78 protein-coding genes, 1 tRNA gene and 4 pseudogenes are annotated in these 94,759 nt (G+C 71.7%); 25 read left to right on the top strand and 58 right to left on the bottom strand.

All coding sequences use genetic code 11. From position 1 onward, the window contains the following. The 4 genes and pseudogenes from ACEPPI_RS09975 to ACEPPI_RS09960 form a co-directional block, all read right to left on the bottom strand. A pseudogene (locus ACEPPI_RS09975) lies at positions 1-668 on the bottom strand (hypothetical protein); the annotation flags it as partial. Between the two features lie 98 nt (positions 669-766). Next, positions 767-1,750: an ABC transporter substrate-binding protein gene (locus ACEPPI_RS09970; RefSeq protein WP_373914865.1), complete on the bottom strand. Its 984-nt coding sequence runs from the start codon at positions 1,748-1,750 to the stop codon at positions 767-769. A gap of 40 nt (positions 1,751-1,790) precedes the next feature. Further along, positions 1,791-2,456, bottom strand: coding sequence for an ABC transporter permease (locus ACEPPI_RS09965; RefSeq protein WP_373914864.1), 666 nt, complete (start codon positions 2,454-2,456; stop codon positions 1,791-1,793). Between the two features lie 4 nt (positions 2,457-2,460). Further along, positions 2,461-3,150: an ABC transporter permease gene (locus ACEPPI_RS09960; RefSeq protein ID WP_373914863.1), complete on the bottom strand. Its 690-nt coding sequence runs from the start codon at positions 3,148-3,150 to the stop codon at positions 2,461-2,463. 150 nt (positions 3,151-3,300) lie between these two features. Between ACEPPI_RS09960 and ACEPPI_RS09955 the strand changes: the two genes are divergently transcribed. Further along, positions 3,301-4,272 (top strand): ABC transporter ATP-binding protein, encoded by a 972-nt coding sequence (locus ACEPPI_RS09955; protein WP_373914862.1) that lies wholly within the window; start codon positions 3,301-3,303, stop codon positions 4,270-4,272. Between the two features lie 70 nt (positions 4,273-4,342). Here ACEPPI_RS09955 and ACEPPI_RS09950 read toward each other — a convergent pair whose 3' ends face one another. Continuing rightward, positions 4,343-5,452, bottom strand: coding sequence for an alpha/beta hydrolase (locus ACEPPI_RS09950; protein WP_373914861.1), 1,110 nt, complete (start codon positions 5,450-5,452; stop codon positions 4,343-4,345). A gap of 152 nt (positions 5,453-5,604) precedes the next feature. Here ACEPPI_RS09950 and ACEPPI_RS09945 point away from each other — a divergent pair, with 152 nt between their 5' ends. The 6 genes from ACEPPI_RS09945 (at position 5,605) to ACEPPI_RS09920 (ending at position 10,752) form a co-directional block, all read left to right on the top strand. Next, entirely contained in the window at positions 5,605-7,452 is a 1,848-nt protein-coding gene (locus tag ACEPPI_RS09945; RefSeq protein ID WP_373914860.1) for a phosphatidylglycerol lysyltransferase domain-containing protein, read from the top strand. A 315-nt stretch (positions 7,453-7,767) separates the two neighbouring features. Then, positions 7,768-8,640, top strand: coding sequence for a dihydropteroate synthase (folP, locus tag ACEPPI_RS09940; protein WP_373914859.1), 873 nt, complete (start codon positions 7,768-7,770; stop codon positions 8,638-8,640). Positions 8,641-8,668: 28 nt separating this feature from the next. Further along, complete coding sequence (locus ACEPPI_RS09935) at positions 8,669-9,112, top strand: nuclear transport factor 2 family protein (protein ID WP_373914858.1); 444 nt, start codon at positions 8,669-8,671, stop codon at positions 9,110-9,112. A 131-nt stretch (positions 9,113-9,243) separates the two neighbouring features. Then, entirely contained in the window at positions 9,244-9,603 is a 360-nt protein-coding gene (gene folB, locus ACEPPI_RS09930) for a dihydroneopterin aldolase (RefSeq protein WP_373914857.1), read from the top strand. Then, positions 9,600-10,208, top strand: a complete 609-nt coding sequence (gene folK / locus ACEPPI_RS09925) for a 2-amino-4-hydroxy-6-hydroxymethyldihydropteridine diphosphokinase (protein WP_373914856.1) — start codon at positions 9,600-9,602, stop codon at positions 10,206-10,208. Before folB ends, folK begins: the two co-directional genes overlap by 4 nt. Positions 10,209-10,266: 58 nt before the next feature. Further along, a complete protein-coding gene (locus ACEPPI_RS09920; protein ID WP_356218856.1) occupies positions 10,267-10,752 on the top strand; it encodes a DUF3180 domain-containing protein in 486 nt (161 codons plus the stop codon). A 40-nt stretch (positions 10,753-10,792) separates the two neighbouring features. On the opposite strand, the gene folE is transcribed toward ACEPPI_RS09920, so the two are convergent. From folE to dacB, 6 genes are all read right to left on the bottom strand, one after another. Beyond that, positions 10,793-11,401, bottom strand: a complete 609-nt coding sequence (gene folE, locus ACEPPI_RS09915; RefSeq protein WP_362461943.1) for a GTP cyclohydrolase I FolE — start codon at positions 11,399-11,401, stop codon at positions 10,793-10,795. Positions 11,402-11,497: 96 nt separating this feature from the next. Next, on the bottom strand, positions 11,498-13,531 hold the full coding sequence (gene ftsH / locus ACEPPI_RS09910; protein WP_373914855.1) for an ATP-dependent zinc metalloprotease FtsH: 2,034 nt from the start codon (positions 13,529-13,531) through the stop codon (positions 11,498-11,500). Positions 13,532-13,746: 215 nt separating this feature from the next. Further along, positions 13,747-14,307: a hypoxanthine phosphoribosyltransferase gene (gene hpt / locus ACEPPI_RS09905; protein ID WP_030228417.1), complete on the bottom strand. Its 561-nt coding sequence runs from the start codon at positions 14,305-14,307 to the stop codon at positions 13,747-13,749. 67 nt (positions 14,308-14,374) lie between these two features. Further along, entirely contained in the window at positions 14,375-15,433 is a 1,059-nt protein-coding gene (tilS, locus tag ACEPPI_RS09900) for a tRNA lysidine(34) synthetase TilS (RefSeq protein WP_373914854.1), read from the bottom strand. A 194-nt stretch (positions 15,434-15,627) separates the two neighbouring features. Continuing rightward, positions 15,628-16,776 (bottom strand): zinc-dependent metalloprotease, encoded by a 1,149-nt coding sequence (locus ACEPPI_RS09895; protein WP_373914853.1) that lies wholly within the window; start codon positions 16,774-16,776, stop codon positions 15,628-15,630. Between the two features lie 39 nt (positions 16,777-16,815). Continuing rightward, the gene (gene dacB, locus ACEPPI_RS09890; RefSeq protein ID WP_373914852.1) at positions 16,816-18,267 is read right to left on the bottom strand and encodes a D-alanyl-D-alanine carboxypeptidase/D-alanyl-D-alanine-endopeptidase; all 1,452 of its coding nucleotides are present in this window, start codon (positions 18,265-18,267) and stop codon (positions 16,816-16,818) included. A gap of 136 nt (positions 18,268-18,403) precedes the next feature. On the opposite strand from dacB, the gene ACEPPI_RS09885 reads away from it, so the two are divergent. Both ACEPPI_RS09885 and ACEPPI_RS09880 read left to right on the top strand, forming a co-directional pair. After that, positions 18,404-18,898, top strand: a complete 495-nt coding sequence (locus ACEPPI_RS09885) for an inorganic diphosphatase (protein WP_007264878.1) — start codon at positions 18,404-18,406, stop codon at positions 18,896-18,898. A 246-nt stretch (positions 18,899-19,144) separates the two neighbouring features. After that, a complete protein-coding gene (locus ACEPPI_RS09880) occupies positions 19,145-20,791 on the top strand; it encodes a threonine/serine exporter family protein (protein ID WP_373914851.1) in 1,647 nt (548 codons plus the stop codon). A 129-nt stretch (positions 20,792-20,920) separates the two neighbouring features. On the opposite strand, the gene ACEPPI_RS09875 is transcribed toward ACEPPI_RS09880, so the two are convergent. From ACEPPI_RS09875 to ACEPPI_RS09855, 5 genes are all read right to left on the bottom strand, one after another. After that, positions 20,921-21,625, bottom strand: coding sequence for a DedA family protein (locus tag ACEPPI_RS09875; RefSeq protein ID WP_373914850.1), 705 nt, complete (start codon positions 21,623-21,625; stop codon positions 20,921-20,923). A gap of 151 nt (positions 21,626-21,776) precedes the next feature. Continuing rightward, on the bottom strand, positions 21,777-22,535 hold the full coding sequence (locus ACEPPI_RS09870; RefSeq protein ID WP_373914848.1) for a MerR family transcriptional regulator: 759 nt from the start codon (positions 22,533-22,535) through the stop codon (positions 21,777-21,779). 83 nt (positions 22,536-22,618) lie between these two features. Continuing rightward, positions 22,619-23,128 (bottom strand): DinB family protein, encoded by a 510-nt coding sequence (locus tag ACEPPI_RS09865; protein ID WP_371677954.1) that lies wholly within the window; start codon positions 23,126-23,128, stop codon positions 22,619-22,621. A 108-nt stretch (positions 23,129-23,236) separates the two neighbouring features. Continuing rightward, positions 23,237-24,694, bottom strand: coding sequence for an aldehyde dehydrogenase family protein (locus ACEPPI_RS09860; protein WP_373914847.1), 1,458 nt, complete (start codon positions 24,692-24,694; stop codon positions 23,237-23,239). A 90-nt stretch (positions 24,695-24,784) separates the two neighbouring features. Next, the gene (locus ACEPPI_RS09855; RefSeq protein ID WP_373914845.1) at positions 24,785-25,663 is read right to left on the bottom strand and encodes a helix-turn-helix domain-containing protein; all 879 of its coding nucleotides are present in this window, start codon (positions 25,661-25,663) and stop codon (positions 24,785-24,787) included. Between the two features lie 327 nt (positions 25,664-25,990). Here ACEPPI_RS09855 and ACEPPI_RS09850 point away from each other — a divergent pair, with 327 nt between their 5' ends. Then, complete coding sequence (locus tag ACEPPI_RS09850; protein WP_373914844.1) at positions 25,991-26,500, top strand: ATP-binding protein; 510 nt, start codon at positions 25,991-25,993, stop codon at positions 26,498-26,500. 124 nt (positions 26,501-26,624) lie between these two features. Here the strand turns inward: ACEPPI_RS09850 and ACEPPI_RS09845 are convergent, their stop codons facing one another. After that, positions 26,625-26,870: a DUF397 domain-containing protein gene (locus ACEPPI_RS09845; RefSeq protein WP_030228447.1), complete on the bottom strand. Its 246-nt coding sequence runs from the start codon at positions 26,868-26,870 to the stop codon at positions 26,625-26,627. Between the two features lie 118 nt (positions 26,871-26,988). Further along, on the bottom strand, positions 26,989-29,046 hold the full coding sequence (locus ACEPPI_RS09840) for an FUSC family protein (protein WP_373914843.1): 2,058 nt from the start codon (positions 29,044-29,046) through the stop codon (positions 26,989-26,991). Between the two features lie 140 nt (positions 29,047-29,186). Here ACEPPI_RS09840 and tatA point away from each other — a divergent pair, with 140 nt between their 5' ends. Continuing rightward, a complete protein-coding gene (tatA, locus tag ACEPPI_RS09835) occupies positions 29,187-29,429 on the top strand; it encodes a Sec-independent protein translocase subunit TatA (RefSeq protein WP_373914842.1) in 243 nt (80 codons plus the stop codon). On the opposite strand, the gene ACEPPI_RS09830 is transcribed toward tatA, so the two are convergent. Beyond that, positions 29,426-30,607: a DUF2786 domain-containing protein gene (locus tag ACEPPI_RS09830; protein WP_373914841.1), complete on the bottom strand. Its 1,182-nt coding sequence runs from the start codon at positions 30,605-30,607 to the stop codon at positions 29,426-29,428. The two genes, tatA and ACEPPI_RS09830, sit on opposite strands and share 4 nt — an antisense overlap. A 121-nt stretch (positions 30,608-30,728) precedes the next feature. Here ACEPPI_RS09830 and ACEPPI_RS09825 point away from each other — a divergent pair, with 121 nt between their 5' ends. Continuing rightward, the gene (locus tag ACEPPI_RS09825) at positions 30,729-32,456 is read left to right on the top strand and encodes a bifunctional 3'-5' exonuclease/DNA polymerase (protein ID WP_373914840.1); all 1,728 of its coding nucleotides are present in this window, start codon (positions 30,729-30,731) and stop codon (positions 32,454-32,456) included. A 33-nt stretch (positions 32,457-32,489) separates the two neighbouring features. Here ACEPPI_RS09825 and ACEPPI_RS09820 read toward each other — a convergent pair whose 3' ends face one another. The 9 genes from ACEPPI_RS09820 to ACEPPI_RS09780 all read right to left on the bottom strand — a co-directional run bounded on the left by ACEPPI_RS09820 (position 32,490) and on the right by ACEPPI_RS09780 (position 42,036). Continuing rightward, positions 32,490-32,963, bottom strand: a complete 474-nt coding sequence (locus tag ACEPPI_RS09820; protein WP_373914839.1) for an N-acetyltransferase family protein — start codon at positions 32,961-32,963, stop codon at positions 32,490-32,492. Between the two features lie 82 nt (positions 32,964-33,045). Further along, entirely contained in the window at positions 33,046-34,287 is a 1,242-nt protein-coding gene (locus ACEPPI_RS09815) for a serine hydrolase domain-containing protein (RefSeq protein ID WP_373914838.1), read from the bottom strand. Positions 34,288-34,419: 132 nt separating this feature from the next. Then, on the bottom strand, positions 34,420-35,682 hold the full coding sequence (locus tag ACEPPI_RS09810; RefSeq protein ID WP_373914837.1) for an acetyl-CoA carboxylase biotin carboxylase subunit family protein: 1,263 nt from the start codon (positions 35,680-35,682) through the stop codon (positions 34,420-34,422). Then, the gene (locus ACEPPI_RS09805) at positions 35,679-37,007 is read right to left on the bottom strand and encodes an ATP-grasp domain-containing protein (protein ID WP_373914836.1); all 1,329 of its coding nucleotides are present in this window, start codon (positions 37,005-37,007) and stop codon (positions 35,679-35,681) included. The genes ACEPPI_RS09810 and ACEPPI_RS09805 overlap by 4 nt, the downstream gene beginning before the upstream one ends. Continuing rightward, complete coding sequence (locus ACEPPI_RS09800) at positions 37,007-38,242, bottom strand: ATP-grasp domain-containing protein (protein ID WP_373914835.1); 1,236 nt, start codon at positions 38,240-38,242, stop codon at positions 37,007-37,009. The genes ACEPPI_RS09805 and ACEPPI_RS09800 overlap by 1 nt, the downstream gene beginning before the upstream one ends. Continuing rightward, positions 38,239-39,552 carry an MFS transporter gene (locus ACEPPI_RS09795; RefSeq protein ID WP_373914834.1) on the bottom strand — a complete coding sequence of 438 codons (1,314 nt, stop codon included), beginning with the start codon at positions 39,550-39,552 and terminating at the stop codon, positions 38,239-38,241. The genes ACEPPI_RS09800 and ACEPPI_RS09795 overlap by 4 nt, the downstream gene beginning before the upstream one ends. Positions 39,553-39,696: 144 nt before the next feature. Continuing rightward, complete coding sequence (locus ACEPPI_RS09790) at positions 39,697-40,767, bottom strand: PLP-dependent cysteine synthase family protein (RefSeq protein ID WP_373914833.1); 1,071 nt, start codon at positions 40,765-40,767, stop codon at positions 39,697-39,699. A gap of 91 nt (positions 40,768-40,858) precedes the next feature. Further along, positions 40,859-41,470 (bottom strand): serine O-acetyltransferase EpsC, encoded by a 612-nt coding sequence (gene epsC / locus ACEPPI_RS09785; protein ID WP_373914832.1) that lies wholly within the window; start codon positions 41,468-41,470, stop codon positions 40,859-40,861. After that, positions 41,470-42,036, bottom strand: a complete 567-nt coding sequence (locus ACEPPI_RS09780) for an NADPH-dependent FMN reductase (RefSeq protein WP_373914831.1) — start codon at positions 42,034-42,036, stop codon at positions 41,470-41,472. The genes epsC and ACEPPI_RS09780 overlap by 1 nt, the downstream gene beginning before the upstream one ends. A gap of 387 nt (positions 42,037-42,423) precedes the next feature. Between ACEPPI_RS09780 and ACEPPI_RS09775 the strand changes: the two are divergent. The 4 genes and pseudogenes from ACEPPI_RS09775 to ACEPPI_RS09760 all read left to right on the top strand — a co-directional run. Then, positions 42,424-42,567 (top strand): annotated as a pseudogene (locus ACEPPI_RS09775) (NUDIX hydrolase); the annotation flags it as partial. Then, on the top strand, positions 42,564-42,977 hold the full coding sequence (locus tag ACEPPI_RS09770; RefSeq protein ID WP_373914830.1) for an NUDIX hydrolase: 414 nt from the start codon (positions 42,564-42,566) through the stop codon (positions 42,975-42,977). The pseudogene ACEPPI_RS09775 and the gene ACEPPI_RS09770, both read left to right, overlap by 4 nt. 219 nt (positions 42,978-43,196) lie before the next feature. Further along, entirely contained in the window at positions 43,197-44,489 is a 1,293-nt protein-coding gene (gene serS, locus ACEPPI_RS09765; RefSeq protein WP_373914829.1) for a serine--tRNA ligase, read from the top strand. 363 nt (positions 44,490-44,852) lie between these two features. Continuing rightward, positions 44,853-45,047: pseudogene (locus ACEPPI_RS09760) on the top strand (integrase); the annotation flags it as partial. 124 nt (positions 45,048-45,171) lie between these two features. On the opposite strand, the gene ACEPPI_RS09755 reads toward ACEPPI_RS09760, so the two are convergent. The 11 genes from ACEPPI_RS09755 to bldG all read right to left on the bottom strand — a co-directional run bounded on the left by ACEPPI_RS09755 (position 45,172) and on the right by bldG (position 61,169). After that, positions 45,172-45,245: transfer RNA gene (locus ACEPPI_RS09755), tRNA-Thr, on the bottom strand. A 105-nt stretch (positions 45,246-45,350) separates the two neighbouring features. After that, positions 45,351-46,886: an alpha/beta hydrolase gene (locus tag ACEPPI_RS09750; RefSeq protein WP_373914828.1), complete on the bottom strand. Its 1,536-nt coding sequence runs from the start codon at positions 46,884-46,886 to the stop codon at positions 45,351-45,353. A gap of 182 nt (positions 46,887-47,068) precedes the next feature. After that, positions 47,069-48,280, bottom strand: a complete 1,212-nt coding sequence (locus tag ACEPPI_RS09745) for a DNA polymerase III subunit delta' (RefSeq protein WP_373914866.1) — start codon at positions 48,278-48,280, stop codon at positions 47,069-47,071. Between the two features lie 128 nt (positions 48,281-48,408). Further along, entirely contained in the window at positions 48,409-51,645 is a 3,237-nt protein-coding gene (gene tmk / locus ACEPPI_RS09740) for a dTMP kinase (RefSeq protein WP_373914827.1), read from the bottom strand. Positions 51,646-51,827: 182 nt separating this feature from the next. After that, entirely contained in the window at positions 51,828-54,653 is a 2,826-nt protein-coding gene (gene topA / locus ACEPPI_RS09735; RefSeq protein ID WP_373914826.1) for a type I DNA topoisomerase, read from the bottom strand. A 267-nt stretch (positions 54,654-54,920) separates the two neighbouring features. Next, the gene (locus ACEPPI_RS09730) at positions 54,921-55,118 is read right to left on the bottom strand and encodes a hypothetical protein (protein WP_373914825.1); all 198 of its coding nucleotides are present in this window, start codon (positions 55,116-55,118) and stop codon (positions 54,921-54,923) included. 132 nt (positions 55,119-55,250) lie between these two features. Then, positions 55,251-56,780 (bottom strand): methyltransferase, encoded by a 1,530-nt coding sequence (locus ACEPPI_RS09725; protein WP_373914824.1) that lies wholly within the window; start codon positions 56,778-56,780, stop codon positions 55,251-55,253. Between the two features lie 90 nt (positions 56,781-56,870). Beyond that, on the bottom strand, positions 56,871-57,425 hold the full coding sequence (locus ACEPPI_RS09720) for a small secreted protein (RefSeq protein ID WP_266839953.1): 555 nt from the start codon (positions 57,423-57,425) through the stop codon (positions 56,871-56,873). A 173-nt stretch (positions 57,426-57,598) separates the two neighbouring features. Continuing rightward, positions 57,599-60,001 (bottom strand): sodium-translocating pyrophosphatase, encoded by a 2,403-nt coding sequence (locus tag ACEPPI_RS09715; protein WP_373914823.1) that lies wholly within the window; start codon positions 59,999-60,001, stop codon positions 57,599-57,601. Between the two features lie 277 nt (positions 60,002-60,278). Continuing rightward, positions 60,279-60,713: an ATP-binding protein gene (locus ACEPPI_RS09710; RefSeq protein WP_373914822.1), complete on the bottom strand. Its 435-nt coding sequence runs from the start codon at positions 60,711-60,713 to the stop codon at positions 60,279-60,281. Positions 60,714-60,827: 114 nt separating this feature from the next. Next, positions 60,828-61,169: an anti-sigma factor antagonist BldG gene (gene bldG, locus ACEPPI_RS09705; protein WP_008743037.1), complete on the bottom strand. Its 342-nt coding sequence runs from the start codon at positions 61,167-61,169 to the stop codon at positions 60,828-60,830. An 82-nt stretch (positions 61,170-61,251) separates the two neighbouring features. On the opposite strand from bldG, the gene ACEPPI_RS09700 reads away from it, so the two are divergent. Then, complete coding sequence (locus ACEPPI_RS09700) at positions 61,252-63,729, top strand: DEAD/DEAH box helicase (RefSeq protein ID WP_373914821.1); 2,478 nt, start codon at positions 61,252-61,254, stop codon at positions 63,727-63,729. A gap of 746 nt (positions 63,730-64,475) precedes the next feature. Here ACEPPI_RS09700 and ACEPPI_RS09695 read toward each other — a convergent pair. The 7 genes from ACEPPI_RS09695 to ssd form a co-directional block, all read right to left on the bottom strand. Then, complete coding sequence (locus ACEPPI_RS09695; RefSeq protein WP_373914820.1) at positions 64,476-64,814, bottom strand: Rv3654c family TadE-like protein; 339 nt, start codon at positions 64,812-64,814, stop codon at positions 64,476-64,478. Beyond that, the gene (locus ACEPPI_RS09690) at positions 64,811-65,188 is read right to left on the bottom strand and encodes a TadE family type IV pilus minor pilin (RefSeq protein WP_373914819.1); all 378 of its coding nucleotides are present in this window, start codon (positions 65,186-65,188) and stop codon (positions 64,811-64,813) included. The genes ACEPPI_RS09695 and ACEPPI_RS09690 overlap by 4 nt, the downstream gene beginning before the upstream one ends. After that, a complete protein-coding gene (locus ACEPPI_RS09685) occupies positions 65,175-65,372 on the bottom strand; it encodes a DUF4244 domain-containing protein (RefSeq protein WP_030228542.1) in 198 nt (65 codons plus the stop codon). The genes ACEPPI_RS09690 and ACEPPI_RS09685 overlap by 14 nt, the downstream gene beginning before the upstream one ends. Positions 65,373-65,433: 61 nt before the next feature. After that, the gene (locus ACEPPI_RS09680; protein ID WP_373914818.1) at positions 65,434-66,252 is read right to left on the bottom strand and encodes a type II secretion system F family protein; all 819 of its coding nucleotides are present in this window, start codon (positions 66,250-66,252) and stop codon (positions 65,434-65,436) included. Continuing rightward, on the bottom strand, positions 66,252-67,130 hold the full coding sequence (locus ACEPPI_RS09675) for a type II secretion system F family protein (RefSeq protein WP_373914817.1): 879 nt from the start codon (positions 67,128-67,130) through the stop codon (positions 66,252-66,254). The genes ACEPPI_RS09680 and ACEPPI_RS09675 overlap by 1 nt, the downstream gene beginning before the upstream one ends. Next, positions 67,127-68,275, bottom strand: coding sequence for a TadA family conjugal transfer-associated ATPase (locus ACEPPI_RS09670; RefSeq protein ID WP_371677881.1), 1,149 nt, complete (start codon positions 68,273-68,275; stop codon positions 67,127-67,129). The genes ACEPPI_RS09675 and ACEPPI_RS09670 overlap by 4 nt, the downstream gene beginning before the upstream one ends. After that, positions 68,272-69,096: a septum site-determining protein Ssd gene (ssd, locus tag ACEPPI_RS09665; protein ID WP_373914816.1), complete on the bottom strand. Its 825-nt coding sequence runs from the start codon at positions 69,094-69,096 to the stop codon at positions 68,272-68,274. Before ssd ends, ACEPPI_RS09670 begins: the two co-directional genes overlap by 4 nt. A gap of 369 nt (positions 69,097-69,465) precedes the next feature. Here ssd and ACEPPI_RS09660 point away from each other — a divergent pair, with 369 nt between their 5' ends. The 3 genes from ACEPPI_RS09660 (at position 69,466) to ACEPPI_RS09650 (ending at position 71,964) form a co-directional block, all read left to right on the top strand. Further along, complete coding sequence (locus tag ACEPPI_RS09660; RefSeq protein WP_373914815.1) at positions 69,466-70,125, top strand: hypothetical protein; 660 nt, start codon at positions 69,466-69,468, stop codon at positions 70,123-70,125. Between the two features lie 36 nt (positions 70,126-70,161). Beyond that, on the top strand, positions 70,162-71,325 hold the full coding sequence (locus tag ACEPPI_RS09655) for an ImmA/IrrE family metallo-endopeptidase (protein ID WP_373914814.1): 1,164 nt from the start codon (positions 70,162-70,164) through the stop codon (positions 71,323-71,325). A gap of 168 nt (positions 71,326-71,493) precedes the next feature. Then, positions 71,494-71,964 (top strand): hypothetical protein, encoded by a 471-nt coding sequence (locus tag ACEPPI_RS09650; RefSeq protein ID WP_373914813.1) that lies wholly within the window; start codon positions 71,494-71,496, stop codon positions 71,962-71,964. Positions 71,965-72,211: 247 nt separating this feature from the next. Here ACEPPI_RS09650 and ACEPPI_RS09645 read toward each other — a convergent pair whose 3' ends face one another. The 5 genes from ACEPPI_RS09645 to istA all read right to left on the bottom strand — a co-directional run bounded on the left by ACEPPI_RS09645 (position 72,212) and on the right by istA (position 77,642). Then, positions 72,212-73,654: a hypothetical protein gene (locus ACEPPI_RS09645; RefSeq protein WP_373914812.1), complete on the bottom strand. Its 1,443-nt coding sequence runs from the start codon at positions 73,652-73,654 to the stop codon at positions 72,212-72,214. 90 nt (positions 73,655-73,744) lie between these two features. Further along, positions 73,745-74,779, bottom strand: a complete 1,035-nt coding sequence (locus ACEPPI_RS09640; protein WP_373914811.1) for a hypothetical protein — start codon at positions 74,777-74,779, stop codon at positions 73,745-73,747. A 48-nt stretch (positions 74,780-74,827) separates the two neighbouring features. Next, complete coding sequence (locus tag ACEPPI_RS09635; protein ID WP_373914810.1) at positions 74,828-75,424, bottom strand: hypothetical protein; 597 nt, start codon at positions 75,422-75,424, stop codon at positions 74,828-74,830. A gap of 26 nt (positions 75,425-75,450) precedes the next feature. Further along, positions 75,451-76,224, bottom strand: coding sequence for an IS21-like element helper ATPase IstB (gene istB, locus ACEPPI_RS09630; protein ID WP_373914809.1), 774 nt, complete (start codon positions 76,222-76,224; stop codon positions 75,451-75,453). After that, a complete protein-coding gene (istA, locus tag ACEPPI_RS09625) occupies positions 76,221-77,642 on the bottom strand; it encodes an IS21 family transposase (RefSeq protein WP_373914808.1) in 1,422 nt (473 codons plus the stop codon). The genes istB and istA overlap by 4 nt, the downstream gene beginning before the upstream one ends. Positions 77,643-78,079: 437 nt before the next feature. On the opposite strand from istA, the gene ACEPPI_RS09620 reads away from it, so the two are divergent. Beyond that, complete coding sequence (locus tag ACEPPI_RS09620; RefSeq protein WP_373914807.1) at positions 78,080-78,349, top strand: hypothetical protein; 270 nt, start codon at positions 78,080-78,082, stop codon at positions 78,347-78,349. Positions 78,350-78,410: 61 nt separating this feature from the next. On the opposite strand, the gene ACEPPI_RS09615 is transcribed toward ACEPPI_RS09620, so the two are convergent. From ACEPPI_RS09615 to ACEPPI_RS09595, 5 genes and pseudogenes are all read right to left on the bottom strand, one after another. Further along, positions 78,411-78,839, bottom strand: a complete 429-nt coding sequence (locus ACEPPI_RS09615; protein ID WP_373914806.1) for a hypothetical protein — start codon at positions 78,837-78,839, stop codon at positions 78,411-78,413. Further along, entirely contained in the window at positions 78,836-80,932 is a 2,097-nt protein-coding gene (locus ACEPPI_RS09610) for a hypothetical protein (protein ID WP_373914805.1), read from the bottom strand. The genes ACEPPI_RS09615 and ACEPPI_RS09610 overlap by 4 nt, the downstream gene beginning before the upstream one ends. Then, positions 80,929-82,788: a hypothetical protein gene (locus tag ACEPPI_RS09605; RefSeq protein WP_373914804.1), complete on the bottom strand. Its 1,860-nt coding sequence runs from the start codon at positions 82,786-82,788 to the stop codon at positions 80,929-80,931. Before ACEPPI_RS09605 ends, ACEPPI_RS09610 begins: the two co-directional genes overlap by 4 nt. Next, positions 82,785-84,137, bottom strand: coding sequence for a tyrosine-type recombinase/integrase (locus ACEPPI_RS09600; protein ID WP_373914803.1), 1,353 nt, complete (start codon positions 84,135-84,137; stop codon positions 82,785-82,787). Before ACEPPI_RS09600 ends, ACEPPI_RS09605 begins: the two co-directional genes overlap by 4 nt. 161 nt (positions 84,138-84,298) lie before the next feature. Continuing rightward, positions 84,299-84,658, bottom strand: a pseudogene (locus ACEPPI_RS09595) (hypothetical protein); the annotation flags it as partial. A 489-nt stretch (positions 84,659-85,147) separates the two neighbouring features. Between ACEPPI_RS09595 and ACEPPI_RS09590 the strand changes: the two are divergent. Then, a complete protein-coding gene (locus ACEPPI_RS09590; RefSeq protein ID WP_373914802.1) occupies positions 85,148-86,011 on the top strand; it encodes an HAD family hydrolase in 864 nt (287 codons plus the stop codon). Between the two features lie 447 nt (positions 86,012-86,458). Here the strand turns inward: ACEPPI_RS09590 and ACEPPI_RS09585 are convergent, their stop codons facing one another. Further along, on the bottom strand, positions 86,459-87,280 hold the full coding sequence (locus tag ACEPPI_RS09585; protein WP_373914801.1) for an oxidoreductase: 822 nt from the start codon (positions 87,278-87,280) through the stop codon (positions 86,459-86,461). 109 nt (positions 87,281-87,389) lie between these two features. On the opposite strand from ACEPPI_RS09585, the gene ACEPPI_RS09580 reads away from it, so the two are divergent. Further along, positions 87,390-88,388, top strand: coding sequence for an ATP-binding protein (locus ACEPPI_RS09580; RefSeq protein ID WP_373914800.1), 999 nt, complete (start codon positions 87,390-87,392; stop codon positions 88,386-88,388). Here the strand turns inward: ACEPPI_RS09580 and ACEPPI_RS09575 are convergent. Continuing rightward, complete coding sequence (locus tag ACEPPI_RS09575; protein ID WP_373914799.1) at positions 88,357-89,664, bottom strand: hypothetical protein; 1,308 nt, start codon at positions 89,662-89,664, stop codon at positions 88,357-88,359. The two genes, ACEPPI_RS09580 and ACEPPI_RS09575, sit on opposite strands and share 32 nt — an antisense overlap. Before the next feature lie 235 nt (positions 89,665-89,899). Between ACEPPI_RS09575 and ACEPPI_RS09570 the strand changes: the two genes are divergently transcribed. Together ACEPPI_RS09570 and acs are read left to right on the top strand one after the other, a co-directional pair. Next, positions 89,900-92,407: a SulP family inorganic anion transporter gene (locus tag ACEPPI_RS09570; protein WP_373914798.1), complete on the top strand. Its 2,508-nt coding sequence runs from the start codon at positions 89,900-89,902 to the stop codon at positions 92,405-92,407. A 200-nt stretch (positions 92,408-92,607) separates the two neighbouring features. Then, positions 92,608-94,605 (top strand): acetate--CoA ligase, encoded by a 1,998-nt coding sequence (acs, locus tag ACEPPI_RS09565; RefSeq protein WP_373914797.1) that lies wholly within the window; start codon positions 92,608-92,610, stop codon positions 94,603-94,605. Positions 94,606-94,759 lie beyond the last annotated feature (154 nt).

Below are 94,759 nucleotides of genomic sequence, written 5' to 3'. Positions count from 1 at the left end.
GCCGTGCCCGCGGCGGGGCGCGCGCCGGTGCCCGCGGCCGGAGCCGGTACCAGGGCCTTGGCCGCGGTGCCGGCGGCGTTCGCCTCCGCCTTGCGCAGCAGGGCGACCAGCGCCGCGTTGGCCCGCGCGTAGCCGACGGGAGTGGGGGCGCCGCTTCCGGTGCGCTCCTGCGAGACCGCGGGCAGTTCCTTCGCCCCGGCCGCCGGGGCCCCGGCGGCCTCGATGGCGAGCAGCCGGCGCTTCTCCAGGGCACTGGCGCGCTCGGTCTCGGCGGTCGCGTAGCGGCGCAGCAGCGCGGCGTGCTCGCCCCGCAGGCCCGCCAGTTCGACCCGCTTGGCCCGCAGCTTGGTGTCGAGCTTGGCGCGCAGGACGCGCGCCTCCTCCAGATCGGATTCGAGCTCGGCTATGCGCTCGTCCGTCTTCCATTCGTCCTTGACCCGCTCGCGTGCCAGCTCCGCGATCCGGCGGCCGGCCGCCCGGTCCCAGGAGCGCATGAGCGCGGCGCCACCGACGCCCGCGGCCGCCGCGAGCGCCACGAGCAGCCTCAGCGGCAGCGGTTCCGCGAGCAGCCAGGCCGCACCGGCACTGGCCACGCCGACCCCGGCGACGGCGCACGGCGCGAGAAGACGGTGGAGGGGTTCGGGATTGCGGTGGCGTCCACGGGGCATGGCCTGAAATTTACAGGGCTTGGACCTCGCGCGGGATACCCGCCCGGCAGTCTCTTGCCAGGCGGTTACCCCACGAATTCCCCTCAATCCCGTAACTGCTACCTCGTCAGAAGGCCCTTGGACTCCAGATAGGCCTTCGCGACGTCCGCCGGCTTGGCCCGCTCCGCGTCCACCTTCCGGTTCAGCTCGACGAGGTCGGCCGTGGTGAGCACCTTGGTGAGGTCGCCGAGGGCGTTGGCGACGTCCGGGGAGCCCGCGTCCTTGGCGTTGACGACCGGCAGGAGGTTGTCGGCGTTCTGGAGCTTCTTGTCGTCCTCCAGCAGGACCAGGCCGTAGCCGTCGAGCGTGGCGTCGGTGGTGGTGGTCAGCACCAGCTGGTCCGCCCCGTCCTTGACGGCCTGCTTGGCCTGCGGGGTGCCGACGCCCTTGGGGTCGATCCCGGAAACCTGGATTCCGTACGTCTTCTCCAACCCCGGTGCGCAGAAGGGACGTACGGAGCATTCGTCACCGGCCGCGATCTTCACCTTCAGCCCGGACTTTCCGAGGTCGGAAAGGGTCTTGAGATTGTTCTTCTGGGCAAATTCCTTCGTCACGGCGAAGGCGTTCTGGTCGACGGCCTCGCCCGTCGGCAGGGCCTTGAGGCCCAGCGGGGCGGCGAGCTTGTCCAGCGCCGCCGCCGTGGCGCTCACGTCGCTGGAGGCGACGGGCTTGTCCTTGGGCGCGTCCTTGCCGTTGACCTTGGCGTTGAGGAACTCGGCGAGGGTGGCCGCGTACTCCGGGACCACGTCGATCTCGCCCTTCTCCAGGGAGGGTTCGTACAGCTCGCGATTGGCGACCGTGGTGATGGAGGTGCCGTACCCCTCCTGCCGGAGCAGCTGCGCGTAGAGCTCGGCCAGGACGTTGGACTCGGTGAAACCGGCCGCGCCGATCACCAGCTTGCCCTTGCCGCCCCCGGCGGGAGCGGCCGCGGAGGAGCCGCCGTCCTTGGTCTTCTCCAGGCTGTCGCCGCCACAGGCGGCCAGCGACACGGTCAGGGCCAGGACGCCCAGGGACGCGCCGAGGACACGCGTGGACTTGCTCATGGAGGTACTCCGTTTCGGGGTGGGGAAGGGGGTCACGGGATCAGCGGGACGGCGTGCGCAGAAGCAGCCGGTCCACTGCCACCAGTACGCCCTCCACCAGCAGCGCCAGCAGGGCCACCAGCAGGGCCCCCGCCACGACCTGCGCGGTGTTGTACGTGTTGAAGCCGGCGGTGATGATCCGGCCGAGGCCGCCCTGGCCGACCATCGCGGCGATCGTGGCGGTGGCGATGACCTGCACGGCGCCGGAGCGCAGTCCGGTCATCACCAGGCCGCGGGCGAGCGGCAGCTCCACCCGCAGGAACAGCTGGCCGCCCGACATGCCCATGCCCCGGGCGGCCTCGACCACCGAGCGGTCCACCCCGCGCATGCCCACGTAGGCGTTGGTCAGCAGCGGCGGCACGGCGAACAGCACGAGCGCGGCGACGGTCGGCAGGTAGCCGGCGTTGCGCAGCGGCGAGACCATGAACAGGGCCAGCACCGCGAAGACGGGGACGGCCCGCCCGACGTTGGAGACGTTGACGGCGAGGGCGCCGCCCTTGCCGAGGTGGCCGAGCCACAGCCCGACGGGCAGGGCCACCGCGCAGGCGATGGCCAGGGCGATCCCGCTGACGTACACGTGCTCCGCGAGCCGGTGCCAGACACCGCTCTCACCCGCCCAGTTGGCACCGTCCGCCAGCCAGTCCCAGGCCCCGCCCAGCGCGCCCACGGCCTCAGGCCCCCTTCGCGGAACGGCCGGCGGCCCGGGTCCACGGCGTCAGGAGTCGCTGCACCCCGAGCAGCAGCAGGTCGGCGACCAGCGCGAGGAGGACGCACAGCACGGAGGCGGTGAGCACCTGGGCCTTGAAGGAGCTGTTGACGGCGGGGGCGATCAGGTTGCCCAGCCCGCCCTTGCCGACGATGGAGCCGACGGTGGTCAGGGCCACGGTCGAGACGGTGGCGATCCGCACCCCGGCGAGCAGCGCGGGCAGCGCCAGCGGCAGTTCGACCTGCCACAGCAGCCGGGCGGGGCCGTAGCCCATCCCGCGCGCGGCCTCCCGTACGTCCTCGGGGACGGCTTCCAGGCCGGCCAGCACGTTGCGCACCAGGATGGTCAGCGAGTACAGCACCAGGCCGGTCACCACCAGGGCCGCCGAGAGGCCGAAGAGCGGCAGCAGCAGCGAGAACATGGCCAGCGAGGGGACCGTGTACAGGAGGGTGGTCAGCCCGAGCACGGGGGCCGCCCAGCGGCGGCCGCGGCGGGCGAGCAGCGCGAGCGGAACGGACACGACGATGCCGATGAGCACCGAGACGCCCGTGATCCAGACGTGTTCGACGGTGGCGTCGGTGAGTTCCTGGGCGCGGGAGCCGACGTAGTCCCAGCAGATCCAGTCGTTGGCCACCAGGCAGCTCTGCCCGGTCATGCTCCTCACCCCCCGTCACCGCACGAACATCGTTTCGGATGTGCCACCACGAGCGACCATAACCCCCGGCGCGGACGATGGCCGGATTCCTTCGCACACAGGCAACATGCCCTTCACACATCCCGGCTCCGGGTACGGGAGGATGGCCGGGTGATCCGATTCGAGCACGTGACCAAGCGCTACCCCGACGGGACGACGGCCGTAGAGGACCTGTCCTTCGAGGTGGCGGAGGGCGAACTGGTCACGCTGGTGGGCCCGTCCGGATGCGGCAAGACGACCACGATGAAGATGGTCAACCGGCTGATCGAGCCCACCTCGGGCCGGATCCTCCTCGACGGCGAGGACATCGCCGCCGCGGACCCCGTCGCCCTGCGCCGCCGGATCGGCTACGTCATCCAGCAGGTCGGACTGTTTCCCCACAAGACGGTGCTGGAGAACACGGCGACCGTGCCCCGGCTGATCGGCACCCCGAAGGCGCGGGCCCGCGCGCGGGCGGCCGAGCTGCTCGAACTGGTGGGGCTGGATCCGGCCGTCTACGGGGGCCGCTACCCGGAGCAGCTGTCGGGCGGCCAGCGCCAGCGCGTCGGCGTGGCCCGCGCGCTGGCCGCGGATCCGCCGGTGCTGCTGATGGACGAGCCCTTCGGGGCGGTGGACCCGGTGGTCCGCGAGCGGCTCCAGAACGAGTTCCTGACCCTGCAGAAGACGGTCCGCAAGACGATCCTGCTGGTCACCCACGACCTGGAGGAGGCCGTCCGGCTCGGCGACCGGATCGCCGTCTACGGCCACGGGACCATCGAGCAGTTCGCCCGGCCCGCCGAGGTGCTCGCCGCGCCGGCCAACGGGTACGTCGCCTCCTTCGTCGGCGCGGACCGCGGCCTCAAGCGCCTGGCCGTCACCCACCTGGAACCGGCCGACCTGACCCCGGCGGACGGCCCGGCACCGGCCGCGGCGGTGGCCCTGGGGGCCTCGCTGCGCGAGGCCTTGGCGGCCCTGCTCCAGGAAGACTCGGGACGGATCGGGGTAACCGATCCGGACACGGGCGCGCTGGCCGGCGTACTGACCCCGGAGGGCGTCCACCGGGCGCTGCGCCGGGCCGACCTGCAAGGGGCGCGGCAGGCGTAGGAGCCTCGGGCGCGGCCGGAAAACGAAAAGGGCCCGACCGGAGCCGGGCCCTGCACCTGTCCCCCGGGGGTCAGGCCTGCATACGACCGCTCATCCACACCAGCATCGGCGGAATCTCGCGGCGCCACGTGTTGAAGTTGTGGCCACCGCTGTCGAGGATGATCGAGGAGACCCGGTCCGGACCCTTGACCAGCTTGATGAACTTCTTGGTGTCGTTCAGGTTGTCCTCGCCCTTCTCGCTGGTGGTGACGAGGAAGGACGTACCGGTCGGCTTCTTCTTTTCCAGGCTGTACAGCACGTCCGCGCGCTTCTTCAGCTTGTCGTCCCCGTGGAACAGGTCACCGGTCGTCGCGTCGTCGGCGGCCTTGTAGTACGCGGACAGGCCCACGGCGGCGCCGAAGGTCTGCGGGTGCTGCGCGGCGATCTTCAGTGCGCAGTAGCCGCCCGTGGAGTTCCCGATGAAGCCCATGTTCTGCGGCTTCTTGCCGACCCGGAAGGTCCCCTGGATGGCCTGCGGCAGGTCCTGCGCGAAGAAGGTCTCGGTCTGCGGACCGCCCGGGATGTCCACGCACTCGGTGTCGCGCGGCGGCGCGATGGTCGGCCGGAGCATGACAAGGATCATCGGCTTCATCTTGCCCTGCTTGGCCTGCTTGAAGGCCGTCATGGGGTAGTTCAGCCCTTTGATCAGGTTCTCGGCGGTACCCGGGTAACCCGTCAGGACGATCGACGCGGGGAAGTTCTGCTCCTTGTAGTGCGGCTGGAAGTACTCCGGCGGCAGCCACACGTAGCCGGGGCTCGTTATCTTCGACTTCTGCCCGGTTATGGCAACCTTCAGGATCTGACCACCGACCTGCGGCTTGCCCCCGCCGGGCACGTCGAGCTTCTGCTTGTCGACGACCTTGATGTCCTTGCTGCTCATCGAGTGGTCGACGACTTTGCCGATGGACGTCTCCTGACCGAACAGGTCGGCCCAGGAACCGTAGAAGAGGAACGACTTGTTGGCCGCGAGACCGACTGCGGAGAACAGTGCGAGCTGGGTCGCGAGCAGGAGGCCGATCCGGCCGGAGACCGAGCGCCAGGAGCGGCCGGAGAGCTTCGGCCAGAACCAGACCGTCACCCCGAACAGCAGCACACCGGCGATGATGGCCAGGACCAGAACCGTATTACTGGTGAGACCCATGAGCAGTCAGTCGACTTTCTGATGGCAGGACTAGATTTTTCCGACGGAAGAGTGAACCCGCTCCTCCTCGATGTCGTCCTAGTGGACGCACCACACACCGGAGGCTGTCGCGGCCTTCGGCCACATGATCTCTCGCGGAGCAACGGGAAGCGATGTCTAGCAGGATAGATGGCGATAAGTCCGGACAGGTTCCGAAGCGGGTCAGCCGAATCCTCCGAGGCCCACGACCGGAGGCCGTCCCCGGCCTCGTAGGCACATCCGTCATGATCGTCGGTCTGCTGGACATCGCCGCGGGTGTCTTCCCGCGGTTCCGTCACAGCCGGATCCACGCGGTCACCGAAGTACTGCCCGGTTCCGTGGGCCCCTTCGCCGCCGCGCTGGCCATCAGCGCCGGTGTCCTCATCCTGCTGCTCGCGCACGGCCTCAAGCGCCGCAAGCGCCGGGCCTGGCGGGCCGCCGTCATCCTGCTGCCCGCCGGCGCCGTGGCGCAGTTCGCGTACCGCCACTCCGTCATCGGCGTGGTCATCTCGGCGGTGCTCCTCGCGCTGCTGGTACGCCACCAGGGTGAATTCAAGGCCCTGCCGGACCCGCGCAGCCGCTGGAAGGCGCTCGCGAACTTCGTGCTGATGAGCGCCGGCTCCATCGGGCTCGGCCTGGTGATCGTCAACGTCCACCCGGGCAAGGTCGTCGGCCACCCGAGCCTGTACGAGCAGATCACCCACGTCGTCTACGGCCTCTTCGGCTTCGAGGGCCCCGTCGACTACGCCGGCCGGGTCTCCTGGACCGTCGGTTACTCCCTCGGCGCCCTCGGCATGCTGACCGCCGTCACCACGATCTACCTGGCCTTCCGCCCCGAGCACCCGGCCGCCCGGCTCACCGTCGACGACGAGGCGAAGCTGCGCGAGCTGCTCGCCAAGCACGGCGGCCGCGACTCCCTCGGCCACTTCGCGCTCCGCCGCGACAAGGCCGTCGTCTTCTCCCCCAGCGGCAAGGCGGCCGTCACCTACCGCGTCGTCTCCGGCGTGATGCTCGCCTCCGGCGACCCCATCGGCGACGTCGAGGCCTGGCCCGGCGCCATCGAGCGCTTCATGGAGGAGGCCAAGGCCCACTCCTGGACCCCCGCCGTCGTGGGCTGCAGCGAGACCGGCGGCGAGGTCTGGACCCGCGAGACCGGGCTGGACGCCCTGGAACTCGGTGACGAGGCGATCGTCGACGTCAAAGACTTCTCCCTCTCCGGACGCCCCATGCGCAACGTCCGCCAGATGGTGAAGCGCATCGAGCGCAACGGCTACACCACCCAGGTCCGCCGCGTCAGCGAGCTGACCGAGGAGGAGCTGGTGCGGGTACGGGGCGCCGCCGCCGCCTGGCGCGGCACCGACACCGAGCGCGGTTTCTCCATGGCGCTGGGCCGGGTCGGCGAGGAGGGCGACGGGGACTGCTTCATCGCCACCGCCCACCGCGTCGAGGAGGGCGACACCAGCCCGTTCGGCGACCTCAAGGCCGTCCTGCACTTCGTCCCGTGGGGCAAGGACGGCATGTCGCTGGAGCTGATGCGCCGCGACCGCGCCGCCGACCCCGGCATGAACGAGCTGCTCATCGTGGCCTCCCTGGAGGCGTGCCCGTCGCTCGGCATCGAGCAGGTCTCGCTGAACTTCGCGATGTTCCGCTCGGCGCTGGCCCGTGGCGAGAAGATCGGCGCCGGCCCGGTGCTGCGGATGTGGCGCGGCCTGCTGGTCTTCCTGTCGCGCTGGTTCCAGATCGAGTCGCTGTACAAGTTCAACGCGAAGTTCCGCCCCCGCTGGGAGCCGCGCTTCATGGTCTACCGCCAGACCCGTGACCTGCCCCGCATCGGCTTCGCCGTGATGCAGGCCGAGGGCTTCGTGACGCTGGCCCTGCCGCGCCTGTTCGCCGGCCGCCGCGGCCCCAAGCCGGTCCGCACCTGCGCCCACGACCACGCGACGGTCCCGGCCCAGAAGGAACGCGAGATCCAGGCGGCCTGACCGCCACCGATGGGGCCGGCCCTGCCATAGCGCAGCGTCGGCCCCATTGCCATGTCCCCCCGTTTCCGGCCGCGCCGACACCCGAGGCGCTGAGGTCCGCAGCCCGGAACCCCCACCCCCAGCCCCGCCAGGGGGCACCTCCCAGCGGTAGCTGGGGGAGTTTGAGGCGCGGGGGTCCGGGGGCGGAGCCCCCGAAGGGGGTCCGGGGCGCAGCCCCGGGGAACGGCGGAAGGGCGGGGCGGGGAGCGGCCCGCGCAGCACCACCCCCACCGCACCGCCCGGCCGGGGCAAGGGCGGGGGCCCTACCCTGGGACCATGAACACCAACCGCGGGCCCGCCTCCAGGGGCCTGGTGACAGGGCTGCCCGACTGGGACCGCTGCGGGGTCATGGGCGTCGTCAACGTCACCCCCGACTCCTTCTCCGACGGGGGCCGCTGGTTCGACACCACCGCCGCCGTCAAGCGCGGCCTCGACCTCGTCGCCCAGGGCGCCGACCTCGTCGACGTCGGCGGCGAGTCCACCCGCCCCGGCGCCTCCCGCGTCGACGCCGACGAGGAACTGCGCCGCGTCGTCCCCGTCGTCCGCGGCCTGGCCTCCGAGGGCGTGACCGTCTCCGTCGACACCATGCGCGCGGCCGTCGCCGCCCGGGCCGTCGAGGCCGGCGCCGCCCTCGTCAACGACGTCAGCGGCGGCCTCGCCGACCCCGGCATGATCCCGGCGGTCGCCGCCGCCGAGGTGCCGTTCGTCGTCATGCACTGGCGCGGGTTCAGCGACGGCATGAACAGCCTCGCCGTCTACGAGGACGTCCTCGGCGAGGTCACCGCCGAGCTCCGGGCCCGCATCGACGCCGTCGTCGCCGGCGGCATCGCCCCCGAGCGGCTGGTCGTCGACCCCGGCCTCGGCTTCGCGAAGAACGCCGAGCACGACCTGGCCCTCGTCGCCCACCTCCGCGAGCTGCGCGGGCTCGGCTTCCCGCTGCTGGTCGCCGCCTCGCGGAAGCGTTTCCTCGGCCGGGTCCTGGCGGGCGGGGCCGACGCCGCCCCGCCGCCCGCCCGCGAGCGGGACGCCGCCACCGCCGCCGTCTCGGCCATCGCCGCCCACCAGGGCGCCTGGGCCGTCCGGGTGCACGAGGTACGGGCGACCGCCGACGCGGTTCGGGTGGCCCGAGCCGTGGAAGGGGCACTGTGACCCGCCGGAGGAACTGGGAAGGGGCACGGTGAGCCGTACCGACATCGAAGCCGTCGAAGAGGTCAACGCGGCCTTCTACGAGGCCATGGAGCGGGGGGACTTCGACGCGCTGTCGGCGCTCTGGCTCGAAGACGAGATCTCCTGCGTGCACCCGGGATGGCCGGTGCTCTCCGGGCGGGGCGAGGTACTGCGCTCGTACGCGCTGATCATGTCCCACACCGAGTACATCCAGTTCTTCCTCACCGACACCAAGGTGGCCCTCATAGGCGACACCGCCCTGGTCACGTGCACCGAGAACATCCTCAGCGGCGGCCCGTCCGGGGAGGCCGGGGAACTGGGTCCGCTGGTCGGCCAGCTGGTCGTCGCCACGAATGTGTTCCGACGCACACCGGAGGGCTGGCGGCTCTGGTCCCACCACGGTTCTCCGGTCCTCACGGACTCCGATGACGAGGAGGAAGAGGGCACCGACTGACCCCAACGGCGGGGACGGAGGTTCGTCGCAGGTAAATTCGAAGGCGGACGACGCCGACCGCACTCGGCGTAGGCCCATGGACCCGGGGAGCCCCGGGACCGGAAGCACCTACGAAAGCAGGAGTGATTCGCGTGGATCGTGTCGCACTGCGCGGCCTCAAGGCTCGCGGGCACCACGGCGTCTTCCCCCGGGAGCGCGAAGAGGGCCAGACCTTCATCGTCGACCTCGTGCTGCACATCGACTCCCGCCCCGCGGCGGCCGACGACGACCTGGCCAAGACCGTGCACTACGGGGTCGTGGCCGAGGAGGTCGTCGACGTGGTCCGGGGAGAGCCGGTCGACCTGATCGAGACCCTCGCCGAGCGGATCGCCCAGCAGTGCCTGAAGCACGAAGCGGTGGCACAGGTGGAGGTCGTCGTCCACAAGCCGGACGCACCCATCACCGTCCCCTTCGACGACGTGACCATCACGATCACCCGGAGCCGCGCATGAACAACGGCCTGAACGCCCAGAGCGACCCCACCGTCCAGCCGGTACCCGCCTCCGTCGTCCAGGCGGTCGACGCGGCGGACACGACCCTGTCCAACCCCAAATGGGCGGTCGTCGCGCTCGGCTCGAACCTCGGCAACCGCCTGGACACCCTCCAGGGCGCCGTCGACGCCCTCGGCGACACCCCGGGCCTGCGGGTCAAGGCGGTCTCCCCCGTCTACGAGACCGAGCCGTGGGGCGTCGAGCCCGGCTCGCAGCCCTCGTACCTCAACGCCGTCATCGCGGTGAAGACCACCCTGCCGCCCTCCTCGCTCCTGGAGCGGGCCCACGCCATCGAGGAGGCCTACGACCGCGTCCGCGAGGAGCGCTGGGGGCCCCGCACGATCGACGTGGACATCGTGGCCTACGCCGACGTGGTCTCCGACGACCCCGTCCTCACCCTGCCGCACCCCCGCGCCCACCTGCGCGCCTTCGTCCTGGCCCCCTGGCACGACATCGACCCCGAGGCCCAGCTCCCCGGCCACGGCCCCGTGGCCGCCCTGCTGGCCGAAATCAGCCCGGCCGGCCTCACGCCGCGCCCCGACCTGGAACTCCGCCTCCCGGAGTAGTCGTTAGTAGCCTGTTCAGGGCCATGGGGGCCAGTCGCCGAGAGTGGGGAACGGGCAAGTGAAGCAACTGAGGCCGGCGGTCCTGGCGGGGATCTTCGTGATCGCCGGGGTGCTGTCCTGGGCGGGCGCACGGCTGTGGAACGCCTACGGGACCCTGCCGGGCGTCCCGCTGGCCGCGCCGATCGTCCTGGCGGTGATCGCCGTCGTCCTGTTCGCGACGGCCCTGTCGATGCGGGCCCGGCTGAAGGCCCAGCGCGAGCGACGGCCGGGGGCCAAGGGCGTGGAGCCGCTGATGGCGGCCCGCGCGGTGGTCTTCGGCCAGGCCAGCGCCCTGGTCGCGGCCCTCGTGGCCGGCATGTACGGCGGGGTCGGCGTCTTCCTGCTGACCGACTCCCTCGACGTGCCCGCCCGCCGCGACCAGGCCTGGTACGCGGGTGGCTGCGTCCTCGCGGGCGCGGCCGTGATCGCGGCCGCCCTCTTCCTGGAACACGTCCTGAAGCTCCCCGAGGACGACGACCCGGGCAAGGCCCCCGCCACCGCCTGAACGGCCGCTCAGTACGGTGCGGGCCCGGCCGGAGCCGGACTCAGCGCGCCATGATGAGGCTCATGGCCTCGTTGCGCGTCGCGGGATCACGGAGCTGGCCGCGGACCGCCGAGGTGATGGTCTTGGCGCCCGGCTTGCGCACACCGCGCATGGTCATGCACATGTGCTCGCACTCGATGACCACGATGCAGCCGCGCGGGTCCAGGATCTCCATCAGGGAGTCGGCGATCTGCGTGGTCAGCCGCTCCTGGACCTGGGGCCGGCGGGCGTAGACGTCCACCAGGCGGGCCAGCTTGGACAGGCCGGTGATCTTGCCGTCCGTGGACGGGATGTACCCCACGTGCGCCACGCCGTGGAACGGGACCAGATGGTGTTCACACGAGCTCATGACCTCGATGTCCTTCACCAGGACCATCTCGTCGTGGCCGAGGTCGAACGTCGTCGTCAGGACCTCTTCGGGCTTCTGGTACAGGCCAGCGAATATCTCCTTGTACGCCCGCGCCACCCGCGCCGGGGTCTCCAGGAGCCCTTCGCGGTCCGGGTCCTCGCCGACCGCGATCAGGAGCTCTCGGACGGCCGCCTCGGCGCGCTTCTCGTCGAACTCGCCGATCGTGCCCTCGCCACCGGTCAGGGTCACTGGGTCGGTCATCTCATCCTCGTTCCTGTCCGCACACGCGGGGGTCGTACAAATGTGCCGCGCCCCCCAGGCTAGAACCTGGGGGGCGCGGCTTCCATTCCGGGTGGGTCAGGCCTCGGGGCGGTCCTCCGGGGCCACCTCGATGCCCTTCTCCGTCGACACCGGCGACGCGGCGGACGCCGAGGTGCCGTTGGCGGAGTTCGTCAGCTGGAGCTCCTTGGGAGAGAGCACCGGCGGACGGGTGGAAGGAGTGCGGCGGGAGGAGCCGGTCCACGCGGGACGGGCCGGACGCTTCACGATCGTGGAGAAGACCTCGGCGATCTGCTCCTTGTTCAGCGTCTCCTTCTCCAGCAGCGCGAGAACCAGGTTGTCCAGGACGTCCCGGTTCTCGACCAGGATCTCCCAGGCCTCGTTGTGCGCGGTCTCGATGAGCTTCTTGACCTCTTCGTCGACCAGCGCCGCGACCTCTTCCGAGTAGTCCCGCGGGTGCGACATCTCGCGGCCCAGGAACGGCTCGGTGTTGTCGCCGCCGAACTTGATCGCACCGAGACGCTCGGTCATGCCGTACTGCGTGACCATGGCCCGCGCCGTGGCGGTGGCCTTCTCGATGTCGTTCGCCGCGCCCGTGGTGGGGTCGTGGAAGACCAGCTCCTCGGCCGCGCGCCCGCCCAGCATGTACGCCAGCTGGTCGAGCATCTCGTTGCGCGTGGTCGAGTACTTGTCCTCGTCGGGCAGGACCATGGTGTAACCCAGGGCCCGGCCGCGGGACAGGATCGTGATCTTGTGGACCGGGTCGGAGTTCGGGGAGGCCGCCGCGACCAGGGCGTGTCCGCCCTCGTGGTACGCGGTGATCTTCTTTTCCTTGTCCGACATGATCCGGGTCCGCTTCTGCGGGCCCGCCACGACGCGGTCGATCGCCTCGTCCAGCATGTGGTTGTCGATCAGCTTCATGTCCGAGCGGGCGGTCAGCAGGGCCGCCTCGTTCAGGACGTTGGAGAGATCGGCACCGGTGAAGCCGGGGGTGCGGCGGGCGACGGCCGAGAGGTCGACGTCCGGAGCGACCGGCTTGCCCTTCTGGTGGACCTTGAGGATCTCCAGACGGCCCTGCATGTCGGGCCGGTCGACCGCGATCTGCCGGTCGAAGCGGCCCGGACGCAGCAGCGCCGGGTCGAGGATGTCGGGCCGGTTCGTGGCGGCGATCAGGATGACGCCGCCCTTCACGTCGAAGCCGTCCATCTCGACGAGCAGCTGGTTGAGGGTCTGCTCGCGCTCGTCGTGACCGCCGCCGAGACCCGCACCGCGGTGCCGGCCGACGGCGTCGATCTCGTCGACGAAGACGATCGCCGGGGCGTTGGCCTTGGCCTGTTCGAACAGGTCGCGGACACGCGAGGCACCGACACCGACGAACATCTCGACGAAGTCGGAACCGGAGATCGAGTAGAACGGGACGCCCGCCTCGCCCGCGACGGCACGCGCGAGCAGGGTCTTGCCGGTGCCGGGCGGGCCGTAGAGCAGCACGCCCTTGGGGATCTTGGCGCCGACCGCCTGGAACTTCGCCGGCTCCTGGAGGAACTCCTTGATCTCGTGGAGTTCCTCGACGGCCTCGTCCGCGCCCGCGACGTCCGCGAACGTCGTCTTCGGGGTGTCCTTGGTGATGAGCTTGGCCTTGGACTTCCCGAAGTTCATGACCCGGGAGCCGCCGCCCTGCATCTGATTCATCAGGAACAGGAAGACGACGACGATGAGGACGAAGGGCAGGAGCGAGAGCAGCACGCTCAGGAACGGGCTGGTCTTGTCCGGGGTGACGGAGTATCCGTCAGGGATCTGACCGGCTTCGTACTTGGTCTGGAGGTTCTGGGCGAGCTGGACGCCCTGATCCCCGATGTAGTTGGCCTGGAACTTGGTGCCGTCGTTGTTGCCGAGCTTCTGGCCCTTTTTCAGCTCGATCTTGATCATCTGGCTGTCACCGGTGGTCAGCTTGGCGCTTTCCACCTGGCCACTGTTGATCGCCTTGATGACCTCGCTGGTCTCCACCGACTTGTAGCCGCCGCCGGAGCCGACGACGTTCATCAACACGACCACGGCGAGGACGGCCAGCACGATCCACATGACCGGCCCACGGAAGTATCGCTTCACGTCCATCCATACGGGGCGCCAGGCACCCCGTCCCTCCTGCCCGTAGGTAAATGCAGCTGTGAGTAAAGACTGTTCTTCGGAATGTACCCCTGTATTGTCACCCGCGGCCTCGTGGGACGGCTGACAGACCCGCTCTCCCCGCTCAACGCAGGGAACCGCCCCCAGGTTCCCCCGGGGGGCGCAAGCGGCGGGACGGCCGACGTTACCGCCGGCCGGGGGGTTCAGCCGCCGTAGACGTGCGGGGCGAGCGTGCCGACGAACGGCAGGTTGCGGTACTTCTCCGCGTAGTCGAGGCCGTAGCCCACGACGAACTCGTTCGGGATGTCGAAGCCGACCCACTTCACGTCGATCGCGACCTTCGCGGCCTCGGGCTTGCGCAGCAGCGTGACGACCTCCAGGGAGGCCGGCTGGCGGGAGCCCAGGTTCGACAGCAGCCAGGACAGGGTCAGGCCCGAGTCGATGATGTCCTCGACGATCAGGACGTGCTTGTCCTTGATGTCGGTGTCCAGGTCCTTGAGGATCCGGACGACGCCCGAGGACTGGGTCCCGGCGCCGTAGGAGGACACCGCCATCCAGTCCATGGTGAGCGGGGTGGACAAGGCGCGCGCCAGGTCCGCCATCACCATCACGGCGCCCTTGAGCACACCGACGATGAGCAGGTCCTTGCCCGCGTACTCCGCGTCGATCTTCGCGGCCAGCTCGGCCAGCTTCGCGTCGATCTCTTCCTTGGTGATGAGCACCGACTGGAGGTCGCTGCCCATGTCCTTCTCGTCCACCCGCATCACTTTCGTTGTCGGCCGGGGCTCCGGGGGGGTGCCCCCGGAGGACTCAGCCGTGTTTCAGCACCAATCAGCCCTGCCGGATGACAAGTCTGCCACCCTGCCGCTGGGCCTCGACGCGGCCGGGCAGATTGATGGCGCCCTGGCCCCGCCATCCGGTGATGAGGCGGTCGACTTCCTCGATGTGGCGGGCGAAGAGGGAACCCGCGGGGGATCCGGCCGCGACCACGGCCCTGCGCAGCACCCGGCGGCGGACGGCCGGGGGCAGGGCGTACAGCTTGGCGCACTCCAGGCGACCGTCCTCGTCGCGCACTCCGGCCTCCGCGTCGGCGGCCCAGGCGTCGAGGGCGTCGGCGTCGTCCCGGGAGAGCTGGGCGGTGCGCGCGAGCGCTTCGACGACCCCCTTGCCGAGCGCCTTCTCCAGGGCGGGCAGGCCCTCGTGGCGCAGCCGGGAGCGGGTGTAGGCCGGGTCGATGTTGTGCGGGTCGTCCCAGACGGGGAGGGACTGGACCATGCACGCCTTGCGGGCGGTCTGCCGGTCGATCTGCAGGAAGGGGCGGCGGTAGCGGTGGGTGCGGCCGGGGCCTCCGGACACTTCGGCCATGCCGGAGAGCGAGCGGATGCCGGAGCCGCGGGCGAGGCCCAGCAGGACGGTTTCCGCCTGGTCGTCCCGCGTGTGGCCGAGCAGCACGGCGGCGGCGCCCAGCCGGTCGGCGGCCTCGTCGAGTGCGCCGTAGCGAGCATCGCGGGCGGCGGCCTCCGGTCCGCCGTCGCGGCCGACGCGCACGGCGACGGACTCCACCGGGTCGAGGCGGAGCGCGGTCATGCGGGTGAGGACCTCCGCGGCGCGCAGGTCGGAGCCGGCCTGGAGGCCGTGGTCGACGGTGATGCCGCCGGCCCGGATGCCGAGCTTGGGCGCCTCGAAGGCGAGGGCGGAGGCGAGTGCCATGGAGTCGGCGCCGCCGGAGCAGGCGACGAGGACCAGCGGCGGGGTGCCGGCGGCGGGGCGGGGGCTCCCGTCGGCCGGGGTGCCGGGGAGGCGGGTGAGGTCGGTGAGGTCGGTGAGGACGTCGTGGAGTACGCGGCGGACCGCCAGGCGTATCGCCGCGACCGCAGGATGGGGACCCATGTCCGGTGCCCTTCGTGGAGTTCGGATGCTCGGAGGGTGAGGGTGTCGCACGGGGGGAGCCGTTCGTCACTCAGAGTGCGTTGATGGTGACAGAACCGGGGCGTTCCCCGAGCATCGCACGCCCTTCCACGGCCCACGGTCCCTCGGAAGGGTGACGCTGCTTCCCCCAGTGAGACATGTTTACGCCCCCCGCGTCACCTTTCTTCGCTCCCCACGGTCCCCCTGCCGTGGACGCGCGCCACCCAGTCCGCGGGCCGGGCGATCTCGGCCTTGGTGGGCAGGGTGTTCGGCGAGGTCCAGACGCGGTTGAAGCCGTCCATGCCGACCTGGCCGACGACGGCGCGTACGAACCGCTCGCCGTCGCGGTACTGGCGGAGCTTGGCGTCGAGGCCCAGCAGCTTGCGCAGGGCGGCGTCGAGGCGGCCCGCGCCGGCGGCGCGGCGCTGCTGGAACTTCTCCCGGATCTCGGCGACGGAGGGGACGACGTCGGGGCCGACCCCGTCCATCACGAAGTCGGCGTGTCCCTCCAGCAGGGACATCACGGCGGTGAGGCGGCTGAGGACCTCACGCTGCTCGGGGGTCTGGACGAGCTCGACGAGCGAGCGGCCCTCGTCCCCGCGTTCCCCCTCGGGGCGGGCGCCGGAGAAGGACTGGACGGCCTCGCGCAGCCGTTCCAGGATGGTCGACGGGTCCATCTCGGTGGCACCGAGGAACGTCTGGATTTCGCCCTCCAGGTGGGCGCGCAGCCACGGCACGGCGGTGAACTGGGTACGGTGCGTCTCCTCGTGCAGGCAGACCCAGAGCCGGAAGTCGTGCGGGGCCACCTCCAGCTCGCGCTCCACGTGCACGATGTTGGGCGCCACCAGGAGCAGCCGGCCGCCCGTGGGGCCGGCGCCGGGCAGTAGTTCGGGCGCGCCGGGGGCGAAGGTCTCGTACTGGCCGAGGACGCGGGAGGCCAGGAAGCTCAGCAGCACCCCCAGCTCGACGCCGGTGACCTTGCCGCCGACCGCTCCCAGGACGGCGCCGCCGGGGGCGCCGGCGCGGCGGTCCTGCATCTTGCCGAGCAGCGGGCCCAGCAGTTCGCGGAAGCCGGCGACGTTGGCCTTGACCCAGCCGGCCCGGTCGACGACGAGGACGGGGGTGTCGGGGAAGGTGACGCCTTCGGGCATCATCCGGGTGAACGCGCGCACGTGCTCCTCGGAGGTCCGGGCGTGCCGACGGAGTTCCGCCACCACGGCCCGCGCCTCGTCGCGGGTGACTTCGGGACCCGGCCGCACGAGCCGGGTCGCGGTCGCCACCGCGAGGTTCCAGTCGACCATCTCGGCACCACCGATGCTCGTCATGCGTCAACCGTACGTGGACCGGCGCCCGTAGGGATCCCCCTACGAGGTGGTGGCGACGGCGGCCGCGAGCTTGTCCAGGCCCTTCTCGGCGGCGGAGCCGTCCGCGGCGCCCGCCGTCAGGAACGCGAAGGCGAGCAGCCGCCCGGAGGGGTCGACGACGGTCCCGGCGAGGGAGTTGACCCCGGTGAGGGTGCCGGTCTTGGCACGGAGCAGGCCGGCGGCCGGTGACGTGCCGGCGTTGCGGGCGCGCAGGGTGCCGGTGAAGCCGGCGACGGGCAGCCCGGTGAGGACCGGCCGCAGCTCGGGGTGGCGGGGGTCGGCGGCGGCGGCGAGGAGGCCCGTCAGGAGGCGGGTGGTGACCTTGTCGGCCCGGTTCAGGCCGCTGCCGTCGGCGAAGCGGGAGCCCGTGAGGTCGACGCCGAGGGAGGCGAGCTTGTCGGAGACGGCCTTCTCGGCACCCTCGAAGCCGGGGTTCTGACCGGTGGCGAGGGCGGTCTGGCGGGCGAGGGCCTCGGCGATGTCGTTGTCGCTGTTGGTCAGCATCCGCTCGACCAGCCCGGCGAGCGGGGTGGAGAGGGTGGTGGCCATCGGCTGGGCCCCGGTGGGGGGCTTGCCGCGGGCGGGGTCGCCGTTCACCGTGATGCCGCGGTCGCGCAGCAGGGCGGCGAAGGCGCGGGCGGTGTCCTTGGAGGGGTCCTCGGAGCGGGTGACGGGTCCGGAGGTGGAGTCGTCGGGGCGGCCCTCGTCGGCCATCAGGGCGGTGACGGGGGCGATGTTGTCGTTGGGGCCGATCGGGTGGCGGGCGGGGCCGGTGTAGAGCGAGTCGTCGTAGGCGAGGGTGACGGCGGCGGTGCCGCCGGCCTTGAGGGCCTGGGCGGTGTCGGCGGCGAGGGCGACGAGGCTGCCGCCGGATCCGGCGGGGCTCTTCTTCTTGGCGGTGAGGGAGGGGTCGCCGCCGCCGACCAGGACGATCTGGCCGGGGCCCGCTCCGGGCGTCACTGTGGTCCGGATCCGGTGTTCGGGGCCGAGGGCGGCCAGCGCCGCGCTCGCGGTGGCGATCTTGACGGTGGAGGCGGGGGTCATGGCCTCGCCGGAGCCGGACTCGAAGAGCACCCGTCCGGTGGCCGTGTCGACGACGCTGGCGCCCCGGACGGTCCCGAGGGCGGGGTCGGCGAGCAGGGGCGTGAGCACCCCGGCGAGCGCGTCGGGCGCCGCGCCCACGGCGTTCGCGGGGCGCGGTCCGATGCCCGCGAGCACCCCGGGGGCGCTCGGGGCGGCCTGCGGCAGGCCTCCGGCCGCGTGATCTACGCCACCCAAGTGGATCCAGGAGGCGGCCCTGTCCCGCTCGGCCTTACGCTGGCCGGAGTCCCAGGGACCGGTGGTGGCCACCGCCGCCGCCGCGAGGGCGAGGCCGGCCACGGCCGACCCCGCGATGAGCTGCCACGTCTTGACCAATGGCACCTCGGACCAGCCCCTTTCGCGATCACACATATGCGTGAGGGACACTTAACCACTGCGTCTTGCCGCGAGCATGGCACCCCACCCGGCAGGGCTGGGCCGGACGCGCTATCACTCGAAGCAATCGGGCTTCGGCACAGGGCCGGAGCTGATCATGGAGGAGCAGGACGTGGAGTTCGACGTCACCATCGAGATCCCCAAGGGTTCGCGGAACAAGTACGAGGTGGACCACGAGACCGGCCGGATCCGTCTGGACCGTCGCCTCTTCACCTCGACCAGCTACCCGGCGGACTACGGCTTCGTCGAGAACACCCTCGGCGAGGACGGCGACCCGCTGGACGCGCTGGTCATCCTCGACGAGCCGACCTTCCCGGGCTGCCTGATCAAGTGCCGCGCGATCGGCATGTTCAACATGACCGACGAGGCGGGCGGCGACGCCAAGCTGCTGTGCGTGCCGGCCTCCGACCCGCGTGTCGAGCACCTGCGCGACATCCACCACGTGTCGGAGTTCGACCGCCTGGAGATCCAGCACTTCTTCGAGGTCTACAAGGACCTGGAGCCCGGCAAGTCCGTCGAGGGCGCCAACTGGGTCGGCCGCGCCGAGGCCGAGGCCGAGATCGAGGCCTCGTTCAAGCGCCTGGAGGCGCAGGGCGGCCACCACTGAGCTCCGCTCGGTGACCCGGGCCGGGGGGCTTCCCCCTGAGCCCGCAGACGCTCGCGGCGGGGGGGGGGGGGGCCCCCCCCCCCCGCCCCCCCCCCCCCGCCCCCCCCCCCCCCCCCCCCCCCCCCCCCCCCCCCCCCCCCCCCCGGCGTTCCCGGGCCCTGCGCGGCGCACGCACCGGCTGGTTTCGCGACGGATGAAACGATTCCGCATACTGATACCGCCGTGTGATCAAGGGTGGGAGGATGCGTGGCGGAGGCCGAAGGGCCCGGTCCCGAGGACCGGAAGCCGAAGTCCGACGAGGCGCACAGCGCCTTCACCCCGCCCCCCGGGACCACGCCGGATGTGCCGGCCGAGGACCAGCCGACCTCCGAGTTCGCCGTCCCCGACGGCATGGCGGCGCCGCCCCCCGAAGCGGAGGAGGGCTCCGCCTTCGCCGCTCCGGCCACCTACAGCGCCCAGCACTCCCCGCCCGCCTACACCCCCGGTCCGGGCTTCCCGGTCGCGCGGATGAAGGAGTCCCCCTGGCAGGACCGGATGCGCACGATGCTGCGCATGCCGGTGGACGTGCGCCCGGTGCCCGAGCCGGTGCAGAAGCAGCCCGAGTCGGGCCCCGCCGTGGGCCGCGTGCTCGACCTCACGCTGCGCATCGGCGAGCTGCTGCTCGCGGGCGGCGAGGGCGCCGAGGACGTGGAGGCCGCGATGCTCGCCGTGGCCCGGTCCTACGGGCTGGACCGCTGCGAGCCCACCGTCACGTTCACGATGCTGTCGATCACCTACCACCCCTCCCTGGTGGGCAACCCGGTCTCGGCGAACCGCACCGTCCGCCGGCGCGGCACGGACTACACCCGGCTGGCCGCCGTCTTCCGGCTGGTGGACGACATCAGCGCGCACGAGGTGGACATCTCCCTGGAGGAGGCCTACCGCCGCCTCGCCGAGATCCGCCGCAACCGCCACCCGTACCCCACCTGGGTGCTCACGGCCGCCGCCGGACTGCTGGCGGGAGCCGCGTCCGTCCTGGTCGGCGGTGGGGTCACCGTGTTCTTCTGCGCGGCCCTCGGCGCCGTCCTCGGCGACCGGATGGCCTGGTACTGCGCCGGGCGCGGGCTGCCGGAGTTCTACCAGTTCGTGGTGGCGGCGATGCCCCCCGCGGCCATCGGCGTGGCCCTGAAGATCGCCGAGATCGACGTCCGCGCCTCCGCCGTGATCACCGGTGGGCTCTTCGCCCTGCTGCCCGGACGGGCCCTGGTCGCGGGCGTGCAGGACGGCCTGACCGGCTTCTACATCACGGCCTCGGCCCGGCTGCTGGAGGTCATGTACCTCTTCATCGGGATCATCGTCGGCGTGCTCGTGGTGCTCTACGTGGGCCTCCAGTTCGGCGCCCAGCCGAACCCGGACGAGATCCTGCAGATCCCCAGCCGGCCGGTGCTCCAGATCCTGGCCTCGATGGTCCTGGTGTTCACCTTCGCGATCCTGCTCCAGCAGGAGCGCTCGACGGTGTGGATCGTGACCCTCAACGGCGGGGTCGCCTGGGTCACCTTCGGCGCGCTGCGGGCCGCCGAGCTGCCCCCCGTACCGTCCACGGCCATCGCGGCCGGGCTGGTGGGCCTGTTCGGGCAGCTCTTCTCCCGCTACCGCTTCGCCTCCGCCCTGCCCTACGTCACGGCGGCCATCGGACCGCTGCTGCCGGGCTCGGCGACGTACTACGGGCTGCTGTCGATCGCCGAGAACCGGCTGGACGCGGGGCTGGCCTCGCTCGTCAACGCCGCCGCCATCGCCCTCGCCATCGCGATCGGGGTGAACCTGGGGTCGGAGGTCTCCCGGCTCTTCATGCGGATCCCGGGCGCGCAGAGCGCCGCCAAACGCCGGGCGGCCAAGCGGACCCGCGGCTTCTGAGCCCCGCGGCCCGTTCCCCGCGCACCGGCCCCCGCCGCGGGTCCCGTTCCCGCGCCGCCCGTCCCCGGGTACGCGAACGCCCCGGGGACACCTGGTCTCCGGGGCGTACGAGGGGCCGTGGCGGGCCGTCTAGCGCTTGGCGTGCCGCCCGCGCTGACCGGGGGCCTGCGGCTCCTCCGGGGCGCCGTACGGGGCCGCGGGAGCCTGCGCGGCGGCCTTCGCCTTCTCCTTGCGGGACTTCATCACCTCGAAGACCACCGGGATGACGGAGATCAGCACGATGCCGATGAAGATCGGCTCGACGTTGTTCTTGATGACCTCGAACTGGCCGAGCTGGTAGCCGAGGCAGGTGACGCCCGCGCCCCAGGCGATGCCGCCGATGACGTTGAAGGTCAGGAAGGTCCGGTACTTCATGGCGCCGGCGCCCGCGACCATCGGCGCGAAGGTGCGGATGATCGGCACGAAGCGGGCCAGCACGATCGCCTTGGGGCCGTGCTTCTCCATGAACTCGTGCGCGGCGTCCAGGTTCTCGCGCTTGAAGACCTTGCTGTTCGGCCGGTTGAAGAGCTTCGGGCCGAAGAACTTGCCGATCAGGTAGCCCACCTGGTCGCCGATGACCGCGGCGGCCACGATCAGGGTGCACACCAGCCACAGCGGCTGGCTGATGCTGCCGCTCGCGACGAACAGGCCCGCCGTGAAGAGCAGGGAGTCGCCGGGCAGGAACGCGAAGAGGCCGGACTCCGCGAAGACGATGACCAGGATGCCGATCAGGCCGAAATGCCCGATCAGGTACTCCGGGGACAGCCACTCAGGGCCGAGCGCAAGCGTGTACACGAGTTCCGGGCTCTCCTGGATCAGGGGGTGTCGGCGGTGGGGGGCGACAAGAAGCTGGTCTCAATTATCAACGCACACGACCCCCGCCGGGTTCCAGGCCCGGAGGGGGTCGTGTGAGCGAGATCGCGGCCACCGCACGGCGACGGGGCGGTTACACCTTGCGCACGGCGTTGGCCGTGATCGCGTCCCTCAGGTGCTCCGCGAGGCCCGGCCGCATGGCGTCGTAGAAGGCCTTGAAGCGCTCGTCCGAGACGTACATGTCACCGAGGCAGGTGTGCATCTCGTACGGGCAGTCGTAGAACCACCGCGTGATGTGCAGGCGGTGCTCCTCGGCCATGTCCATCGCGGCCACGCCCTCGGACGGCTCCCCCGACTCCATCAGCGCGGCGTACCGGGCGCTCCAGTCGGCGACCTCGTCCTGCATCCGCTGCCAGTCGGCCTTGGTGTACGAGGCGGCCCGGCGCTGCGACTCGGCGTAGGAGTCGGTGTGGCCCCACCTCTGCTCCGCCTCCTCCCGGTACTGCTCGGGGTCCTTGTCCCCGAAGACCTCGAACCTCTCCTCGGGCGTGAGGTTGATGCCCATCTTCTTCGCCTCCATGGCGTGCTCAACGGCCTTGGCCATCTGCTGGAGCCGGGCGATCCGTTCGGTCAGGAGGGCGTGCTGCCGGCGCAGGTGCTCCCTCGGGTCCGATTCCGGATCGTCCAGCAGGACCGCGACCTCTTCGAGCGGGAAGCCGAGCTCCCGGTAGAACAGGATCCGCTGCAGCCGGTCGAGGTCGGCGTCGTCGTACCGCCGGTGCCCCGCCCCGCTGCGCCCGCTCGGGGAGAGCAGGCCGATCTCGTCGTAGTGGTGCAGGGTGCGCACCGTCACCCCGGCGAAACCGGCGACCTGGCCCACGGAGTAGCCCATCTTCCCGCTCCTCTGGTTGGGTACGCCCTTCACTGTGGGTCCTCACGCCGCGTGAGGTGCAAGTCCCTTCCGGGGCGGACCGGCTAGCCCATGGCCTTCGTGCCGTCCAGGGACTCCCGGATGATGTCCGCGTGGCCCGCGTGCCGGGCGAACTCGCGCACCAGGTGCAGCAGCATCCAGCGGATGGACACCTCGGCGTCGGGGAACCAGGGCGCCGGCGGGAGCGGGAACGAGTCGTCCAGGCTGGGCACTGACGCGACGAAGGCGTCCGTCTCCTCCTTGACCCCGTCCCAGAAGGCGAGCGCCGAGGCGGTGGTCTCGTCCTCGGTCAGCCGGAAGCCCTCGTGCCAGTCCTGCGGGGCCCGACCGTGCTCGTTCGGCTTGCCCTGGGCCATCCGCAGCCAGTTCAGCTCCACCTCGGCCGCGTGCTTGACCAGACCGGACAGCGACAGCTCGCTCGCGGTGGGACGGCTCGCGGCCTGCTCCTCCGTCAGCCCGCGGGCCGCCTGCCGCAGCGCCTCGCGCTGGTTCTCGACGAAGAGCAGGAGCGTGCCGCGCTCGTCGCCGGGGATCTCTTCGGTGGGGTGAGCCATGACCGACCGCCTTTTTCCGTGTGGGGCGCTTCCCGCGTCCCCCGTCTTTCCTGCTGACGGGAACCACGCTACGGAGCAATGCGGTCAGGGCGTGTCCTCTATGAGGCCCTAGAACGGAAAGTTCGTCCGGCCGTGCTGCACCGAGATCCACTTCTGGGTGGTGAAGGCCTCCACCGTGGCCTCGCCCCCCAGGCGGCCCAGGCCCGAGGCCTTCTCCCCGCCGAAGGCGGTCAGCGGCTCGTCGCCGATGGTGGAGTCGTTGACATGGATCATCCCGGTCTCGATGCGCTGCGCGAAGCGGACACCGCGCTCGACGTCCCGCGTGTGCACGGCCCCGCTCAGCCCGTAGGGGGTGGCGTTGGTCAGGCGCACGGCCTCCTCCTCGCCGTCGAAGACCACCAGCAGGGCCACGGGGCCGAAGATCTCCTGGCCCAGCAGGGGGGAGTCCTCGGGGAGTCCGGCCAGGACGGTCGGTTCGACGAGGTTGCCGCGCGTAGACCCGCGGACGAGCGCCCGGGCGCCCGACTCGACGGCGCGGTCCACGAGCGCGGTCAGGGCGTCGGCCTGGAAGGAGTTGATCAGCGGGCCGATGTGGGTGTCGGCCTCGCGGGGGTCGCCGGTCTTCAGGGCGCGGACCCGGGCGGTGAACTTCTCCGTGAACTCCTCGGCCACGGAGGCGTCGACGAGGATCCGGTTGGCGGCCATGCAGACCTGGCCCTGGAAGACGAAGCGGCTGAAGACGGCCGCGTCCACCGCGTAGTCGACGTCGGCGTCGTCGAGGACGACGAGGGCGCTGTTGCCGCTCAGTTCCAGGACGGTCCGCTTGAAGTGGCGGGCGGCGACGGCTCCGACGTGCCGGCCGGTGCGGTCGGAGCCGGCGAAGGAGATGACCTTCGGGACGGGGTGGGTGAGGATCGCGTCGCCTATCTCGGCGATGTCGGTGACCAGGACGTTGAGGAGTCCGGCGGGCAGCCCCGCGTCCTCGAAGATCTTGGCGATGATCCCGCCGCCCGCGACCGGGGCGTTCTGGTTCGGCTTGATCAGGACGGCATTGCCCAGCGCCAGGGCCGGGGCGACCGACTTCAGAGTGACCAGGAAGGGGAAGTTGAAGGGGCTGATCACGGCGACGACCCCGACGGGGAGGCGCTGGACCCGGTTCTCCTTGCCCGCGACCGGCGAGGGCAGGATGCGGCCCTCGGGGCGGACGGCCAGCTGGATCGCCTCGCGGAGGAACTCCATCGCGAGGTGGACCTCGTACTCGGCCTTGGGACGGGTCCCGCCGAGCTCGTCGATCATCGCCTCGACGATCTCCTTGTGGCGTTCCTCGGTGATGCGCAGGGCGCGTTCGAGGACGGCACGTCTCGCGTAGGGGGTGGTCGCCGCCCAGTCGCGCTGGGCCCGCTCGGCCGCGCGGTAGGCCCGGTCCACCTGCTCGACGGTGGCCACCGTGATGGCCGCGAGCTTCTCCCCGTTGTACGGGTTGACGTCGATGATGTCCCACGAACCGGTGCCGGCCAGCCATTCGCCGTCGATGTACTGGTGAGCCAGGTCGGTGAATATCGACATGCCATCCCTTACTGCGAGCGCGCACCCGTGCGCTGCACCGGAGACCGATCGGTCAGTCATGCACTGATCAGACGTCATAGTACGTGCGGATCAAGACAGTTGGAGCAGTCCACGCAGGAGATCGCGTGTCTTGTCAGGGTCTGGACAATCGGCCTGAAGCCGCTCCATCGCCCGCGAGTACTGCCCCACTTCCTCTTCTTTGTCCAGGTAGAGGGCACTGGTGAGCTGTTCCAGATAGACGATGTCCTGCAGGTCGGACTCGGGGAAGCGCAGCAGGGTGAAGGCTCCGCTCTCGCCCGCGTGCCCGCCGAAGGAGAAGGGCATCACCTGGAGGTGCACGTTGGGCCGCTGGCTGATCTCGATCAGGTGTTCCAACTGCCCGCGCATCACGTCGCGGTCGCCGTAGGGGCGGCGCAGCGCGGCCTCGTCGAGGACGGCGTGGAAGACCGGAGCGTTCTCGGAGACCAGGACCTTCTGGCGCTCCAGGCGCAGCGCCACGCGGCGGTCGATCTCGGCGGCGCCCGCGCCGCGCATGCCGCGCTGGACGACGGCGTGCGCGTACGCCTCCGTCTGGAGCAGGCCGTGGATGAACTGCACCTCGTAGATGCGGATGAGGGAGGCCGCGCCCTCCAGTCCGACGTAGGTCTGGAACCACCCGGGCAGCACGTCGCCATAACTGTGCCACCAGCCCGCCGCGTTGGCCTCCCGGACCAGCCCCAGCAGGGACTCGCGCTCCGCGCCGTCCGTGACCCCGTAGAGCGTCAGGAGGTCTTCGACGTCCCTGGCCTTGAAGCTCACCCTTCCCAACTCCAAGCGGCTGATCTTCGATTCGGATGCGCGGATCGAGTAGCCGGCCGCCTCACGGGTGATGCCGCGGGATTCTCGGAGTCGCCTGAGCTGTGAGCCCAGGAGGATGCGGCGCACCACGGAACCGCTGGCTTCTGCGGTCACTAGTCCTGCCCTCCCCATCGCAATGTCTGCGCGTGTGCGTCATGGGCCCCCGTACCCCGGTGCGAGAGTCTGCCACCAAAACGCATCGGACCGTACTCGTTCTGTAACGGAATCCGGCGTCCCGGAAAAGAAGTCCGTAAGTATGCGTAGGAAGAAATGAGCAAGAACCATCACGGGAGTGGACAGGTCCGGCGCGTGCACGTGCATCTGCCCTTGCATCCGGCTTCGGCATTCGGAACGATGGTGCCGCGCACCTGCGTGCTCTTCGCGCCGGCGCCGGACCCACCCCGCAGTTCTCTTCGGACAAAGCCGCCGCGCCGTCCGCGAATCCCGGGAGTGCCTCGCATGGGGACGAATGGATCGACCGTGCTAGAGCCGTTACGGCAGGGGCTGCCCCCGGTCGACCCCACGGCTGTCTCCGGGTCCGCCTCCTGCGCCCTGCCCGCCCGCTTCGAGGCGGTGCGCGGCGCCCGTTCGTTCACCCGGTCCACCCTGTCCCAGTGGGGCCTGGACGAACGCTTCGACGACGTCTCCCTGGTCGTGTCCGAACTCGTCACCAACGCGCTGCGGCACGCCCTGCCGGACGACGCGCGCGGCTGCGGCGGGGAGCCCGAGGGCTCCGTGCGGCTGCACCTGATGCGGTGGAGCACCCGGCTGGTGTGCGCGGTGCGCGACCCCAGCGAGGAGCGGCCGGGCGGCGCGTTCACACCGGAGCGGACGGACGAGAACTGTGACCTGGAGTCCGGGCGCGGACTGTTCCTCGTGGACGCCTACAGCGACAACTGGGGCTGGCACCCGCTCGCGGGCAGGCTGACCGGCAAGGTCGTCTGGGCGCTCTTCATGCTCCAGGACTGACCCTCCCGAGGGGGCCGCGCCGACGGGGAGCACGACGCCGCGAACAGGACAACTGGCCGGGGTTGATCGTTTCGATCAGTCCCGGCCAGTGCACGTGCACGGCTCGAATTGATGCGCTGTTCCGTCAGCCGATCAGATGATCGAACTCCCCGTCCTTGACGCCCAGCAGCAGCGCCTCGATCTCGGCCGGCGTATACACGAGCGCCGGTCCGTCGGGAAAGCGCGAATTGCGCATGGCGACGTCACCGCCGGGCAGTTTGGCGAACTCCACGCAGGATCCCTGCGAGTTGCTGTGTCTGCTCTTCTGCCAGGTCAGCTCATACAAGGAAGCGAGTTCTGCAGCTGCCATCCCGTTGTACGCGTGGTCCACAGGAAGCCCCCGATAGTGCAGATGTCAACTCCACCGGATCATAGCTGTGTTCATCAGTGCATGCATGGGCAGATGCACGTGCACGCGCGGTGCAGAACCGGTCACTGTTGATCACTTTCTACGGGCGGAGCGCCTCGGACACCTCGTCCAGCGCCTCCAGAAGCTGCTCCCCGGCCCCCCGCAGAACGGCTGTTTCCGGGGCGTTCCCGTCGGGCAGCAGTCCCCGGACCCCTTCCCACTCCGGGACCCGCCGCTCCCGCACCGCCTTCGCCCCCGCCTCGGTCGCCTCGCGCAGGGCCCGTGCCAGCTCCGCCGCCCCCGGCACCGGGGCGTGGGTCCGGTCCGGCAGGTGGGCCTCCCACAGCATCGCGTGGCGGCCCAGCGCCGCAAGGGCGTCCCCCGCCCCGTCGGCGGCCGCACGGGACAGCCCCCGGTGCCGCACCGGCTCCCCCGCCGCCCGCGCGAGCGCCTCCTGCCAGGCGATCCGGGCGTCCCGGGACGCCAGCAGCGCCTCCCGCACGTCGGCCCGCCGGGCCCCGGCCGGGTCGGCGTACTGCCCGAGCACGGCGGCCGCGTACCGCCCTACGGCAGCCAGCCAGTCGGCGAGGCGGGTCCGCAGCCGCGGGGTCTCCCAGGCGGGGTAGACGGCGTACGCCACCATCGCCAGGACCCCGCCGACCAGGGTCAGGGCGATCCGGTCGGGGACGGTCTGGTCCCAGCGGACGCCGCCCATGCCGAGCAGGAAGACAACGTAGGCCGAGACGAAGGCCTGTGCGACGGCGTACCCGGTGCGCATCAGGGTGTACATCAGGCCCGCGCTGACCACGGCGAGCGCGCCCGACAGGTACATCCCGGGCTGCGCCAGCTGCACGATCGCGGTCGCGGCGAAGACCCCGACCAGGGTGCCGCCGAACCGGGCCACGGCCCGGGACCAGGTCTGGGTGAAGTCGGGCCGCATCACCATCACCGAGGTCATCGGCGCCCAGTAGGCGTGCCCGAACGGCAGCGCCTGCCCGATCAGATATCCCGCGCAGGCCACCGCCGTGACCCGTACGGCGTGCCGCAGGATCGGCGACCCCGGCCGCAGTTCGGCCCGTACGGCCCGCGCCACCAGCGGCACCAGCTCCGGCAGCGTGGGCCGCAGCATCGACTCGGCCGGGTCGGCGATCCGCCCGGACCCCGGACCGGACCCCGGACCGGCCGTCTCCAGGACGTCGTCCAGCAGCGCGGCCAGCCGCCGCGCGGCCCGCAGCGGCGGGCCCGCGAGCAGGTCGGGCAGGTCCGGGGCCTTGAGCACGGACAGGGCCGGCGCGGGCAGCCGTACGGGGTCCCCGTGGCGGATCGCGTGCGCGGCGGCGTCCAGCACCGTCCCGGCGGCGGCGAGCAGCTCCCGCACGCGCTCCCGGGCCGGACCCTCCGCGGGAGCCCCGACGGCCGGGTCGGCGAGCGAGGCCAGCACGGGCCGGATCCGCTCGGCCAGACCCCGCGCCCCGTGCAGTTCGGCCGGCCGCCGCCGGGCCTGGCGGACGGTGACGGCGGCGGCGTCCCGCGCCTTCATCAGCGGTACGGGGTCGAAGGAGGCGGCGGGGTCCTGCCGCAGCCGGCGGGCGTAGTCGGCCTCGGCGGCGAGCGCGTCGGCCAGGGCGTCGCGCCGGTCGCCCCAGCGGCGGATCGGGAACATCACGATCAGCAGCGCCTGGACCATCCCTCCGGCCGCGATCACCACGGCGTGCCCGGCGGCCTGCGCGACGGAGGTCGGCAGGGTGACGGTGACCAGCATGATCGCGACGTTGCCCGAGGCGATGATCCCGGCGGTGGGCCCGGCCGCCCACAGCATCCCCGTCACGAACGTCCAGACGGCTAGCAGGAGCAGGAAGAGCACGGTGGTGGAGGAGCCCACCAGGTAGCCGACGAAGGTGGAGACGGCCAGGGTCAGCCCCGAGGCGAGGGCGAGCACCGGGCGCGGGCGCCAGCTCTGCTGGAAGGAGGCGATGGCGGCCATGAAGGCGCCGAAGGCGGAACTGGCCGCTGCCCCGGGCCCGAGGAAGGCCAGCCCGAAGCCGATGACGAGCGCGAGCCCGGCGGCGGCGCGGACCGCGGCGAGCGGCTCCAGCCGGGTCCGTTCCACCGTCATGCCCGAGCGGGCGGTGTCCTTCAGCGCCCGGAGCCAGCTCATGGCGTCGAGCGTAGCCGTTTTCAGGGTTTCTTCAGGGTTTCTTCAGGTTTGTGCGCAGCCCTTGCCCCGCTGTTCCATGGGACGGATCATCAACCGGCCGAAGTCACGGTCCGGCCGTCGTCCGAAAGGTGGGTACGCACATGCTCCGCAATGGCCTAGAGCCCTGGCACCTGATCATCGTCCTGGTGGTGTGCCTGCTGGTGTTCGGCTCGAAGAAGCTGCCCGACATGGCCCGTTCCCTGGGGAAGTCGGCGCGCATCCTGAAGTCGGAGGCCCGGGCCATGCGCACGGAGGACGGCGCCCGCCCGGAGACCCGCCCGGAGACCCCGGCCGCCCAGACCCCGGCCGCCCAGACCCCGGCCGCCCAGCCTCCGGCCGTCTAGCCCCTGCCGGGAAGCGAGGGCCGCCGCCCCGCGCCCACGTGCGCGGCGTCGGCGGCCGCCGTGCCGTCCTCCCAGCCCGCGTGGTCGGTGGCGCCGCGCAGCCGGGTCGTCGTGGTCCGGGGGAACATCTCGTCCGCCCGCGAGGTGACGGCGACGTCCCGGGCCACCAGGGCGGGCAGGTTGTCCGCCGCCTCGGTGGCCGTGTGCTCGGCGGTCTCCGCCAGCCGGCGGCCGAGCCGACTGGCGTAGGCGAGCAGGAAGGACTGCCGGAAGGTCTTGGTCCGCTTGCGCCCGCCGGCCCGCTGCGCCGCTTCGGCCCGGGTCATCGCCGCCGTGCCCTGCACGAGCAGGGAGGTGTGCAGCAGCTCCACCGCCTCCAGGTCGCTCTCGAAGCCGACCACCGTGGAGAACTCGAAGCCGCTGTTCCACACCGCCCGGCAGCGGTTGGCGGTGGCCACCGCGTCCAGCAGCACCGCCTTGGCCTCCTCGTACGGGGGCTCCACCCCGATCCGGCAGGCCCCCGGGACCTGCGCCGGGCCGCCGCCGCGCGCCGCCAGCAACGCCTCGTCCACCGTGTGGCGGGCCATCAGCTCCTGCGCCTTCGCGCTGAGCGCCTCGGCCTCCTCCGGGTACGTCGTCGCCTCGGCCTTCGCGAGCAGCGCCCGGATCCGCCCCAGCATCCGCGGCTCGATGTGCGCGTGCGCCTGCTCGGTGAGGTCACCGGGGAGCGGGCCGACCGGTTCGATCGACGGCAGCCGCACCAGCAGCCGCAGCACCTCCAGGACGGCAGTGGCCAGGGTGAACCGGTCCGCCTTGACGCGCCGCGCGAGCTGTTCGGCGTACGCCCCGTCCTCGTCCCACCAGAGCTCGGCGTCGGTCCACCGCTCCGGGAGGCGTGCGTAGCGGCGCGCCTCGGCGGCCACCAGGTCGGCGGTGATCCGCAGGTGGAGCTCGTCCAGGTCGCGGCGGACCAGCCGCAGCACGTCGGCGGGCTGCCAGCCCCGCTCCCAGGCCTGCCGTACGTACGCCTCCCCGCGCGCGAGCAGCTCCCGCCCGACCCCGCCCCACCTCGCGGGCTCGGCGGCGAGCACGGAGGCGCCCGTGTCCAGCCCGGCGTCGTCCTGGGCGTAGAGGGCGGCGGCGAAGGCCCGGTCAACGGTTGCGGCGAACTCACTCACCCCTTCAGCTTGACATGCCCCCCGCGCCCGGCCGGTCCGCTCCCGGCGCGCGCGGCCCCGCCCCCGCGGCCCGGCCGCGCCGGGAAGGCCCTTGTCAGACCCCGGTGGGACACTCGCACCCGTGAGCGACGCACCCGGCCCCTGGGCCCTCGCCGAAGACGGCGACGGCTGGTGGCACGCCGCGCCCGTGCCGCCCGCCACCGGCTCCCGCCTGCGCGTCCGCGACCCCGCCGAGGCCGTCCGGGCCGCCCCCGCCGCGACCCGCTGGATCTGGCGGTCCACCGCCGCCGTCTACCCCCGCCTGCTCGCCGCCGGCGTCCGTGTCGAGCGCTGCCACGACGTCGAGGACGCCGAGCTGCTGCTCCTCGGCCACGAGGGCCGCTTCGGCGAACCCCGCTCCGCGGCCGCCGCCTGGGCGCGCCTCAACGACGCGCCCGTCCCGGCGGACCCCCCGCAGCGCGCCGCCGAACCCGGCACCCAGGACTCCCTCTTCGACCCGCGGCCCGCCGTCCCGGTCTCCCTCGACGCCCTGCTCGCCGTCCACGCCGACCAGACGCGCCGCCTCGCCGCGACCGACCGTCCCGACCGGATGCGGCTGCTCACCGCCTCCGAGTCGGCCGCGTTCCTGATCGCGGCCGAGATGCACCGGGCCGGGCTGCCCTGGCGAGCCGACGTCCACCGCGCCCTGCTGACCGAGCTGCTGGGCGAGCGCTACGCGGGCCGTGGCGAGCCCCGCCGGCTCGCCGCGCTCGCCGACGAGGTCTCCGCCGCGTTCGGCCGCCGCGTGCGCCCCGATCTGCCGGCCGACGTGATCAAGGCGTTCGCGGAGGCCGGGATCAAGCTGCGCTCCACCCGGCGCTGGGAGATCCAGGAGCTCGCGCATCCGGCCGTGGAACCGCTGATCGCCTACAAGAAGCTGTACCGGATCTACACCGCCCACGGCTGGTCCTGGCTGGCCGACTGGGTCCACGACGGCCGTTTCCGCCCCGAGTTCCTCCCCGGCGGCACCCTCACCGGCCGCTGGGTCACCAACGGCGGCGGGGCGCTGCAGATCCCGAAGGTGATCCGGCGGGCGGTCGTCGCCGATCCCGGCTGGCGGCTGGTCGTCGCCGACGCCGACCAGATGGAGCCGCGCGTCCTCGCCGCGATCTCCCGCGACCCGGCCTTCATGGAGGTGGCGGGCCGCGCCGAGGACCTCTACGCGGCCGTCTCCCGCCAGGGCTTCTCCGGCGACCGGGAACAGGCCAAGCTCGCCGTCCTCGGCGCGGTCTACGGGCAGACCTCCGGCGACGGCCTGAAGAACCTGGCCGCGCTGCGCCGCCGGTTCCCGCGGGCGGTGGCCTGCGTGGACGAGGCCGCGCGGGCGGGCGAGGAGGGCCGGCTCGTGCGGACCTGGCTCGGCCGGACCTGCCCGCCGCCCGTGACCGCCGCCGAGGACGACGGGGGCGAAGCGGGGCTCCCCCAGGACTCCGGGGACCTCCCGGACGGCACCGGCCGCCCGGACCGCGGGAGCCGCCCGGACGGCTGGACACCGAGCTACGCCTCCGCCGACACCCGCGCCCGGGGCCGCTTCACCCGCAACTTCGTCGTGCAGGGCAGCGCCGCCGACTGGGCCCTGCTGATGCTCGCCGCGCTGCGCCAGTCCCTCGCCTCGGCGGGGATGCGCGCGGAGCTGGTGTTCTTCCAGCACGACGAGGTGATCGTGCACTGCCCCGCCGAGGAGGCGCCTGCCGTCGCCGAGGCGATCCGGGCCGCCGCCGACCGGGCGGGCCGCCTCACCTTCGGCAACACTCCGGTCCGCTTCCCCTTCACCACCGCGGTCGTGGAGTGCTACGCCGACGCGAAATGACCCGCGTCGGCCGCAGGGCACCCGGGCCGTTCCTCAGGCCCGGCCGAAGTCGTGGAAGTACACGTGGAACTCCTCGCGCACGAAGCCCTCCGACTCGTACAGCCCCTGCGCGACCCGGTTGTCGTAGGCGGTCTCCAGCTGCACCCCCGCCACCCCTTCCTCCCGTGCCCGGCGCAGCACCTCGCGCAGCAGCGCCCGGCCCGCGCCGGTGCGGCGGCCGGACGGGGCGACGTAGAGGTCGTTGAGGATCCACGCCGTGCCCAGGGTGAGGGAGGAGAAGGCCCGGTAGACCTGTGCGAAGCCGACCGTTCCGGCTCCGGGCACGTCCGCGAGCAGCACCAGCGACTCGCCCTTCGCGATGCGCCGGGCGAGGAACTCCCGGGCGCCCTGCCGGTCCCGGGCCGCGGGCACCCCGTAGAAGTCGAGGTAGCCGAGGAACAGCCCGGTGGCCGTCTCCACGTCCGCCCCGCCCGCTTCGCGGATCTCCACCGTCAGGTCGTCACCCATGTACGTCTCCCTCGTTCCGCCGTCGTGCCCGCCCCATTGTGCGCGGGGCGGGCGGGCGGGAGCGGCGGATCCTGGAGGTCCCTCAGTGGCCCGTGACGGGCTGCGGGGGCAGCCTGAAGAGGTGCTGGGGGGTGACGACCCGGGTAATGGCCTCACCGAACAGGGCACTGGGCTCGGCGCCGTCGGAGGCGGTGTCCGTGTTGAGCAGGACGACCATGGTGGCCCGCTCCTGCGGCAGGTACACGGTCAGCGACTGGTAGCCGGGCAGGGATCCGTTGTGGCCGATCCAGCCCTCGACGTTGAAGATGCCCAGGCCGTAGCCGGTGTCCGGGAGGTCACCGGCCGGGCTCACCTTCAGCCGCTCCGCCTGGGTGGCGGGGGTCAGCAGGGTGCCGGTGGCCAGGGTCTTGGCCCAGCTCCGCAGGTCGGGGAGGTCGGAGATCATCGCTCCGGCCGCCCAGCCCCAGGAGGGGTTCCAGTCGGTGGCGTCCTCGGTCTTCCCGCTGGCGGTCTGGTCCGTGTAGCCGTGCGCGTGCGGACTCGGGAACTCCGCGCCGGTCGGGAAGAGGGTGTGCTTCAGCCGGGCGGGCTTGACCACCTGCTGGTCGATGTAGTCGGCGAGCTTCTTCCCGCTCACCTTCTCCACCACCAGCCCCAGCAGGATCAGGTTGGTGTTGGAGTACTCGAACCTGGCGTCCGGCGCGAAGTTCACGGGGTGCCCGAAGGAGTACGCGAGGAGCTCCCGCGGCGTGAAGTTCCGCCGGGGGTTGCTCGTCAGGGCCTTGAAGAACCCTTCGTCCTCCGAGTAGTTGAACAGTCCGCTGCGCATGCCGGCCAGCTCGCGCAGGGTGATCCTGTCGCCGTTCGGGACGCCCGCGACGTACCGGCCGACGGTGTCGTCCAGGCCCACCTTGCCCTGGTCGACCAGTCTCAGCAGGGCCGTCACGGTGAAGGTCTTCGTCTCGCTGCCGATCCGCATGTTCAGGCCGGGTGTCATGGGCGTTCCGGTCGCCTTGTCGGCCACGCCGAAGGCCCGTACGTACTCGCCCTTGCCGGGGGCGGAGAGGGCCACGATGACCCCGGGGACCCTGGCCTCGCGCAGCACCTTCAGCACGGCCGCGTCCAGCCGCGCCGTCACCTCGGGGGTGAGCTTCGGGAACCCCTGGGCCGCGGGGGTCGGGGAGGGCGTGGCCGCGGGGGTCGCCGCTGCCGCCGCCGGGGGCGCTTGCGCGTACCGGGCGTAGCCCGCTCCGACGCCGACCGGCACCACCACCAGACCCGCCGCGGCGGCCGCGACCGCCGCGCTGCGCCACCGTGTCGTCATGCCCGGCCTCCTGCCCGTGCGCCGCCGCCCCCTCCCCACGCTAGCCCCGCCCTCCTCGCCCCTGCGACCGCAGGGGCGAGGGGGCCGGGAAGGGGAAGGGGCGGGGCCGGGGCGGGCGGGCTGCGGGCCGGATCAGTCGATCACGATCTCCGTCTCGAAACGGCCGCCCAGGTCCCTCAGGCGCCGCTCGCACTCCTGCCGGGTCGGCGCCGAGAGCACCGCCGCGGCCAGGAAGTCCGAGGAGAGGGCGGCCTCGGCGAGGACCTCCCCCGGCTCGGCGAAGACCCCGTAGAACCGCACCCAGGGCTCCTCCGGGATCACCGGGATGGCGCGGACCGTTCCGGGCCGCTTCATCATCAGGACCTGCCCCGCCATGCGGACCGGCCGCAGCCGCCCGCCCTCCGGCCCGGCCCGGAGCCCCGCCAGGGCCGGCAGGGGCAGTCCCGTGTGGGCCCGCACCGCCAGTTCCACGGGGTGCACCTCGAACACCGCGTCCAGCACGTCCCGGATGCGCGCCCCCGCCGGCCGGGCGGCGACCTCGCAGACCACGAGGCGGTCGTCGGGCGTGTGGAAGACCTCCGCGTGGAAGGCGTGGTCCGCCGGCCCGCCCAGTGCCCCGAGGGCCTCCTCGGCCAGCGCCAGCAGGCGCGGGGTCAGCGGGTCCCCGGGGTCCAGGGTGAGGTCCACCCGGGCACCGGGATCGGCCTGGAAGGAGGCGAGGTCGTACTGGTACTGCGAGGGCCAGGCCATGACGGTGCGTCCGTCCACGACCACCCCGTCCACGTGGCACATCCGGCCCGGTACGTACGCCTCCACCAGGAGGTCCTCACGGAGACCGGCGGCGGGCGCGTAGGCCCCGGCCAGGTACTCCTCCAGTTCCCCGGCGGTCCCCACGATCCGCAGCCCGACGGAGCCGAAGCCGTCGCGGGCCTTGAAGACCACCGGCAGGCCGTGCTCCGCCGCGAAGGCCCGCGCCCCGTCCGCCGTGGCGGGCAGCGCGTACGGGGCGACCTCGACGCCGGCCGCCCGCAGACGTTCCTTCATCAGGACCTTGTCCCGGAAGGGCAGGACCCCGTCCGGCAGCTGCCCGGGCAGGCCGAACTTCTCCCGCAGCCGGGACGCCCGGAGCAGGTCCGCCTCGTGGAACGCGATGACGTGGGTGACCTCGTACGCGTGGGCCAGGTCCTCGGCCAGCCGGTCGAGCCGCTCCTCGTCGTCGAAGCTGTCGAGGACCTCCAGCCGGCGGTAGCCACCGGGGCCGTCCGGGACCCGCTCGCCTCCCCCTTCGATCCGGTCGCGGGCCGCGATCAGCACGACGCCGCCGTCGAGTCCGTCCAGCCACCGGTCGTACGGGAACGGGTCCAGCGGGAAGCGGTGCAGGACGAGCGCGGTCACGCCGCCGCCCCGAGGGCGGCGGCCGGGTCCTGCGCGGCCCCGGCGGCCGGGGCGACGTCGATGCGGATCTGCGCGGTGAGCCGCTCGCAGAGGGCGATCGCCGCGTCGGTGTCGGCCGCCGTCACGGCGGCGAAGCCGAGGCGGTCCCAGTTGTCGCGCAGCGGGCGCACCGGGTCGCCGGGACGTACGGAGACCTCCACGGCCAGCACGTCGGCGCGGGCGGCGACCTCCTCCACGCCCGACACGGCGGTGACCGTTCCGGGGTCGCGGAGCACGAAGCGGGTGCAGGCCCCGGCGCGGGCCGCCGGGGGCCCGGCCAGCGGCTCGACGAGGCCCAGGGGCCAGGCCATCCCGTAGCCCATGAGGTCGATCCCGTAGGCCGCCTCGACGAGTTCGTTGATGTGGCCGCCGCCCACCCGGTTGTGGGACTCGATGACGACCGGGCCGCGGGATCCGAGGCGCAGTTCGGTGTGGCTCGGCCCGTCGGTCACGCCCATCGTGTCGAGGAAGTCCGCGACCGCGGCCGTGATCCGGGCGTGGTCCCCCGGTGCGAGCCGGGCGGGCAGGGCGTGGCCCAGCTCCGCGAAGTGCGTGTCGTCGACGAGCTTCTCCGTCACGGCGACCACCACGTGGCGGCCGGCGAAGCTGAGGGCCTCCACGCTGAACTCGGGGCCGTCGAGGTAGGACTCCATCAGGAACTCGTTCACCGTGTACAGGGTCGAGCCGCGGTCGGTGCGCCGGCCGCGCAGCTCCTCGATCCGCTCCCACACCGCGTCGAGCTCCGCGGCGCCGTTCACCCTGATCAGGCCGAAGCTCGCGGTGGCGTCGGTGGGCTTGACGATGAACGGGAAGCCGGCCCGCCCGGCGAAGGCGTCCAGGGACTCCCGGTCGGTGACCCGGTCCCAGTGGATCGACAGCCGCCCGTGGTCGGTCAGGTGCTGCCGCATCAGGTATTTGTTGCGCATGCGGCGGCTGACCTCGGGGCGGGTGCCGGGGAAGCCGAAGTGGTCGTTCAGCCGGGCCGCCGTGTCCAGGCCGCCCTCGGTGAGCGAGACGACCGTGTCGAAGTCCCAGACCTCGCGGGCGGCCTCGGCGAGCGGCCGTACGGTCGCCCAGTCGGTGTAGTCGATCATCAGGAGGACGTCGGCCAGCCCGGTCTGGAAGGCGTTGACCTTGTCGGGGTGCTGGAGCAGGACCACGCGTACGCCCAGGTCCTTGGCCCGTTCGAGGTGCTGGTCGGTACCGCCGACGAGCAGCACGGTCCGGTCGCCGGGGGCGGCGCTCGGGGCGGGGGCGGGCGCGGTCTGCGCGGTCGGCGCGGTCATCACAGGGCTTCCTTCGGGGTGGGGGCGGTCCGGGCGCGCAGTGCCGCGTGGGCCGCTGAGATCCGCTCGGCGGCCTCGGCGGGGCTCGCGGCGTCGACGACGGCGTAGCCGTGGCGGGTGCCGGAATCGGTGGTGAGCGGGAGGACGTCACCGGGTCCGTACGGGAAGTGCACGGCGTGCACGTGGTCCAGGGCCTTGAGCTCGTCCAGGCCCTCGACGGACTCCAGCCGTCCCGCGGGCAGCCGGAAGAAGCCGACGCAGGCGTACCGGTGGGCGGCGGGCGCCCGCACGTCCTCCCCGGCCAGCCCGCGGAAGATCGCGGCCTCCAGGTCGAAGCCGGTGGCCACCTCCACGAGGAGCGGGATCCTGTCGCCTCCGAGCCGGGCCTGGGACTCCACGACGCGCGGCCCGGCCGGAGTGAGGATCACCTCGGTGTGGGCGGGGCCGAAGGCGAAGCCCGAGAGGTCGAGCAGGGCGGTGACGGTGGAGCGGATGTCCTGCGCCTGCGCCGGGTCGAGCGGGGCCGGATGGACGTGCCCGGTCTCGATGAATCCGGGCGGCCCGCTGGTCTGCTTGGCGGTGATCCCGACGACCTGGTGCGCGCCGCCGACGCTCAGGGTCTCCACGCTGAACTCGGGGCCCTCCAGGAACTCCTCGACGATGAAAGGGCCTTCGATGCCGGCCGCCTTGACCCGCTCGGTCCATTCGGCCAGGTCCGCGACGGTGCGCACCAGCGCGACCCCACGGCTGCCGGCGGAGTTGGTGGGCTTGACCACGGCCGGCAGCCCGAACTCCGCCAGCAGCGGCTCGACTTCCGCGAGGCCGGCGGCCTCCCGGGCGCGGACCACGGAGACGCCGGCCGCGTTGAGGAGGCCGCGCATGGCGTTCTTGTCGTTGAGCAGCCGCACCGAGGCGGCGCTGTTCGGGGACAGGCCCAGCGCCTCCGCCTCGGCGACCACCGGGGCCATGCTCCGCTCGCTGCCCAGGTGCAGTACGTGATCGACCCGGTGTTCCCGGGCCGTGCGGGCCACCAGGGCGCGCAGCGCGGCCTCGTCCTCGAAGTCGGTGAGGAGCAGTTCCTCCGAGTGCGCCGCGACCTGGTCGAGGTAGGCGGCGGTGCGCAGCTTCGGGTCCCAGACCGACCAGACCCGGAAGCCGGCCTCGACGGCCTTGCGGACGAGCTGCTCGTACGGCATCACCATCAGGAGCCGGCCGGCGGTGCGGGGGTGGGTCATGACGTGGCTCCGTTCCGGACAGGCGCGGCGGCCTGCGGGTTCTGGTCCGCGGCGGCGGGGTCCTGCTCGGCGGCGGCCCGGCGGGCCTCGCGCAGCGGCAGCAGGGAGCGGTAGACGAGGATGGCGCCGAGGCCGGCGGCTCCGTAGAGCAGGCTCATGCCGACCGGGGAGAGGAACGCCCCCACGGTCACGCACAGCGAGCCGACGAGCAGTCCGATGCGCGGCACCAGGCCGTAGGCGGCCAGGTACTTGGTGCGGGCGACCGGGTCGACGAGGTCGGCCAGGATGGCCTGCTTGACCGGCACGTTCATGATCTCCCCGAGGGTGAACACGACCGCGCCGGCGATCAGGATCCAGCCGCTGTTGCTGACGGCGAGGACCATGTATCCGGCGGTGAAGACGGCGATGCCCGCGTAGAGCCGCACCCGGTCCGGGAGCCGGCGGAACATGCTGCCCGTGAACAGGGCGAAGACGACGACCAGCGCGGTGTTGACCGCCCTCAGGATGCCGAGCATCGCGACCCCGTCCACCGCCGGGAACCAGCGCTCCAGGCCTGCCAGCGCCTGCTCGGGGAACTCGTCCGCGAGCCGGACGGCGACGTAGTAGCCGATCTGGACCTCGACGGCCCGGGTGAGGATCGCGGCGCCCACCAGCCGCAGGAACACCCGGTCCCGGGAGACGGCGAGGTAGCCGCGGAGCATCGCCGGAACGCCGGCGGCCTGCTCCTTGGCCGACTCCGGGGCGCTCTCGGCGATCCACCACCGCACGACCAGCGCGGTCGCCGCGGACAGTACGGCCGCGGCGGTCAGCAGCAGGGTGAAGTGGTCGCCGTAGAAGAAGCCGCCGATCAGGGCTCCGGCGGTGAACGCCATGTTGATCGACCAGTAGTTGATCGTGTAGACGAGCGTCCGGGTCTCGGGGGTCGAGACGTCGATCATCATCGCGTCGGCGGCCGGGGTGGCCGCGCTCGCCAGGCAGGTGTTGAGCAGGAAGAGGACGAAGGTCACCGCCCCGGACTGCCACCAGGGCGAGTTGGCCAGGGCGAGCAGCCCGAAGGTGAGGGCCGCGCCGACCTCGCCGGCGACCATCAGCGGCTTGCGGCCGTGGACGTCGGCCAGGTGGCCGCCGAGGAAGTTGCTGGCGATGCCCGCGGCGGCCACCACCATGGTCAGCACGCCGGCCGCGGCCGCCCCGTAGAGCGTGGCGAGGTGGATGACCATCAGCGGCATCAGCATGATGCCGAGCAGCCGCTGGACGAATCCGACGCCGAGCCTCAGCTTGATGTTCGGATGCAGGTCGCGGACGTTCATGCCGCGGCCCCCTCGCGCCCGCCGCCGGCGGGGCCGGCGCTCTCGGCGGGTACGGGGACGGGCTCGGTGTGCTGGGCGGTCACCGGCATGTCTGGGTTCCTTTGCGAAGGGGGAGGGCGCAGGCCGGCCCCGCGGCGGAGGGGGTCAGGACCGCACGGTCAGCGCGGCGGGCTGTCCGGCGGCGGCCTTCCCGGCGGCCGGCTTCCCGGCGACGGGCTGCTCGGCGACGGGCTTGACCACGGCGTCCCGGGAGGCGGTGGCGCCGGCCTCCGCCTCGTCCTCCTCCCAGAGGCTGAGGTAGCGCTCGCCGGTGTCGGGCAGCACCGTGACGATCGAGGCCCCGATGTAGTCCGGATGCGCGGCCAGCCGGGCGCAGGCGTGCGCGACGGCGCCGGAGGAGACCCCCACGAAGACGCCCTGACGGCGGGCGAGCCCCCGGGCGGCGGTCATCGCGTCCTCGTCGGAGACGGTCACCACGCTGTCGATCAGGGCGACGTCGGTGGTCGGGGCCACGAAGCCGCCGTTGAGGCCGGGGATCCGGTGCTGGCCGCCGGTGCCCTGGGAGAGCACGGGCGAGTTCTCCGGCTCGACCGCGACGACCCGGATGGTCGGGTCCTGCTCCTTCAGGTACTTCGCGATGCCCGTCAGGGTCCCGCCCGTGCCCACGCCGCAGACCAGCACGTCGACGCGGCCGGCCGTGTCGGCCCAGATCTCCGGGCCGGTGGTCTCGTAGTGCGCCCGCACGTTGTCGGCGTTCTCGTGCTGGCAGGGGAACCAGGACCCGGGGATCGACGCGTGCAGCTCCTCGGCCTTGGCGATCGCGCCGGAGTACCCCGCGTCGCGCGGGGTCTGCACGACCTCAGCCCCGAGCGCCTTGAGCAGGGAGACCCGCTCGCGGGTGGCACTGTCGGGCAGCACGATCACGCAGCGGTAGCCGCGGGCGGCGCAGAGCGCGGCCAGCGAGATGCCCGTGTTGCCGGAGGTCGCCTCGATGACGGTGCCGCTGCCGGGCGTGATGTCGCCGCGCTCCTCGGCGGCGCGCAGCATGAACAGGGCGGCCCGGTCCTTGCTGGTGGACATCGGGTTGGCGGACTCCAGCTTGGCCAGCACCTCGGTGCCCGGGGCGGTGTCCTCGAAGCGCAGGCGGATCAGCGGGGTCGACCCGATCAGGTCCTCGATGCTGTCGGCGATGCGGCGGTTCTCACTGCTGTCCACGTCTGGGTCCTCACAAGTCGGTTCGTACGGCTGCTGGTTCGGGTGGTCGTACGGACGGCCGTACGCCGGCGGGGCCGGAACGCGGACGGGGCTACCAGGAGCCGGCCGAGGCGGTCACGGCGTACAGGTCCTCCATGGGCTCCGGCTCCTTGCCGACCGCCTTGATCACGGCGGTGGCCGCCAGCACCCGTGCTCCCGGAGGCACGTCCTTGTTGACCAGCGCCTGTGCCCCGATGACGGCGTGCTCGCCGATGGTGACGGGACCCAGCACGGTCGCGTTCGTGCCGAGCACGACGTTGCGGCCCACCACCGGATGGCGGCGCTCGCCCTCGGGGCGGGCGTTGTCGCTCCACCACCCGACGGCGCCCAGCGTCACCTGGTGGTAGATGGTCACGTCGTCCCCGACCACCGCGGTCTCGCCGATCACGACGGCCGCGCCGTGGTCGATGAACACGCGCCGGCCGAGCACGGCACCGGGGTGGATCTCCACGGCGGTGCCGCGGCGTGCGTACCAGGCGATGATCCGCGCGGTCATCCGCATCCCGCGCCCGTGCAGCCGGTGCGCGACCCGGTGCGACCACAGCGCGGGCAGCGCCGCGTGCAGCAGCGCCTCGCGGCGGTTGCGCATGGACGGGTCCCGCGCCACCACCACCTCCAGGTCCTCCTTCATGATCCGGAAGAGCCCTATCCGGTCACCGGCCATCAGACGAGCACCTCGGCCGTGTCGACCGCCGCCAGCACCGCTCCGGTCAGGCTCTCCAGCCGCGCCACGAGCTCCGGGTCGGTGTACCGGCCGTCCTCGGTGGCCTGCCCGCCCGCCCCGGCGACGGCGACCGGCTCGTGCTCCACGACCCGCGCACCGCACCGGGCGAGTACGCCGACCAGCCCGGCCTGGGCGTCGAGGGCGCCGCGCGCTCCGGGGGAGGCACTGGCCACGGCCGTCACCTTCCCGGTCAGCGCGCTCGGGCCGTCGATGCCGCGGGACAGCCAGTCCAGCGCGTTCTTCAGCGCGCCCGGCATCTCGCCGTTGTAGGAGGGGGTGCTGATGAACAGCGCGTCGGCGCCGGCGACCAGCTCCTGGGCCTCGCGCACCGCCGCCGAGGCACCGGACCGCTCCAGCCCGGCCTCGTAGAACGGCAGGTCCGCCACGGCCAGGGACACGCTCTCGTGCCCGTCCGGCAGCCCCGCCAGGATGTGGCGCACCGTCGCCAGCACGGCGCCGTTCACCGAGTCCTGACGGGTACTGCCCGACATCAAAACGATCTTCACCACAGGAACTCCTTCATCCGGGCCTCGGCCGACAGGCCTCCGACCGGCCCGCGTCCCCCACGCAACGGTGCCAGCCGACCCCGATGCCGGACTCGAACCCCACTAGGACCCCGCCGGAGACCCACCCCACCCCCACTACGCACCCGCCACACCCGGGTGCCACACCGCGTCCGGCATCCGATCTCCGCCACCGCACGGCATCCGGCAACGCCCCGGAGCCGACGTCGGGCGGACCGCACGGCACCGATCCAAAAGGCCGGGGGGGGCGGGGAAGACGGCACTGCCGAGCACGACCACGGCCGGAACACCCCGGCGTTCGAAACCGACGGCCGCTTCGTCGCGACGGGCCGCTGCCGGAAAAGGGCATGAAAAGCCCCAGGTCACGCCGAGTACCTGGCCGGCGAGGCCGCCAACACCGATGCCGTCGAGAACGTGGACGTCATGTGGGTTCCGAAAAACTCGCTGACCCGGTTCATCCCCGTCGATACGATCTTCCCACCCATCCTGGCAGTCCTGGAGGAGCAGACGTGACGCAGCGGAACGCTGAGGAGCGACCTGGCATCGCCGCGGCCATCGTGGTGCACGAAGGCCGCGTGCTCATGGTCCGGCGCCGGGTCAGCGAAGGCCAGCTCTCCTGGCAGTTCCCCGCCGGCGAGGTCGAGCCGGGCGAAGCCCGAGAGGACGCCGCCGTACGCGAGACCCAGGAGGAGACTGGTCTGACCGTGAAGGCGGTGAGGCTCCTCGGCGAACGGGTCCACCCCGCCACCGGCCGACTGATGTCCTACACCGCCTGCGAGGTGATCGGCGGCCACGCACACGTCGCGGACACCGACGAGCTGGCGGAACTCGCTTGGGTTGCCCATGCCGAGATTGCGCACTACGTCCCGTACGGCCTGTTCGAGCCGGTGCAGAAGCACTTGGACGCCGCTCTCCGTCGCTGACGCTGGCCATCCGGTGCCGGAATCCGTGCCGCAGGCGCGGACGGCGCTGGCCCGGCGCCGTCCGCGCCTGCTGCCCGTCGAGGGTCGCGCCCGCAGGCGCCTCGAATCTGCGGGCGGGTGGTCCACGCACGCGTCGTCTCGACCCGGCAAGGGCCGCCGCGGTTGCTACCGTCGATCGGGAACCCCCACCCCACTCGCTGGATAAAAAGGATCTTCCTCATGCACGATGCCCGCGCCCTGATTGAAATGGGTGCCGAAGCGGTTCGTCGGCTCGCTCGTCGCGGTTACTCCCTGGACCTGTCCCGTCTGGAAGACCTCCAGTCCCGGCGCAACCAGAGCATCCGCTCAGCCGACGAGCTGCGGGCGGAGGCCAAGCGGGTGGCGAGCGAGGTCCAGCAGACGGCCAAGCAAGGCGGCGACATCTCCAAGCTGAAGGAGCGCGCCCGCGAGCTGAAGGGCCAGATCCGGGACATCGACGCCGAGCAGGAGCAGGTGCAGGAGGAGCTACGTGATCTGCTCCTGACCATCCCGAACCTGCCGGACGACGCGGCCCCGGACGGCGACTCCGACGAGTTCGCGGTCGAGGTCCGGCGCGTCGGCACCCCGTCGGCCTTCTCCTTCGAGCCGAAGGACCACGTCGACCTCGGCGAGAGCACCGGCATCCTCGACTTCGCCCGGGCGACGAAGCTGTCGGGCCCCCGGTTCGTCGTCTCCCGCGGGGCGGGCGCCGCCCTGGAGCGCGCCCTGGCGACGCTCTTCCTCGATATCCACACCCGCCGGCACGGCTACGTCGAGTACGCGGTCCCGTACCTGGTCAGCCGCAAAACGATGACCGGTACCGGACAGCTGCCGAAGTTCGAGGAGGACCTGTTCAAGACCGGCGTAGCCGACCGTGAGCTGTTCCTCATCCCGACGGCCGAGGTGCCGCTGACCAACCTCTACGCCGACGAGATCATCCCGCCGGCCGACCTGCCACTGTCCCTGACCGCGCACACGCCGTGCTTCCGGTCCGAGGCGGGCTCGTACGGTCGTGACACCCGCGGTCTGATCCGCCAGCATCAGTTCGCCAAGGTCGAGATCGTCCAGATGGTCGACCCGGCGGACGCGGACGCCACGCTGGAGGCGATGGTCGGCCACGCCGAGGCGTGTCTGAAGGAGCTCGGCCTCGCGTACCGCGTCGTCAAGCTGGCCGCAGGCGACACGGGCTTCTCGGCCCAGCTCACGTACGACATCGAGGTCTGGATCCCGAGCCAGAACACGTACCGCGAGATCTCCTCGATCTCGAACTTCGGCACCTTTCAGGCCCGCCGCGCGAACATCCGCACCCGAGGCGAGGACGGCAAGCCCAAGCTCGTCGCCACCCTCAACGGCTCCGGCCTCCCCATCGGCCGCACCGTCGCCGCGCTCCTCGAACAGTGCCAGCAGCAGGACGGCTCCCTCGTCCTTCCCGAATCCCTCTTCCCGTACCTCGGCTTCCGCCGTATCTCGGCGGACGGAACACCGGAGGCATGACGTGCTCGTCGGCGTCTGCGACTTCCCTGGTAGCTAAGCCTTCCCAACAACTCGGTTTCCACGCACGCCACGTGAGCGTCCACGGGACTCTCACCCCGTGGCGTCGGCGCGAAGTCGCGGGCATCACGCTGCACTTCCGCCACCTCGGCCTCGACCTTGGCGACATCGTCGTCCTGTGGAGCGCCGACGACCCGACCTGCATGACCGTCGACCTCGGAACCGGCCTGGAACGTCTCGCCTGGGCACGTACGCAGCAACAATGGCAGGCCCTGGTTTACGGGCACTTCACTGACGTGGCACCTCCAGCGACGCTGGACGCCGTGCGCACCGCCACGCTCCTCCTTGGCCACGGGATCAATCCCCGACACCCGGATCACGCGCGACATCTACCAGAGCGTGCTCCCCCACGTCGGCAAGAGCGCCGCCGAGGCCACCGCCAAGCTGGTCCCCCTCCAACGCAAGGCGGAGCAGGAGGAGCAGGCCCGCAAGGCCGCCGAGAAGACCAAGCGAGGCGCGAAGGCGAAGGCCAAGGCCAAGAAGGCCGCGAAGAAGGGCTAACAGCCCCTCCGCTCGCGCATCGCTCACGCACGGGGTCTCGGGCCTCAGCCGACGCACGCGCCCATGGACCCCGGAAAAAGCAAAACCCCCAGGTCACGGCGAGTGAGTCCTGGGGGTTCTACAGAGCCGCCTTCGGGATTCGAACCCGAGACCTACGCATTACGAGTGCGTTGCTCTGGCCAACTGAGCTAAGGCGGCACCGCTGTAAGACAAGAAGATTTCCCCTGGGGGAAGCTCTCATCAGCAGCGGCGCCAAGTCTACAGGGTCGAACGGGGTGCCCCGTACCGGGATGATCGGGAGGGTCAGCAGCGCTTGCCCGGGGCGGGGGGCTGGCCCTGCAGGAGGTAGCGGTTGATCGCGGTGTCGATGCATTCGCTGCCGCGTCCGTACGCCGTGTGGCCGTCGCCGTCGTACGTCAGCAGGGTGCCCGAGTCGAGCTGGCCGGCCAGGGCCTTGGCCCACTTGTACGGGGTCGCCGGGTCGCGCGTCGTGCCGACCACCACGATCGGAGCCGCCCCCTTCGCCGTCAGCGGCCTCGCCTTGCCCGTGGCCTTCACCGGCCAGTACGTGCAGTTCAACGAGGCCCACGCCAGGCCCGCGCCGAAGACCGGCGAAGCCTTCTCGAAGGAGGGCAGTGCGGACTGGACGCCCTCCGGGCCGTCGAACGCCGGCGGCAGGTCGAGGCAGTTCACGGCGGCGTTGGCGGACATCAGGTTCGCGTACGTGCCGTCCGCGTCGCGTTCGTAGTAGCTGTCGGCGAGGGCCAGCAGCCCGGACCCGTCGCCGTTCATCGCGTCGGTGAGAGCCGTGCGCAGCTGCGGCCACGCGCTCTCGTCGTACAGCGCCGCGATCACGCCGGTCGTCGCGAGGGACTCGCCCAGCGGGCGGTTCGGGTCGCCCGAGGGGACCGGCTGGGCGTCGAGCTTACGGAAGAAGTCCTTCAGGTTCTGTCCCACCGCGTCGGGGTTGCCCCGCCCCAGCGGGCATTCCGACTGCTTGGCGCAGTCCTTCGCGAAGGAGCGGAAGGCGGTCTCGAAGCCCTCCGTCTGGTCGCGGTTCAGTTCCAGCGCGGGCCGCGTGGGGTCCATGGCGCCGTCCAGGACCAGCCTCCCGACGCGGGCCGGGAAGAGGTCGGCGTACGTCGCCCCGAGGAAGGTGCCGTACGAGGCCCCGACGTAGTTCAGCTTCTCGTCGCCCAGCACCGCGCGCAGCACGTCCATGTCACGGGCGGCCTCCACCGTGGAGACGTGCGGCAGGACGCGCCCCGAGCGCGCCTGGCAGGCCGCCGCCAGTTCCTTGAACGCGGTCACCAGCTCGGCGCGCTCCGCGGCGTCGTCCGGGGTCTGGTCCACCTGGGTGAACCGGTCCATGCCGTGGCCGGTCAGGCACTCGACGGGGCTGCTGCGGGCGACCCCGCGCGGGTCGAAGGAGACCATGTCGTACTGGGCGCGCACGGCGGCCGGGTAGCCGATGCCCGCGTACGCCTGGAGGTATCCGATGCCCGAACCGCCCGGCCCGCCCGGGTTGACCAGCAGGGAGCCGAGCCGTTTGCCCGGGCCCGTGGCCGCGCGGCGCGCCACGGCGAGGTCGATGTCCTGCCCGGATCCGGGGTTCGCGTAGTCCAGCGGCGCCTTCATGGTGGAGCACTGGAAGCCGGGGACGCCGCAGTCGCGCCAGGTCAGCTTCTGCTCGTAGTACGGGCGCAGCGCGGCCGGGACCGCGGTCGGCTCCGCCGAGGCCGAGGCCACGTCCGAGCCCCCGGAGGTGCAGCCGGAGAGGAGCAGCCCGGCGGCTGCGATCACGGTTCCGGTGGTACGCAGCAGACGCCTGGTGTCCATGGCGCGAGCCTACGTGCTGCCCGCCGTCCATGTCGGCGGGCGGTGGGGCGGCCGTGGGGCGGGCGGCCGTCCGCCGACCGGGGGCGGACCCGCCGCCACGCCCGTGCCGGACCCGGCACGCGCGGGCCCCGGATCGCTCGGACGGGTGAAGGGAGAAGCGGGGAGCAGGGAGCGGGGAGCGTTCAGCCCGCGCGCAGGGCCATCGTCATCGCCTCGACCGCGAGGAGGGGTGCCACGTTCCGGTCGAGGGCCTGCCGGCAGGCGATGATCGCCTCGATGCGCCGCAGGGTGCGGTCGGGGCCCGAGGCCCGCGCGATCCGGTCGAGGTCCGGCCGTACGTCCTCGTTGGCGATGGCCAGGTTCGAGCCGAGCTGCAGGGCCAGTACGTCCCGGTAGAAGCCCGTGAGCTCGGTCAGCGCCAGGTCGAGGCTGTCGCGCTGGGTACGGGTGCGGCGGCGCTTCTGGCGGTCTTCGAGCTCCTTCATCACACCGGCCGTGCCCCGGGGCATGCGCCCGCCCGCGCCCGCTCCGGCGCCGAGGGCGGCCCGCAGCTCCTCGGTCTCCTTGACGTCGACCTCCTCCGCCATCTGCTTGGCGTCCTCGCCGGCGGCGTCGACCAGCTCCTGCGCGGCCTTGAGGCAGCCGCCCACGTCGTCCACCCGCAGCGGCAGCTTGAGCACGGTGGCCCTGCGCGTCCGGGCGGACTCGTCGGTGGCGAGCCGCCGCGCCCGGTCGATGTGGCCCTGGGTCGCGCGGGCGGCGTTGGCGGCGGCGGCGGGCTCGATCCCGTCCCTGCGCACCAGCAGGTCGGCGACGGCCGCGACCGAGGGAGTGCCCAGGGTCAGGTGCCGGCAGCGGGAGCGGATGGTGGGCAGCACGTCCTCCAGCGAGGGCGCGCACAGCAGCCACACCGTGCGCGGAGCGGGCTCCTCCACGGCCTTCAGCAGGACGTTCCCGGCGCCTTCGGTGAGCCGGTCGGCGTCTTCCAGGACGATGACCTGCCAGCGTCCCACGGCCGGGGAGAGCTGGGCCCGGCGCACCAGGTCCCGGGTCTCCTTCACGCCGATGGACAGCAGGTCGGTGCGGACGATCTCCACATCGGCGTGCGTGCCGACCATGGTGGTGTGGCAGCCGTCGCAGAACCCGCAGCCGGGTTCGCCGCCGAGCGCCCGGTCGGGGCTGACGCACTGGAGCGCCGCCGCGAAGGCACGGGCGGCGGTGGCCCGCCCGGAGCCTGGCGGCCCGGTGAACAGCCAGGCGTGGGTCATCCTGGACGCGGGCGGCGGCGGGGTCCCGGCCGAGGCGGCCGTGACCAGGGCATCGGCGTCGCGCGCGGCGGCCGCGAGCTGCGCCTGCACACGCTCCTGGCCCACCAGGTCGTCCCACACGGGCATCGCGCCCACCGCCTTCCCTCCGCGCCCCGCGCACTCACGCCCGACGCCCTGCCGTCCTGCTCTGTCCCGCGCCCGGCTGTCCCGCGCGTCCCGATCACATTGTGGCGTGCGCCACCGACAGCCCCGGATCAGCGGCGGCGCGGGCCGCCCCCGCCGCGTCGGCCGTCCTCGCCGTCCTCCTCGTCCCGGCGCGGCCCCAGCAGCTCGTCGGCCAGGGTCGGCAGGTCGTCCATCGGAGTGGCCTCGGCCCAGTCGGACGGGGTCCGGCGCGGCCGGCCGTCGTCCCCGACGACCGGGAGCTCACGGGTCACGTCGTTCCCGGAGTCCCGGAAGATGCCGGGCGGAACCCGGTCGGCCGGGCTCTCCTGCGAGTGGCGGACCGTCGGCCGGGTGGCCGGGGCGGACTGCGGCGCCGTACGCGCCGACGCGTCCCGGGCGTCCGGACCAACCGCCGGCCCGTCGAGGCGTACGGACGGCAGCACGGCCGTCTCGTCCGCCGCCGGGTCGATCTTGGGGACCGGGACGGTCTCGGTGATGTCGTCGGGCCGCAGGGCCCGCTTGATCCGCGGGGTCTCGACGGTGACGGCGTCGTTCGGGTGCGGCTCCTTGCGCATCGGGACCTTCCGTCCCGGGCCGGCGGCCGGGGCCGCCTGCGCGGCGGTGGACCCGGACGCGGCCGTGGACGCTGCGGTGGACCCGGACGAAGCGGCCGCAGCAGCCGAAGCCGCCGCCGCGGCGGCCGCCGAGGCCTCCGCCAGCCGGCGCGCCTCCTCGGCCCGCAGCAGCGCCTCCTCGGCGCGGCGCTGCTTCTCCAGCCGCCGTGCCTCCGCCTCCGCGCGCAGCCGGGCCGCCTCGGCCTCCTCCAGCCGGATCCGCTCCCGCTCGGCGGCGCGGGCCTTCTCCTCGGCCTCGGCGCGCAGCCGCTCGGCCTCGGCGCGGGCGCGCGCCTCCTCGGCGGCGCGCAGCCGCTCCTCCTCCGCCTCGCGGGCGGCTTCCTCCTCGGCGAGCCGGCGCGCCTCGGCGGCCTCCGCCTCGGCCTTGATCCGGGCCTCCTCGGCCTCCCGGGCCAGGCGGGCCTCCTCCTCGGCCTTCAGCCGGGCTTCCTCCGCCTTGCGGGCGGCCTCTTCCTCGGCCTTGCGCCGGGCCGCCTCCTCCGCGAGCCGCCGGGCCTCGATCTGCGCCGCGACCTCGGCCTCCGAGAGCGGCAGCATCCGGTCCAGGCGGTGGCGTACGACGGTGGTCACCGATCCCGGGTCCTGCCCGGCGTCGACGACGAGGTAGCGCCCGGGGTCGGACGCGGCGAGGGTCAGGAACCCGGCCCGCACCCGCTGGTGGAACTCCGTCGGCTCCGACTCCAGCCGGTCCGGCGCCTCCGTGAACCGCTCCCGGGCGGCCTCCGGGGACACGTCGAGCAGCACGGTCAGGTTCGGGACCAGGCCGTCGGTGGCCCAGCGGGAGATCCGGGCGATCTCGGTCGGGGACAGGTCCCGGCCGGCGCCCTGGTAGGCCACCGAGGAGTCGATGTAGCGGTCGGAGATGACCACCGCGCCCCGCTCCAGGGCGGGCCGGACCACCGTGTCCACGTGCTCGGCGCGGTCGGCGGCGTACAGCAGCGCCTCGGCGCGGTTGGACAGCCCGGCGGACGAGATGTCGAGGAGGATCGAGCGGAGCCGCTTGCCGACCGGGGTGGCACCCGGCTCGCGCGTCACGACGACCTCGTGGCCCTTGCCCCGTATCCAGTCGGCCAGTGCCTGCACCTGGGTGGACTTCCCGGCTCCGTCGCCGCCCTCCAGGGCGATGAAGAACCCGGTCGCCGACGGGGCCTGCAGCGGCTCGCCGCCGCGCAGCGCCTCGCGCAGGTCGCGCCGCAGCGGTACGCCGCCGCGGTCGTCGGCCTTGGCGAGCACCACCCCGGCGACGGGCAGCAGCAGCGCGCCGATCAGCATCAGGGTGAAGGCCGCGCCGCCGTGCGAGAAGACGACCTCGCCGCCGGTCAGCCGGTGCGGTCCGATCGCGGCGGCCAGCAGCGGGGCGCCGACGGCCCCGACCGCCACGGCGACCCGGACCACGGCCTGCAGGTGCGCGGTCAGCCGGGCCCGGCGGAACTCCTCGGTCTCCTGGTCCAGCAGGGTGTGACCGGCATTGGCGGCGACGCCCGCGGCGGCGCCCGCGAGCAGCGCCAGGAACACCACGGTCGCCGTGTCGGGGACCAGCCCGCTCAGCAGCAGCGCGAGCCCGGCCACCGCGATCGCCAGGGCCAGCAGCCGGCGCCGGGACAGTCCGGGCAGCACCTTGCCGGCCTGGGTGGCGCGGATGCCGAGGCCGGTTCCACCGACGAGGGCGAGTACCAGCAGGGCGTACGCGGACGGGCCGCCGCCCAGGTCGAAGGCGTGCAGCACGGCCACGGAGGCGGCGCCGGCCACCGCCCCGGCGACGGCGGCACAGGCCACCACGAACAGCCGGATCGAGCCCGTACGCCCCTTCTCGGGCCGCTCGCCCACCCGGGGGGTGCGCAGCCCCTCCAGCGGGGAGCGCGGCCTCGGGGTCTTCACGGCGGGCAGCGCCAGCGGCAGCAGCAGCGAGACCGACGCGGCGAACAGGCCGGCGGCCACGTACGAGCCCAGCGCCGACGGGTTCGCGGCGAACCAGTCCACGCCGAGCCCCAGCGCCCGCCCGACCAGGGTCGCGGCGAGCAGCGCGGCGGCCGCGGCGGGCAGCGCCGCGAACGCCGTGCGCAGCGTGAGGCGCCGCAGCGCGTCGAGGTGGTCGGGGAGCGGCCGTACGGTCGCTCCCTCCGGCGGCGGCGCGGGGAGCAGCGCGGGCGCGGCGCTCTCCTTGGCCAGGGTCCACACGCGCTCGGCGGCGCCGGAGACGAAGACGGTGGCGAGCAGCGCGGTGGTGGCGTGGGCCGGGATCCAGTCGAGCCACAGCGGGGCGACGACGAACAGCCCGATCCGCAGCCCGTCGGCACCGACCATCGTCCAGCGGCGGTCGAGCCTGCCCGCGGGGGCCATCAGCCGCGACAGCGGCCCGAGCAGGACCGCGCCGAACAGGACGGTGGCGAGGATCCGCACGGCGAACACGGCGGCGACGGCGAAGGCCGCGCCCCGGTAGCCGTCGCCGAACAGGCCGTCCGCGCCGGCCGTGACGGCCGTGACGGCCGCCTGGAGGGTCAGCAGCACCAGGACCAACAGGGCCAGGGCGTCGCCGATGCCGCTCACCAGTTGGGCGCTCCACAGCCGGCGCAGCCCGGGGGTGCGCAGCAGGGCGCGCACCGCTCGCTCGCGGGAATCCGCGGCCAGGGCTTCGTCGTAGGTGGGGTTCTCGGAGGCGGTCACGACCGTTGGCTGCTCGGCTCGCGTCATCCGCCCAGCCTATCCGCTGTGCCTGACCGTTGCGGTGGCCTGTGGACGGGGGCGGGTGTGACCCCGCACCCACCCGGGGCGCCCCTGGCACGCCCGAGGGCCCCGCGCGGATCGCACGGGGCCCTCGGGCGGACTGCGGCGGCGCATCGGGGCACCTCGGTGCCGGGCCGCTGCCGTACCGGCTAGTCGTCGGACGGCGCCGGAGCCGCCGCCGCCTTCTTCGCCGCGGCCGTCGTCTTCTTCGCGGCGGTGGTCTTCTTCGCCGTCGTCGTCTTCTTCGCGGCGGCGGCCTTCGTCGCCGTCGCCTTCTTCGCCGGTGCCTTCTTGGCGGGCGCCTTCTTCACGGCCTTCTTCGCGGTCTTCTTCGCCGGGCTCTTCGCCCGCTTCTCCGCGAGGAGTTCGTAGCCGCGCTCCGGGGTGATGGTCTCGACGTCGTCGTCCCGCCGCAGCGTCGCGTTCGTCTCGCCGTCCGTCACGTAGGGCCCGAAGCGGCCGTCCTTGACCACCACCGGCTTCTCGCTCACCGGGTCCGTGCCCAGCTCCTTCAGCGGGGGCTTGGCCGCGGCCCGGCCCCGCTGCTTGGGCTGCGCGTAGATGGCGAGCGCCTCGTCCACGGTGATGGAGAAGAGCTGGTCCTCGGTCTCCAGCGACCGCGAGTCCGTGCCCTTCTTCAGGTACGGGCCGTAGCGGCCGTTCTGCGCCGTGATCTCCACGCCCTCCGCGTCCGCGCCGACCACGCGCGGCAGCGACATCAGCTTCAGGGCCTCGTCGAGGGTGACCGTGTCGAGGGACATCGACTTGAAGAGGGAGGCCGTGCGCGGCTTGACCGCGTTCTTGCCCGTCTTCGGCGTGCCCTCGGGCAGGATCTCCGTCACGTACGGGCCGTAGCGGCCGTCCTTCGCGACGATCTGGTTCCCGCTCGCCGGGTCCGCGCCCAGCTCGAATTCTCCGCTCGGCTTCGCGAACAGCTCCTGGGCGTACTCGACCGTCAGCTCGTCCGGAGCCAGGTCGTCGGGCACGTCGGCGCGCTGGTGGCCCTCGGCGTCCTTCTCGCCCCGCTCGACGTAGGGGCCGTAGCGGCCCACGCGCAGCACGATGCCGTCGCCGACCGGGAAGGAGGAGATCTCCCGGGCGTCGATCGCGCCCAGGTCCGTGACCAGCTCCTTCAGGCCGCCGAGGTGGTCGCCGCCGGCGGGCACGACCTCCGAGGCGTCCTCGGAGCCGAAGTAGAACCGCTTCAGCCACGGCACGGACTGGGCCTCGCCCCGCGCGATGCGGTCGAGGTCGTCCTCCATCTTCGCGGTGAAGTCGTAGTCGACGAGCCGCCCGAAGTGCGTCTCCAGGAGGTTCACTACGGCGAACGACAGGAAGGACGGGACGAGTGCCGTGCCCTTCTTGAAGACGTAGCCGCGGTCGAGGATCGTGCCGATGATCGACGCGTACGTCGACGGGCGGCCGATCTCGCGCTCCTCCAGCTCCTTGACCAGCGAGGCCTCGGTGTAGCGGGCCGGCGGCTTGGTCGAGTGGCCGTCGGCCGTGATCTCCTCGGCGCTCAGCGCGTCGCCCTCGGCGACCTGCGGCAGCCGCTTCTCGCGGTCGTCGAGCTCGGCGTTCGGGTCGTCGGCGCCCTCGACGTAGGCCTTCATGAAGCCGTGGAAGGTGATCGTCTTGCCGGAGGCGCTGAACTCGGCGTCGCGTCCGTCGGCGGCCCGGCCGCCGATCTTGACGGTGACGGAGTTGCCGGTCGCGTCCTTCATCTGGGAGGCGACGGTCCGCTTCCAGATGAGCTCGTACAGGCGGAACTGGTCGCCGCTCAGACCCGTCTCGGCCGGAGTGCGGAAACGATCACCCGAGGGGCGGATCGCCTCGTGCGCCTCCTGCGCGTTCTTGACCTTGCCGGCGTAGACGCGCGGCTTCTCCGGCAGGTAGTCGGCCCCGTAGAGCTGGGTGACCTGAGCCCGCGCCGCCGACACCGCGGTCTCGGAGAGCGTGGTGGAGTCCGTACGCATGTAGGTGATGAAGCCGTTCTCGTACAGCTTCTGCGCCACCTGCATCGTCGCCTTCGCGCCGAAGCCCAGCTTGCGCGAGGCCTCCTGCTGGAGCGTCGTCGTACGGAACGGGGCGTACGGGGAGCGGCGGTACGGCTTGGACTCGACCGACCGGACGGCGAAGGCGGTGTCAGCCAGCGCGGCGGCGAGCGCCCGGGCGTTCGCCTCGTCGAGGTGCAGCACCTCGCTCTTGAGCCGCCCGTTCGAGCCGAAGTCGCGGCCCTGCGCCACGCGCCTGCCGTCCACCGTGTTCAGGCGGGCGACCAGCGTCGAGGGGTCGGAGGCGTCACCGGCGCGGCCGGTGGCGAAGGTGGCGGTCAGGTCCCAGTACTCGGCGGAACGGAAGGCGATGCGCTCGCGCTCCCGCTCGACGACGAGACGGGTGGCCACCGACTGGACGCGGCCCGCCGACAGCTTCGGCATGACCTTCTTCCACAGGACCGGCGAGACCTCGTAGCCGTAGAGGCGGTCGAGGATGCGGCGGGTCTCCTGGGCGTCGACCATGCGCTGGTTGAGCTCGCGCGGGTTGGCGACGGCGTCGCGGATCGCGTCCTTGGTGATCTCGTGGAAGACCATCCGGTGGACGGGGACCTTGGGCTTGAGGACTTCCTGCAGGTGCCACGCGATGGCTTCGCCCTCGCGGTCCTCATCGGTGGCGAGGAAGAGTTCGTCGGACTCGGCCAGCAGGTCCTTGAGCTTCCTGACCTGCGCCTTCTTGTCCGCGTTGACGACGTAGATCGGCTGGAAGTCGTGCTCGACGTCCACGCCGAGACGGCGGACCTCGCCGGTGTACTTGTCGGGGACCTCCGCCGCGCCGTTCGGGAGGTCGCGAATGTGCCCGACGCTCGCCTCGACGACGTATCCGGGGCCGAGGTAGCCCTTGATCGTCTTCGCCTTGGCGGGGGACTCGACGATGACGAGTCGGCGGCCGCCCTTTGCGGTCTCGCTAGTCGGGGACAACTTGGCTCTTCTCTCCGGTCGGCACTCGGTCGCGGTACGGCGACGCTGCGGAGTGTGACGGTACAACCCGCACCCGTGTCAAACGGCACAAGCCCGCAACGGCCACTCGAACGGTAACCCGACAAGTGCCGTTTCTGCCGCCCGGATGCGTCGGCCGCCCCCTCCCGGTCACCGGGCAGGGTGGCCGAAGGGCCGTCTGGCCCCGCCCCCCGACCCGCCGCGACGTCGGGTTTCACACCCCCGCGGAGATCATCGCGGGACGCCGCCTCAGAACCGCTGGAGGCACCAGACCCCGAGGGCCAGGGACACCGCTGCGGACAGCAGTGCCAACGGTACGGCCACCACGGGGCGCACTCCCTCGGCCACCGGCGCGCGACGCACCGCGCGCGCCCCGGTCCAGGCCAGCAGAGCGGCCCCGAACAGCAGGAACACGGCCGCCGCGAAGATCGCCGGACCGCGTTCCATGCCGTTCCCCTTTTTCCCTCGGGCCGCTCGGGAATCCCCCCGGATCCCGTTGCCCGGGAGCCTGCCAGCCGTGGGGAGACGGCAGGCGAACCCCGGGTTACATCACGGCGACGGAGGGCCGCGCGGGCCCCGCTAGCGGGCGGCCGGCCCCGGCACGGGGTCGAGGAAACCCTGCTCGACCAGCATCCGGATCGCCTCCGGCGTACGGTCCCGCAGAACGACCGGATCCTCCTCCACCAGCTGGGCGATCGCGTCCAGGATCCGGCCCGCGCTGAGTGACCCGTCGCACACTCCGGCGAAGCCCGCCCCGACCGTGTCGACCTTGGTGGCACGGCGCATGCCGCGGTGCTGCCGGAGCACAACGTGCTCCGGATCCTCCGCCCCGGGCGCGCCGACCTGCTCCTGGACGACCTCCTCGGTGAGCTGGAAGTACCCCGCCAGCAGGGCCGCGTCGTCGTGCTCGCGCAGGTAGTCCTGGCGGGCGAAGTGGGCCAGCACGGCGTCGCCGAGCGGCTGCTCCACCGAGTGCGGCCACTCCTCGACCACGATCGAGGGCTCGGCGGCCGCGGTGCGGCGCAGGGTGATCCACCCGAAGCCGACGGCCTTGGTCCCGCGGGCCTCGAACTCGTCCAGCCAGTCCTCGTAGCGCCGCGCGTACTCGGCCGGGTCGGTGCGGTGGTCGCCCCCGTCGCGCAGCCACAGCTCCGCGTACTGCGTCACGTCCTGCACGTCCCGCTGCACGATCCAGGCGTCGCAGCCGCGCGGCACCCAGGAGCGGACCCGGTCGTGCCAGTCCTCGCCCTCCACGTGCTGCCAGTTCCCGAGGAACTGCGCGTACCCGCCCGGGTTGAGGTGGGCGCCGGCCTGCTGCACCAGGGTCCGGCAGAGGTCGTCGCCGCCCATCCCGCCGTCGCGGTAGGTGAGCCGGGCGCCGGGCGAGATCACGAAGGGCGGGTTGGACACGATCAGGTCGTACGTGGCGTCGCCGACGGGCTCGAACAGGGATCCGGCGAGCAGCTCCGCCTCCGGCGCCCCGGACAGCGCGAGCGTCAGACGGGTGAACTCCAGCGCGCGCGGGTTGACGTCGGTGGCGGTGACCCGGGTGGCGTGCTGGGCGGCGTGCAGCGCCTGGAGGCCCGAGCCGGTGCCCAGGTCGAGGGCCGATCCGACGGGGACGCGGACGGTGATCCCGGCCAGGGTGGTGGAGGCCCCGCCCACGCCGAGGACCACGCCCTCCTCGCGGCTGCCGATGCCGCCGGCCCCGCCGACGGCGCAGCCGAGGTCCGAGACGATGAACCAGTCCTCGCCGTCGGGGCCCCCGTACGGGCGGACGTCGACGGTGGCGCGGACGGTGTCCTCGCCGTCGGCGGCCTCCCGGCGCAGCCAGCCGTCGGCGAGCGCGTCCTCGACGGGCAGCGCGGCCGCGGCGTGGGCGTACGGCACCGGGCTCTGCAGGAGGAACAGCCGGACCAGGCTCGCGAGGGGGCCGTCGCCGTGGCTGCGCGCCGCGCGCAGGGCGGGGACCGTCTCGCTGCGGGCGAGCGCGGCGTAGGCCGGGGCGCCGAGCAGGTCGAGCAGCCCGTCGGCGGTGAAGCCCGCGGCGAGCAGGGCGGTACGAAGGGCGGCGGCCCGATCGGGCGTGGGGAGGCTGGTGGTACTCACGCGTCCATTGTGGCCGCTGGGGCCGCGGATCCGTACTAGCCTCGGCGTACCGCCCGCCGCGCCCCGGCGGGGCGGACGGTACCCGCTCGGCTACTTGGGGGCGCTGACCTGGCAGCCCTTCTGGGTGTAGATCACCTTGAGGCCGGTCGAGTTGAGCTTCTCCTTGCTCGCCGTCTCGTTGGCCGCGACCTCGGTGAGACCGCCGGCGACCTGCTGGAGGCCGTCCGCGAACTTCGCCTGGTCCTTCGGGTCGAGCGCGTCGATCTTCGTCTTGAGATCGGTGTAGCCCTTGGAGATCTCCCCGTAGCTCTTCACCACGGCCTGCTGGGTGGTGGCACCGTCCTTGACCGGTGCCTCGCCCGCGGCCGTGAGCGCGCCGCCCATGGTCTTGTAGGCCTCGGACAGCGTCTGGAACGCGGCCGAGTCGGTCTTCTGGACCTCTTCGGGCTTGCTGCTCTGGCTGGCCACCCGCTTCAGCTCGTCATTGGTGGTCTTGATCTTGGTGAGCTCTGGCTCCCACTTGTCGCAGACCTTCTTGGCCCAGGCATCGGCCTTCTTGTCGCCGTCGTCCCCACCGCCACAGCCGGACAGGACGAGCATCAGTACCGCACCGCCGGACACCGCGGCCGCAAGCTTCTTGTTCACCGGATTGGTCCCTTCGAAGGCTCTCGGCCGGAAGATACACGCCCGCCATCCGGGTACGCACAAAGACGGACAGACGGCGCGTCAGTCCGCGCCGCCCGTCCGCCGTTCGGGCGCATCGCCGAGCCGGGTACGGCCCGGGGGCCGGTGCCGACGCGCTCGGGGCGTCCGCAGGGTCAGGAAACCACCGCCGGATCGGCCGGCTGGGCCACCCGTTCGGCGGACCCGCCGTCGCCGTCGTCGCCGACGGCGATGCCGCGGCGCTTGGACACGTAGACCGCGCCGACGATCACCGCGATGGCGAGGGCCGCGACCACGGCCCGCACGGTCGCGCTGGTGTCCTCGCCGTAGCTGAACTGCACGACGGCCGGGGCGATCAGCAGGGCCACCAGGTTCATGACCTTGAGCAGCGGGTTGATGGCCGGGCCCGCGGTGTCCTTGAACGGGTCGCCGACGGTGTCGCCGATGACGACCGCGGCGTGGGCCTCACTGCCCTTGCCGCCGTGGTGCCCGTCCTCGACGAGCTTCTTCGCGTTGTCCCACGCGCCGCCGGAGTTGGCGAGGAAGACCGCCATCAGGGTGCCGGTGCCGATGGCGCCCGCGAGGAACGAGCCGAGCGCGCCGACGCCGAGCGAGAAGCCGACGGCGATCGGGGTGAGGACGGCGAGCAGGCCGGGCGTGGCGAGTTCGCGCAGCGCGTCCTTGGTGCAGATGTCCACGACGCGCCCGTACTCGGGCTTCTCGGTGTAGTCCATGATCCCGGGGTGCTCGCGGAACTGGCGGCGCACCTCGTAGACGACGGCGCCCGCGGAGCGGGAGACGGCGTTGATGGCCAGGCCCGAGAACAGGAACACGACGGCCGCGCCGAAGATCAGGCCGACCAGGTTGTTGGGCTGGGCGATGTCCAGGCTGAGGTTGAGCTCCCCGGCCTTGGCGCCGACCGACTTGACCGCGGTGGCGATCGCGTCGTTGTACGAGCCGAAGAGCGCGGCCGCGGCGAGCACGGCGGTGGCGATGGCGATGCCCTTGGTGATGGCCTTGGTGGTGTTGCCGACCGCGTCGAGGTCGGTGAGCACCTGGGCGCCCGCGCCCTCGACGTCGCCGGACATCTCGGCGATGCCCTGGGCGTTGTCGGAGACCGGCCCGAAGGTGTCCATGGCGACGATGACGCCGACGGTCGTCAGCAGGCCGGTGCCGGCCAGGGCGACCGCGAAGAGCGCCAGCATGATCGAGGTGCCGCCGAGCAGGAAGGCCCCGTAGACGCCGAGGCCGATGAGGAGCGCCGTGTAGACGGCGGACTCCAGGCCGACGGAGATGCCGGCGAGGACCACGGTGGCGGGCCCGGTCAGCGAGGACTTGCCGATGTCCCGGACGGGACGGCGGTTGGTCTCGGTGAAGTAGCCGGTCAGCTGCTGGATCAGGGCCGCGAGGACGATGCCGATGGCGACGGCGACGACCGCCAGGACCCGCGGGTCCCCGGAGTGGCCGGAGATGGCGGGGTCCTCGACGCCGACGAGCTCCTTGTAGGTGGCCGGCAGGTACGCGTAGACGGCGATCCCGACCAGCACCAGGGAGATCACGGCGGAGATGAAGAAGCCGCGGTTGATCGCGGTCATGCCGCTGCGGTCCGAGCGCCGGGGCGCGACCGCGAAGATGCCGATCATCGCGGTGACGACGCCGATGGCGGGCACGATCAGCGGGAAGGCCAGGCCGAGGTCGCCGAAGGCGGCCTTGCCGAGGATCAGCGCGGCCACGAGGGTGACGGCGTAGGACTCGAAGAGGTCGGCCGCCATCCCCGCGCAGTCGCCGACGTTGTCGCCCACGTTGTCGGCGATGGTCGCGGCATTGCGCGGATCGTCCTCCGGAATGCCCTGCTCGACCTTGCCGACCAGGTCGGCGCCGACGTCGGCGGCCTTCGTGAAGATGCCGCCGCCCACGCGCATGAACATCGCGATGAGCGCGGCTCCGAGCCCGAAGCCCTCCAGGACCTTGGGGGCGTCGGCGGCGTAGACCAGGACGACGCAGGAGGCGCCGAGCAGGCCGAGGCCGACGGTGAACATGCCGACGACGCCGCCCGTGCGGAAGGCGATCTTCATCGCCTTGTGGGACACCTCGGTGAGGTCCTTGGCGGGTTCGCCCTCGGCGGGGGTGGCCTCCCGGGCGGCGGCCGCGACGCGCACGTTGGCGCGGACCGCGAGGCGCATGCCGATGTAGCCGGTGGCGGCCGAGAAGAGCGCGCCGACGAGGAAGAAGGCGGAACGTCCCGCCCGCTGCGTCCAGTCGTCGGCGGGGAGCAGGAAGAGCAGGAAGAACACCACGACGGCGAAGACGCCGAGGGTGCGCAGCTGACGGCCGAGATAGGCGTTGGCGCCTTCCTGCACCGCCGCGGCGATCCTCTTCATGCTGTCCGTGCCCTCGTCGGCGGCGAGGACCTGGCGGACCAGGATCTGCGCGACGACCAGCGCGGCCAGCGCGACGCCCGCGATGACGAACACGATGAGCCGATTTTCATCGGTGAGTACTGCGGCTGCCAGATCATTGAAGCGATCCGGCGCGATAGGGGTGAAGAGCCCCGTCATTCGTCCTCCTTGACGTGATGAGCTCAAGATGTGGACGGATTGTAGGGAGCGCGCCCCGATCAAAACAGTGGGCGTGAAACGGAATTGGCCTGCTCTTGCTCCCCAGCAATAGATCACGTCACTCCATTACCCCCGAAAGAAGTAATGGGACAAAGGCATTGACAGGCGATCAGCACACTGCGGATGATCGGGCAGATTTCCCGTAGAAATGAAAAAGGCCCTGCTCAGCAGGGCCTTGATAAAGATCGGAAGATACGATGGACCGCGCGCGGCGGGCCTACGGGAGGTCCGCCCCCCCGGAGACGGGCCAGCTCATCCGAATCGTTCCGCCGCCCTCCCCGGTGGTGACCGAGACGTCGTCGACGAGCCCGCTGATCACGGCGAGGCCCATCTCGTCCTCCCCCTCGGTGTCGGGGGCGAGGGCCGCCGCGATCCCGGGCACGGAAGAACCTCCGGCCGGCCCGGGCACGTCGTCGCCGACCTCGATGGAGAAAGACTTCTCCTCCTCGGTCAGGACCACCCGGACGGGCGCGGTCAGCCCGTTGCTGCGGTGCAGTCCGACGGCACGGGAACACGCCTCGCCCACGGCGAGGCGAACCTCGTCGAGGACGGCTTCCTCCACACCCGCCCGGCGCGCCACGGCGGCCGCGACCAGGCGGGCCGTCCGGACGTGTTCGGGCTGGGCGCTGAAGCGCAGTTCAACGGTGGCCATTGCATCCCCCTCGGACTACGGGCGTGCCTTGACAGGGGCCCGGACCACCCGAGGTCCGGTACCCCTGCTCCTCGTCGGCTCCCGTGCCGCCGGGGCGGCACTGGCCGGGAGCCGTCAGTCGGTGGCGTTGACGGCGTCTTCCACCGTGGTGTGGATCGGGAACACCTTGGTCAGACCGGTGATACGGAAGATCTTCAGGATGCGCTCCTGGTTGCAGACCAGACGCAGCGAGCCCTCGTGCGCGCGCACGCGCTTGAGGCCTCCCACGAGCACACCGAGGCCGGTGGAGTCGAGGAAGTCCACTCGCTCCATGTCGACAACCAGGTGGTAGCTGCCGTCGTTCACCAACTCCACCAACTGCTCGCGCAGCTTGGGCGCGGTATACACATCAATCTCGCCACCGACCTCTACGACCGTGCGGTCGCCGACAGTGCGAGTCGACAGGGACAGGTCCACGGATCCTCCAGCACCTTGCTATCGAGCGGCGCCCCCCAGGGGCCTACCCCACCCGAAGGTAGGGGAGGGATCGGCTGCCGCGATGGCATTCAATCACTTACCGGCAGGCGCGCACGACGCCTTGGGTCCATTGTCCCGCACGCCGGTGACACACTCGGTTCCAATGGCCAACACTCATCGCCCCGGTCCGGCCACGGCCGCGGCGGACCCACGACCCACCCCCGGCACGGTCCTGGACCGTCTCTCACGGGGGCCTTCCCGAGCTGCGCGCATCACCCATACGGAGCACTTGCCCCCTCGGGCGGGTCGTCATGCGGTCTGGCCCGACCGCATCCGAACGGATGTCGTGGCCGCCATCCGGGCCGCCGGGATCGAACATCCGTGGGAACACCAGGCCGCGGCCGCGGAGCACGCCCTGGACGGAGAATCCGTGGTCGTCGCCACCGGAACCGCCTCGGGCAAGTCGCTGGCCTACCTGGCGCCCGTGCTCTCCGCCCTGGCGGACGGCGCCGAGGCACCCAACGGCCGGGGTGCTACCGCCCTCTACCTGGCCCCGACCAAGGCTCTGGCCGCCGACCAGCGCCGGGCCGTGCGGGAGCTGGCCGCACCGCTCGGGAACGCCGTACGGCCCGCCGTGTACGACGGGGACACCCCCTTCGAGGAACGCGAGTGGGTGCGCCAGTACGCGAACTACGTGCTGACCAACCCCGACATGCTGCACCGGGGCATCCTGCCCTCCCACCCCCGCTGGTCCTCCTTCCTGAAGGCCCTGCGCTACGTGGTCATCGACGAGTGCCACACCTACCGGGGGGTATTCGGCTCCCACGTCGCCCAGGTCCTGAGGCGGCTGCGCCGTCTGTGCGCCCGCTACGGCTCCGAGCCGGTCTTCCTGCTGGCCTCCGCCACCGCGAGCGACCCGGCGGCCGCCGCGTCGCGGCTGACCGGCGTGGCGGTCACCGAGGTCGCCGACGACGCCTCACCACGCGGTGAGGTGGTCTTCGCCCTGTGGGAGCCGCCCCTGACCGACCTCAGGGGCGAGAGGGGCGCCCCCGTGCGCCGTACGGCGACCGCGGAGACCGCCGAACTGCTGACCGACCTGGTCGTCCAGGGCGTCCGCACGGTGGCCTTCGTGCGCTCCCGGCGCGGCGCCGAGCTGATCTCCGTGATCGCCCAGGAGCGGCTCGCCGAGGTGGACCGGTCCCTGCCCCGGCGGGTCGCGGCCTACCGGGGCGGCTACCTGCCCGAGGAGCGGCGGGCCCTGGAGCGGGCCCTGCACTCCGGGGAACTGCTCGGCCTGGCCGCCACGACCGCCCTGGAGCTGGGCGTGGACGTCTCCGGCCTGGACGCCGTCCTGATCACCGGGTACCCGGGCACGCGGGCCTCCCTGTGGCAGCAGGCGGGCCGGGCAGGGCGCTCGGGGCAGGGCGCCCTGGCCGTGCTGATCGCCCGGGACGACCCCCTGGACACCTACCTGGTCCACCACCCCGAGGCCCTCTTCCGCCGGCCGGTGGAGGCCACCGTCCTCGATCCCGACAACCCGTACGTCCTGGCCCCGCACCTGTGCGCGGCCGCCGCCGAGATCCCCCTGACCGACCCGGACCTGGATCTCTTCGGACCCGCGGCGCGCGAGCTCCTCCCCCAGCTGGAGGCGGCGAAACTGCTGCGCCGCCGGGCCACCGCCTGGCACTGGACCCGGCGGGAACGGGCCTCCGACCTCACCGACATCCGCGGGGGCGGGGGCCGCCCGGTGCAGATCGTCGAGGCTTCGACCGGCCGGCTGCTGGGCACCGTGGACGAGTCCGCCTCCCACACAGCCGTCCACGACGGCGCCGTCCACCTCCACCAGGGCCGCACCTACCTGGTCAAGCGCCTGGACCTGGAGGACTCGGTGGCCCTGGTCGAGGAGGCCTCCCCGCCGTTCTCCACCACGGCCCGCGACACCACCGCGATCTCCATCCTGGAGACCGAGACGGAGATCCCCTGGGGCCAGGCCCGGCTCTGCTTCGGCTCCGTGGAGGTCACCAACCAGGTCGTCTCCTACCTGCGCCGCAAGCTGATCACCGGCGAGGTCCTCGGTGAGGCCAAGCTGGACCTGCCCCCGCGCACCCTGCGCACCCGGGCCGTCTGGTGGACGGTCACCGAGGACCAGCTCGACGAGGCCCGGATCAACCCGGAGATCCTCGGCGGCGCCCTGCACGCCGCCGAGCACGCCTCCATCGGCCTGCTCCCGCTGTTCGCCACCTGCGACCGCTGGGACATCGGCGGGGTCTCCGTCCCGCTGCATCCCGACACCCTCCTCCCGACCGTGTTCGTCTACGACGGCCACCCCGGCGGCGCCGGCTTCGCCGAGCGGGGCTTCCACACGGCCCGCGCCTGGCTGACGGCCACCCGGGACGCCATCGCCGCCTGCGAGTGCGAGGCGGGCTGCCCCTCCTGCATCCAGTCCCCCAAGTGCGGCAACGGCAACGACCCCCTCCACAAACGCGGCGCCATCCGCCTCCTCACCCGCCTCCTCACCCCCACCGACACCCCCCCAACCCCCCACCCGGCCAACACCTGAGGCGGGGGGCGGGCCTGGGGCGGGCCTGGGGGGCTGAACGGGGGCCTGGACCGAGCCTGAGGGGCTGGACGGGGCCTGGACCGGGGTGAGGGCCGGGGACGGGGCCTGGGCCAAGGTGAGGGCCGGGGACGGGGCCTGGGCCAAGGTGAGGGCCGGGCTGGCAGCCGAGGGCCATGCCGGGGACCGGGGGCCACCGACGCGTCCGGGCCCAGGGCTCGGGGCTCGGGGCTCGGGGCTCGGGCGTCCAGCCCCGCGGCGCCTGATCCGAGGGGGCGGGGGCGCAGTCCCGGGGAACGACCCCAGCCGACACTCGGGGCCCGGGGCCCGGAGGCCCGGGGCCGGGCCTCCGGAGGCCAGCCTCCGGGCATCCGACCCCGTCGGCCCCCGAGGCACGGGCCTGGGGCTCCCCGGACCTGGACCGGACCTCAGGAATTCAGCCCCAGCAGCGCTTGAGGCGCGAGGGCGGGGACCGGGGCCGGGACCAAGGCCAGGGCCAGGGCCAGGGCCAGGGCCAGGGCCAGCCGGGCTGCCGGGCTGCCGGTGTGACTGGGCCCCGGGGCCGCCCCCGGGCCTCCGCCTCCAGCCCGCCGACACGCGGGCCGGGGGCCCGGGGCCCGACCCGGGGCCTTCAGCCCCGCCGGCGCTTGAGGCGCGGGGTCCGGGGCGGAGCCCCGGGGAACGGAGGAAGGGCGGGGCGGGGAGGGCTCCGCGCAGCGGCACCCGGCACCCGGCACCCGGCACCCGGCTCAGCCCTCCACGGGCCCCGGCCCCGCGCGGGCCGCGACCCGCGGAGCGAACGGCCCCGCCCGGACCCGGGCGGTGACTTCGGCGACCTCACCCCCGACCCGGCACAGCATCACCTCCGCCCCCTGCGCCCGCGCCACCCGCCCGGCCACCGCACACGCCGCCTCCGGACCCCGCGCCCAGGTCACGGCCGCCGCCAGCGCCGCCAGATCCGCGGCCGCCCCCGCCCGGTGGCGGGCCACCACCGCCTGGCCGAGCAGCAGCACACCCCCGAACACCGCCACCAGGGCCGTGGCCACCACCGCGGCCCACACCGTCGCCGAACCCCGGTCGCGGCTCACGGCGGCGCCCCCACGCTGTCCTCCGCCAGCGCCACCGCCACCGCCCCGAGCCGCACCGGCAGCCCCGCCGGGCCCGGCGCCGGGGCGGCCACCGTGACCCGCCACAAATCCCCCGACCGCTCCAGCTCCACCCGCGCCCCGGGCGGGGCGGCCGCCCGGGCCGCCGCCACCGCCACGTCCAGCGGCTCCGACCGGCCCGCCGCCCTGGCACCGGCCCGCGCGGCGTCCACGCACCGGATCTGCGCGGCCGCCGCCATCAGCGCCCACACCAGCAACGCCGCGAACAACACCAGCGCCGGAATGATCAGAGCCGCCTCGGCCGTCACATATCCACGGTCCCCGATTCCCGCCCGATTTCCCTCAGAAGGGCGCATCGAGCGCCTTCCCGATGGTCGACTGGAGGGCCGCCGAGACCACGTCACTCGTCACCACCTTGTACAGAACGGCGGCGAACGCACACGCCGCGATCGTGCCCATGGCGTATTCCGAAGTCGACATTCCCGCGTCACCCGAACGGCCGCTCAGCGCCGCCCGCACCCGAAACCAGATGATCCTCATGACAACCTCCTGTGGGATTACGTTCTTGATGTGATTTCAGCTTGTGATCCGAGTGGTTCTCTCACTTGCCCGACAGCAGTCCCGAGGCCATTCCGATCACCACGGGAGCCACCCCGATCGCGAGGAAGGCGGGGAGGAAACACAGCCCCACCGGCGCGGTGACGAGAACTGCCGCCCGCTGCGCCCCGGCCACCGCCCGGCGCGAGCGGTCCGCGCGGAGCCCCGCGGCCAGCCGGGAGACCGGCTCGGCGGCCGGCGCCCCGGTACGCGCGGCCCGCTCCAGGCACTCCGCGAGCCCCCGGGCCCCCGGTATCCGCGCCAACCTCCCCCACGCGGCGCCCGGTTCGCCGCCGAGGCGCAGCTCCGCGCCCGCGAGCGCCAGCCGCTCGCCCACCGGTCCGCCGAGCGACTCCCCCACCACCTCCGCCGCCTCCACGGGGCCCGCACCCGCCGCCAGACAGGCGGCCAGCAGATCCGCCGCGAAGGGCAGCTGCCGCTCGATCTCCCGGGGATCGGCCCCGGCCGGTGCCCGGGACCGGGACCGGGACCGGGCGAGGAAGCGCCGCACCCCGGACTCCGCCGCGCCGCCGACCACCGCGCCCGCCGCCCCGCCGGCCGGCACCGGGCCTCCCGGCAGCGCCCCGGTCCCCGACCGGCGCCCCGGCAGCTCCCGGGCCGGTCCGGCCCGTATCGAGCGCGATGCCCGCCCCCGGGACCCGCGCCCCGGCCCGGAGCCCGCCGCCCGAGCGGGGAACAGCTCCGCGAGTCTGCGACGGGCCGCCCGCCGCCGCAGCCACACCGCCCACCCCGACACCAGACACCACACCGGCACCGCCAGGCACAGCGCCGTCCCCAGCCTGTGGACCACGGGCCCTCCCATCACCGCTCCCCCGTCCGTACGATCCGCCGACACCACAGCAGTCCCAGCGCTTCCAGCACAGCGCCCACCAGCAGGCAGCCCCACCCGACCGGAGAGTGCAGCAGCACCCGCAACGGGTCCGCCCCGAGCCCGGCGCCCATGAGCAGCCCCACCAGCGGCAGCAGCGCGAGCACCACCGTCGTCGACCTGGCTCCCGCCAACTGGGCCCGCAGTGACTCCTCCCGGTCGCGCTCGGCACGCAACGCCCCCTCCAGCCGGTCCAGTCCGGCCGCCAGGCCCGCTCCGCCGTCCACGGAGACCCGCCAGCAGGCCGCCATCCCGGCCAGTCCCGCGGCGCCCGGCTCCCGGGCCGCCTCGTGCAGGGCCCCGGCGACGTCCCCGCCGAAGGCCGCCGCGGCCAGCACCCCCGCCTCGGCCGGGCCCGGACCGCCGGGACCGGCCGACGTACGGCGCATCGCCACCGTCAGCGCCCGTCCCGGCTGGGATCCCGCCCGCAGTTCCCCCACCACGGCCCCGCAGAGCGCCACCACCTCCGCGGCACGGGCCCCGCGCGCCCGTTCGCGCTCCCGGGCCCGCAGCCGGCGCCGTACCAACGGCACCGCGAGCGCCCCCGAAACCAGGGGGATCACAGACCCGCCGAGCACCGCGACCACCAGCCCGGCCATGAGCGGGACCCACTCCCGCCACCTCCCGACCCGCACCCGCAGCCCGGCCACCAGGTGCCACCCCCACACCGGCCCGTCCGGCACCGGCGGGCCTCCCCCGGCCAGCACCAGCCGGGCCCGCCGGGGCAGTCGGTCACCCCCGGCCAGCACCCGGACGGCGGCGCCCGCACACAGCACCCCGGCGAAGACGGGCACCGACACCCCGGGGCTCACCGGGAACCCCCCAGCAGCGGCCCGAGCCGTGCCCAGCCCGGCTCCCGTACGAACCCGCGGGTCCCCCAGCGCAGCGCGGGCACGGTCACCACCAGCCCGGCCGGATCCCGCTCCAGCACGTGCACCTCGGCCACCCGGCGCCGCCCGGCCCGGTCACGGACCAGGTGGACCACCAGGGTCAGCGCGGCCGCCAACTGGCTGTGCAGGGAGGCCCGGTCGAGCCCGGCGGCCGTGCCCAGCGCCTCCAGCCGGGCGGGCACGTGCGCCGCGGCGTTGGCGTGCACCGTGCCGCACCCGCCCTCGTGCCCGGTGTTCAGGGCGGCGAGCAGGTCGGCCACCTCCGCGCCCCGCACCTCGCCGACCACCAGCCGGTCGGGCCGCATCCGCAGGGCCTGGCGGACCAGGTCCGCCAGGGTGACCAGCCCGGCCCCCTCCTGGTTGGCCGGCCTGGTCTCCAGCCGCACCACGTGCGGATGGTCGGGGCGCAGTTCGGCGGAGTCCTCCGCCAGGACGATCCGCTCGCCCGGCCCGACCAGCCCCAGCAGGGCGCTGAGCAGGGTGGTCTTGCCCGTCCCGGTCCCGCCGGAGACGAGGAACGACAGCCGGGCCTCGACCATGGCCCTCAGGAGGCGCTGCCCGCCCGGCGGCAGGGTTCCCGCGGCCACGAGCTCGTCGAGCGTGAACGCCTTGGGCCGCACCACGCGCAGCGACAGACAGGCCGACCCGACCGCCACCGGGGGGAGCACGGCGTGCAGCCGGGTGCCGTCCGGCATCCGAGCGTCCACCCAGGGCCGGGCGTCGTCCAGTCGCCGCCCGGCGACGGCGGCCAGCCGCTGGGCCAGCCTGCGCACGGCCTCGGCGTCGGCGAAGGTCACCTCCGTCAACTCCAGCCCGCCGCCCCGGTCCACCCACACCCGGTCGGGGGCGGCCACCAGCACATCGGTGACCTCGGGGTCGGCGAGCAACCGCTCCAGCGGCCCCGCACCGACCAGCTCGGACCGCAGCTCCTCGGCCACTCCCAGCACTTCCGCGTCCCCGAGCAGCCGGCCCTGTGCCCGCAGGGCCGCCACGACCCTGGCCGGGGTGGGTTCCGCCCCGGTCTCGGCGAGGTGCTGGCGCACCGCGTCCAGCAGGGGCGCGCTCATGCCGGCACTCCTTGCGCGGAGCCCAGGGCCCGCTGCCAGAAGCCGTCGCAGAACCGGGCCAGCGCGCCCCGCGCACCCGGCGGTTCCCCTTCCTGCACCCGGCCGGGAAGTCCCACCTCCACGGGCACCTCCCCGGCCAGCGGCGCTCCCAGCAGCGCCGCCACCGCTTCGGCGTCGAGCCCCTCCCGGCAGCGGCCCCGTACGACCACCCGCACGTCCCGGGCCACCATCCGCACCCCGGCGGCCACCCGGCCCGCCGCGGCCACCGACCGCAGCTCGCCGGGCACCACGAGCAGCACCAGGTCGAGCTGGGCCAGCACCTCCGCCACGGCCTCGTCCACCCGCCGGGGCAGGTCGACCACGACCACGCCGCCCCTCCTGCGCGCGGCGGCCACGACCGACCGCATCGCGGCGGGCGGCACGACCACCCGGTCGCCGCGGTCCCAGCTCAGCACCCGCAGTGCGTGCAGTTCGGGCAGGGACTCCTCCAGGGCCCCCGCCCCGACCCGGCCGCGCGAGGCGGCGAAGTCGGGCCAGCGCAGTCCCTCGGCGCTCTCTCCGCCGAGCAGGACGTCCATGCCCCCACCAAGCGGGTCGCCGTCGATGAGGATGGTGCGCTCCCCTGCCCGGCCCGCACCGAGCGCGAGGGCGCAGGCGAGGGTGGAGGCGCCGGCTCCGCCGCTGCCGCCGATCACGCCGACGGTCAGGGCGGGGCGTCCGGCCCCTTCCACCGCGTCGGCGATGCGGTCGGCGAGCAGGCTCTCGGCGTCGGGGAGCCGCAGTACCTCCTCGGCACCGATCTCCACCGCCCGCTGCCACACCAGGTTATCCGGGCAGAACCCTGTCTCACCTGCGCTTCCGAGCCAAAGGAGTCGCGAACAGATTCACTCGATCGAGGAACCTGTTCCTACCCAAAGGAGCCGCTCAACTACTGAGCTAGACGCGCCCACGACGCCAAGGACCCCCCACTCTTCGGGTTCGCGACCTCTGAACTGCCGCGCCAGCGCGGTCGGGGGCCAAGCCATCAACCTTGCGAAGAGCTATACGAGTAGAGCCGGCTGAAGCAAGATTCTTTTGGTCCCTAACTCGCAGCTCAAGACGCCGATACAATGTCAACAACGTTAGAGGAGACGGGACTTAAATCCTGAAAGCGGGTTGACGGATGTGGGTTTTGCTTGAAAATTTCAAGCATGAACCCACAGTCCTGGCTCGACGCGTTCGTGCGGCGGAACCTGAAGGACCTCGCTCGGGTGCGTGGCTATGCCGAACTGAGCCTCGCCACGGCCATGGAGACAGAGCGCAGGAGGCGCCCCCATCCCCGCAAGGTCGAGGGGTCCGTAGTCGCAACGAATGTTCGCGATCTGATCTTGCTGAGTGCCGACAACCCGCTTTTCGAGTCGGGCAACTTCGAGCTGAAGCCTCGTGCGAATCGCGCGGTGCGACTGATCGAGAAGGCGACAGGGCGGGAGATTGCCGTCCGAAAGATCTCTCCGGCGGAGAAGGTGGTCATGACCGACCTGCCGGCGGGTACCTATCCGGTCCAGGACGGCATGTTCGAGGCTCCTGGCGGCCACCTCGCCCAGGGACTGCTTCCGGTGTTGGTGTGGTCGATCAACAGGGACGACCTGCTGGGCGAGTTCCGGGCCGTGATTGTCGATGGGGAGAAGGCGTTGGGCAGGAAGCCTTTGGCGGTCTGTGCCTCAGTGGAGATTCCCCCGCTGGAAGGGGTCCTGGCCACAAACGTGCCCGCGCCGTCGGCACCGGGAGACGACTTCGGCAGTATGGTCCAGCCGCGCAAGGTACGCGAGGACGATGCCGAGGCATTGGGGGGTCCCGTTTCGGGGGCGTAGTCCCTGGCTGTGAGTGGATGAGGGAGATGCGCAACCTTGGCTGACACGACCACCGTCTACGGGCACCGCGTGAGACAGGCGCGGACGATCCGGCAGAGTCCGATCAAGCCTCTGGCCCAGACGCTCGGTTTGGCTCCCTCGTCGTGGACCGCGCTGGAGCGGTCCACGACCACGCAGCTGCCTCGGCTGCAGCTCCGCGTCTTGGCTACCGCGCTGCGGTTCCCCGTGGAGTTCTTCCAGTCGGCGCCGGGGCTGCCGATCCACCGTGGTTCGCTGCTACTGCGGGCGAAGAAGACCATCAAGGTCGCGGAGGTCGAAGCGCTGACGGCGTTTGCGGAGATGGCGTATGAGCTGCTGGCGGCTCTAGGGAAGCATGCGACTCAGCCGCCGGTTCGGCTTCCGCGGGTGCGGCCGGATACGACGCCGGAGGAGGCGGCGCGGCTCACCCGGGCGGTATTGGACCTTCCTGAAGACGAGCCGATTGCTCATGTGATCCACGCGGCGGAACGCGGGGGGATCCCGGTGGTCGTCGCAGATGTGGGGATGCCGGATGCGAAGCACGACGCCTTCTCGGTCTGGGTCGGCGAGTTCCAGGAACAGCCGATGGTAGTGGCGCGGCCGGTGAACTCCTGGGAGCGCACCCGTTGGTCGGTGGCACATGAGCTGGGGCATTTGGTGCTGCACCGAGGGCTCGCTGAGGGGGATGCGGAGGATGAGGCAAACCGCTTCGCCAACGAGTTCCTGCTGCCGTCCCGGATGCTAGCGCTGGAGTGGCCAGAGGCGGTCACGTTGAGCACTCTTATGCCACTCAAGCAGCGCTGGCGTATGTCGCTGGCCGCGCTGATCATGCACGGTTCATCGAATGGACTGCTAGAGCGGCGTCGCGCTGAGGGGTTGTTCAAGCAGTTGTCCGCGCGGCGGGACCCAAATACCGGAGTGACATGGAAGGTTCAAGAGCCGGGCTGGGCAGAGTGGCAACCCGAGCGGCCGCGGCTACTGGCTGTGATGGCCGAGCGGGGCATGGATCAAGTTCCGTCGGCGTCGTTGTTCTCCTCGTTGTCCGGTGGCTGGGCAGACGACTTGATGGAGCAGGTGGTGGCCGGGCAACGGCCGGCGCCCACGGTGGTGCGGGCCTTGGCCCGGCAAGCGCGGGCCGATGCAGCCCCAGCGGACAACGTCGTCGCCTTCCGCAGGGCGTGAGTACACAGTGGCGGCCGTTCAGCGTGTCACGGCGGACTCCGGCTCGGTCATCCACACGGTCACCAGGCTGGCCGCTCGGACGCCGGGCCGCCCAGGGCGGCCCGGCGTAGTCTGCCCCGCCAGCGCCTCCAGCCGCAGCCAGCCTCACGACACCCGACAGGAGCATGGGTGAACCCGGCCCGCCAGCGTCAGGCTGATGCCCTTCGCAAGGCCGCTTCGGACAAGGCACGCCGAACCCGACAGGCCGCCGAGGATGGCCTGCGACAGGTCATCAAGTCCGGCAAGCCGGTGACCTTCGCCGCCGTCGCACGAGCCGCCAATGTCTCCCAGCACTATCTCCACCGCCAGCCCGACCTTGCCGACCACATCAAGCACCTTCGCGCAGCCCAATGCGCAGGCACCATCAAGATCCCCCAACAACCCGAGGGCCATGATGAGCCCACGACGATCGCAGTCCTTCGCCTACTCCTGCGCGACGAGCGGGCCAAGCACCGGGACGAGACCGCGGAACTGCTACTCCGCATTCGGGAACTTGAGGAGAAGTTCGCCGCGGCACACGCCGAGATCCAACGGCTCGGCGCTGCCGACGACAGCACCCCTAGCCCCTCGAACACTGATCCGGGCCCTGGATCAGCCTGAGTTATCTCGGGTTGCGAGAGGGCGTGAGGCATGTGCTGCAGTGCGTACCCCACCCGCATTCCGTTTCCCGGTGACGGTGTTCACCGACCGGGGTCGCAGGGCTCCCGGCTGCTGGCGCCGAGCGGGCTTACGGCCTGTTGGAGCCAAGGCACGAAGTTCCGGACCTCACCGCTCTGTTCACCCAGACCTCTGTGTCACGACAGTGGCCTTGACACAGAGGCCCACTCGGCTGGCGGTTGTTTACCGGTTACCCCTCGAAGCGCTTGAGGTGGAGCTTGATCTCGGGGTGCTTCGCCAGTTGGTGGGGCTTCCCTGCAAAGCCCCGTACTGCTTCGAAGAGTTCGCGATCGCTGCGGCCGGTCAGCTTGCTCTCGATCAGTCCGAGAAGTTGGCTCCACTGATCGCGGGGCAACTGCTGCTGTAGCTTGCTGGCGATCGTGGCGTCCGTGAACGATCTCAGAGCGAGCGAGGCTTGCTGCGGATTGAACCTGGTGATCAGGTCCCGATAGATCGGGTCGGCGTTGATCGCGATGCCGTTGCCATTGCTCAGGAAGACCTCGATGACCCCAAGCACGTACTTTCGGCTCAAGCCTTCCGGAACGTCGCCGTGCTGTCCGACAAGTTCCTGCAGCCGGCGGGCGATCGGCGGCTCGGTGTAAAAGTTGCTCCACCCGTTGTGCGCGTCGATCAGGTCGTCCAGGGCTCCGTCGATCTCCCAGGCACGTTCCTCGGACGGCAGATAGGTCGCGCCCTCGGCCAGATCGATGAGCTGGCGGGCCAGGTCGGCCTGTTCCTGATCACCGTTGGCGCGGAACCTACCCAGCCGGAATCCGAAGTTGTATCGCGTTTCGTCGGAGACCTGCTTCCAGAGTTCGGGCCAAAGGCGGCGGATGTTGTCCAGGGTCTCCGGCCCGGTGGTGAGAGTGGTATAGCGGCCGAAGAACCCGGAGGCGAGAGGGTCGGCTTGAACGGGCGGGAGGTTCACGAAGAAGGAGGTGATGTCCTTGATCGTGCTGTCGTCGAGCTGCTTCTCCTTGACCTTCACAAGGAGCTTTTTGACCTGGGCAGTGATCTTGTCGTAGGGCAGCGTGATCGCGTGCTTGATACAGGTGCCCAACCAGTTCGCCAGTTGGAGACCATCCAGCTCGGCCTGGTTGGGATGAGCCGCACTCGCCCAGTTCCGCATGTAGCGGATGAGATCGAGTTCCTGGAAGCCGATGTCGCTGATCAGACCGATCTCGCGGCAGCCACTGAGGAGCTTCTGATCATCGAGTTTGGGGAGGTCGCTCTCGTCGTTGAGCTCCTTGCGCTTGTTGTCGGACTTCTCGGCGACCTCGTAGAAATATTGCAGGTCGAAGTTCACGACACGCTTGCGAAGCTCAAGGACGGTCTCATCCCAGAGGTAGTTGAGCGCTGCGTCGAAGAGGCCGACAGACCCAGCGATGATCATCTTGGAGATGTAGCTAGCCTGCCCTCGCTTCTCAACGGGCAACCGCGTGAGCGCGAAGCTCGTACTCTTCATGAGCACGTGTCGCTCTTGGAGCCCGACCAGGATGCCCTCCGTCGGAAGTCCCGAATTCGCAAGGATGTCGAGGACCAAATTCTCGAAGGACTCCAGCCCTTGGAGAGCTGTTTCTCCCGGATCAGACTCGATCTCACCGGTCGGGCGGGGTTCCAGGTGTCCACTCATGGCCGCGAGGCTAGAGCACCACCTCCGGGCCGCGGAGCCAATTTCCTGATGCCGGTTCGGAACGGCGGCGCCCCGGCTGCCGCCAGGGGCTCATCCGCCGCATCCGCAGGGGCACTCAACGTCCCCGTATGTGTCAGCGTCGCCATCAGACGGGGCAGGGTCCCACTCGGCCGGAGCGGGGAATCCTTCCGGTGTCAGTAGTTCGGGATCCACCCGGAAGCGAGCGGTCCGGCGCTCGCGAATGGTGATGGCCTGCTTGGCGAGGGCCTCCTCGGTGAAGATCACTTGACAGCGCTTGGCGGCAGCGGCCAGCACTTCCGCGATCTCGTCGGCCGGCCGCTTCCTGTGGCTGACCGCAAGGCTGTTGAACGTCCGCTCGTAGCCCTTGCAGGCGTGGACGACGAGCAACAGTGCGGACCGGCGTAGGGGCGCCGTGCTCTCCAACTGCAGCGGGGGAATCAGCGATCGGAGTTCCTTCTCGTTGAACACCACATGCGCGTGGGGCTCAGTAGAGGCCGCGTCGAGTTCCTGGTGCAGCGATGCCGCCAGCTCTCCCATGGCACCGCCCCGGTCAGCGATCTTCTCCAGGCGGTTGCGGAAGATCTGTTCTTCGAGCTGTTCGGTGGTGGTCGCCGGGTTGGCGTCGCTGGCTGGTTCTGCGGTCTTCGCGCTCTTCGACCTTGGAGGCAGGTATCCCTTCTCGCGGCATTCGGTCACCCACTTGCTGACTGTGACCTTGTTCGTGATGCCGAAGTGCCGGGCGATGACGCTGCTGGGCGTCTTGTTGGTGCGCTCCGCGTGCCGGTGGAGCCAGGCGACCTTCAGGAGTCGGTCCGGTGCGCTGCGTCGTCCCTTGGTGGGTAGTTCGGTGTCCTCGGTGACCATCGTCGAGATCAAGGACTCGGTTGACCACGGCGAGTTCAGCATCACCTCGGCGTAGTGCCGGATCAGGGTGATGGGGATCTCGATCGAGCTCTGGATGCCGGTGATGCTGGCGTCAGGCTTGACCGAGACGGCGATGGCAGTGATCTCAGCATCCCCGTGCCGGTCCAGACCGGCATGGACGTGGAAGGTGTAGTCGTCGTGCAGATGCTTGATGTCGGCGTACTCCTGTGAGTGCTCCACCAAGTACAGAGATATGTGCGCCAGCAGGGAGGCTGTGAGCCAGTCGCGTCATCCCGCGGGCATGGCGGTGGCAGGGCGATGAATCTCCAGGATGACTGCGGTGCCGGCCACGGTTCGGTCCTCGTGCATGTTGATCTGCTGGCCGGGTTGGAGGTGTGTCCAGTGGGAGGGCGTGAGGGGCACGAGTCGAACCGTGGCTCGTCCACCGGGCTCCAGAATGGGCATGTTCTCAACCCAGAGCCCGGCGATGCTGACCGCACGTTCACCGGTGGGCGAGAGGTGGCCGATGTCCCACATGGGCCGCAGAACACCGGCGCCGGAGATTGGCGTCGTGCGTCGTGCCTCGGCGGCAGGACGGAGTGTCAGATCTGCCCGGATCACGCCGTTGCGGATCTCGGAGCACCGCCAATGGCACCAGGCCGCGCTCCGCTCAAGCCGGAGCTGCTCAGCCGCGTCGGCGAGCTTCTCCCAGAACGCCAGGGGGAGCGAGCGACCGTCCCCGAGTTCCTCCAGCAGGCCCAGGGCGATCTCCCACTCGTCGTGGACGAGGTAGTCCCAGATGTCTCGCACCGTGATGTCGTTCTCGGTGGCGGTCTCTTCCGGAACCAGCAAGGAAGCTGATTCGAGCAGCTCAGGGACGTCCATGCCCTCATTGTCGACCACATGAACTTTTAGGCTGCGCTCTCCTGGTCTCGCTCGATGGCAGCGAGCCGGTTCTTGAGCCGGTAGCTGGGGCCGTTGATGGAGATCACGTCGCAGTGATGGAGGAGACGGTCGAGGATCGCGGTGGCGAGGACCTCGTCACCGAACACCTGTCCCCATTCGCTGAAGGTCTTGTTCGAGGTCAGGATGATCGAGCCCTTTTCGTAGCGCTTTGAGATCACCTGGAAGACCAGATTGGCCTCGGCGCGTTCGAGGGGCTGGTAGCCGACCTCGTCGACGACGAGAACAGCAGGCCGCAGGTAGCTGCCGAGCTTGCTCGTCAGCCGCCCGGCGGCCTCGGCGGTCTTGAGGTTGCGGACCATGTCGTCGAGGCTGGTGAAGTAGATCGAGTACCCGGCCCGGCATGCCGCGACCGCGAGAGCGACGGCGATGTGTGTCTTGCCCACTCCCGGCGGCCCGAGCAGGGCCGCGTTGGCCTTGGCCTCGACGAACGACAATGTGGCGAGGTCCTTGACCTTGCGAGGGTCGAGCTCGGGCTGGAACGAGAAGTCGTAGTCGTCCAGCGTCTTGTGGTGCGGCAGCTTCGAGATCCGCAGACCGGTGCGGAAACGGCGGTCCTCGCGGACGGCGAGTTCTTCGGAGAGGACCAGGTCGATGAAGTCGAGGTAGCCCATCTTGGCCTCGTCAGCCCGCTGAGCGTACTGCGTCAGGGCATCGGCCAGGTGAGGCAGGCCCAGCTTGCCGGCCGTGTTGCGGATACGGGTGGAGACCAGCTCGCTCAAGACGATTCCTTCGCACTCGGCTTGGTGGTGAAGGGGCGGGTGCCGGTCAGTTCGTCATAGACCGACAAAGGCCGGCGGCCGACCTCGACCTGGGTGACCGCGGCCCGGTTCAGCAGGGCCGCCAGCGGCCCGGGTTGCGAGGCCGGGGCGTCGTGGCGGCATGGCCTCGGCAGGCCCCCGTCACCGGCGGTGACGCGGCGGCCGGATCCCGTGGGCAGGCCGTCCCAGTGCTTCTCATCCACGATGCGGGCGCCTCGGCCGACCACCCGGGGATGGGTGGCCAGCAGGGTTTCGCCACTGTGATCGGGGGTGGTGGCATGGAGCATGATGTGGGACTTCGTTGCCCTGACTTCGACCAGCTGGCGGGGGCGGACCTTGCGGGCCGGCACCGAGTAGAGATTCGCGTCGAAGGCGACGAGGCAGTCCTTGCCGACGTGCCGGAGGTGTCGCTGAGTGACCACATAGGGAGTCTGCGGCAGCGGGCGGAGGGCGACGTGGTCGCGGATCGCCCGCAGACCGATGACCTCGCCGTGGGTGCCGTGCACTTTCGCCCGCCGCAGCGGCACCCAGGCGGTGAACGCGGCGTTGAGTTCCTCGACCGAGGAGAAGGCCCGGCCGGCCAGAACGTGGTCGCGGACGATCAGCACCTGTCGCTCGACCCGGCCTTTGCCCGTGGGCCGGTATGCGGCCAGCACGTCGGGATCGAAGTCGTAGTGCCCGGCGAAGGCGACGGCCTCCGGGTGGAGGGGGACGGCTTCACCTGGTGCGACGTGCCGGCGGACCACCGTTTTGGTGCGGTCGTAGACGATCGACATCGGGACCCCGCCGAAGTGAGCGAACGCTTGGCGGTGGCAGTCGAAGAAGGTGGCCAGGTCCTGGCTGGTAGTGAAGCAGCAGAACGGATCGCGCGAGTAGGACAACGTCATGTGGAACGAGTAGACCTTCGGGATCCCGACGTGGGCGAGGATCTTTCCCTCGTCACCCCAGTCGACCTGGGCCTGGGCCCCGGGCACCACCTCGAACCTGCGGTGCAGGCCCGCCAGTTCACTCGGGCTGATGCCCAGTTCCTCCGCGACCCGCGGGCGGGCTTCCTGCAAGTACATCTTGATCCGCTGATAGCTGCCGGTGAACCCGTAGTCGGCGACCAGGCGCTCGTGGATCACGGCTCCCTTGAGCAGGATCTCGGCCCGCAGCATCGCGTCGATCAGCGGCGCGACCTCATCCACCATCCGCCGGTACGGCTGCCCGTTGGGCGCCCTCCGTGGCGGCGCGACCGGCGTCTCGCCGGACAGATACTTCACGACCGTGCGCCGGTTCAGCCCGGTCTCCTTCGCGATCTCCCGCAGGCTCATCGCTCCGGACTCATACAGACCGCGAAACCGCCTCAGCTCCAACCAGCGATGCGGATCCAAGACCACTCTCGCCGCCCTCCACCGACCCCGAACAGGACGACAGAAGCCTCACGCGCCACCAGCCCCACCGCATCAAGAACGGTGCACTTTCCTCCGTACGCGGTGGTGCACGTTCACTTGTACGCCGACACTTGAGATCGAATGTCGCGCGCTGGTCGCTGCTGAAGAACATCTGCGAGCCGCCGGGGCCGATCATTCCGCCGATGAGCGAGTTCGGCTGCTCTTGCTCGCCGGCTTCTTCCTCACCGGCGCGGCAGGGGGACGGCTGCGGCTCTGCGCTCTCGCTCATGGACTAACTATCGGCGAGAAAGCTAACTCGGCGGGGCTGTTGCCGCGATCCCTGCCCGTTGGAGGCTGGGTGCAGTCGGGAACGGCCCCCGGTCGGACGGGGGCCGTTCATGTCGCCGACTTCCGGTTCTGACATGAGGAAGAGGATCGACAGCATGAGCGTAAGCACTGGTAACCCGGGTGGGAACGAAGACAACAACCTCGCCGAGAACCGTCTGCCCCTGCGGTGGTCGGTGATCATGATCGGGTCGGCTGCCGTCGCGGGGCTCACGGGGGTGGCGGCCGGGGTGGCCGCAGGCATCGGGGCGGAGTTCTTTGTGGAGCCCCCCTATGCCGTGGCCGTAGGAGTCGTCACGGGAGCGGCTGCCGCCGTCAAGACGTTCGTGAAGACGATGCAGCAGCTGCATCAGTTCCTGGAGCGGTAGCCGCCGCCCATCGGAGCTGTCCGCGTACTCCCGAACGTGCTCAGCTCTCGGGCCGCTTTGGTCACGAGCTCGGTTGCGGGGACCTGGTTGGCGGCAGGACGGAGAGGGCGCCCTGCCGCGCAAGCCCAGCCCGCAGTCGTTCGTTGTCGAGGGTGAGGGCCTGGACCTGCTGGGCGAGCGTGTCGACGGACTGACGCAGGTCGGTGATCTCCTCGTGCCGGGCGCGACGTGCCTCGCGGAGCTGGCCCTGGAGTTCCTGGATGCGCTCGCGCAGGGTCGCCGGGACGTCGGGGCCGCTGGAGCGTTCGCCAACACGCTGCCGGAAGAGTTCCACGACATCGTTGGCCCGGTAGGCGGTCGCCCGCGAGATGCCCGCCTCGCGGGCCAGGGAGGCGACGGTGAGGCTGCCGTCACTGTGCTGCGGATCAACGGCCAGGAGGCGGTCCATGGCCTCGATCAGGGCGGTGCGAACCTCAGATGTGACGCTCATCGGGCGGACTCCTCGGCCTGGTCGCGCATGCGCCGCATCTGTTCGATCTGCTGATGCAACGCGGTCTTCTGGAGGATGGTCAGGGGGCGGATGGTCAGCAGCTGCCGGGCGTCGCCGATGACGTTGTCGATCGCCGGGCGGTGCTGGGGAAGGACGCAGGAGTTCGGGCACTTCGCCGGCTGGCAGTGGTTCATCACCGGTGCCGCCTCCGGCTCGACGGACGGACGACGCGAGAGGCAGAGCGCGGTGGACGCCTCGAAGTAGCAGTCGTTGAGGACGCCCGGATAGTAGGTGCGGGCCGGGTTGGTCAGCATCGCCCGCAGCCGGGCGGTGTCGATCACGCGGCCGGGGAAGTCACCGAGCTCGTCACGGACGCGGGTGAATTCCTCGGCGAGGCGGGGCGGCATCCGCACTCCGGCCTTGAAGTCCTCGTACTGGTCGAGGAAGTGCTCCGTGCGGGCCAGCTGCTGTTCGCTCTCGACCTCGCTGGGGAAGCCGGAGGCCGAGTTGCCCGCGTAGCCCTCGAACATCGCGACCTTCACGTGCTTGTACTGAATCTTGCCCGCGACGACCCCGAACGGCTGGAAGGCGATGTGCCAGGCGACGGTGCGGCGGAACTGCCGCGTGGTGAAACGCCACTTCTTCTCATCCACCAGCGGGATGGGGTCGTGCGGGCGGACCTCGGCGAGCCGGTCGGCGAAGACGTTCAGCAGATGATTGATGGTGTTGCCGATGCCGTCGTTGGTGCCGCGGTAGCCGTGGCGGTAGAACAGCCGGTCGCAGTCCGTCAGGCTCTCCATCACGGCGACGGCCTGGGCGACCGGCTCGATGACCACCCAGGTGTCTTCGTCGCCGACGGGCTGGCGGCCCTTGAACACCTTGCCGCGGACCTTGTGCCGCTCGATGATGCCGTCCTGGGATGCCGTGGTGAAGTGGCAGCCGGGCTTGAGGGACTGGGCCTCGGAGTCCCGCATTCCCGAGAGGTAGGCCGTGATCACGTAGCAGGCAGCCAGCAGCATGCGGGTCTCGATCAGCAGGGATTTCGAGTGGAATCGCGGCCGCCATGGGCGGCCTGTCTCCTCGTCGATGCTGATCTCGGTGTCCATGCCGCCCTCCTCCAGACCGAGCTCGGCGACTGCTTGCCGCAGCAGCTCGACGAGGGCCGGGTGGTCCACCGTGTTCTCGCCGATCCGCGCGAGCCGGGCGATGAGCTTGCGGTTCACCCCGCCGTCGCTCGCCCGGTTGTACTTATGCGGCAGATTGATGTCCGAGGGCCTCGCAGGCAGTCCGCGGCCTTCCCGCCGGCGCCGTTCGATGAACTCCTCCAGCCGGGCCCGCCCAGCGCCCTTGTACGACTTGTTGGCGTCGCCGACGGGCTCGGTGATCCGTTCCTGTTCGGCCAGGGCTGCGAGGATGTCCTTCGAGGCGACGCGGATGTAGAACAGGGCGCCTCGCAGATAGGGCGCCAGGACCCGCGGCGGAATGCGCTGAGTGCTGTTCTCCTGCGGCCGGCGGCCAGCGACGTGCTTCGATGCCCGACCGTCCCAGGGCAGCCTCTCCAGCCGGTCGTAGGTGATCGACTCCCGGGTGCGGAAAAGCAGCGTCAGAAACCACTTCACCCGCCCACGTTCCTGTGCCTGGACCTCGGGCTTGATCCCCCCACCCTCGACCCGGTGGTCCAGGAAGGCGTCCAGCACGGCGTCATCGGTCAGGTCCCGCAGCCTTAGCCCGGGGTGGCGGCCGGCGAGGAAGACGAACAGCTTGCGGAGCTCTCGGAACTCCCGGGAGACGGTGACCACCGACGGCAGCCGCTTACACCCCTCGGTGATCTTGGTCAGGCGGCTGTAGGCGTACTCCTTCGCGGTCAGCCGCCACATCGGGTCCTCGATCGTGGTGAAGATGACGGTGCTCTGGCCCCGGTGGTGGTTGGGCAGGTGGTAGGCCGCGGCCATGTTCCAGACGTCCTCGCCGAACCGCGGGCCCGGCCCGGCTTCCTCCCGCAGCGGGCGCCCGGTCAGAACCAGGGCGTCCGCACTCACGTACGCGGACACCAGCGGCTCCGCAGCCAGGCCGGTGGTCAGGATGGCGGTCATTGGCGGCTTCCGATCCCGCCCAGCAGGGGCGGCAGATTCTCCAGCGGGCGGGTGGCTTCGGCGATCGCGCGGGCCGCGGCGAGGACCGGCTCGGGGAACGCGGGCAGGATCTGCGTCAAGATCCGCTGCCGGGTGCGGCCGTGGGCGAGCGCGAACGCGTTGGCGGGCATCGCCTGGCGCTGGTCTTCGAGATGGTCCAGGTAGGCCAGGACGGCGGGCAGTTTCCGCGAGGTGATCACCGCGTTCGAGCAGTCCAGGCAGCTCCAGAACGGGACCGGGCAGGCTTGCCCGGTGGTGCCGAAGGGCGAGTCGAAGAAGTCCCGGCAGGACGACAGCCACAGGTCCATCTCGCCGTCCAACAGCTTCCTCGCGTCACCCGGCTCGACTTCGAGCTCCTTCGCGGCGGCCGCGGTGTCCTGCTTCAGCTCGGCCTCCCGCTGCGGCGGGATCACCCGCAGCTGGACCGCCTCCTCAAGGGCGTGCGACAGACCGTCGGCGACCGCGGCCTCATGCAGCGGCCGAAGCGCTGGGATGTCCGCGTAGTGGGCAGCCGCGACCTCCTTGGAGTGGCCGCGGGCCAGCAGCGGCAGCTGTCCCTTGGTGACCCGGTAGAACTCCGCCTTGTAGGTCTTGCGGAGTCTTCTGAGGTGGACCGTCAGCCGTTCGCCGTGCTCGTCGCGCAGGTCGTATCGCTCGCAGAACGCGATCGCCGCGGACCTGGGCCGGAAGTGCCGCGCTCCGCCACGGATCCTGGCGGCGTTGGGGTGCCAGTAGATCCACAACGCTGTCTTCGACTCGTTCCAGGCGTGCGCCCGTGCCCGGCGGGTCAGTCGCAGGGCGAGGCGGATCAGACCGCCCGGTGTGCCCGCGCCGCCGTCACGGACCCGCATCCGGTTGACCTCCGTGCCGTGCCGGCGCCGCTTGATGTACTCGATCTCGACATAGCCGCGGGTCGGGTTCTTCAAGCAGTCCACCGAGAGTTCTAGCGCGCTCTCCGGCTCCAGTCCGGTGGACAGGATCAGCAGCAGATAGAGGGATGCCAGGTCCTCCGAGGAGGGGAACACCGCAGCATGCAACTCCTGCTGCTTGCCCTCCCAAGGCGATGGACCCATGCCCGCCTGACGAGTCCGGTGAGCCATCAACTCCCGGCCGCTGATGGGGCCGTGGCGGTCCAGATGCCACAGCAGGTTCTCCCACCGGCCCCAGCCGCCGGTCAGCGGGTCCTCGCCCGCTGCCACCGAGGCGTCCGCCTCGGTGGCCAGCCGCCGTACCGCTTCACGGATATGGCTGCGGCAGGCTTCCCGCAGGGCCTCGGCGACCTGCGGCGGATAGGCGTCCACCTTGTTCCCGAAGTGCGGTCGGGGCCGGAGCCCGACGAACATCAGCCGGTCATGCAGAGCCGGGTTCAGGGACTCCGGCCGGGCGTCGCGGATCTCCCGCAGCAACGTCATCGCCTGCGTCAGCATCGCGTAACCCGTCCGGGGCGTCGGCATCGTCTCGTATAGCCACGTCTCGAAGTCGTTGAGGTCCTGGGGCGTGATCTGCCCGGTCGTCCAGGTCGCGGCGTTTTCGACCCGGCCGGCGAAGAACGCGTCCAGGCTCCGGGCGACCTGGACGTATGCCTGCACCGTTCCGGGCGAGGCGATCCGGCGGCCGACCCGCGCCATCGAGCGGATCGTCTCCGCCAACTCGCGGGCGAGAAGCAGACACTTGGCGTCCGTGAGGTCCACGAGGGTGGACGGCCGGTCGGGAAACGGAACCCGGAAGGCCAGTGGTGAGATGTCCTCGCCCGCCTGCGCGGCCTCCTCCATCGGCAGCGCGAAGTTCGCCCGGCGCGGGCGCCTCAGCCCGCTCACCACGCACCCGCCAGGGCCGACAGGTCGTCGATACTGTCCTCCGTCAGCCGTCCCGCCATTTCCGCGACCGCGTCGCCAATGAGCTCCTGGGCCTCCGCGAGGGAGTCCAGGTAGATGTAGGTCGAGCTGATGTGGCTATGCCCCAACAGTCGCTGCAAGATCCGCAAGGGGTCGCCCATGACCCGCTCGTAGGCGCCCATCCGCAGGTCGGAGGAGCCCGACCGCATCGCGGCGATCTGCTGCCGAACCAGCTGCGTGAGCATGTGAACGGCGAATGTGTGCCGGCAGGTGTGGGGCGAAGCCTCCACCGGCATCCCCGCCGCCGCCGTGCGCTCGCCGGCCCGGCTGAACGCGTACTCCCACGAGTTGAGCGTCATCGGGGTGCCCCGTTCGCTCAACCACAGGGCCAGCGGCCCCAGCCGGGTGCCGCCCGCGTCGACCTCGACGAGCCGCATCCGCTCGTCCGGCGACAGGTCCGACCACCGGACCGAGATCCACCGGCCGGACGCCGCCCGCAGCGAGCCACCCAGCGGGCCCGTGTCGCGGGTCTCGATCCACCGCCTTCCCGGCCAACCTCCCCGATCGGCGGCGCGAGCGAGCGTCACTGCCCGCTCCACCTCGGCGTACTCCGTCACCCGCCGCAGCACCCGCACCGGCACCCAGACCGCCCGGCCGCGGTCGCCCTTGGTCGTCAGCACCGCCAGGTCCAGCCGCGCAGAGCGCTCCTCCGGCAACGGACACAGCCGGGCCAGCTCCGGCTCCAGCAGACTGCCACCCTCCTCCAGCCGCACCCCCGTGGTCACCAGCAGGTCCGAGAACGATGCGTTCCTCGCCCCGCAGCGAACCCCTCGGCCCGGCCTCTCCGAGCCGTCCAGGCGCCGCCCCCGCAGCCCGACGTCCCGGAAGATCCGGTAGCGCTCCAGGGACAGGAACTTCACCGAGGCGCCCCCGGCCCCCTTCTCCTTCGCCTCAGCGACCAGCCGCCCCGCCGGCTGCCCAGCAACGGCCACCGCCCGGTAGCCGAACGGCGCCGACGCCACCAGGTGCTCGTCCATCGCCCACCGGTAGAACTTGTCCAGCGCCGCCGCCGACCGGTTCCACGTCTTCGCCGTCACCCGAAAGGGGGGCAAGGACAGCCTCCGGGCCGCGTAGAACGCGTCGAAGTCCCCCCGGACGGCATTCCATACCGACCGGTCCCCGAACTCCCGCAGGAAGCGCCCCCAGACCGCCAGGTCGCGGGCGTACCCCTCCCAGCTCTTCGCCGACCGGCAGCCCATCGTCGGGAGGGCCCGGAAGAAGCGGTTCAGATGCACGTCATACGAGCCGTCCGGCCCAAGGATGAACGGCATCCCCTCCCGTACCGACTCCCGGTCCAACACCGCCACCAAGTCCGAACCCGGGCCTGGCTCCTGGAGCAGATCCCGCTTCGTGAAAAAGACCTCCATGAGTTCCGGACCGTAGCGAACCCAACACGATCCGTGCAGCACTGAGACGCTGTGCCACTGCCCGGATAAACCAGGGGGTCGTCGAGGTCCCGGCCGACGAGGAACACCCCGCCTCGGCGCGGCGCTCCGCCCACCCGGCGCGCGGCGTCGTCGCCGACCAGGACGAGCGGGGCCGATTCCCATCCCACGCCACCGCGCGGCCCACCGCCCGCGAAGGCACTCCCGTCGTCCCCGCTCCCACGCGCACCACCGGCTCCGCTTTGCTCGGGCACCGCATGGTGCACGTGCGGTTCGGCGCCGACGGCGGCGCACAGCCGCAGCAGGTCGTCGAGCAGCAGCGGGTCCTCGGTGATGATCAGTGGCCGCCCGCCACCGGGCAGCGCCCCGGGCGCACCTGCGGCCCGCCCGCCCCCGCCGGTCACCACGGGCTCCGGCCCTTCACACGACTTCGATCCAGCCACGATCTCCGCCCCCTTCTCACCGCAAATCCACGTGCCGCGGACTTCGCGGCTGGAATCACGGTGCAGCGATCCGGAAAAGGGAGTGGATCTTGGTCCAAAACTGTGGACGAGAAGGCCCTTGTGAATAACTTCGCCACCCCATCAGGTGAGTTCCGGAGCGCGCCGGAACCACTACGCAGCGTGACGAGTTCGAAGGGGTGAGGGCCTGAGCCATGCGGGCCCGCAGACGAGGGAGGGCCGAGCGGATGACCACTGAAGGCCGAAGGCATGGGACGCGAACCGCGTCCGGACATGCGACGACCCCCGCCGGGGGGGAGAGCGGGGGTCGTCCCCACGGTCCGACTCGGGGGGGGAGGAGCCAGACCGGGTTAGCACGGTCGCGAACGATCCGTGACTTCCATGGTGTACCCGAGAGCCTTCTCAGGCAAACCCACGCGCCACACCTTACGCCGAATGGTGGGCGCATATGCTCGGGTCGTGGAAAATCAGCCCTTGCCGCACTCCTTGCCTCGGACCGCCGCCTTCTTCGACCTGGACAAGACGGTCATTGCGAAGTCCAGCACTCTGACGTTCAGCAAGTCCTTCTACCAGGGCGGCCTGATCAACCGGCGGGCCGTGCTGCGCACCGCGTACACGCAGTTCATCTTCCTGGCCGGCGGAGCCGACCACGACCAGATGGAGCGGATGCGCGAGTACCTCTCCGCCCTCTGCAAGGGGTGGAACGTGCAGCAGGTCCGGGAGATCGTCGCCGAAGCCCTCCACGACCTGATCGACCCGATCATCTACGACGAGGCCGCATCCCTCATCGAGGCCCACCACACAGCGGGCCGTGACGTGGTGATCGTGTCGACGTCCGGCGCCGAAGTCGTCGAGCCGATCGGCGAGATGCTCGGGGCGGACCGGGTCGTGGCCACCCGCATGGTGGTCGGCGACGACGGCTGCTTCACCGGGGAGATCGAGTACTACGCCTACGGGCCCACGAAGGCGGAAGCCGTCCGGGAGCTCGCCGAGTCCGAGGGCTACGACCTGGCCCGGTGCTACGCGTACAGCGACTCGTTCACCGACGTGCCGATGCTCGAAGCCGTCGGGCACCCGCACGCGGTCAACCCGGACCGGGCATTGCGACGGGAGGCCGTGGCGCGCGAGTGGCCGGTTCTGGTGTTCAGCAGGCCGGTACGGCTCAAGCAGCGGCTGCCCGCACTCTCGATGCCCGCACGCCCGGCCCTCGTCGCCGCCGCGGCGGTGGGCGCGGCAGCAGCCACGGCCGGTCTCGTCTGGTATGCCAGCCGCCGCCGGGCCTCCGCCGCCACCGCCTGATCCCAGCCGTCACCCCACCGCCGGATGTCCTGACCTGGGGCGTTTTGGACTGTCCGAATCGCCCCAGGTCATCCCGGAAAGTAAAGAACTCCGGCCAGGGGTTTCGCTCGGCTCGGAAGCGGAGTACAAAGGAGTCAACGGCCCGCGAGACCAAAGAACATCCGAGAGGATCATCTTTAAAACGCAGTAAGGCCCACGGACCGAAGCATGAACGCCGAGCACCCACGCGACGTCGACCCGTCGATTACGGGCCAGCCGCACCAGGTAACCGGGCAAAGCTCCCGACCTGATGGGCATATATCGAGGACGCTTGGTAACTGGGCGCGAATGCCAGCGGCGACACCACAGCAGTACGGTGTCGCCGCAACCCTGTTCCCACCCCCTACGCGCCCCACCCCGGCTCCCGGCGCCCTTGAGCACCGGGCCGCGGGCCCTGGACCCCGCCGCTTACGCCGCGCCGCGCTGGAGGGCTTCACAGACCGCCGTCGACTCGCGCACCCCGAGTTCGATCGCGCGGCCGCAGTGCGCGATCCAGGCGGCCATCCCCTCCGGGGTCCCGGAGACATAGCCCTCGAAGGCCTCCAGGTAGGCCTTCACGCCCTGCTCGGCGTGACCGACCTCCGCCGGGCAGATCGCCTTCGGGTCGAGGCCACTGTTGATCAGCACGATCCGCTCGGCCGCCCGCGCGACCAGGCCGTTGTACGAGCCGAACGGCCTCAGCGCCAGGAGCTCGCCGTGCACCACCGCGCCCGTGATCAGGGCCGGGGCCGAACCACCCGCGATGATCAGCCGGGAGAGGCCGTCCAGCCGCCCCGCCACCTCGTCGGAGCCGGGCAGCGGAAGGTCCACCAGGGGCTCGTCCACCGGCTCCCCGGCCAGCCGCGGCCGGCCCACGACGTCCCCGGCCGTCGTCGACCCGCACGCCACCAGGTGCAGCCGCGCGAGGACCCGCAGCGGCGACTGGCGCCAGATGCTCAGCAGCTGGCCCGCCTCGGCCGTCAGGCGCAGAGCGGCGCCCACCGTCAGCGCCTGCGCGTCGACGCCGAAGTCGGTGCGGCGGCGCACCTCCTCCAGCGCCCAGTCGGCACCGGACAGCGCCGCACTGCCCCGCGCGCCGCGCAGCGCGGCCTCCGAGGTGATCTCCCCGCTGCGCCGGCGCATGACGCGGTGCCCGTAGACCCGGTCCACGGCCTTGCGTACGGAATCCACGGACTCTGCGACTCCCGGGAGCGAACCCAGGGCCGCCAGCGGGTCAGAAGCGCTACTCATAAGTAGGGAGCCTACGCACTGCGCGGCCGTAGCACCGAGCCCTCCTTGGAGTGGTCTTCTTCACTCACCTTGACCACACCCCGCTACCATGCCACTACGCTTGGTGAACATGAAGATCGCTTTCGTGGGAAAGGGCGGCAGCGGCAAGACGACCCTGTCCTCCCTCTTCATCCGCCACCTCGCAGCCAATGAAGCCCCCGTCGTCGCGGTGGACGCCGACATCAACCAGCACCTCGGCGCGGCCCTCGGGCTCCCCGAGGACGAAGCGGCCGCGCTGCCCGCCCTGGGCGCGCACCTCCCCCTCATCAAGGAGTACCTGCGCGGTTCCAACCCCCGCATCGCGTCCGCCGACAGCATGATCAAGACCACCCCGCCCGGTGCCGGCTCGCGACTGCTGCGGGTCACCGAGGACAACCCGGTCTACGAGGCCTGCGCGCGCACGCTGCTGCTCGACGGGGAGCCCGTACGGCTGATGGCCACCGGGCCGTTCACGGAGGCCGACCTCGGCGTGGCCTGCTACCACTCGAAGGTCGGCGCGGTGGAACTCTGCCTCAACCACCTGGTCGACGGCCCGGACGAGTACGTCGTCGTCGACATGACGGCCGGCTCGGACTCCTTCGCCTCGGGCATGTTCACCCGCTTCGACATGACCTTCCTCGTGGCCGAACCGACCCGCAAGGGCGTCTCCGTCTACCGGCAGTACAAGGAGTACGCGCGGGACTTCGGCATCGCGCTCAAGGTGGTCGGCAACAAGGTGCAGGGCCCGGAGGACATCGAGTTCCTCCAGGACGAGGTGGAAGAGGACCTGCTGGTCACCTTCGGGCACTCCGACTGGGTGCGGGCCATGGAGAAGGGCCGCCCCGCGCCGTTCGACCTGCTGGAGGCGACCAACCGGCTCGCGCTGCAGGCGCTCCAGGACGCGGCCGAGGACTCGTACGCCGACCGCGACTGGGACAAGTACACCGAGCAGATGGTCCACTTCCACCTGCGCAACGCGGAGAGCTGGGGGAACGCCAAGACCGGGGCCGACCTGGCGGAGCAGATCGACCCCGGCTTCGTCCTGCACGAGGCCCTGTTCAGCCCTCGTTCGACTCCTCAGCCGGCTTGACCGCGGCCGGGGCCGTCGGCGGCGCGGGCGGCGGCCCCGCCGTCAGGAACTTCGTCCAGCCGTCCTTCGGCGCCTGGCCGACGCCGAGGGTGCGCATCCACTCCAGCGTCTTCGGGTCCTGGGCGTCCAGCCAGTCCGCCAGCTCGCGGAAGGGCACGCACCGGACCTCCGGCTTGGTGCACATGGTCTGGATGGACTCCTCGACGGCACGCATGTAGGTGCCGCCGTTCCACGACTCGAAGTGGTTGCCGATGATCAGCGGCGCCCGGTTTCCCTGGTAGACCCGGTCGAAGGCCTGGCGCAGGCCGTCACGCATCTGGTCGCCCCAGTACTCGTGCTGGGAGGGGTCGCCCTGGGTGGTCGTACCGGACTGGTTGACCATGTAGTTGTAGTCCATGCTCAGGGTGTCGAAGGCGCGCCCGGGCATGGGCACCAGCTGGAGCGGGAGGTCCCAGAGCCCGTCCGTCTTCTTCGGCCAGATCTGCTTGCTGATGCCGCTGGAGTCGTAGCGGAAGCCCATGTCCTTCGCCGCCAGCATGAAGTTCTTCTGGCCTTCGAGGCAGGGGGTGCGGGCGCCGATGAGCTCCTTGTCGTAGTCGAAGGGGAGCGCCGCCAGGTCCTTGAGCGCCGGGGTGTTCGTCTTCCAGTTCTTGACGAAGGACTTGGCCTGGTTGATCTCGCTCTTCCACTCCTCCACCGACCAGGTGCCGACACCCCCGTCGGGGCCGCAGAAGTGGCCGTTGAAGTGGGTGCCGATCTCGTTGCCCTCCAGCCAGGCCCCGCGGACCTGGGTGGCGGTGTCCTTGATGCCCTGGAGGTCGCCGAAGCCGATGTCGGAGAGGCCCGAGGAGTGCTGCGGGGCCGTGTAGAGGGAACGCTTCTCCTCCGGGAGCATGTACACGCCGCTGAGGAAGTAGGTCATCCGGGCGTTGTACTGCTTGCCCACCTCACGGAAGTGCGAGAAGAGCTTCTGGCTGTCCTCACCCGCGCCGTCCCACGAGAACACCACGAACTGCGGGGGCTTCTCACCGGGCTTCAGCCGCTGCGGCTTCTGCACGTTCGGCTGGGAGCCGGTGTAGACGGTCGAACCGTCGCCGATGGGGCGGTTGACACTGCCTGGGGCCTCCGGGGCGGCGGCGCCCTTCATCGTGTTCTGGTTGCCGGGGGCGCCGGGAGCGCCGGGGCGGGCGGGCTCGGAGGCGCTGCACCCGGCGGCGCCCAGCACCAGGGCCGTGGCGACCAGGCCGCCGGCGATCTTCTTCGTGGCGGCGATCATCCGCACACCTCTCCCTCGCAGTTCCATCGCGGGACTTCCGTGACGCAACGTCCCACGCGGTCCGCTTTAAGGAAGGTATGACAAGGCAGACAAAATACTTAATCACCCCTGAGTGCTAATTCATAGCCCATTTGCCCGCATTACCTACCAGCAGCCTTTACTCTCCATTACCATCCATTTACCGAGTGTTGAGACTCCCGCCGCTTCATCACCTCCCCCGAGGAGACGGGACCCCATGACGACAGCCGCCACACCCCCCTCCACGAACCAAGGCCCCGACGGTGCCGGTCCCCGCCTCAAGGGGCTCCATGCGGACCTGTCCGCGTCCGTCGCCGTCTTCCTGATCGCGCTTCCCCTTTCGCTGGGCATCGCCCTGGCCACCGGAGCCCCCCTGCAGGCGGGGCTGGTGGCCGCCGCGGTGGGCGGGATCGTGGCCGGGCGGCTCGGCGGCGCCCCGCTCCAGGTGAGCGGGCCGACCGCCGGACTCACCGTGGTGACGGCCGGGTTGATCCAGCACTACGGCTGGCGCACCACCTGTGCCATCACGGTCCTGGCCGGCTGCTGCCAGCTCGGACTGGCCTTCCTGCGCACCGCGCGCTCGGCCCTGCTGGTGAGCCCGGCGATCATGCACGGGATGCTGGCCGGTATCGGCGTGACCATCGCGCTGGCCCAGCTGCACATCGTGCTCGGCGGCACCCCGCAGAGCTCGGCCGTCGCCAACGTACGCGGGCTGCCCGCCCAATTGGCCGATCTGCATCCGGCCGCGCTCGGGGTGAGCGCGCTGACCCTGGGCGTCCTGCTGCTCTGGCCCCGGATCCCCGGGCGGGCCGGCCGGGCCCTGCGCAAGGTGCCCGCCGCACTGGCGGCGGTCGCCGCGGCCACCACCGGCGCGGCCCTGGCCGGGCTCGACCTGCCCCGGGTGGACCTGCCCTCCTGGAGCGGCCACTCACTGCCGGAGCTGCCGCAGGGCCCGGTGCTCGGGATCATCGCCGCCGTGCTGACCATCACCCTGGTCGGCAGCGTCGAGTCCCTGATGTCCTCGGTCGCCACCGACAAGCTGATCGCCTCCGAGCGCGGTACGGGCGACCGCCCGCCCCGCGCCGACCTCGATCGCGAGCTGCGCGGACAGGGCGCCGCCAACATCGTCTCCGGGATGCTCGGCGGGCTCCCCGTCGCGGCCGTGGCCGTACGCAGCGCGGCGAACGTCAAGTCCGGTGCCGTAAGCCGTAAATCAGCCATGTTGCACGGGCTGTGGGTGGTCCTCGCGGCCGGACTGCTCGTCCCCGTGCTCGACCTGATCCCGCTCGCCGCCCTGGCAGCGCTGGTCCTGGCCGTCGGCATCCAGGTGGTCAGCATCACGCACCTGAGGACCGTCACCCGGTACCGGGAGGTCCTGGTCTACGCGGCCACCATCGTCGCCGTGGTCCTGGGCGGGGTCCTGGAAGGCGTCGCCGTCGGCATCGCCGTGGCCGTGGCCCTGGCCATGCACCGGCTGGCGCGCACGAGGATCACCCTGGAGGAGACGGACGGCGTCCACCGGGTACGGGCTCGCGGGCAGTTGACCTTCCTCGCCGTGCCGCGCCTGAGCCGGGTGCTGAACTCGATCCCGCACGAGGTCCACGCCGTCGTCGAGTTGGACGGCTCGTTCATCGACCACGCCGCCTACGAGATCCTCCAGGACTGGCAGGACACGCACCTGGCTCACGGGGGTTCGGTGGAACTCACCGGCCGGGGCGGGACCGCCATCTCCCGCGGCGGCCACGCCCGGCCCACCGGGGCGACGCCCGGGACCGGCGCCGGCGTGCGGCCGGTGCCGGGCTCCCCCGCCGGGTCCGCTCGGGTGCCGGCCGGCGGGAGCACCGCCATCGGCGGGGCCGGCGGCCACCGGGGCGAAGGCCGGGGAGCTCACCAGTGCTGCCGCCCGTGGACCCCTTGGCAGAACCACTGCGACCACCGCGCCCAGCCCGCCGCGCACCCGGCGGTCGCCGCGCACGTCCCGGCGGGCGACACGGCCGGGACGATCCCGAGCGCGGCCGAGCCCCGCGACGCCGGAACGGCCTCCCCCCGGCGCCGCGGCGCGGGTCAACTCGCCAGCGGGATCGGCGCCTTCCAGCGGGACACCGCCCCGCACGTCCGCGACGAGCTGGCCCGGCTGGCCCGCGAGGGGCAGCGGCCCTCGCAGCTCTTCCTCACCTGCGCGGACTCCCGCCTGGTGACCAGCATGATCACGGCAAGCGGCCCCGGCGACCTCTTCACCGTCCGCAACGTCGGCAACCTGGTCCCCCCGCCCGGAGCCGAAGCCACCGATGACTCGGTCGCGGCGGCCATCGAGTACGCCGTGGATGTGCTGAAGGTCGACAGCATCACGGTGTGCGGGCACTCCGGCTGCGGCGCCATGCAGGCCCTGCTGAACTCCCACCCGGGCGCCCCGATGACCCCGCTGCGCCGCTGGCTGCGGCACGGCCTGCCCAGCCTGGACCGGATGGCCAGCCGGCACCACGCCTGGGCCCGGATCGCGGGCCGGCTCCCGGCGGATGCCGTGGAGCAGCTTTGCCTGACCAATGTGGTCCAGCAGCTGGACCATCTGCGGGCCCACGAATCGGTGGCCCGCCGGCTCGCCGACGGCTCGCTGGAACTGCACGGGATGTACTTCCACGTGGGCGAGGCCCAGGCCTACCTGCTGTCCGAGGGCGAGGACTTCTTCGACTGTCGGGTTTTCGACAGCGTGGGCCAGAACGCCTGACCGGATTTCCGTCCGAACCGATACCCTCCCGTATCCGTGCAAGCTGTTGGCCCCTTCTCGCACCTGCAGCGGGAAGGGGCCCTTCGCGCGCCGCGCGCGGCCCGCGCGTACGCTGCGGCGCACGGGCCGCCCAGTCGTGCTATAGGTCTAAACCAATTCTCGGCTACCCCTTGTCACCTGGGCGTCTGACCTGATGAGCTATGCCCGGGGACACAACGGACACCCTGGGAAAGGGAGATGTCGTGAGCAATGACAGCCTGGCCAATCTGCTCAAGGAGGAGCGGCGGTTCGCACCGCCCGCCGATCTGGCCGCCGCCGCCAACGTGACCGAGGCGGCGTACGCGCAGGCCGACGCGGACCGGCTGGGCTTCTGGGCCGAGCAGGCCCGGCGGCTGACCTGGGACACCGAGCCGACCGAGACGCTCGACTGGAGCAACCCGCCGTTCGCGAAGTGGTTCGCCGACGGCAAGCTGAACGTCGCGTACAACTGCGTGGACCGGCACGTCGAGGCCGGCAACGGCGACCGCGTCGCCATCCACTTCGAGGGCGAGCCCGGCGACAGCCGCTCCCTGACCTACGCCCAGCTCAAGGACGAGGTCTCGCAGGCCGCCAACGCCCTCACCGAGCTCGGTGTCCAGGCGGGCGACCGGGTCGCCGTCTACCTGCCGATGATCCCCGAGGCCGTCGTCGCGATGCTCGCGTGCGCCCGCGTCGGCGCCGCCCACTCGGTGGTCTTCGGCGGCTTCTCCGCCGACGCCGTCGCCTCCCGCATCCAGGACGCCGACGCCAAGCTGGTGATCACCGCCGACGGCGGCTACCGCCGCGGCAAGCCCAGCGCGCTCAAGCCCGCCATCGACGAGGCCGTCGCCAAGTGCCCGCAGGTCGAGCACGTCCTCGTGGTGCGCCGCACCGGCCAGGACACCGCCGTCACCGAGGGCCGCGACGTCTGGTGGCACGACGTGGTCGGCCGCCAGTCCACCGAGCACACCCCGCAGGCCTTCGACGCCGAGCACCCGCTCTTCATCCTGTACACCTCGGGGACCACGGGTAAGCCCAAGGGCATCCTGCACACCTCCGGCGGCTACCTCACGCAGGCCTCGTACACCCACCACGCCGTCTTCGACCTCAAGCCGGAGACCGACGTCTACTGGTGCACCGCCGACATCGGCTGGGTGACCGGGCACTCCTACATCGTCTACGGTCCGCTCGCCAACGGCGCCACCCAGGTGATGTACGAGGGCACGCCGGACACCCCGCACCAGGGCCGGTTCTGGGAGGTCGTGCAGAAGTACGGCGTCACCATCCTCTACACCGCGCCCACGGCGATCCGCACGTTCATGAAGTGGGGCGACGACATCCCCGCGAAGTTCGACCTGTCGAGCCTGCGCGTGCTGGGTTCGGTCGGCGAGCCGATCAACCCCGAGGCCTGGATCTGGTACCGCAAGCACATCGGCGGCGACCGCTGCCCGATCGTGGACACCTGGTGGCAGACCGAGACCGGCGCCATGATGATCGCCCCGCTGCCGGGCGTCACCGAGACCAAGCCCGGCTCCGCACAGCGCGCGCTGCCCGGCATCGGCGCCACCGTCGTGGACGACGAGGGCCGCGAGGTGTCGAACGGCGGAGGCGGCTACCTGGTCCTCACCGAGCCGTGGCCGTCGATGCTGCGCACCATCTGGGGCGACGACCAGCGCTTCGTGGACACCTACTGGTCCCGCTTCGAGGGCAAGTACTTCGCGGGCGACGGAGCCAAGAAGGACGACGACGGCGACATCTGGCTGCTCGGCCGGGTCGACGACGTGATGCTGGTGTCGGGCCACAACATCTCGACCACCGAGGTGGAGTCGGCGCTCGTCTCGCACCCCTCGGTCGCCGAGGCGGCCGTCGTGGGCGCCAAGGACGAGACCACCGGCCAGGCCATCGTGGCCTTCGTCATCCTGCGCGGCAGCGCCACCGAGACGGACGCCCTGGTCGGGGAGCTGCGCAACCACGTGGGCGCCACCCTCGGCCCGATCGCCAAGCCGAAGCGGATCGTCCCGGTGCAGGAGCTGCCGAAGACCCGTTCCGGCAAGATCATGCGCCGTCTGCTGCGTGACGTGGCGGAGGACCGGGCGGTCGGTGACGTGACCACGCTCGCCGATTCCTCGGTGATGGCGCTGATCCAGACCAAGCTGCCCAGCGCCTCCAGCGAGGACTGACGGGGCTGTCGGGACTGACGGACAGCGGGCCACGGGTCCGGGAGGAGGGGGGGGGGGGGCCCACCCCCCCCGCCCCCCCCACCCCCGTTAATGTAAATAAAAAACAAAAAACACCCCCCCCCCCCCAAAAAAAAAAAAAAAAAAAAAAAAAAAA

The sequence above is a fragment of the Streptomyces sp. AB3(2024) genome (assembly GCF_041862025.1).
In the GTDB taxonomy this organism is placed as follows: Bacteria; Actinomycetota; Actinomycetes; order Streptomycetales; family Streptomycetaceae; genus Streptomyces.
This window is presented reverse-complemented; position numbering and strand designations above follow the sequence as displayed.

Bases quoted from the DNA above. Each gene is read 5' to 3' on its own strand.
- ACEPPI_RS09685 (WP_030228542.1), bottom strand. From the start codon at position 65,372: ATGAGGATCATCTGGTTTCGGGTGCGGGCGGCGCTGAGCGGCCGTTCG.
- acs (WP_373914797.1), top strand. From the start codon at position 92,608: ATGCCCGGGGACACAACGGACACCCTGGGAAAGGGAGATGTCGTGAGC.
- ACEPPI_RS09865 (WP_371677954.1), bottom strand. From the start codon at position 23,128: ATGGCTCACCCCACCGAAGAGATCCCCGGCGACGAGCGCGGCACGCTC.
- ACEPPI_RS09805 (WP_373914836.1), bottom strand. From the start codon at position 37,007: ATGACCGCGCCGACCGCGCAGACCGCGCCCGCCCCCGCCCCGAGCGCC.
- ftsH (WP_373914855.1), bottom strand. From the start codon at position 13,531: ATGGACGTGAAGCGATACTTCCGTGGGCCGGTCATGTGGATCGTGCTG.
- ACEPPI_RS09860 (WP_373914847.1), bottom strand. From the start codon at position 24,694: ATGTCGATATTCACCGACCTGGCTCACCAGTACATCGACGGCGAATGG.
- ACEPPI_RS09635 (WP_373914810.1), bottom strand. From the start codon at position 75,424: ATGGACGTCCCTGAGCTGCTCGAATCAGCTTCCTTGCTGGTTCCGGAA.
- tatA (WP_373914842.1), top strand. From the start codon at position 29,187: ATGCTCCGCAATGGCCTAGAGCCCTGGCACCTGATCATCGTCCTGGTG.
- ACEPPI_RS09585 (WP_373914801.1), bottom strand. From the start codon at position 87,280: ATGAGTAGCGCTTCTGACCCGCTGGCGGCCCTGGGTTCGCTCCCGGGA.
- ACEPPI_RS09945 (WP_373914860.1), top strand. From the start codon at position 5,605: ATGTCTAGCAGGATAGATGGCGATAAGTCCGGACAGGTTCCGAAGCGG.
- ACEPPI_RS09680 (WP_373914818.1), bottom strand. From the start codon at position 66,252: ATGGGAGGGCCCGTGGTCCACAGGCTGGGGACGGCGCTGTGCCTGGCG.
- ACEPPI_RS09710 (WP_373914822.1), bottom strand. From the start codon at position 60,713: ATGGCCACCGTTGAACTGCGCTTCAGCGCCCAGCCCGAACACGTCCGG.
- ACEPPI_RS09620 (WP_373914807.1), top strand. From the start codon at position 78,080: ATGAGCGTAAGCACTGGTAACCCGGGTGGGAACGAAGACAACAACCTC.
- folK (WP_373914856.1), top strand. From the start codon at position 9,600: ATGAACAACGGCCTGAACGCCCAGAGCGACCCCACCGTCCAGCCGGTA.
- ACEPPI_RS09870 (WP_373914848.1), bottom strand. From the start codon at position 22,535: ATGGGCTACTCCGTGGGCCAGGTCGCCGGTTTCGCCGGGGTGACGGTG.
- ACEPPI_RS09600 (WP_373914803.1), bottom strand. From the start codon at position 84,137: ATGCCGTTCATCCTTGGGCCGGACGGCTCGTATGACGTGCATCTGAAC.
- ACEPPI_RS09645 (WP_373914812.1), bottom strand. From the start codon at position 73,654: ATGAGTGGACACCTGGAACCCCGCCCGACCGGTGAGATCGAGTCTGAT.
- ACEPPI_RS09690 (WP_373914819.1), bottom strand. From the start codon at position 65,188: ATGCGCCCTTCTGAGGGAAATCGGGCGGGAATCGGGGACCGTGGATAT.
- ACEPPI_RS09840 (WP_373914843.1), bottom strand. From the start codon at position 29,046: ATGAGCTGGCTCCGGGCGCTGAAGGACACCGCCCGCTCGGGCATGACG.
- ACEPPI_RS09750 (WP_373914828.1), bottom strand. From the start codon at position 46,886: ATGGACACCAGGCGTCTGCTGCGTACCACCGGAACCGTGATCGCAGCC.
- ACEPPI_RS09610 (WP_373914805.1), bottom strand. From the start codon at position 80,932: ATGACCGCCATCCTGACCACCGGCCTGGCTGCGGAGCCGCTGGTGTCC.
- hpt (WP_030228417.1), bottom strand. From the start codon at position 14,307: ATGCGGGTGGACGAGAAGGACATGGGCAGCGACCTCCAGTCGGTGCTC.
- ACEPPI_RS09850 (WP_373914844.1), top strand. From the start codon at position 25,991: ATGGGGACGAATGGATCGACCGTGCTAGAGCCGTTACGGCAGGGGCTG.
- ACEPPI_RS09820 (WP_373914839.1), bottom strand. From the start codon at position 32,963: ATGGGTGACGACCTGACGGTGGAGATCCGCGAAGCGGGCGGGGCGGAC.
- ACEPPI_RS09970 (WP_373914865.1), bottom strand. From the start codon at position 1,750: ATGAGCAAGTCCACGCGTGTCCTCGGCGCGTCCCTGGGCGTCCTGGCC.
- tilS (WP_373914854.1), bottom strand. From the start codon at position 15,433: ATGGGTCCCCATCCTGCGGTCGCGGCGATACGCCTGGCGGTCCGCCGC.
- ACEPPI_RS09815 (WP_373914838.1), bottom strand. From the start codon at position 34,287: ATGACGACACGGTGGCGCAGCGCGGCGGTCGCGGCCGCCGCGGCGGGT.
- ACEPPI_RS09730 (WP_373914825.1), bottom strand. From the start codon at position 55,118: ATGGAACGCGGTCCGGCGATCTTCGCGGCGGCCGTGTTCCTGCTGTTC.
- ACEPPI_RS09960 (WP_373914863.1), bottom strand. From the start codon at position 3,150: ATGACCGGGCAGAGCTGCCTGGTGGCCAACGACTGGATCTGCTGGGAC.
- ACEPPI_RS09795 (WP_373914834.1), bottom strand. From the start codon at position 39,552: ATGAACGTCCGCGACCTGCATCCGAACATCAAGCTGAGGCTCGGCGTC.
- ACEPPI_RS09570 (WP_373914798.1), top strand. From the start codon at position 89,900: ATGACGACAGCCGCCACACCCCCCTCCACGAACCAAGGCCCCGACGGT.
- ACEPPI_RS09615 (WP_373914806.1), bottom strand. From the start codon at position 78,839: ATGAGCGTCACATCTGAGGTTCGCACCGCCCTGATCGAGGCCATGGAC.
- ACEPPI_RS09895 (WP_373914853.1), bottom strand. From the start codon at position 16,776: ATGACGAGCATCGGTGGTGCCGAGATGGTCGACTGGAACCTCGCGGTG.
- serS (WP_373914829.1), top strand. From the start codon at position 43,197: ATGCACGATGCCCGCGCCCTGATTGAAATGGGTGCCGAAGCGGTTCGT.
- tmk (WP_373914827.1), bottom strand. From the start codon at position 51,645: ATGACGCGAGCCGAGCAGCCAACGGTCGTGACCGCCTCCGAGAACCCC.
- epsC (WP_373914832.1), bottom strand. From the start codon at position 41,470: ATGGCCGGTGACCGGATAGGGCTCTTCCGGATCATGAAGGAGGACCTG.
- ACEPPI_RS09715 (WP_373914823.1), bottom strand. From the start codon at position 60,001: ATGACGGGGCTCTTCACCCCTATCGCGCCGGATCGCTTCAATGATCTG.
- folP (WP_373914859.1), top strand. From the start codon at position 7,768: ATGAACACCAACCGCGGGCCCGCCTCCAGGGGCCTGGTGACAGGGCTG.
- ACEPPI_RS09800 (WP_373914835.1), bottom strand. From the start codon at position 38,242: ATGACCCACCCCCGCACCGCCGGCCGGCTCCTGATGGTGATGCCGTAC.
- ACEPPI_RS09670 (WP_371677881.1), bottom strand. From the start codon at position 68,275: ATGAGCGCGCCCCTGCTGGACGCGGTGCGCCAGCACCTCGCCGAGACC.
- ACEPPI_RS09580 (WP_373914800.1), top strand. From the start codon at position 87,390: ATGAAGATCGCTTTCGTGGGAAAGGGCGGCAGCGGCAAGACGACCCTG.
- folE (WP_362461943.1), bottom strand. From the start codon at position 11,401: ATGACCGACCCAGTGACCCTGACCGGTGGCGAGGGCACGATCGGCGAG.
- ACEPPI_RS09745 (WP_373914866.1), bottom strand. From the start codon at position 48,280: ATGCCCGTGTGGGACGACCTGGTGGGCCAGGAGCGTGTGCAGGCGCAG.
- ACEPPI_RS09660 (WP_373914815.1), top strand. From the start codon at position 69,466: ATGAACCCACAGTCCTGGCTCGACGCGTTCGTGCGGCGGAACCTGAAG.
- ACEPPI_RS09700 (WP_373914821.1), top strand. From the start codon at position 61,252: ATGGCATTCAATCACTTACCGGCAGGCGCGCACGACGCCTTGGGTCCA.
- ACEPPI_RS09950 (WP_373914861.1), bottom strand. From the start codon at position 5,452: ATGGGTCTCACCAGTAATACGGTTCTGGTCCTGGCCATCATCGCCGGT.
- ACEPPI_RS09855 (WP_373914845.1), bottom strand. From the start codon at position 25,663: ATGGGGAGGGCAGGACTAGTGACCGCAGAAGCCAGCGGTTCCGTGGTG.
- ACEPPI_RS09575 (WP_373914799.1), bottom strand. From the start codon at position 89,664: ATGATCGCCGCCACGAAGAAGATCGCCGGCGGCCTGGTCGCCACGGCC.
- ACEPPI_RS09590 (WP_373914802.1), top strand. From the start codon at position 85,148: ATGGTGGGCGCATATGCTCGGGTCGTGGAAAATCAGCCCTTGCCGCAC.
- dacB (WP_373914852.1), bottom strand. From the start codon at position 18,267: ATGTGTGATCGCGAAAGGGGCTGGTCCGAGGTGCCATTGGTCAAGACG.